Raw genomic sequence first — 111,807 nt, 5'->3', positions numbered from 1 at the left:
GCTACGATCCGCTGACGCCTGACATCAGGATTCCGCGCAAGGTCACCAAGGGCGGGTCCTTCCTCTGCGCGCCCAACTACTGCCGGCGTTATCGTCCCGCCGCGCGCATGGCGCAGGCGATAGACACCTCCACTTGCCACCTCGGCTTCCGCTGCATCGTGCGTCCGGTGTGAGGGAAGAGTCCGGAAGCTCGGCTGGCATAACCCGCAAGGGCAAAGAAGGGCAATGGCACAGTCTAAATGGGTGGGTAGGCAGTCCGTATGGGGTATATCAGCTCTGTTTCTCACGCTGACGGCGTGCGGAGCAGGACCAGAAGGCGTTCTGGCGCCAATCCCCGCGAATCTGGTATCGTCGGCGGCATCGGATGTAACGATGCTGGTCGCAACCAGCCGCAAGCCTTCCGGCGACCCAGCGACCCTGTTTACAGGCGAGCGCAGCCCGACGCTTTCCATGACCGATCTGACCATTTCAATTCCGCCGAAGCGGGCGCCCGGCACGGTCGAATGGCCAAAAACGCTGCCACCGAATCCCGAAAGGGACTTCGCTGTTGTTGCCGTGAAGAATCTGTCGATTCCCGAGGCTCACAAATGGCTATATTCTCACAATTCGAACGGCCATGTTCTCGTATTCGTACATGGCTTCAACAACCGCTACGAAGATTCGGTTTTTCGCTTCGCGCAGTTTGTGCATGACTCGCGAGCAAGGGTCGCGCCTATTCTTTTCACGTGGCCTTCGCGCGCCAGCGTGCTCGGCTACAACTACGACAAGGAAAGCACCAATTTCTCACGAACTGCGTTCGAGCGAACGTTGAAGGCCTTGGCGGACGACCGCAGCGTGACGGACATCACCCTCATGGCTCACTCGATGGGAACATGGCTTGCCATGGAATCGCTGAGGCAGATGGCATTGGAGGACGGGCAGGTTTCGCCCAAGATCAGGAACGTCATCCTTGCATCTCCCGACCTCGATGTGGATGTCTTTGGTCGCCAGTGGACCGAACTTGGACCGAAAAAACCGAAATTCACGATCACAGTTTCACGGGATGATCGGGCGCTTGCGGTCTCGCGTCTGATTGCAGGCAATGTCGATCGGGTTGGGCAGGCTGATCCGTCAAAGGAGCCGTACAAATCGAAGCTGGAGGCAGCCGGAATAACCGTCCTCGATTTGACCGACGTGAAGACCGACGATCGCTTGAACCACAGCAAGTTTGCCGAAAGCCCGGAAATCGTTCAGTTGTTGGGCGCACAATTGGGTTCCGGTCAAATCATGACCGACTCGCGAGTAGGCCTTGGTGACAAGCTGGGTCTGATGGTTGCCGGCACGGTCGACACTGTTGGCAACGCCGCGGCAGCGACGGTCAGTGGGACCGTTACGACGGTCGAGGGGAAAGCGGGCAAACCCCGGCCCGACGAACTGGAAACGATCCTGAAGGGCGATGCGACTACCGAATGATCCGTACTGGAGAACCGAAGCGCAGGACTTGTCGGTTACTACGGGCGAGGCGCTGAAGGGGGAGAACTCGTGGACACGATGGCGGAAACAGACGTTCCTTCGTTGATTTGGGGGGTCGAACAGCTCACCGAGCGTTTCGTTTCCGGACTGTTCGCGCGGCTTGCCGCTTTGGCCGACGTCCCCGTCGAACTTGAAAACCTGAAGGCTTCGCTCGCGGCCGGGGGGACGCCTTTGCTTGTGCTGTTGTTCGAGATTGTGTTGCTTGTTGCGCTCGTCGCGGGGGTGTTCATCCTGCTTGCCCGGCGGTTCAAGAAGACGAGCGCCACAAGGAGTGGATGGCGCAGATTCTTTGCGGGTGCGACGGCTACTGTGGTGGCTCTGGTGGTCGGTTTCATCGCGGCGCGGCTGCTGGGCGGTTCTGGCGTGCCTTTGCAAACCCTTCGCCTTTGGGCTGTGGCGACGGTGCTCGGCTTAATCATCCTCGCCGCCGTCAGATCACTCTTGATGGCATCGCGGCGAACCGAGTTCGCAGAGCGCTCCATCCATCTGGCGGCGCTCGTGCGCGACCTCTCGCTTGCCATTGGCCTGGCGATCATCGCCGTTACGCTGGTCGCGACGTTGCGGCTCTTGAGCGTCGGGCCGGCCTTGGGGGATCTGCTGCGAACAGGCGTGGCAATTCCGATCTACCTTCTGTTTGCATGGGCGGTATGGCGGCACAGACGCACAATGGCAGTCGCCGTCGCCGGTCCGCGGCCCAGAAGCCGCTGGCGCACCCGTCTCGCCAAAATGTGGCCGGCAATCGTGATCGCGTTCCTGATAATCACCTTTCTCAGCACTCAGGCCGCGGTGACCCTGGGAGCATCGCTTCGTGGGTCGGCCGTTCTGCTGACCGCGTTGATGTTTCTCGCCGCGCCGCATGTCGACGCAATGATCGGGAACTGGGCGCAGCGCGGTTTGGAGTCACCTGACATCTCGATCCTGGCAGCGGCAGGGCGCCAGACCGCCCGCTTCACCGTCGTGGCTATCATTGTTGCCATGCTGGGAACGCTATGGGCGACACCGCTTGCTGCCGGGTTCGGCATAGATCTCCGAGAGGTCGCCAAGGGCGCATCTGGGGTGGCGCTGATCATGTTGGGGGCGGCGTTTCTTTGGAACGTGGTCGGGGCAGGGACGGCTCGTGCCTTGCGCGCGGAGTTGCCCGCCGTAGGGGGTGACGAGGAGGTGCAGGGTGCGCCGCGTTCACGGCTGGGCACGCTGATGCCGCTGCTCAACGCGGTCGGCAAATCGAGCATTCTGGCCTTGGCGCTGCTCTCGATCCTGGTGACGATCGGGATCAATGTCTGGCCGCTGATCGCCGGCATGAGTGTGTTCGGGCTGGCCATCGGCTTCGGCTCGCAGACGCTGGTGAAGGACCTGGTCTCCGGGCTGTTCTTCCTGATCGACGATGCATTCCGCTTCGGCGAATATATCGAAACGTCAGGCGCGAAAGGAACCGTGGAAAAAATCTCGGTCAGGTCGGTTTCCCTGCGCCATCAGCGCGGCGCCTTGGCGACAATCCCCTATGGCTCGATTGGCAAGATTCAGAATTTCAGCCGCGACTGGATGATCGAGAAACTGACCTTTCGCGTTGCATTCAACACCGATGTCGACAAAGTTCGCAAGATTTTCAAGAAGATCGGCCAGGATATTTCGGCCAACCCGGAACTTGCTGCAGATCTGCTCGAGCCGTTCAAAAGCCAGGGAATTGCCGAGGTTGAGGACGGCACGCTGGTCATCCGGGCCAAATTCAAGGCGAAAGCGGGCAGAAACTTCATGATCCGCCGTGCCGTTTTGATCGCCGTGCAGCAGGCATTTCAGGAAAACGGCATTCAGGCCGTCCCAAAGCCACTAACATCTAATCCCCCAGGCTAGAGCCGCGGTTTGCGATGCGCATGGTAAGATCGGCGGGCTTGATTTGGGAAGTGCCGACACGCATCGGATCAGGATTGGCTTTCAATACGCGTCTTAGCCGCGCCAGGGCAGACGGCCGGGCTGTAGGGCTATGGCGCTTCCGGTTCGCCGCACCGCTTGATCAACATCGCACCATAGTCGATCTCGGCGCCGAAGGCCTGCTCGACCACGTTCAGATCGGCGCAGACCATGCCCTCATGCTTTCCGCATAGGCGGTTGCGCCGAGAGCTTCAATCGCAAGATTAAGGGAGCTCGCCGGGGTATCTCACCAGCCGCAGCCTGCCTCATGAACACGTTCGCGTTCGCCACGCCTTCGTGGCTCGCGATGCTGCGAGCTCGTCGAGCGGTATGATCTGTGCGGCTCGGACAAGTAGAAGCAAGCGGTATGATAGGCGGGCAATGCCTCCAGGCTGGCGATGAGTTCGGGCGGCAGGCTACCGGTCTGCACTTGGTCGCTAGCGAGAAAGCCGTAGTTTAGGGGCGAGGCATTGGCCGTTTTCATGCAGGCTCCCTGATGTGCGATGTAGCTCGGACTGCCTCCCAGCAAGCGACGCGCTTACACCACTGGCTTGTATTCTGCTTGCCTGCACGCGGATGATCTCATCCACGCGCTTGCACGTTTCTCCCAACCTTTGCTGCAAGTGCGCTGGTAAGCCCTGATTATTCCAGATCGACAGCAGATCGATGTCCCTGCCCATCTCTAGTCTAGGCTTGCCATGGCCATCGCGTATGTCGCGATCTGTGCCCAGTAGCCGCGGAATTCTGCCTCTCAGTTTCGCATCGGCAACGTTTTTCGCGCCGATTGATTTGGCGCAATTTAAGCATAAGCTATCCCTAATATAACTGCGTTGCTATCCGCTTTGAGCAAAGGATCAGGTTCTTGACCTCGTGGCCTTCATCGCCTTCGCACAGGGATGTGCAGCTTGGCCCGGACCAACTTGGAAGCGCAGCCTCGGGAATGCTGGTGAAAATTGACCAGCTTTCGGCCGGCGGGGCACCCTCACGCATCCGACAAATTCAATCTCATGGCAAGTGGGCGCTTGACCTGGCCAACTTCAATTGCACCGTACATGCCAATGGCGGACTGGATAGCGACTCAGTGGTCGTATTGGCCGTGGAGCGCGCCTGCGGATCGACAATCTGCCGCATTCCACTTGAGGACGGCATGGTCGTCACAATCCCCGCTGGCACGATGATAACCGCAACTATCCAGCCCGGTCTTAGTTATGCGGCCTCCGTGATTCCGACCGCCCTCTGGGCTGAAATTCAGGCGCTTGCCGTGGGAATGTTCGCGGCCCAGGTCGCCGATCATCCGAAGGCCGTCAGGCTCTCAATCAACCAAGCACGAATTCTCCGGAACCAGGTGGAGGCGACTGCGAACAATCTCGTGGCAGCCGCTGGCGATTCAATTCAACTGGAGCAGCCCCCCGATGCATTCCTGGAATATTTGGGAGCGCTGGGTGGGGCTCGGGCTATTGCAGATGGTCGTGCACTCGCGATCGATCATTCTCCACGTCGATATCTCCGCCAAGCCTGGACGGCTGAGGATTTCATCCGCGTCCACATTCGAGAAGACCTACCGATCGTTCGGTTGTGCAGGGAAGTCGGCGTGAGTCGTCGTCAACTGGAGTACGCATTTCGTGCGACATTCGCGGCAAGTCCATTGGAATTCATACGCACTCTCCGCCTAAACGAAGCCAGACGGCAACTGACGACTGCACGTGCCAATGGCCTGAATGTCACGAAGGTTGCGATGGATGTTGGGATTACCCACCTTGGACGTTTCGCGACGAGCTATCGGCAACTGTTTGGTGAATCCCCCAAGGAAACATTCCTTCGTGCGGGAATATCGTGGCCGCGCCTGAAGTCGGCCGATGCAACGGATTGCCAGCCTGCGCCGATCGAATAGTGCTGTGCCATCACGGGACCGATAATCAGTTTTATCGGAGTTGCGCAATTCGGATAGCGGCGGGTGCACTCGAAAGGTAGTTTCCCTCCCTCTTGGGAGGATCAACAATGAAAAAAATTGTCTTGAAGCTAACCAGCGCTGCCGGGGTTGCCGCAATAATGTTTGTCGGCCTGCTCGATCCGGTTGCGCCGTTCTCCCCCTTCGTCGGCTACGCTCAAGCAAGAGTGGGGCATCCGCTCACGCCTGGCAGCGCCGCCGGGGTCGCCAGACGTACCACACGCCGAGTGATCCGCCGTTCAACTGTCTACGTGACGAAGCTGCCTGCGGCCTGTGCGAAGACCTCGGTCAATGGCATCCTGCTATGGCACTGCGGCGCCGCCTATTATCAGCCCTCCGGCGGACGTTATGTCGTCGTCTCCGTACATTAGCTGAGATGCGACACTGAGTGCGAATGCCGGAGGCCCGGCTTGGGCGCGGCATATCGTTTCCACCTTTCTTCTCTGGCGACCGTGGTCGCGTCGTTGATGTGCCCAACTGGATTTTGACCGGCGAACTCGCCGATATCCGCGCAGCATGCGGCGAACTCTGGTTTTAACAAGCGCCATCTGCCAGGCCCGGCTGACGTACGCGGGACCCGGGGTGTCGGCCATTTCCATAGAAACTGGTTGTTGCGCCACCGGGGCTGCATCGGCCACCAGGGCATTTCGCATCAGCTCGCCTCACTCTCCCTCTCGTGGGGAGGGTCGGCGAGCGGTCGAAGCGAAGCGAAGATCGTTCGACCGGATGGGGTGGGGCCGGCCTCCCCCACCCCGATCCGCTATGCGGATCGACGTGCCGGGGCGAGTCACGAGTCTCGCCCGTCCTTCGGACCCCCACAAGGGGGAGGGTAAGCAGAGCTACTGCCGCTTGTATTCCCGCACCGGCGATTTCGTCCCGTCGGTGTAGGTGACCTGCACCGACATCGATTTCACGCTGTCGGCGACCTTGAAATAGCCCTTGGCGTCGTAGGGGATGGCGTAGGGGTCCTTCTTGTCGCAAGGCGGTATCTCGAGCGACTTGTCAAGCGCGGCACCGTTCAGGCTGTAATGCACCTCCTTGATGGCGCAGCGGTAGGACAGCATCTGGGTGAAATAGACCAGGCCATGATTGCCGCCGGAGTCGAAGGCGATCCACGACGTCCAGAACTGGTCGAGGATCTGCTTGTCGCCTTGCTGCAGGGCGGCATCCGGATCGAAGCGTATGTCGAACGGGCCGGTCTCGCGGCCCCTGGTGTCGAGATATTTTATGCCGATCGTGGTCGCCGCCGTGCTGTCGGGCAGTTCGAAGCTCGGATTGGCCATCGGCTTGCCGGTGCTCTGGTCCTTCATCGCCAGGAAGCCGGTGTCGGTGAACGGGCCGCTGTCGCCGAGACGCCAGGAAATCGCGGTCGCCGGCTCGGGCAGCGAAATGGTCATCGACCAGCCCTGGTTGGAGCGCATCGGCGTCAGCGAAGGCGCGAAGCGCGCGGGGTCGAGCACGTCGCCAAGTGCTGCCAGCCGGCTGCGGCTGCGCTCCAGCCAGTCGGCGAGCTGCGTCTGGTCGACGAAATATTTGAGCAGCCCGCCATCCTTCTCGTAGGACACGAACTTGGTCAGCGCCTGCGCCTCGCTGCGCTTGTCGGTCAGCGTCTGGCTGCCGAGGCGGTCTTCCGAAAACTCCTGCGCCTTGAGGAAATAGGCCGGCGCATAGTCGGGATTGGCCGTGACGAAGGCGTTGAGCTTATCCAGCCGCTGCGCGTCCTCGAACTGCAATATATGCACCAGCTTGATCGACAGCGCCTTGCCCTTGTCGGCCAGCTGCCCGAACACTTCGCGGGCGCCCGCCTTGCCGTCCTGCACCCGAAGCAGCGTCGCAAAGCGCGTATAGGGGTCGATGGCGTCGACATCGAAGCCGGCAAAGGCGAGGTAGGAGCGCCGGGCGTTGAGCATGTCGCCCGACAATTCATAGACGCGGGCATTGTGGTAGAACTCGTCCGGCCGCTTCGGCTCGGCGATCGCCCCGCCCTGCGCCGCCAACTGGGCAAACCCCTTGGCTATGGTGTCGATCGAGGCGGCGATCTGCTCGGTGGTCGCCTGCAGCTTTTCGGCCTGGACCTGCTGCTGTTGCTGGCCGGCGACGAGCGTGTCGGTGGTCTGCTTGACCGCCTCGACGGTCTTCTGCGTCTGCGCGCCCTGCTGCGTCTGCTGCTGCTGGGTGGACGCGATCTGGTCGGTCTTCCGGGCAACCGTGTCGGTCGATTTCTTGACCTCTTCGACGGTCTTTTGCGTCTGCGTCACCGTCTGCTCGATCCTGGCCACCTTTTCGGAGACGATGCCCATCGACTGCTGCAATTGCGCGATCGCCGGCACCAGGCCGGCGATGACCCCGTTCTGCGAATTGGTCTCCTGCTGCACCGCATAGACGCCGCCGGCAACCGCCGCCGCGCTGGTGGCGAATAACAGCGCCGGCAGCGCCTTGGCCGCCAGCACCAGCTTGAGCACGATGGCAATGGCGATGATGGCCGCCGCGATGGCCGCGACCAGCGCGATATAGGCGGCGAACGGCGCCAGCGGATTGAGCACGTCGCCAACGGCGCCGCTGATGAAAGCGACGCTGCCGGCCCATTTGCCGGTGCGGCTGAGCGATGCCTTGATAAGCGAGGGCGCTGCGCCCCCGGCCCCGATGTTCGTCATGCCACCCCCCAAGCCAGCCAATGCCACGCCCCTTCCCACAGGAAACGCGGCTCTGGCAAGGAAAGACACAGAAACAGGCGTTTTCGGGGCGGATAAAGGGCTCAAGTTCCTCGCCCCACGGGAGTGGGGAAGAGGTGGCTCGGCGAAACCGAGACGGAGAGGGGGCTGCGCCGACCTCGCCGGTTAGCGATCTGTTGCAAGGCCATGCCCTACGAATTCCCCCTCTCCGGCCGCTTCGCGGCCACCTCTCCCCCGCAAGAGGCGGGGGCGAGGAAGAGGGTCGGGCTCGACAATCCTGGGACTAACAGCCATTAACCAAATGGACGCATCCAGCGCGTTACGTTAGCTTCGCCTTATCTCAGCAACAGCATCGCCAGAACAGTCCCGCCCTTGTCCAACCCGCCCTTGTCCAAATTGCGTCCCTTCCCGCTTCTCCAGAGAGTTTTCATCGCCCTTGGCCTGTTGCTGATGGTCGCCGGCTGCTCGACCACGACCCCGCCGGACCAGGTGCTGGCCGTGCCTGCACCGCCGCAGAAATATGCCGCCATCGTCGTCGACGTCAGGACCGGCAAGCAGATGTTCGAGGTCAACTCGACGGCGCAGCGCTATCCGGCCTCGCTGACCAAGATGATGACACTCTACCTCCTGTTCGAGGCGATGGAGTCCGGCCGCGTGACCAAGCAAACGCAGATCCCCGTCTCCGACCACGCCGCCTCGCAGCCGCCGACCAAGATGCGCTTCCGGCGCGGCGAAACGATCGACGTCGATTCCGCCATCCGCGCCATCGTCGTCAAATCCGCCAATGACGTAGCGGTGGCGGTCGGCGAATATCTCGGCGGCACGGAGGACCAGTTCGCCGCCATGATGACATCAAAGGCGCGCGCGCTCGGCATGACCAGCACCACCTTCCGCAACGCGTCCGGCCTGCCCGACGACGGCCAGATGACGACAGCCCGCGACATGGCGGTGCTCGGCATGGCGCTGCGCCAGCGCTTCCCCCAGCATTTCCACTATTTCTCCGAAAGCGATTTCATGTTCCGCGGCAGGCTGGTGCGCGGCCACAACGACATGCTCGGCCGCGTGCGCGGCGTCGACGGCATCAAGACCGGTTACATCAGGGCCTCCGGCTTCAACATCGTCACCTCCTACAATGCCGATGGCCGCCAGCTGATCGTGGTGGTGATGGGCGCCGACTCAGCCCGCCAGCGCAACGACCATGTCGAGGCGCTGATCCAGCGCAGCCTGTCGCCGACCACGGCCGACAGCAAGACCAGGCTGATGTTCGCCGAACAGCAATAACAAGAGCGCAGCCTCCCCCTCACTTCGTCATCCTCGGGTCTTCGCGACGCCGCTGCCGCCCCTCGCTCCGCCCGTGGATGACGACGTTGGAGGACACCTCGCCCAACCCCCAACAGTCAAAAAACCCGCAGCCGGCTATTGTTATCCGATTGTCACGCAATCGTCTGGAAGCCATGGCATAGGCAGCGCAATCCGACAGTGGATATGCCCCGTCGCCTCGGCGTATCCTCAGATACAGCAGCGCCACAGCAGGAGCCCGCACCATGAGCACCGTTCCCAAGGCACCCGAGCAGCAGGCGGCGGACACCGAGAACGACAGCGGCGGCGAATATTTCGAGGCGCCGATCACGCCGGAAGACCTGCACGAGGGCTCGGAAGAGCATTTCGACACGCCCGAAGTGCCGGATTCCGAACCGACCGGCCTGGGTGCGTCGCGCATAAAGGCGAAAAAGAAGCCGTCGGCGATCTCGGGCCGCAAATTCCACAAGCGCGACCTGGTGCGCATCGACACGCTGCGCCCGAGCCTGGCCGACCGCATCCGCTCCGACCATCCGGACCTGCCCAGGGGCGCCCGCATCAGCCGCGAGGAGCTTGGCCGCTACCGCATGCGCTACATGGAGGAGCTGCTGCAGCAGGAGCACGGCGAATTTTCCGAACTCGACCGCCAGGTGGTGGAATCGATCGCCCGGCAGGACACGATTTCCGAAAACTCGGAAGAAGAGTTCGAGGAGCACCGCACCTTCCCCGACCGCGTTTCCGACAACATGGCGGCCTTCGGCGGCAGCTGGTGGTTCCTGATCTCGTTTGCCGCCGTGCTCTTGGTCTGGATCGGCGTCAATCTGTTCGAGGGTATCGGCGGCGCCTTCGACCCCTATCCCTTCATCCTGCTCAACCTCTTGCTCTCCTGCATCGCCGCCATCCAGGCGCCGGTCATCATGATGAGCCAGAAGCGCCAGGAGGTGAAAGACCGCCTGCGTTCCTTCAACGAATACCGCGTCAACCTCAAGGCCGAGCTCGAAGTGCGCCACCTGCACGAAAAGCTCGACTACCTCATCTCCCGCCAATGGACGCGCCTGGCCGAGATGCAGCAGATGCAGCTCGACGCGATGAACGAGCTTGCCGGTACGAAGAAGGTGAAGCGGGCGGTGCGCGGCAGGCGGGTGGTGAAGGCGGGGCAGTGAGGCGTGATCCGCGAAGCGGACGAAAAGCCAATTGCTTGGCTTTTCGAATGCCGAACGGTGAAGACCCGGTCCGCCCTTGGGCGGCTCAAAAGGTCCAGTGAACCTTTTGAAGGGGCTGAACGCCCCATAAGGGCAGGGAGCCTGCGCAGGGCCGGCCGCGTGCGCAATCGCCAATTGCCCGTTGAAGCCCGCGCCGGCTTCCGCTAAGAAGCCGTGACTTGCCGGTTCACCGGCTGGTTCGTTTTCAAGATCGCTGATCCTGAAAGCACCCGTAGCTCAGCTGGATAGAGCGCTGCCCTCCGAAGGCAGAGGTCACAGGTTCGAATCCTGTCGGGTGCGCCAAATTTAACATAAATATCAAATATTTATCCGATCACGATTTTCGCAAGTGTCCTCGTGTTTTTTGCGCGGAAGCACTACGGAAGCACAACAGACCGTACCAATTTCGACGTACCTTCCTGTGGAAAAATGCAATGGAGCTCTGCTCGACGATGACGCGGTAACCGAAGGCTGCCCATTTCGGGGGGATAGGATCTATCGGCTCATGAGATTGGCTTGCTTGATTATGGCAGCGCGAGAGTGCTGCCGCCTTTCCCCACATTCGGAGACCCCGCGATATTTTCCGTGACGAATCTGGGTCAGTGCTGCAAAGACCGGTGGGAACGGAAAGTCTGACCCGAAGCCGACGTACGTTTTCCAGACGCGAACGACGGCTTCGCGCCTCATCTCGGTCGCGAAGGCCGGCGTTGCGATTTCCCGAAAGCGGACATGGCGGCGATTGCGTTATAGGTCGCGATTGCGCCAAAAAGCGGTATTCAAGAGAGTTTGCTTTCTACAGGACGAATGCGAGTAAGAACTCGACCAAGAGCCCTTTGCAGCGCCACAGTTCCACCATAACCTGTCGCACGCGCCACGCCTGCCGTCGCGGCGTATAGATGGCGTTACGGGTTAGGTAACGCAGGTCTTGGCGCTGTAGATTGGTAGCAGGCCAAGACGGTCGATCGCCCTTCACAGCTGGCCTGCGCCGATGCGGTCTTGACGACGCAGGGCATTGAAGCCCTGCGCCGACAGCGCCCGCCCCCCGCTTCGGAAACGGAGATCTCCACCTTTAGGAGCGCGCTACCGACACCGTCGCGATAAAGGCGCGCAGGTCGGCCAGCATCAGTTCCGGCTCTTCCAGCGCGGCGAAATGCCCGCCCCGCGGCATGTCGGTCCAATGCACGATATTGTAGGTCTTCTCCGCGAACGAGCGCGGCGGCGGCAAGAACACCGGATCGGGAAAGGCCGCAACGCCGGTCGGCACCTGGATGCGGGTGCCGGCCGGAAGCATCCGCGACTCCTCAAGCCGGCTGCCGTAGTAGATCCAGGTTGCAGTCACGAACGATACGGGCGCGATGTAGAGCATGATGTTGGTGAGGAGTTCCTCCTCGGAAAACTTGCTCCAGATGTCGGGGGCGCCATCGGCGGTTGTCGGAAGATCGGCCCACTTGCCGAACTTTTCGAGTATCCAGCCCGCCGCTCCGACCGGGCTGTCGGCCATCGCGACGCCGAGCGTTTGCGGACGGGTTGCTTGCTCGTGAAAGTAGGCGCTCTCCCGATCGGCAATCGCGGCCCGCTTGGCGGCGAAGGACTTCTCCTCGTCGGTCGTCGGAGCGGCATCCTCCGCATGCACGGTCATCATGTTGATATGGATGCCGAGCAGAGCGTCCGGTCGATCATGCGCTGCCCAGACCGCGAGGGCGTGGCCCCAATCGCCCCCTTGAATGAAATACCGCGCGTCGCCGAACAGTTGGATCATCAGCCCATGCACGAGCGCAGCGGCCCGCCGCGGGCCGATCGGGCCCGTGATCGGGTTGGAGAACGCGAAGCCAGGAAGCGAGGGGACGACAACATCGTGCCCGTCCGCGGCGAGCGGCTCCAAGAGCCGCTCGAATTCGAGATGCGAGCCCGGCCAGCCGTGGAGAAGCAGGATGGGCGGCTTGGAGCCGTCGCCCTTCACATGAACGAAGTGGAGGTGCTCGCCTTCCACGTCGGCCGTGAAGTTGGGGAGTGCGTTGAGCCGCCGTTCGACCGCACGCCAGTCGTAGCTGTCCCGCCAATAAGCGGCGAGCCGCTTGAGGTCATCAACCCTGACCCCCGCCGACCAGCCTCCCGCATCCGGCAGCTGGCTCCAGTCATAAGCCTCGACCTTGGCTCTGATCGTGGCGAGCCGTTCGTCAGGGATGTTGATCGTGTAGGGTGAAATCATGATGTTCTCCGCTTAAGCTGGGATGCGGTTCGATGGAAAGGGCGTCCACCGATCTGCTTCGAGAATTGGTATCCAGGCATGGCAAACGACAATCACGAACCCAGCAACAATTCCGCAGCGGCCTGATTGCCACACAATTCCTCATGCTCTCCACTTCAGGGAGACAGACGGAGGAGACGGACGCACCTCCGCAGCTTCGCGATCACATGGTAATTTCAATCAGCCCATCGAACGTCGCTCGTCCGGTAGACAACGGCCATGGCGAGCCTCGTCGGCCCTTCACGAAAATTCCGGAACGAGCGCGGCTGCCGCTTTTTGCATCGCGCCCCAGACCGCCTCGGTATCGTGTGCATCCGTCGATATCGTGCCGACCGATACACGAACCATCCAATGCCCGGCCGCGATGGCGGGCGTGACATAGGCTTGGCCCGACGCATTCACCGCATTCGCCCATGCGCGCGTGAAATCATCGAGACGATGGGACGGCACAGACTTCGGACGATACACAAGACATACGGTTTGCAGAACGACGGGTGCGACGACCTCCCAATCCGGTGTTGCTTCGACTTTCGAGCGGAGATCTTGGGCCAGGCCGATGTCTCGCCGCAACCTGGCTTGTAGCCCGGAGACCCCCTGCTCCCGTATGGCGAACCACAGTTTCAACGCCCTGAATCTTCGCCCGAGGGGAATACCGGTGTTGCGCAGATTGCGCACCTTCTCGTCGGCCTGGGATTGGAGGAAGCTTGGATCAGCAGACATAACCCGAAGCAGGTGAGGCTCATCACGCACGAAATAGAGCGAGCAGTCAAAAGGCACGCCGAGCCATTTGTGCGCGTTGATGACTACGCTGTCTGCCTCTTCGATGCCTTCCCACATCCATCGCAGCTCCGGCAGGATCATCGCATTTCCGGCCATGGCAGCGTCGATGTGGAGCCACAGACCGTGTCTGCGCGCTATGTCGGCGATCTTGGATACCGGATCAATGGACACGGTAGCGGTCCCGCCCACGGCCGCGACGATCGCACAAGGGGTGAATCCGGAGCGGATATCCGCATCGATGGCATCCTGGAGCGCCGCTGGATGCATTGCAAAATTGACGTCGACATCGACCATGCGGACATTCTCACGACCGAAGCCTGCCAGCAGCGCCGCTTTTTCCACCGACGAGTGAGCGCTTGTCGATGTGTAGATCGTCAATGGCTTAAGTTCCGCTTGCAGGCCTTGGCGAGCAAGCGAAAACCCCGTTGTTTTCTCCCGGGCACACAGCAGGGCGACCAAGGTGCTTGTCGATGCCGTGTCGTTGATAACGCCGAACCAGGCGGAAGACAGGCCAACCATTTGCCGGAACCAGTCTAACGTGACCTCCTCAATCTCCGTTACAGCGGGCGATGACTGCCAGGACAGACCCAGCACCCCCAGTCCGCCGCTCACCAGGTCGCCCAGGATACCTGAGCCAAGCGAGTTTGAGGGAAAGTAGCCGAAAAAGCGCGGGTGCTGCCAATGCGAGATATTCGGAAGAACGACCGAATCGAGATCGGCGATGATCTGATCGAAACCCTCAGCTTCCACCGGCGGGACGGCCGGAAGCATCGCTTTCACGTCGCCCGGCCGTGTCGCAGGTTGGACCGGGTAGTCGGATATCTTCGCATGATAGTCCGCGAGCCAGTCGATGATTTCGTGACCTCGTTGTCGGAATTCCTCGGGCGTCATTTAGACCTCTATGGTTGTTTACTTCGGAGTTGGCTGGATGTTCCAAGCTATGGGAGAACGTGTCTCGGATGGCAATCAGTGAAACGAGGCCGCGCCGGATAGGGGGCAGAACACTGTGATGCCACCAATTCAAAGATCTGCCACCGCAGTAGTTTATGGCCGGCCAGAGCGCCAATTCCTGTAACAACGGATATGGCGATCGGATACCAGAGGAGGACGAAGAGCGGGCTGTCGTCGTTGCAATTTGCGGCATAGAACGTCGCCGCTATCCCGGCTGACGCTAGGCCCGCTGCGGCCCCCGCAATTCCCGGCCGAGCCGGCGCTCCATGCCGAAGGGCCACAAGAAACGCTTGCTGATGACGGCGTTCACAGTGGCTTCGACGAAGGCCGAAGGTATACGACTGCCCGAAGCCCGGTAGGTCCGGGCAGATTACGGTGAGCGACGGAGCCAGCCGATCTGCCACCTGCCCCCAGGGCGTGTGTGTCCGCGGATAACCGTGGAGGAGAAGGACGGGCGGCCCCTCCCTCCCCTCCCTTCCTCAGCCGGATCTGACAGCGTGATGTTTGGATGGTTGTGAGCTCGAAGCCTGTGAACATCGAGTACGTTTCTCGGGATTTTCAGATGGATCTGTGTTCGAAATCCCTCTTGCCGATAATGGTTCCGGCGCTCGACGTGCGAGTAAACGAGCGGCGAGCTACCGAGGTTCACTAGCTGAGACCGAACGCCCTTTTTTCGCCGTCCCAACCGGTCTTGATCAGGAACTGCTCCCAGGTGAGACTGGAGGGATTGATCCGCCTGCTCCACGAGAGATCCCGGTCTTTCCGGAAATATCCGTATTCGACCGCGTATTCCGCCATGCCGATGTTTTCTCGAACGAGCTCGGGATTTTCCCCGAACTCCGGAAAATGACGAACCAGCTCATCAGGGGTGTAGGCTGATGCATACACAGCCTTCCGGCCCGTGACGCGCTTGAAGGTCTCGATCATCTCGGCCGGTGATAGAACGTCCCCGATGATCGGTAGCGTTTGCCCGGCATAGATGTCGGGATGGTCGAAGATTTCCAGAACGGCTGGCCCTGTCGCCGTCAGCGGATCGACGAAGGGTGCTCGGAAATGCTCCGGCAGATAGATCGGAAAGACGAGCGTGTCGCCCTCCTTACGCGGCGTATAATATTCGAGAAGGTTCGTGTAGAAGAACGCGAGCTCGACGAATGAGCTGCGAACAGGAAGACCCTGGATATAAGTCCCGACGCGCGCCTTGTCCGTGAAATGCGGCGCGAACTTCGAACCTCCGGTGATCTCATCGACGTTTTCCAGGGTGCTGAAGACGATGTGCTCGACACCTGCCTCGACCGCGGCATCTGCGAGATCCCTACCGATATCGAACTCGTAGGTTTCCGGCGGGGCGACGACTGGAGTCATCAGGAAGGCGCCCTGCGCTCCCCGAAACGCTTTCACAAAATCGCTCCTGTGGTTGATCGCAAGCGGCACGGCGATGAGCTCAGCGCCCTGCTCGGCCAGCTTGAGGGCCGCAGGCGAGTCTGGACGACTTGTCAGCGCACGAACGTGATACCGTCCACTCCCCAACAACGACTCCGTCACGCTCCGGCCCTGCTTGCTCAGGCTGCCTGCGACGACAATGGTAGGCTTTTGATCGATCGACATGTGTATCTCCATCACTTTCCTGGAGCAGCGCAGCACGGCACTCCCTGGAGATTAAATCGCACCCTGTAGACCATATGTGAAATCGATTGATTTATGCGCTAGTATCCATGCCATGGATATGAAGCGTATCGACCTCAACCTACTCGTCAGTCTCGAAGCTCTGCTTGTCGAGCGCAACGTCACAAGGGCCGCAGCCCGGCTACATATGAGCCAGCCGGCGCTCAGCGCCCAACTGAACCGCCTTCGCGACCTGTTCAAGGATCCCCTGCTCGTGCCGGCGCATCGTGGCATGGTGCCGACCGCCAAGGCCCTGGAGCTGATCAGACCGCTCAGAGCTTCCCTGGATCAGCTCCGCGGAACCCTCCAGGGCCATGACAGCTTTTCCCCCGCGACAGCCGAGCTAACCATCTCGATCGCCTGCACCGACTACGTCGAGGCTGTGGTGATGGCGCCTCTGATCGTGGCGCTGCGCGACAAGGCGCCCAAAATACGGGTTGCGGTGCACCGCTTGGCCCCGGCAAAGTTAACGCAGCAACTGGCGGATGGCGATGTCGACCTGGCCATCGCCACGCCAGACACCGGGAAAGCTTACCTGAGGACCTGGCACCTGTTTGAGGAGAGCTATATCCTTATCGGCCGTCCCGGCCACCCACGTATCAATGAAGGGGCGACCGCAGCGGGGTTTGCCGCGCTTGAACAGGTGATAGTCTCGCCTTCTGGAGGCGGATTTACGACCCCCGTCGACGCCACCCTGGAGGCCCTCGGTCACTCCCGCGCCATTGTCGCGTCCGCTGCCTCATTCCTTGTTGTTCCGAGCATTGTCGCCAGCAGCGAGCTCATTGCTCTGGTGCCGCGCCGCCTGATGAGCGACCGTTTAGCTGAAGTCGCGTGGATAGACGTCCCTTGGCTTTCGGAGCGGTTTCAAGTGGAGCTCATTTGGCACGAGCGCACTCACGCGCATCAGGGACAGCAATGGATCCGCGAGCAGATCCATCTCGCCTCCCGCTGACCCACGCCATTTCGAGCGAAAGACAGATGTCTCGGGTATTCGTTCAACGGCACTCCCTGACTGGAAACATGTCTTCACCGTAGTGATGGAGCCGGGTGTGATGGCGGCGGCACAACCATCGGACCGTCAACGGCTCCTCGTATTGATCGTGATGGGCGTCGACGGCTTCGACACCGCAAACTTCACAAGTTTGCCTATCAATCTCGCCTGCCTTTAGGGCTCGCTGAACCGCGAGATGGGCTTCGTATTTGCCGGGATTGGCCCGTCGCCAGTTGGCCTGGCGGGTGTCCGTCTTCAGCATGTTTCGCTCCGCTTGATAGGCTGTGATCGTTAGATAGCACGCTTTCAGCACGTGCGGCCAAGAGCGGGTTTATTATTCGATCCTACGGCGCCGCGCATAGTCGGAGTGCGCCAGGTCCATTCGTGCCGAGTTCCTTACGAAGGGGTGCCGATGTCGTTTAGCGGTCGGGTTCCAGCAGACTGACGGCAATGCCAAACGGCGGAGCACCTCTAACGGGCACGCAGCGTTCTACAGGCAAGCCAAACGGCAGCTAATCGTCAAATCCGAACAGAAGCGGACGGTCTGGAAACGGCCCCAAACACGCTATTCGATCGTCGCCTCAGCGGGGGGGGGGCGCTCGATGACACGGGAGGTTTTTTGCAGCACCAGCGGTTTTGAGAAGCCGGTGCGAGTGGCGCTCGGTCGGTCGTGGAACACCGTCTAAACCGTGGACCGGGTAGCTCAGGCAGCGGATCAAACAGACCCGCGCCGCTCGGAAGGCCTTTGTTGCGGCTGCAAAGGAGGCGGATATTCTGGTTGAGCGAGACCCGTGGGGTTGATCACCCGCCGCTTTCCATGGCGCCTTCGCTTGCCCTAATATCAACAGAGGTCGCCCAAGTCTGGAGCCGTCCATGTGCAACGATTACGAGCAGCATATTATTTTATTTGGGCTGAGTATTGCCGGATGATGGCGTCGCTGGCGCTCAAAGTCCCCCACCCACCAAACCGAACTCGATTTGCCTCAGGTGGACGACGTCCGCATTAATGACCCGGCACCAATAATGCGCGCCGCTGATGACACGATCGAGCTTGCATCGATGACGTTCGGATTCGCGCCGGCCGGACCAAAAGGCGGGCCTGTGTTCAACTTCCGCTCCGAAGGGCGGCAATTCGGGAACAGCAAACGCTGCCTCGTTCCTGCGTCCGCGTTCTTCGAATTCACAGGGACGAAGTATCCGAAGGCGAAACATCGCTTCACGCTCAACGGCTGTCCATTCATGGCCGTCGCTGGGCTTTGGCGCGAAGCTGTCGGCAACAAGCCGGCCACCTTTACCATGCTGACGACCGATCCCGGGCCGGACGTCGCGCCGTACCACAATCGACAGGTCGTGGTGCTTCAGCCTGAGAATTGAGTATCTAAAACCGACCAGCTACCAGTTGGCTCCTGATGTTCTGTATATCGTCGCTTCATCGGTCCAATGGATGATACGTGTTCATCTTTCCTGCTTCACGGTTGAAACCCGCCGATTGATCGGTACCGGCCTTCCGACGCCGTCGAGGCAATCAATGTGTCCGGCCTGCCAGGCCGACAGGATGCGCCAGGCGCACGCCTCGGCCTCCGCCGCCACTGCGCTCATGATCGCCAATCAGCTCGATCCCTGCTGCTCTGAGGGCGATTACGACGTTCTTCTGCATGTCGAACGCGCCTGGTAGATCGCTCTCGCCGGCCTCCATTCGTTGGATGGCTGACAGCGAGATGCCGGCACGCTCAGCCAGGCTTTTCTGGTCAATTCCAAGCAATGCCCGGGCTGCGCGAATCTGCGAAGCGCTAATCACATTTTGGTCTCCAGACTACGGCTGCTTCGCATTGAAACAGTCATCGACCAACGCGACGGCGTATGGAAAAACGGCGTTTGTGATCAGTAGAGTGTTCATCCCGGCTCGTCGTTTTTAAGCCGCGAAAACCAGAACGCGCTGATCAAAGCGCCTTTTACGCGAGGTAACAAAAGCAGTATCAGCGCCACAATAATAAGAGAGATCAATACCATTGTGACGGCGAAGTATGACAGAAGAAGCCCTTGGAACAAGAAATACAGGGGGCTGCAAAGACGCCCGCAATGAGGATAGTGAACCAAGGCGCCGCGTCATCAGATTCTATGTCACCAAAGCGTTCTCCACAAACTGCGCAACGCTCCACCTGCTTCAGGTAGGTGCGATACAATTTCCCCTGACCACAATTAGGGCATCGGCCCACCAAGCCTCGTGAAAGGGCGGCTGGCAGGGTCGGTCGTGCAAATCTACCGCTTCCTTGGTCCATTAATGATAATGTATAATACATGACACTCAATGTTTCAACACCTATATATCCACTGTCTGACATGATGCTGCATGGGTCCAGCGTCAGCTTGCGGCTGCTGCGCCATCAGATGGACACGGTCTGACCATGCACGCCTGTTGCGGACTGTCATTTCAGATGATCGGCCAACTCATAAGGCCCACTTGGACGCCTGAGCGTTCGCTCTGAAGCCTGCCGCCGCTATCTCGTCGACGATTCACGGCGGAGGGCATGGGTTCCGCGAGGAACAGCGGAAGCTATCTGCCGGCGGGTGATGGTTCCTGGCCGCTTGGCTGACGCGGTCCAGCGCCCTCAACACTTCCGGATCTCGGCCTGCTCCCTTGCAATTTGCGGCAGCCCTTCGACCAAGTCGCCCTGCTTCTGCTTCACGCTACGATCGTTCAAGGCTCCGTTTTCACATCGAAATCTGGGCAGTCGGGATGCCATTTTAGGTCTGGAGGCTTTTGCTACCTAGTGGCGGAAAAGCCCTCCACATCGATAGTCAATTTCGGGCAACACCGGCCTTTGAATTCGCTCCCTCAAGCAAGGCGAGCAGGCCTTTCAGAATTTCGATGGGCGGTGGCGGGCAGCCTGGAATGTGCAGATCGACAGGCAACACCTCCGACACGCCGCGCACCACGGCGTAACTGCCGGCGAAACAGCCGCCATTCTGGGCGCAATCGCCGAGCGCGACCACCCATTTGGGGTTGGGAGTTGCGTCGTAGGTCCGCTTCAATGCCTCACGCATGTTTCTGGTCGCCGGCCCAGTGACAAGCAGGACATCGGCATGGCGCGGCGATGCGACGAACCGGATCCCAAAACGCTCGATATCGTAGAAAGCGTTGTTGAGCGCGTGCATCTCGAGTTCGCAACCGTTGCAGGAACCGGCATCGACTGCCCGGATCGACAGACTTCGCCCCAATCTTCTATGAGCAACCCCATTGAGGGCGCGTGCGAGCTCGTCAACCGCCGCGTCGCTCACTCGCGGCGGACGCTCGGTCAGCGGCGGGCGTATCAGGCTTTCGAAGAGGAGCTTGCGCATGATGGCTTGCCTTGGACCCTTAGAGGTCGTGTCCTGAATACGAGCAGTTGAACGATTTGTTGCATAGTGGGAAGTCGGCGACGATGTTGCCTTCAATGGCCGCTTCCAGCAGCGGCCATTGAAACCATGACGGATCACGCAGGTGACAGCGCTCGATCAGGCCGCTTTTACCAATGCGCAGCCAGGCAAGAATGTCGCCCCGGAAACCCTCGACGAGCGCCATGCCTTCATGCGGGCCGCCTGTCTGTGCCAAGTCGACGCGGATCGGTCCACCCGGCAGCTGTCGCAGGATTTGCTCGACCAGGGACAAGCTCTGCTCGACCTCGTGAATGCGAATCCAGACACGGGCGTTCACGTCGCCTTCCTGGAGGAGAGGCACATTGAAGTTGAGCGCGTCATAGGGAGGATAGGCCAGACTGCGTCGCGCATCAAAGTCCCGACCGGAGGCCCGGCCGACATACCCTCCGGCACGATATTGTCGAGCGAGTTCCACCTTCAGCCGCCCAGTTGCGACTGTCCGATCCTGTAGCGACGCGGTGTTGTCGTAGAGTTCTACAAGCGCCGGAAACCGCTGCCTGATCTCTGCGATCAGAGACCAGATCGCTGTCGTCCCCTCGTCGTTCAGGTAGGTCGCCACTCCTCCAGGCACGACGCGGTCGCGCATCAAACGATGGCCGAAGGCAGCATCGCTTGCCCGCAATACGCGCTCGCGCAGGACGCCGCAGTGGGCATGCATGAGTGCGAAGGCGGCGTCGTTGCAGATGGCGCCGATGTCGCCCAGATGGTTGGCCAGACGCTCCAACTCGGCCATGAGCGCTCGCAGCCAGACCGCGCGCGCAGGAACCTCGATACCAAGGGCCGCTTCGACCGCGCGGGAAAAAGCAAGGGAGTATGCCACGGTACTGTCGCCAGAGGTTCTGCCCGCCAGCTTGGCAGCATGGTCGATATCGGACCCCGCCATCAAGCCTTCTATGCCCTTGTGCGTATACCCTAGGCGTTCCTCCAGCCGGACGACCGTTTCGCCGCTGGCTGTAAATCGAAAATGCCCTGGCTCGATGATGCCGGCATGCACGGGCCCGACTGGGATCTGATGCAGGCTTTCCCCCTCGGCAGGCAGGAATTGGTAGGGGGGCGCCGTCGCAACGGAGGTCCGGACGTGGGCACTCAACGGAAAGCTGATGCCCCAGTAGCCATGATCAAGCCACCGTCGCGTATCGGGCGCGCCTTGTGGCAAGAGCCCGAACAGGTCCGCGGCCGCACGTTCAAGGCGCAATGCGGGCGGATGCAGCAGGCCGACCGATGGGTAGCGTCCATCCGGACATAGCAGGCTGACAACGCCGATGTTCCCGACAGCCTCGTCGAGTAGCGCCATGTGGACGGTGCCTGGTTCGCCCCAAAGACCGAGCAAGCTCAAGTGACCCTCAGCCAGTTGCTCGACGGCAAAGCTCCATCTTTTCGAAGTCACCACTGCGCGCGACCACGGGAAATGGTTGTCGACACCCTTGCCAGCAAGGATGAGGTCGGTCAGTGCGGGCATGTCATTTCTCCCATCCGCTTCATCCTAGAAGGTTGGCGACATGCTGGAACCATATGACCAGCGGTGGTGGCAGATAGATGCCGGCGGCAAACACAAGCGTCAGGTGGGAATACATCGGAACGTAGGACGCCTCGGCGGGCGCGGTGCTGCCTCGCGGTTCGCCGAAAGCGACGCCGGTCAACCGAAGCAGCAGGGCGCCGAAAGCGAGCAGAATCCCGAATACCAACGGCATCGCCAAAAGGGGGTGCCTTGCAAATGTCGAACTCACGACCAGGAACTCGCTCATGAAGATGCCGAGCGGAGGGAGGCCGGCAATGGCAACGACGCCGATGACGAGCGCCCAGCCAAGCCCCGGATGCGTTTCCGTAAGCCCCCGGATCTCGGCGATGTTCTGTGTCCCCTTGATCTGGGCGATGTGGCCGACCGTGAAAAAGATCGCCGACTTGGTCAGGCTGTGCATGACCATGTGCAGCAGTCCGGCAAAATTGGCGAGCGGGCCACCCATGCCGAAAGCGAACACGATGATGCCCATGTGCTCGATGGAGGAGTACGCGAACAGACGTTTGATGTCGCGGCGGCGGTAGAGCATGAAGGCCGCGAAGATGAGGGAGGTGAGCCCCATCGTGATCATCAGTGGTCCAGGCGCGATCGCGTCCGGGCTAGCCGCGAGCAGCAGCTTGAAGCGCAGTACCGCATAGAGCGCGACGTTGAGGAGCAGTCCTGACAACACCGCCGAAATCGGCGTCGGGCCTTCCGCGTGGGCGTCGGGCAGCCAGGCATGCAAAGGCGCAAGACCAACCTTCGTCCCATAGCCGAGCAGCAGGAAGACGAAGGCGACGTTCAGCAGCGCCGGGTCGAAGCGCGCTGCGTGCTCGATAAGCACTGTCCAGACCATGGCATTCGTGCCTTCGCCAACAATCGGCTGCGCGGCCATGTAGACGAGGATGGTGCCGAAGAGGGCAAGCGCAATGCCGACACTGCCGAGTATGAAATACTTCCAAGCCGCCTCCAGCGCCTCATGCGTGCGATAGATGCCGACCATCAGCACGGTAGTCAGCGTGGCAAGTTCCACCGCCACCCACATTAAGCCGATATTGTTCGACACGAACGCCAGATTCATGCCGAACATCATGATCTGGTACATTGCGTGATAAAATCGCAAATTCGTCGCCGTCAGCCGTCCGGTATCCAGTTCGTGCGCAATGTAGGAGGCGCTGAACACACTGGTCGTGAAGCCGACGAACGTGTTGAGCACGATGAAAACGATATTGAGATCGTCGACGAGCAAATACTGACCGGGCTGCGGCCGATCCGTGACGAGAAGCGACACCGCAGCGAGCAAGGTCAGCAAGCTCGCGGCGACATTGAGGCCAGCCGTTATCCGATAGTTCGGCAGGGTCGCCAGGAGTGCGGCCGCGCCGACCGGTATCAGCAAGATGGCGGCCACCGCATCGAGGGAAAACGCGGTCAACGATGTTCCCCCCTGTAGTCGTCGAGCGCGCCGACATCGACCGAGTCGAATCTCTCGCGTATGCGAAACAGGAAGACGCCGATGACAATGAAGGCGATCAGAATCGAGAAGGCGACACTGATCTCGACAACCAGCGGCATGCCCTTGGCGCCCGTGGCGGCCAGCACTAGGCCATTCTCGAGCGACATGAATCCGACAACCTGGCTGACGGCGTTCCGGCGGGTGACCATCACCAGGAGTCCAAGCAGTATGATGGACAGCGCAAAGGCAAGATCCTCGCGGGCGAGGGGATCGGCGTCGGGAGTGACCCGCAGCATCAGCACCATGGACAGGGTCACCAGACCTATTCCGGCAAGCATGGTTGGACCGATCCCGACGGCGGTCTCGATGTCGCGATGGATGCCGAGCCGCTGGATGATGCGGTGCAGGCCAACAGGAATGATGATCGCCTTGAAGATGAGGGCGATCGCCGCCGTGACATAGAGGTGATGGGCGTCCTGGATGTAGGCCTGCCAGGCCACGGACAGGGCGAGCACGATTGCATGAAGTGCAAAAACGTTGATCAGGGCGAAGAGGCGATCCTGGTACAGCATCATGAAGCTGACCAGCACCAGGCCGCCGGCGAGCAGATGAGCGATGTCGAAGGTGAGGCCGTTCATCAGAGGCTCCGTGAGACGAACAGCAAGAGCGTGCCGAGCAACGCCAGCATGAGTGCTGCGCCCAAAAAATCCGGGACGCGGAAAACGCGCATCTTGGCGATCGCAGTCTCAAACACGGCGAGGAGAATGCCGCACAAGGCAAGTTTGCCAAGATAGGCCACGGCACCCAGAGCAAATGATTTCGGCCCAGCCTCGACACCAGCCAGCCCCCAGGGGAGGAAGACACAGGAAATCAGCGACACATAAAGCAGGAGTTTGAGGAAGGCTGCGAACTCGATCATCGCCAGATGACGACCGGAATATTCCAAGATCATCGCCTCGTGGACCATGGTGAGCTCCAGATGGGTCGATGGATTGTCCACTGGTATGCGGGCGTTTTCGGCGACCGCCACCATCACGAGAGCGATGAGCGACATTCCGAGCGATACCCGCAGGCCGACCTGCGGCGAGCCCATGAAGGCGGCGACCGTGGACAACTGTGTCGCTCCGGCGACCAGCGCCAGGCTGAACACAATGAGCAGCATGGCGGGCTCGGCCAGCGAAGCGATCATCACCTCGCGGCTTGAGCCTATGCCGCCGAAGCTCGTGCCGACATCCATCCCTGCGAGCGCCAGGAAGAATCGGGCGCTTCCCAGCAGCGCGACAATAGCTATGAGATCCGCGGTCCAACTGAAAGTGAGCCCGGTTGCGAATGTTGGGATAAGCGCGGCCGCGACCCAGGTGGCGGCAAAGATCAGATAAGGTGTCACGCGAAACAGCCAGGATGCGTTGTCCGCCAGAACGACTTCCTTTCGCATTAGCCGCAGGAGATCGCGATAGGGTTGGATCAGGGATGGACCTTGGCGGCGCAAGAGTCGTGCCTTCACCTTGCGCACGAACCCGGTCAGGAGTGGCGCCAGCAAAAGCACCAGCATCATCTGTGCGCCCTGAACGGCCAACTCAAGGATCAGGGCCATAGTGCGAGTACCAAAAGCAGGACAATGAGAAAGAGAAATACAAGAGTCAGGTAGCGCCTGATCGTCAGGAACTGCAGATGGTTCAGGTGGTCGGTCGCAAAGTCGATAGCCCTGCCGATAGGCAGGTAAAACGTTTCCCAGATCACATCGTGGATTTCGACCGTCAAACGAGCCGGGCCAGTTTCGCCAGGCGCCGGCACTTCGACTTTTTCCCGCGCGCGGAATGCGAACGCGCCGAAGACGCGTCGAATGGGCTGTGCAAAGCTTATCGATGTATACTGCGCGGCGGGTGTTACGTCCGGGAAGCCGCAACCCCAGGCCGGGCCGCGGCGGAGCGCATGTGAGGCGAAGCGGTGAATGACGAATGCCGCGAACGATCCGGAGACAGCAATGAACAGGAACACCAGCAGGCCATTGTAAGAACTGCGGCTCGCTGCGATTGGCACGATCGACAGCCATGGCTCAGCCATCTGCACAGGCATCCGGCTGCCAAGCAGCGGAAGTGTCACCGCTGAGAGACCGTCGATGACGAGACCCGGCACAATGCCAGCCAGGAGACAAAGAGCCGCCAGGGTGAACATTGCCGCTAGCGAATAGCGGTCGACCTCGTGCGCCAGTTCCACCGCGGCCGAGCGTGGCCGGCCGAGGAATGTAATCCCGAACGCTTTCACGAAGCAGGCAGCCGCCAAGGCCGCCGAGAGCGCCAGTAAACCGCCAACGGCGGGCACCATGACCTTCAGGCCCCATTGCGGCAGATCTGGGCTCTGCAGGACGGCTTGGAAGGCCAGCCATTCGGAGACGAAGCCGTTGAAGGGCGGAAGCGCCGAGATCGCCACGCAGCCGACGAGAAAGGCAAAACTGGTCAACGGCATACGGTGGATGAGACCGCCCAGTTTCTCCATGTCCCGCTCTCCGGTTGCCGTCAGTACGGCGCCCGCGCCGAAAAACAGCAGGCTCTTGAAAAAGGAATGGTTGAGGACGTGAAACAGCGCGGCGGTGAGCGCCAGCGCCGCGGCCGATGGCATGGCGTTCGCCTTGAAGGCCAGAGCAAGGCCAAGGCTGACGAAAATGACGCCGACGTTTTCGATGGTGCTATAGGCAAGAAGCCGCTTCAGGTCCTTTTCCATCAAGGCGTAAAGAATGCCGAGAACCGCCGTCAGGCCGCCCAGGAAAAGCACCACAACGCCCGACCACCATGCCGGCTCACCGAGCAGGTCGAAAATGACGCGTATGAAGCCGTAGATGGCGACCTTGGTCATGACGCCGCTCATCAGAGCCGAGACGTGGCTTGGCGCGGCCGGGTGTGCGAGTGGCAGCCATATGTGCAGCGGTACCAGGCCAGCCTTGGAGCCGGCGCCCAGCAGCATCAGAGCCAGAACGAAAGCAGCGACGAGCGGGGCGGAAGCGGCGGCACGCATCGCTTCGAACGTGTAGTTTCCGCTCGGGCCGGCCAGCAGGCCGAACGCAAGCAGCAGCGCGAGCGTGCCGAAGCTCGCCATCACGAGATAGATGTAGCCCGCTCTCGCATTGTCCTGCTCGCGATGGTGCGCCATGACGAGCGCCCAGGAAGCGAGCGACATGAATTCCCAGGAAAGCAGGAAAGTGAAGGCGTCGTCCGCCAGGACGACCAGATTCATCCCGGCGAGGAAGGCAGGGAAGAACGGCAGCACCCGATGCGGCGCAGACTCATGCCTGCCGTAGCCGAGGCCGTAAAGACTGGCCATGCCGCCGCCAAAATTGACGACGACGAGGAAAAAGGTCGAGAGCGCATCCAGACGGAAATGGGCGCCAATCCATGGCAGCCCAAGCGGCAGCTCGGCAGTCGACGGGGTTACGGGATCATCGGCGACACGGCTCGCGAGAACCAGGAGCACGGCCGCCGATATGCCTAGCGTCAGGCTGTAGATCAGGCGTGTTCCCGAGCCCGATCCGTGGCTTGACGCAATCGCAAGCACCGCAGTTCCCAGGAGCGCGGCAACGCCCCACAGGAGGACTGCAGCCCCCGAAATCACGCCACACTCCTCACAGGGACTTTGGCGTCCGTATCAACCCCGCCCATAATTTTGGCGGGATCAAAATCTGCTTTCAGCCGCACGCCGCGCCCGCCGATTTGGCTGGAGGCGCCTTCAGAAATCAATTCGACGCCGGCGAGGTCAAGCGCCCCGATCAGCTTCATTAGGGAATCTACATTGCCCCGGATAATCGACTCACTGGCTTCCATACGTTGAATTGTCGGCACCGAAAGGCTGGACAATTCGGCAAGCCTGCGCTGGTCGATGCCAAGGAGCGCCCTCGCGGCACGCAACTGTGGAGCAGTTATCACGGTCGCATCCCCTTTTTGATCAGCTTTGACGTATTATCTCTAAGCGCTGCAGCATATATTAAAATGCGGCGCATTCAAATAATGATGCGTGACGCATCTGTCTCGAAGCTGTAGAAAACTGGGAGATACGAGTTGGGAGGCGCCGAGCCTCGCCGATTGGTGCCCTGCAATTGCGAAGAGCAGCCCGCTGCAAAATGACGGGCGAACCCCCCTCGGCTCCGCATGAAGGGGCCAACGAACGGAAACCCAGCCGAGCGGCGGATTAGGAATTGGCTGTGACGACAAGGTGATGATCCGGGTTGCGAAATATCATACCGATTTCGGCAACATCGAGGTTCTGCGGGCCAAGGACTCCGGTTCGCTCATTTATCGCCAAGGTGGCTGCTATCAAAGCGAGTGCGATCCGAATGGCGTCAGCGTCGTGCCCTATATACACGCCATCTTTGGTCTCCTCGCACAAGCGCGAGTGTCCGATGTCCTGATGATCGGTTGTGGCGGTGGCAGCCTGGGCACGATGCTGGATAGGGTTGGTGTGCGTGTTACGATCGTCGACATCAATCCAAAGGCTTTCCAGATCGCCCGAAAATACTTTGGGTTACCTCGTGGAGTTCACTCCTTCATCTCCGACGGGCGGGATTTTTTGCGCGCCGGCCGTCATCGCTACGACGCTATCGTTCTGGACGCATATTCCGGGCGGCGCATCCCAGATCATTTGTGCGCCGAGACATTCTTCGGCTTGGCGCAGACGCGTCTCAAGAATTCTTCCGGTATTCTGATCGGTAACGTTCATGCTCGTCACGACCTCGACATCATGCCGGATCGCGTTGCTGTAAAGCTCGCCAATATCTGGGCGGATGTGAGACTGCTCGATATCCGCGGCGCTCTGGATCGCAACGCACTCGTCATGGCAGGCAAGGTACGAGATCTCGTCCAGCCAGTGCTGCTGATGCCGCCGTCCGTCGGAGCTGAGGAGATCGAACAGGAGCTTGGCCTCCTGGCGTTCAGGCCTTGGCATGTACCACGACGAGCTGCCTAAGGTGCGGCGCCACTGACAAAGCATGAGCCGAACGCCAAGTCATACTGGGTTCTCGATTGCTTCTCTCGCCAGCCAGTTGCGAAGGTGGCACACTGCGGGCCGCTGCAACGCTTCGGAGGTGGCAACGGCATAACAGGCGAACCGTGTTGGCCACCAATCTTGTCGCCAGCCATCGCGAATGTGCCGCCAAATCCGGCATGTGGCAAAGCCCTGTCGCGCTACTGCCAGAGCCGCTTCATGCGGATGGACACATCCTCCAGGACTGGCATGGAGGCCAGCACAAGGAGAATGGCGGCAAGAAACAATGTCGCTGCAAAGCCGATGTGTTTGAAACCCACAGCGCCGATGACGCCGCCGATAAAGAACAATGCTACGAGCGACGCAAGCAGTCTCAGCTTTCTCCGATCTGCTTTCACGAACAGTCTGTCCGAGTCATTGCCTGAGATGTTCCAGTAAAGCAGCTTGCCGAGTTCGATGCCCATATCCGTCACCAGGCCCGTGACATGCGTCGTCCGGATTCTGGCTTCCGATAGCTTGGTGATGATAGCGTTCTGCAACCCCATGATGAAACAAAGCAGCATCACCGTCATTGGCACAAACAGCGCTTCATGACGCGCAAGATGGCCGCCGAGCAGACCGAAACAGATCAACAGGATCGCTTCCAGGACAAGCGGGAATGCGTACTCGCCCTGTAGGCCTTGCCGCCGTCCCCAGTTGACCAAGACTGCCGAACAGGCCGCGCCTGTGACAAACGACAACAACGCCCCCAACCCGGAAAGCGCCAGCCCGACATCGCCGAGTGCCAGATGGTCCGCCATCGACGAAACGATGCCGGACATGTGGGACGTGTACTGCTGAACCGCCAGGAAGCCGCCAGCGTTGGCGGCTCCTGCGATGAACGTCAGGAAACGGGCGAGGTGCCGATCGGTTCTTTCGCTTCGTTCCTTTCCGGTCAACCGACGCAGATACACGATCATGAGCGAACCGTGTCTTTCCATGCGGAAAAGCAGGACCGCAAGCTGATGTGCCGGGAAAGGCTCATTGAGTGTTTCTGGAGATGGGGGCGGTGAATGCGTGGCGTCGATGCTGTGCTTTGTAGGCCTAGTTTGGCTTGCCCGGCAGCGTGTCTGGATGGCGGAACCTGACACCACGGCCGCCATCGTCGCTACGCACATGTTCGCTGAGAAGCTCGACGCCGGCGCGGTTCAGGGCGTTGATCACTTTCATCAAGCTATCGACAACGCCTCGCACATTGCCCTGGCTGGCCTCCATTCGTTGGATCGTCGGCAGCGAGACGCTCGCCATTTCCGCCAGGGTTTTCTGGTCGATGTTGAGAAGGGCGCGGGCAGCACGAAGCTGGGAAGCAGTGATCATTGGGTATCAGCGTCTGAATATGAGAAATGATATTCACCATGGTATCATTGACGTATGAAACATCAATACAAAGCGAGAAAATATTGACCGGCCCTTGGCACGACGGGGCTCGGCAATTATCGTCTCCGCATGACTCAACGCTACGAACCTTTTCAGGAGCCGACCGGCACCTGGACCGTCAGTGAACCCAGGGCGCGCGGACATGCTGTTCACCCGCAGCTTCCCGGTCGAGCGCCTTGCGACGTCCGCGGTGGCTGAGCACGAAGAGGAAACCGAACGTCACCAAGGCGTCGACGGCGTAGATCGCCACGAGGATCGCGAGGACTTTTGCCGCCATGATCTCACCTGCCGGCGCGAACCCAGTTCCAAGTCTCCGAGAGCCGGCCGCCCCGCGCAACGGCATGGCTCGGCCGCCTTGCCTCAGCCTCCCGCCACCGCCCGCACGCTCTCCCGCTCCACCAGCGGGCACTCCAGCTTGGTGATGGGATAGCGCCCGTGTCCGGGCGCCGTTGGTGCCTCGAGCTGTTCGATCGCCCATTGGCCCATCGCCATATGCGGCAGGATCGAAGTGGTCAGCGGCGGGAACAGATGCCGGGCGATTTCCTCGTCGTCATAGCCGACGACGGAGATGTCCTGGGGAATGTGCAGGCCGGCTTCCTTCAGCGCCTCGTAGCAGCCGATCGCGGTGCGGTCGTTCTGGCAGAAGATGGCGGTCGGGCGGTCTTTGAGCGCCAGCAGCTTCACCGTCGCGGCATAGCCCGCACTTGCCGACCAGTCGCCCTCGACCACCAGCTCCGGGTCAAAAGGGATGTCGGCGGTGGCGAGCGCGCGCCGGTAGCCTTTGAGCCGATCCTGCGCGGCCTGCATCCACGGCTCGCCAGTGATGGTGGCGATGCGGCGGTGGCCGTGGCTGATCAAATGCCGGGTCGAGCTCTGGCCGCCGGCGATCTCGGAGGGCACCACGGCGGGAAAGGCGTAGTCGGCCGTGTAGCAATTGAGCAGGATCACCGGAATGTCGAGGCTGTAGAGGAAGTCGGGCGCGGTGATCTCGCGGGTGAAGATGGTCATGTAGATCAGCGCCGAAATACCCCGCCGGGTCAGTGCCTGGATGGCGCGCGGCTCCATCACGGCGTCGCCCATGGTCTGCGCCACCAGAAGCACGTTGCCGGCATTCCACGAGGCCTGGCGCGCGCCTTCGATCGCCACCACCGCCTCAGGGCTGGTCGCCAGCTGGTCGACGGCAAAGCCGATCACTCCGTCCAGCCCGTCGAAGGCGGCAACCGGCTTGCGCAGCGCCGAGAAGGCGGGCGCGCTGTAACCCAGCGCCCGCGCGGCTTCGATCACCCGCTCGCGGGTCTGCTGCGACAGCTTGATCCCTGGCGAATTGTTGAGCACGAAGGAAACCGTCGCCTGCGAGCAGCCGGCCGCTCGGGCGATGTCTGTCATGGTGACCCGCCCCTTGGGCTTGGCCGGCGCCTTGCGGCGCTTGATCGTCTCGATGGCCGGATCCGTCGTTTCGCTCATGGCAGTCCTGTCCCCAATCCCGGCCTGTCTAGCGGCAGCCTGCCGGCCCGACAAGATGGCGCGGCGGCGCCAGCTTATAGAAACCGCCGCTTCGTTTATATCTATTAGTGGCCATGCGGTCCATCGATCATCAGGCTCCTTATGTGGGAGGAAAGCAACGACTGCGCGGCTTTGTATGCCGAGCGGCCAAGGCATGGGCTCGCCAGCGCTTCGTTCACCGTGGTGCCACGATGTGCCCGGATATTGGCTGAAAACTAATAGTGTTTACTAATACAAAAATGCGCTGTAACGTCAATCCGTCGCGTCCGGCCTTGTAGGGTTCGGGGCGGCGGGAAAGCGAACGTCGATGACCCGATGGCGAGCGGATTGCCTCCGCAAGCTCTGTCTCGGATAAGTGATATGTCAGACAAATCGGACTATTTACGAACGCAGAATGAGTCTCTAAAGTCCGTGGCCGTGGCTGGAACGAGGCCATTCTTGTGAGTGCCGGGAAACCCTGAGGAGGAGGGGTATCCAAGCCGCAAACGGCAAATTCAGGTGAGCACGCAATTCTAGTGAGCAAGACGGTCCAGCCCGACGGCTGGACCCAAACGGGAGGTTGAACATGAAGTCCTTGATACGCAATGCATCCGTGGCCGCCGCGGCCCTGGTTGTCGGCCTGACGGCGACGGCCATCGCGCGCGCCGACGACAAGCCGACACTGGCTTTCGTCGTCAACGGCGCTTCCGATTTCTGGAAAGCGGCCGAAGCTGGCGTCAAGAAGGCGCAGGGCGAACTGCCCGACTACAATCTCGAACTCAAATATCCCGAGCAATCCTCGGTCGCCATCCAGCAGCGGCTGATGGACGATCTGGTGACGGCCGGCGTCAAGGGCATCATGGTCTCGGCCGTCGACCCGAAGACCTCGACCGATGGCCTGAACAAGATCGCGTCTGAAACCGCGCTGTTCACCACCGACAGCGACGCACCGCAGACCAAGCGCGTCGCCTATATCGGCTCATCCAATGTCGACGCCGGCAAGCAGGCGGCCGAAATCGCCAAGAAGGCGATGCCCAATGGCGGCAAGTGCCTCGGCTTCGTCGGCCTGCTCGGCGCCGACAACGCCAAGGAGCGCATCCAGGGCATGAAAGATGGCCTGGCCGGCACCAAGATCGAGCTCGTCGACGTGCGCGGCGACGATATCGACCAGGCGCGTGCCAAGAAGAATGTCGAGGACGCGCTGGTCGCCAGCCCCGACGTCACCTGCATGGTCGGCTTCTATTCCTACAACACGCCGCGCATCTATGAAGCGCTGCGCGATGCCGGCAAGCTCGGCTCCATCACGGTCGTCGGTTTCGATGACGATCCGATCACGCTGGGCGGCGTCAAGGAAGGCACCGTTGCCGCCACCGTCGTGCAGCAGCCCTTCGAATGGGCCTATCAGGGCATGAAGCTGATGGCTGCCTATCTCAAGGGCGACAAGTCGGGCATCCCGGCCGGCAACCTCATCATCATCCCGACCAAGATCATCGGTAAGGATGATGTCGACGCCTACGCCGCCAACCTGAAGGCGATGGCAGGAAACTAAGACCACAGGCAGTTCAGCCGGCTCAACTTGCTTGAGCCGGCTGTTCGCATTGACGAACACCGCGAGGAGCGTCAGTCTGCCTTAAAAGTCGGCCCGCCAATCCCTGTCAGGCATGATGAATTATTCCGATACATCCATCGCGGCAATCACCCCGTTTCTCAGCCTCGAGAACGTGCGCAAGACCTATCCGGGCGTCGTCGCGCTCGACGGGTTTTCGATGGAGGTCAGGCCGGGCGAGGTCATCGGCCTCGTCGGCGAGAACGGCGCCGGCAAGTCGACCCTGATGAAGATCCTCGGAGGCGTCACCACGCCGGACACCGGCACGATCACGGTCGACGGCACCGCTCACAACAGCTTGACCGTCGAAGGCAGCCTGGGCTCGGGCATCGCCTTCGTCCACCAGGAACTCAACCTGTTCGAAAATCTCGACGTCGCCGCCAACATCTTCTTCGGCCGCGAGCCGCTGCGCGCCGGGCCGCTGAAACTCGTCGACCGCTCGAAGCTGCGCGAGATGGTGGCGCCGCTCTTGAAGCGCGTCGGCGCCAATTTCTCCGCCGATGCGCAGGTCGCCGACCTGTCGCTGGCGCAGCAGCAGATGGTCGAGATCGCCAAGGCGCTGTCGATCAAGGCAAGGCTGGTCATCCTCGACGAGCCGACATCGAGCCTGCCGCTCGCCGAGACCGACAAACTGCTCGACGTCATCAAGGCGCTGAAGGCCGACGGTATCAGCGTCATCTTCATTTCGCACCGCCTGCACGAGGTCGAGCGCGTCGCAGATCGCGTCGTCGTGCTGCGCGATGGCATGCTGGCCGGCACGCTGGGCAAGCGCGACATCAATCACGACCAGATGGTCAAGCTGATGATCGGCCGCATGCTGAAGGAACGCGAAAAGGCCTCCGAGGCCGCGCGGGCGCCCGGCGCCACGGCACTTGCGGCCAAGGCCATCCGCACCCCCACCTATCCCAGCCGGCCGGTCGACCTCGATGTCCGGCGTGGCGAGATCCTCGGCCTTGCCGGCCTTGTCGGCTCCGGCCGCACCGAGTTGGCCCGCGTGTTCTTCGGCATCGACGGCAGCCTTGGCGGCACGCTCGAGCTCGACGGCAAGACGCTTGTGCTGGGGTCGGCGGCCGATGCCGTCGCGCACGGCATTTTCCTGGTGCCGGAAGACCGCAAGCTGACCGGCATCCTGCTCGACCTGTCGATCGCGCAGAATATTTCGCTGCCCAATCTGCCGGCGCATGCCAGGCGCTCACTGGTGTCGGCAAGCGCCGAGACGGCAACCGCCGAGAAACAGAAGAAAAATCTCGGTATCAAGGCGCCGTCGGTGCAGACGCGGACCGGCACGCTGTCGGGCGGCAACCAGCAGAAGGTCGTGCTCGGCAAATGGCTGGCCATGAACCCGAAGGTGATGATCCTCGATGAGCCGACGCGCGGCATCGACATCGGCGCCAAGGCGGAAATCTACGGGCTGATGCGCGCGCTGGCCGATGCCGGCGTCGCCGTGCTGATGATCTCCAGCGACATGGAGGAGGTGATCGGCGTGTCCGACCGCATCGCCGTCATGCATGAGGGCCAGATATCGGGCATTCTCGACAAGGACCAGTTCAGCCAGGAAAACGTGCTGCTGCTGGCGGTGGGCAAGCAGCCGAAATAGTTTTTGCGCCGGGGTCGCGAGACCGCGCAACCTGCTCAGGCAGGCATTGGGGAGAAGACGATGAGCAAGAAAGATCTCGGCCTGCTGATCCTGATCCTGGTGGTCGGCGCAATCGTGGCCATCATCAATCCGCGCTTCCTCTTGCCGATCAACCTTGCCAACACCTCGAACCTGATCGGCCTGTTCGGGATCCTGTCGATCGGCCAGGCCTTCGTCATTATCACCGGCGGCATCGAACTGTCGGTCGGCTCGGTGGTGGCGCTGCTGGGAACGCTGTTCATCGACTTCATCGCCGTGCGCGAACTGGACTGGCCTCTGGCCTTCGTGCTGATCATCGCGCTTGGCGCCATCATCGGCCTGGTGCATGGCTGGCTGATCACCAGGCTGAAGCTGCAGCCCTTCGTCGTCACCTTGTGCGGCCTCTTGATCTATCGCGGCGTCGCCCGTTTCTACACCGCCGACGGCACCGCCGGCTTCGCCTTCGGCCAGAATTTCCCCGAGCTCGAATTCCTCACCGCGGGCCGCTCCTGGGGCGTGCCGAACAGCTTCATCGCGCTGATCGTCATCGCCATCGTCATGTGGGTGGTGCTGCACCGTTCGGTGTTCGGCCGCTATCTCTACGCCATCGGCAAGAATGAGGAGGCGGCGAAATATTCCGGCATCCGTACCGGCCGCATCGTCATGGCCGCCTATGTCATCTGCGGCGTGCTGACGGCGCTGTCGGCGATCTATTTCGCCATGTACACACGCTCGATCTCGCCGGCCAGCCACGGCCAGTTCTATGAACTCTACGCCATTGCCGCCGCCGTGCTCGGCGGCTTCTCGCTGCGCGGCGGCGAAGGCTCCCTGATCGGCGTCATCCTCGGGACCGTGCTGCTGCAGGAACTGCAGAACCTCGTCAATCTGCTCGGCATCCCGTCCTCCCTCAACTTCGCGGTCATGGGCGGTGTCATTCTCATCGGCGTCCTCGTCGACCAGCAATGGGGCGTGTTCCGCGCACGGCGGCTGATGGTCGATGCCGCCCGCAAGAACGTTGCCGGCGCGCCGGCGGAATAATCGCGCCGGCAACGCCGCCGCTTGCCCGACTCCAGTAGATATTATAATAGCATAACCCGGTATTGCTCGGGGGGTGTGCGGGACATGCGCTGCGATTTGCGAGGCAAGGTGGCGCTGGTCACGGGAGCGGGGGGCGCCATAGGCAGTTCCATTGCCAGGCGCCTGTCCGACAATGGCGCCGCGGTCGTCGTCGCCGACATCGACGGCGAGGGCGCAAGACAGGTCGCGGCCGGCTTGACCGATGCCATGGCCTGCGTCACCGACATCCGTGATGGCGCATCGGTCGACAGCGCGATCGCCGCGATCATGCAGCGTTACGGCCGCCTCGACATCCTCATCAACAATGCCGGCGTCAACACGCTGGCGCATCGTGTCACAATCGACGAATTCCCGGCCGAGGAATGGGACCGCATCACCGGCATCGATCTCGACGGCCTCTACATTATGAGCCGCGCGGCACTCGGTCCCATGCTCGCCGCCGGCAGGGGCGGGCGCATCGTCAACATCGCCTCGGTCGTCGGCCTTGCCGCCATGCGCCTGCAGAGCCCGTTCGTCGCCGCCAAGGCCGGCATCATCCATCTGACGCGGTCGATGGCGATCGAACTCGGCGCCAAGGGCATCCTGACCAACGCGGTCGCTCCAGGTTCGGTGATGACGGCGCTGACCGCCAAGCTGTTTTACGGCGATGACGGCAAGTTCGCCGGCCGCACGCAGGAATTCCTGGCCCATGTGCCGCTCGGCCGTCCGGCCGAGCCGCGGGAGATCGCCGAGGCGGTGCTGTTCCTGGCCTCGCCGGCCGCCAGCTACGTCAACGGCCAGGTGCTGGCCGTCGATGGCGGCTGGACGGCGGGATACATGATGTGAGCGGCGCGATGGAAATCGATCTCAACGGCGCCGCGGTGGCCCTCGATGGCGAGACCAACCCGATCGTCGACGCCGTGCTTGCCGCGCTGCGTGCCAATGGCGGCACGGTCGTCGAAGCAGGGGATGCCGCCGACATCCTGCTGATGTCCAATCCGCTGCGCCCGGGAACGACGATGCAGGATCCACGCTGCCAGCATGCCGATGCGCGCAGGGCAGCCGTGGCCATGGCCGAGCGCGGCGGCGGGCGCATCGTCTTCCTGGTCTCGGCCACGGCCGGCATGCCGATGCGCCGCCATCCGCGCTTTTCCATGGAGAACGCGACGATTCTGGCCGGCATGCGTGCGTTGGCCATGGAGTTCGGGCCGAGGGTGTTGGTCAATGCCGTCGGCTTCGGCGCGGTCGAGGACGAAACCATGGTCTCGGGCGACAGGGCGATGCTCAGCCACACGCCGGTCGGCCGCGCCGGCTGCATCGAGGAAGCGGTCGCGGCCGTGTTGTTCTTCTGCGATCCGCTCAACACCTACACCACGGGCCAGATGCTGGGCGTCGACGGTGGATGGACGGCAGGCTATGGCCGCAATTTCTGAATTGCTGAGCATCGGATCGGGAGCGCTCGAGGTTGCCCTGGTGCCGCAAATCGGCGGCAGCGTGAGCGCGTTGCGCTGGCGCGGCATCGACCTCGTACGCCGGCTCTCGGATGATGATCGCAAATCCGGCAATGTACTTGGCGTCGCCATGTTTCCGATGACGCCCTATGCCAACCGCATCGCCGGCAACGCCTTCGACTTCGGGGCAAGACGCTGGCGGGTCCTGCCCAACAATCCGCCCGAAAAATTCAACGTCCATGGCAGCGGTTGGCAACACGCTTGGACGGTCACCGGGTCAGGTCCCGCCAACGCAACCCTGTCGCTGGTCATCGCCGCCGGAGCCGAGCCCTATTCCTACCGCGCGACACAGGCTTTCGCGGTTTCGGACGAGGGACTGAGCGTGACCATGACGCTGACCAATACCGGTCCGGTCGCCCTGCCGTTCGGTTTTGGTTTGCATCCCTGGTTCGATCGCGATCCGGACGTAACAGTGCAGTTCAAGGCCGAGCGCTTCTATCTCGAACAGCCCGATGGCATTTCGGGCGATCCCGTCACCTTGCCGCCCGAACTCGACTTTGCCGAAGGCAGACCCCTGCCGGGCGGCTGGCGCAACAACGACTATGGTGGCTGGGGCGGCGAAGCGACGCTGCGCTTCCCGGCACGGGGCGCGGGACTGCGCATGAGGGCCGACCCGATCTTCAAGCACCTGATGCTTTACGCCGATCCGACCAAGCCATATTTCTGCGTCGAGCCGCAGACCAACGCCTCCGGCGCTTTCAGCCGCGGCCGATGGGATGATCCGGATGAGGGCGTCATCGTCCTCGCCCAGGGTGAAAGTGCCGCCGGCACCGTCTGTTTCACGCCCTTTGCGCTTGAGCGCGGGGCCTGCCCCCCGCTAGCCATGGCTGCGGAATTCCGTGCCCGGTAGGGTAGCGCCTGTGCGCGGCAAACTGAAGAGGCAGTATAATCGGATCTTCAGTCAACCAGCCGATTGCGCCTGAGCCCTAGAGAAGCCGCGCCAGCAGGCCGCCATCCACTTGCATGGCGCTGCCGGTGACGAAGGATGCGGCGTCGGAAATCAGGAAGCCGACAGCGCTGGCGATCTCCGAAGGGTTGGCGATGCGGGCGATCCTGTTGGGCTCGAAGGACAGGCCCAGCGCGTCGGCGCCGCCGGCCGCTTCCAGCCCGTCCAGCGTCATGCGGGTGGCGACCGAGCCGACCAGCACGGCGTTGACGCGGATGCAGTCGACGGCATAGTCGAGCGCCATCTGCCGCGACAGGCCGACGACCGCCGCCTTCGTCGCGGCATAGGCGGGCACGCCGGGAACCGTGGCATCGGCGTGCACGGACGCGATGTTGACGATCGAGCCGCCGCCGGCCGCGCGCAGCAGCGGCAAGGTCGCGCGGCAGACGCGGAAAATGGCTGTGAGGTTGACGGCGATGGTTTTTTCCCATTCCGCGTCGGAAACGTCTTCAAGCCGCTTGCCGGTGGGGTAGATGCCGGCGCAGTTGACGACGGCGTCGAGCCCGCCAAGCCATTCGGTGGCTGCCGTCACCGCCGACTGCACCTCCGCTTCGCGGGTAAGATCGCTCTCGCGGAAGATCAACTGGCTTTCGTCATAGCGGCCGGCAAGGGCCTTGCCCTCTTCGCCGTCCAGTCCGGCGCCGAAAACCCCGGCGCCTTCGTCGGCGAGGTACTGCGCGGTCGCCCGGCCAATGCCGGTGGCAGCCCCCGTGACGAAAACGCGTTTGCCGGCGAACATCATGCTGAGGCCTGTGAAGCGATGGCGTGGCGTTCCGCTTGCGCCGCCGTCACCGAGCGCAGCACCCGATCCTCGCCGCCTTCGCCGCGGCCAAATTCGTCGACGATGCGCCCGTCGGCGACCACGACGCAGCGATCGCAAAGTCCGATCAGCTCTTCCAATTCGGAAGCGACGATCAGCAAGCCTACGCCTTTCTCGGCGAGTTCAACCACAAGCCGGTAGATTTCATGACGGGTCGCCGCGTCGACGCCCTTGGTCGGCTCGTCGAGCAGAAGCACTTTCGGTGCCCGCATCAGCACACGGGCGAACAGCAGCTTTTGCTGGTTGCCGCCCGACAGATGGGTGACCGAAGCCTGCGGCGAGGACGCCTTGACGTTAAGCGCGCGCATGGCGGTGAGGATGGAGCTTCGCTCCAGTCCGCCGCGCACCATGCCATGCCGCAACAGAGGCGCGAGATTGCCGATGGTGATGTTGGCGCCGACGGGCAGGTTGAACAGCAGGCCGTCGCGCTTGCGATCCTCGGTCAGCAGCGCAATGCCGGCTGCGCGGGCATCCCTGGGCGATTTGATCGACACGCTCTGGCCGGCGACGCGGATTTCGCCGTCGGCCGGAACGCGGCCATAGATGCCGTGCAGGACCTCGCTGCGGCCGGAGCCCAGCAGCCCGGCCAGCCCGACGATTTCGCCCGCCGCCACGCGGAGATTGATATCCCTGGCGCCATGGACCGCGCCGCTGTGGCCGGCGACCGTGAGATGGCGAACCTCCAGCGCCGTCGGCCGGCCGACGGGTGCCGCGTGTTCGGGAAACAGCCGCTGTAGCCTTTGACCCGACATCGAGAAGATGAAGGTCTCGGCATCGAAGTCCTCGCGCGCGATCCGTACCGCCACCTGCCCGTCGCGCAGCACCGTGGCGCGGTCGCAGATGGCCAGCACCTCGGGCAGGCGGTGGGTGATGTAGATCATCGCCACGCCTTGCGCCTTCAGGCGGCGTAGCACGGCGAACAGCGCATCCACCTCGGTGCCGGAGAGCGAGGCCGTCGGCTCGTCCAGCATCAGCACGCGTGGCTTCAGCACGATGGCACGCGCAATCATCACCAGATGACGCTGCGCCGAGGTCAGCGACGCGACATAGGCCCTGGGGTTGATGTCGATGCCGAGGTCGGCAAAGATTTCGCCGGCCCGCTGCTCGAGCTTGCGCTGGTGGACCAGCATGCCTGTGCCCAGCCCGGTGCGGCCGGCAAAGACATTCTCGGCGACCGACAGCTGTTCGAGCACCTCGATTTCCTGCGGCACGTAACCGACGCCGTTCGATCGTGCATCGGCCGGCGAAGCGAAGCTGACGGGCCGGCCGTCGAGCTGGATCGTGCCGGTGTAGGAACCGGCCGGATGCACGCCGTTGAGGATCTTGACCAGCGTCGACTTGCCGGCGCCGTTCTGGCCGAGCAAGGCGTGGATCTCGCCGGCCACGACATCGAAATCGACGCCGCGCAGCGCCTGCACGCCGCCGAAATTCTTGGCGATGGCGGTGGCCGAAAACAGCGGCGCTGGGGTGGTGATGGACAAGACGCATCCCTTCGGAAAGCGCCGGGCCTGCAAGGCGCGGGCCCGGCGGCAGGTGTTACTGGCCGGCGCTGTCCAGCATCTTGTAATAGGGATCGAGATCAGCTGCGGTGATCACCTTTGCCGGCAGCGGATTGCTGTAGGGCACGGTCTTGCCCTGGGCGAGATCACCGAGAAGTTCGGCGACCTTGGCGCTCTCTTCATAGAGCGGCTGCGCGACGATGCCGTAGGCGGCGCCGGATCTCACCAGATCGAGATTCTGCCTGATATAGTCCATGCCGACGATGACGACATCGCGTCCGGCCTTGCGGGCGGCGCCCGACCAGGTCTGGATGCTGTTGCCGGTGGTGCCGAAGGCGGCAGTCACATCGGGATTGCCCTGCAGGATCGCCACCGCTTTTGCCTCGGCCGCCGACGGTTCAAAGCCTTCCATCTGCGTGTCGAGCACCTTGATGCCGGGATATTTCGCCGCGATGGTCTTGCGGAAGGCATCCGACATGGCGTTTTCGGTGTCGTTGGAAGCGCCCTGCGTCAACGCCACGGTGCCCTTGCCGCCGAGCTTGTCGCCGATCGCGATCGCGGCATTGGTTCCCGCTTCGGCGATGTTCTCTCCCGTTGCCGCTTTCAGGCCGTTGACGGTCCCTTCGGGCGGCAGGACGTGCCAGGTGACGATCGGGAAGCCTTCCTTGGCCAGCTTGGAGATGTAGGAATAGATGGCCGGATCGGGACCGTATACCCCGATCGCGTCGTATTTGGTGCGGGCAAGGGCGGCCTCGGCAAGCGGCAAGGTCGCCGGAATATCCCAGTTGGTGGCGCTCGGGTCGCCGACCACCTCGCAGGTGTAGCCAAGTTCCTTGCATTTGTTGAGGAAGCCCGCCTGCATCAGCCGATGCACCGGGTGATCCTTCATCGCCTGCACCCAGAGCAGGTGAATGTCCGCCGCCCGGGCCAGGCTCGCCGAGCCGAGCGAGGTGGCGAGTGCCGCCGCCACCAATGCGGTTCGGATCAGCCGCTTTTTCAAATGGGTCTTCATGCCTTACCTCCCTTGGTTCGCCGGCATTTTTGCCGGCGCAATATAAGCGGCCTCTCAGGCGCCGGCGATGAAGTAGCGGCGGCGCACTATGTCGAGGCCGACAGCCATGACCATGATCACGCCGACCGCGATCTGCTGCCAGTTGGAGTTGACGCCAATGACGACGAGGCCGCTCTGCACCACCTTCAGCATCAGGATGCCGACGACGCCGCCGGCCACCGTGCCGGCGCCGCCGAACAGGCTGACGCCACCGACCACGACGCCGGCGATGACGGTCAGTTCCCAGCCGCTGCCGATCGAAGTGCCGCCGCTGCCGAGATCGGCCATTACGAACATGCCGGCGATCGCCGACAGCGCGCCGACGGTGATGAAGGCGCCGATCTTGTAGGCGCTGGTGTTAATACCGACGAGATGCGCCACTTCCTTGTTGCCGCCGGTGGCATACATGTTGCGCCCGAGCACGGTGCGCCGCAGCACGAAGTCGGCAAGGAGGGCGACGACGATGAAGAAGGCAAAGCTCCAGCCGAGGCCGAAGGCGAGATCGGTGCCGCCAATGGTGTTGATCGCCTCGGGCAGCGGATAGACCGGATAGCCGCCCGTCACCACCTGGATCAGGCCCTGGCCGATGAACAGCATGCCGAGCGTCTGGATGAAGGCAGGGATGCCCAGCCTGACGACGATCAGGCCGTTGAGGAGGCCGATCAGCGCGCCGACGCCTATGCCGCCGAGAATGCCGACGCTCACCGGCAGGGCGGCCGCGGTCATCAGCTTGGCGGCGACCACGGCGGAGAGACCAGCCACCGAGCCGACCGACAGGTCGAACTCGCCGGCGACCAGCAGAATGGTCTGGCCGATGGCGATGATGCCGACAAAGGAGACGACGTTGAGAATGGCGCGGATGTTGCGCTCCGACAGGAAGGCCGGCTCGAGCAGCCAGAAGAAGGCGATCAGCAAAGCCATGGCCGCCAGCACGCCGACCTCGCCGACGGCAATCAAGCCGATCAGTCGCCGCCGGAACGAACGCGCGTCCCTGGGCGACGCGCTCACCTCAGCCGCGCTGTTCATCCCGACCTCCCTGGCAGCGACCGTCGCCGGCTCTTGCGGCCGGCCCCATGCGCCCGCGCCGATCCTGGCGCGCTCCTCTCAACCATTAAGATTATAATATTATAACTTGTCAACGATGAAATTTTCTGGCGGTGCATAGCTGGGTCCATCGCTGGCAAGCACTCGCGGCAACCGCTATGAATGGACGTTTCGGCGTGATCCGCAGGACATTGCCTTGGCGGATAGCGCTTTCTTGGAGCATGGTGATGGTCGATAAGCCGCCGGCGGACGAGAAGAAGCCGCAACGCCTCGGCGTCCGCGAGATCGCCAAGCGGGTCGGCGTGGCGCCGATGACGGTGTCGCGCGCGCTGTCCAATCCCGACATGGTCTCGCCGGAGACGCGCGCCAAGGTGCTGGAGGCGATCGAACAGGCCGGCTTCGTACCCAACCGGCTTGCGTCCAGCATGCGCGGCAACGGCCGCATGATCGGCACGGTGGTGCCGCCGCTGATCAATTCGGGCATTGCCGAACAGGTGCAAGGCATGTCCGACGAATGCCATGAGAGCGGCTATTCGATGCTCCTGGTGCAGGGCGAGTTCACGCAGGAGGCCGAGGAGAAGTCGATCCGCAACCTGCTCGGCTGGCGCCCGGTCGGCATGATCCTGCAGAGCTTCGTGCAAAGCGAAGCGGCGCGTGCCTTGCTGAAGAGCAGCGGCGCCCCGGTGGTCGAAATTTCCGAAATCAAGGGCCGCAAGCCGATCGACATGGTGGTCGGCGTCTCCAACTTCGAGACCGCCTATGCCATGACCATGCATCTGGCGGCCAAGGGCTACAAGCGCATCGGCTTCGTCTCGACGCCGATCCACGGCAATGACCGCCTGCGGCAGCGCCGCACCGGTTACCATGCCGCCCTGACGGAGCTCGGCATCAAGAACCATGCCGATATGGAGGTCGAAGTGCCGATCACCGCGCAGGGCGGTGCCGAGGCGCTGGTGACGCTGACGACCCGCCACCGGGATATCGATGCCATCTTCTTTTCCAGCGACACGCTCGCGGTCGGCGCAGTGCAGGAATGCCACCGCCGGCGCTGGGCCGTGCCGGGCAGGATCGCCATCGCCGGCTATGGCGACATGGATCTCGCCGCGCAGCTCTATCCGCCGCTGACCACGGTGAAGGTCAACCGCTACGAAATGGGCCGCCGTGCGGTGCGGCAATTGCTGGCAAGGCTCGGCGGCGACACCAAGGTGCCGACCATCACCAGCCTCGGCTTCGAGATCGTCGATCGCGAAAGCGCGTGACGGACTAGAGGCCACGCCGCCCCGTCTCTTCCCGCCGCCCGAGGCGCTTTTCCCAGCCCCCCGCGTGGACGTTGAGATAGGCGTCGGGATCGTAAGGGTGGTTCTTGATCGCCTCGATGTTGAGATCGATGCCGAGCCCTGGCGCGTCGGGCAGCGACAGATGGCCATTGGCCGGATTGACGGTCGGGTGCCAGGTCACGAGGTCACGCGTCCACGGGTCGTTGAAAGCGTCGAAGTGCTCCTGGATGACGAAGTTCGGCACCGCGGCCGCCAGCTGCAGGCACACCGCCGTCGCCACCGGTCCGCCGCTCTGGTGCGGGGCGATGTGGCTGCCATGCGCAAGCGCGAGGTTGGCCACCTGCATGGACGGCGCAATGCCACCGAGCGACATCGGTTCGGGCTGGAAGATGTTGACGCCCCCACCTGCGGCCAGCGTGTAGAATTGCCCGACCGTGTCGTACATTTCGCCGGTCGCCACCGGGATCGGTGAGCGATGCGCCACTTCGTGCACCGTCTCTTGCCGGTCGCGCGAGGTCGGCTCCTCCCACCAGAAGATGTCGAGATCGGCGAATTTCTGCGCGGCCTGCAGGGCGGCGATCTCGGTGAAGCGCGCATGCACGTCGATCAGGATCAGCGTATCGCGAGGCAGTTCATCACGTAATTTTCGGCAGATCGCGTAGGAAAGCTCCAATTCCTCGCGCGAGATAAAACCTTGCGCGGTGCCGAACGGGTCGAGCTTGAACGCCTTGAAACCTTTCGCCAGCACCGCCTTGGCGGCTTCGAGGAAGGCCTCCGGCGTGCGCTCGATGCGGTACCAGCCATTGGCGTAGCCGAGCACGCTGTCGCGCACCTGGCCGCCGAGCAACTGGTGGATCGGCACGCCGAGGCTCTTGCCCAGAATGTCCCAGCAGGCAATCTCGACCGCCGCGATCACCGTGCGGTGGATGTGGCCGCCGTCGAGCGAGACGCTGTCCAGCATGCGCTTGGCCAGCGCATTGATGCGGCGCGGGTCTTGGCCGATGGCGAGATGCTTGAGCTCGTGCACGCCGGCTTCGGTGGTCTTGATGAAGCCGTTCAGCGTGCCTTCGCCAATCCCATGGATGCCGTTGTCGGTATGGACTTTGACGAACAGCCAGTTCTTCCAGCCGGCACCGACGGCGAAGGTCTCGATTTCGGTGATTTTCATGCGGTCGTCCTAAGCCAGGGCTATGATCGCGGCGATGACGGCTTCTGATGTCAGGCCGTATTTCGCTTGCAGGGTCGGCACCGCGCCGCATTCGATGTAGCGGTCGGGCAAGCCGATGCGGCTGACTTTCTTCGCAATGCCGGCGTCGAACAAGGTCTCGACAACGAGGCTGGCCAGGCCGCCGACGACAACATGGTTTTCCGTGGTGACGATGTGGCTGACGCCAGCCGCGAACGCGGCCACCGCCTCGGTGTCGAACGGTTTGATGGTCGGCACGTGCAGCACGCCGGCGGAGATGCCTTTTTTTCGCAACGCGTCCGCCGCATCCAGTGCCCGCTCGGTCATGAAGCCGGTCGAGATGATGCCGACATCGGAACCGCCACGAAGCTTGCGCGCCTTGCCGATTTCGAAACGATAGCCGGCTTCAAATACCACGGGCACTGAACCGCGCAGCAGCCGCATGTAGACCGGCCCGTGACGCTCTGCGATCGCCTTGGTCGCCGCTTCGATCTCGGTCGCGTCGCAGGGGTCGATGATGGTCAGCCCGGGGATCATGCGCATCAGCGCCAGATCCTCGATCGCCTGGTGCGTGCCGCCATAGCCGGTCGTCAATCCCGGCAGGCCGGCGACGATCTTGACGTTAAGGTTGGAGTGGGCGAGCGCGATGGCGACGAAATCATAGGCCCGCCTTGTCGCGAACACGCCATAGGTGGTGGCGAACGGCACCTTGCCGGTACGCGCCAGCCCAGCGGCGACAGCGACCAGGTTCTGCTCGGCCATGCCGACATTGAAGAAGCGGTCGGGGAAAGCGTCACGGAATGGCAGGATGTCGGTGTATTTGCCGAGGTCGGCGGTCAGCCCAACAATGTCGGGACGGCTGTGGCCGAGCCGCGTCAGCGCCTTGCCAAACGGCGCTTCCACGCTTTGCCGGCCGCCGCGGACCGCTTCGTCCTGACCCATGGCCAGCGTGCGGCCGGCCTCCGTCGCTGTGCCGCTCATTGGCTTGCTCCCACGGTCTTTTCGAACTCGGCGATGATGCCGTCCCATTGCGCCACGTCGATGCGGAAGAAATGCGATTTCTCGGCGGTTTCGATACGCGGCACGCCCTTGCCAGGCAGCGTGCGCAGCACGATCGCCTTCGGCTTGCCGTTGCGCTCGCGCGCATCGGCCAGCGCGCCGACCACCGCCTTCATGTCGTTGCCGTCGATCTCCGATGTCTGCCAGCCGAAGGCGCGCCATTTGTCGGCCACCGGCTCCATGTCGAGCACGACAGGCCCGTCGGCCTGGATGCCGTTGCAGTCGACCAGTGCCACAAGCCCATCGAGCTTGAAATGGCTGGCCGACATCGCCGCTTCCCAGGTCGAGCCTTCCTGCATTTCGCCATCGGACAGTTCGACGAAGACGCGCGCCTCGGATTTGTCGATGCGCAGGCCCATCGCCTGGCCGACGCCTTGCCCCAGGCCATGGCCGAGCGAGCCGCCGATGACTTCGACACCTGGCGTCGTGTCGAGCGTCGACATTTCCAGCCGGCTGTTGTCGGCGCCATAGGTGGCAAGTTCCTCGACCGGGATGATGCCGGCCTCGGCCAGCGCTGCCCACAGCGCGATCGAATAATGCCCGGTCGAGAGCAGGAAGCGGTCGCGGTCGGCCCACGCCAGATTGTGTGGATCGTAACGCAGTTCGTGGAAGTAGAGCGCGGCCAGCACATCGGCGATGCCGAGGCCCTGGCCGATATAACCCTGGCCCTGGCCGCGCGCCATGGTCAGCATGTGACGGCGCAATTGTATCGCCTTGCGTTCGAGCGCGCCGATATCGGCGCTGCCGGGTGGGGAGTTTCGCTGCATCTGATCAGTCCTTATCGAGCCCGCCCGACATGTTGAGCCGCTCGGCGGTCATGTATTTGGGCGCATCGAGACAGAGCCAGACGACGGCTTCCGCGACTTCCGCAATCTCGGCCCGGCGGCCGAGCGGGATGCGGCGGGTGCGCTCGTCGAGGAAGGCCTGCAGGTCGCTGCGGCCATTGGCGCGGGCCAGGTCGACCTCGGTCGAGCGTTGCATTTCGGTGTCCATCATGCCCGGTGCCAGGCTGTTGACCAGCACACCATAGGGCGCCAGCGCTACCGCTGCGGCGCGGGTAATGGAATCGACCCCGGCCTTGCTCGCCGTGTAGGCGGTGTAGTCGGGCAGCGCCATGCGCGAACCCGGCGAGGTGATGTTGATGATGCGCCCCGAACGCTGCTCGCGCATCACTCGGCCCGCCGCTTTGCAGGCCATGGCAAGGGCCGTGACATTGAGCGCCAGCGTGCGCGTCCAGGCCTTGAAGGTGGCGTCGAGGAAGGGCTCGATCACGCCATAGCCGGCATTGTTGACGAGGATGTCGATGCCGCCCCAGCGCGCCACCACTTTCTCCACCGCCGCCTCCGGCGCGCCTTCCCCGGTGAAGTCGCTGACGATGCTTTCGCTTTCCGCGCCGGTTTCGCCGACCAGCGTGGCGGTCTCGGCCAGTCCCTCGCCATTGATGTCGGTGACCGCGACGACACAGCCGCGCCGCGCCAGCTGGATCGCCACCTCGCGACCGAGGCCGCCGGCGGCACCGGTGACAAGTGCCCTTCGTGGCGGCGTGTTGTGATTCTCGGCTGGCAAGAAAACCCTCCCGGTGGCCATCTTGACGCGATTGATACCGGTACCATAAATGGCTGTCAACGGCGATGTGCTATTGTCCCGCCGACCGCATGGTTCGCTGCAATGGGGAGAAAACAATGAAAGTCGTCGCGCTCGAGACGCTGCAGCTGGCGGAATTCCCCTTCCTGTTCTGGCTGCGCGTCCACACCGATGCCGGCCTGATCGGCACCGGCGAGACGTTCTGGGCGCCGGGGCCGGTCGCCGCCTACATCCACGACAATGTCGCGTCCTATCTCCTCGGCAAGGATCCGCGCGACATCGAACTGCACGACCGCATGCTGGGCAGCGTCTATGTCGGCGCCCGCGATTCCGGCGCCGAGCTGCGCGGCAATTCCGCCGTCAACATCGCGCTATGGGATATCTATGGCCAGGCGCTCGGCGAGCCGATCTGGCGGCTGCTTGGCGGGCGCACCCACAAGAGCGTGCCGGTCTACAACACCTGCGCCGGCTACAAGCACGTCCGGGCCACCAAGAGGAACGCCCTGTTCGAGCGCGGCGAGGACTGGTCGCTCAAGCCTGGCGATTCCAACGAAGGCCCGTACGAGGACCTGCTCGCCTGGCGCTACAATGCCGGCGATCTCGCCAGGAGCCTGAAGTCGGAAGGCATCGGCGCGATGAAGATCTGGCCGTTCGACATCGCCGCCGAGGCATCGAATGGCACGCGCATTTCGCTGACCGATCTGGACAAGGCATTGGAGCCTTTCCAGAAAATCCGCGACGCTGTCGGCCGCGACATGGAAATCATGGTCGAACTGCACGGGCTGTGGACCTTGCCGCCGGTGCTGCGCATCGCCGAGGCGCTGAAAGCCCATGACGTCGCCTGGCTGGAGGAGCCGATCCGCTACAACGAGCTTGACGCCATGGCCGAGCTTGCCCGCCATACATCAATACCGATCGCCGCCAGCGAGCGGCTCGCCTCGCGGCAGATGTTCAAGCAACTGATCGACAAGCGCGCGGCCAGCGTGATCATGATTGATCTCGCCTGGTGCGGCGGCCTCTCCGAAGCGCGCAAGATCGCCAACATGGCCGAGGCCAGCGAACTGCCTGTCACCTTGCACGATTGCACCGGGCCGATCGTCTATGCCGCCAGTTGCGCGCTGTCGGCGACCTTGCCGAACGTCAACTACCAGGAGGCGGTGCGCGCGTATTTCACCGGCTGGTACACCGAGATCGTCGCCGACATTCCGCCGGTCAAGGACGGCCACGTTGCGCCGCTCGAAGGGCCGGGGCTGGGTCTCAGCCTGCGGCCGGAGCTGTTTCAGCGGCCCGACGCGACCGTTCGGATCACCAGACTCTAGCCATCGCACGGCTCGGTCCGAAGCCAGTAGACATTATGCTATTATAATCTATGATGCGCCAAAGCGAGCGGCCAACAAGCTCGCCGCCGGCGCTCTGCCGCCCGGCGTCGGACGCATTTCAGGGAGGCTCTGGTGGCAATGTCTGCGGCGCGCGCACGCGACGATTTCAAGGGCGCTCCAAACCTGCCCGATCCAAAAATCCTGCTCGATCTGTTCGAACGCATGGTACTTTTGCGCCGTTTCGAAAGCATCGCCCAGATCGCCTGCCGCAAGGGCGAAACACCCGGCTTCCTGCATCTCTATATCGGCGAGGAGGCGACGGGCGTCGGCGTCTGCGCGCATCTGCGGCCAACCGACTGGGTGACATCGACCCATCGCGGCCACGGCCACGCGCTGGCCAAGGGCGCCAATCCCGGCCGGGTGATGGCCGAGCTGTTCGGCAAGGTTGACGGCATTTGCGGCGGCCGCGGCGGCACCATGCATCTCTACGACCGCTCGGTCGGCCTGTTCGGCACCAACGGCATCGTCGCCGCCGGCATCGGCCATGCCGTCGGCATCGGCATGGGCGCTCGCCAGCAGGGCCGCGACGACATCGGCGTCGCTTTCTTCGGCGACGGCGCCGCCAACCATGGCGGCTTCCACGAGGCGCTCAACTTCGCCGCCGTGCAGCGGGCGCCGGCGGTCTTCATCTGCGAGAACAACCTCTACGCCACGGCGACGCCGCTGAAGTCGATCACGCTGAACCCAGAGATCGCCACCAAGGCCGCCTCCTACGGCATGCCTGGGGTTGCGGTCGACGGCAACGACGTCTTCGCCGTCTGGCTGGCGATGAAGGAGGCCGCCGAGCGCGCCCGTTCCGGCAAGGGCCCGACGCTGATCGAGGCCAAGACCTACCGCACCGTCGGTCACCATGAGGGCGATCCGGTCATCGGCACTTATCGCACGCAGGAGGAACTCGACGCCTGGATCAAGCGCGACCCCATCGACATGTTCCGCAAGCGGCTGATCGAGGACTATGGCATCGCCGATGCCGAGGCGCTCGCGGCAATAGAAGCGAGGATCGAGAAGGTGGTCGAGGAGGCTCTGACCTTTGCCCGCAACTCGCCCGAGCCCGATCCGGCGACGGTGCTTCTGCATGTCTTTGCCGATCCGATCAATCCGCCCGCCGCCTTGGCTTGGCGAGCCGTCGGCGAGACCCGCACGCAGGGATGGCTCGAGGCCGTACGTGACGGCATCGCCGAGGAAATGCGCGCCAATCCGGCGATCCTCTATTTCGGCGAGGGCACCGGCGAGCGCGGCGGCAGTTTCGCTCACACCAAAAACCTCTGGCAGGAATTCGGCGCCGAGCGCATGGTCGACACGCCGATCTCCGAGCAGGGCTTCACCGCCGCCGCCGTCGGCGCCTCGGCCACCGGAGCGCGCACCGTCTCGGACCTGATGTTCGCCGACTTTGCCTTCGAAACCGCCGGCCAGATCTTCCTGCAGGCGGCCAAGCTGCGCTACATGACCAGCGGCCTGATGAGCGCGCCAATGGTGGTGCGCGTCGGCGCCGGCGCGCTGCGCAGCTCCGGGCCGCATCACAGCGGCATCTATCATCCGGTCTTCGCCCATATGCCGGGCCTTATCGTCTGCGTGCCGTCGACCCCTGCCGATGCCAAGGGCCTGATGAAGACCGCGCTCAGGGCCGGCGATCCGGTCATCATGCTTGAGCCCAAGGCGCTGTTCGCCTCCAAGGGCGAGGTGCCGGTCGGCGAGCATTTTGTGCCTTTCGGCGTCGCGCGCATTGCGCGGGCAGGCACCGACATCACCATCGTTGCCGCCGGCCAGATGGTGCAGCGCACGCTGGAGGCAGCCGAGGCGCTCGCCGCCGAAGGAATCGAGGCGGAGGTGATCGATCCCCGCACCATCATGCCGCTCGACATTGACACCATCGTCGCCAGCGTCCGAAAGACCCATCGCCTGCTCATCGTCGACGAAGCCTGGGCGATGTGCGGCCTTGGCGGCGAGATCGCCCAGGCCATCAACGAGTTCGCCTTCGACGAACTCGACGCCCCACCGGGAAGGCTGCACACCGCGCCGACCTCGCATCCCTTCGCGCCAGTGCTGGAGCGCGCCATGCTGGTCGACACGGCGCGCATCGCCCAGGGCGTGCGCGACGTCATATCGGGCCAACCGCCGGTGCCGGACCATTGGTATACGGTCGGCCTGAAAAGTGCTGCGCCGGCTAACCCAGCGCCTGCTCCAGCCAGATCCTTGCCCGCCGCTTCAGCGGCTGCCGCTCCCAGCGACGACGAGCCGATCACAATGCCGTTCGGCGATCTCACCGTCAGCGAAGGCACCGTCGTCAAATGGCTGAAGACGGTCGGTGATCAGGTCAAGGAAGGCGAACTGATCGCCGAGATCGAGACCGACAAGGCCGTGGTCGAGATCGAGGCACCGGCCAGCGGGACACTCAACGCCATCGATCAGCCGGTCGGCGCCGTGGTGCCGATGGGCGGCCGCATCGGCGGCATCAAGAAATAACCCATCACCGAACTTGAAATCCGAAGGGGCTGGCATGAAGATCCTGTGCGCCAACTGGCAAGCCGCCGACGAGGCCGAACTCGAGCGGCAGCATTATCCCGATATGGAGTTCATCCTCGCCCGCTCGACCAACGACAAGGCAGCCGCGCTCGATCCTGCCGTCTGCGAGGTGGTCGACGCCGTCATCAACTATTCGCCCACCCACAATGTCGCCGCCGCGCCATCGGCCTTTCCCAAGGCGCGCATAGCGGTGCGTTCCGGCGTCGGCTTCGACAACATCGATACGGCGGGCTGGGGTGCGCGGAAGATTCCGGCTTGCAACGTGCCGGACTATGGCACCACCGAGGTCGCCGATCACGCCATCGGCCTCATGCTGGCGCTGACGCGCGGCACATCGGCCTATGGCGCCGAGCTTTCCAGCTATGGCGCCGAAGGCTGGCATTTCTCCAAGGCGCCGCTGGTCCGCCGGCACAAGGGCGCCACCTTCGGCATTGTCGGTCTCGGCCGCATCGGACTTGCGACCGCCCGTCGCGCCGCCGCCTTCGATATGAAGGTGGTGTTTTACGACCCGCACCTTCTGTCCGGTGTCGACCTGTCGACCGGCTACGAACGCGTCCATTCGCTCCGTGAATTGATGGAGCGGGCGGATGTGGTGAGCGTCCACACGCCGCTCAGCGAGGAGACCCGCAAGCTGCTTGGCGCGTCCGCCTTCGCCGCCGCCAGGCCAGGCCTTGTCCTCATCAACACCGCACGTGGTCCGATCGTCGATCTCGACGCGCTGGAAGCGGCGATTCGCGAGGGCATCGTCGCCGGCGCCGGCCTCGACGTCTTGCCGAGCGAGCCCGGCGATCTCGATCATCCGCTGCTCGCCGCCTGGCGCGCCCGCGAGCCTTGGATCGCCAATCGGCTGATCGTCACACCGCATGCCGCCTTCTACAGCCCGGCGTCGATGCGCGACCTCCGGCTGAAATCGATCGAGGTGGTCCACGCCTATCTCACCGAGGGACGGCTGACCAACTGCGTGAATTCGGAGTATCTGAAATGAACATCGCGACGGCGCAGGTCCGGGTGGCGGTTTCGCCCTATGCCCACCGCCTGGCGCGCGAGCGTTCCCTGCCGCTCGAAACACTTCGCGGCAGCGGTCCTGGCGGGCGCATCCTGGCCGCCGATGTGCAAGGCTTCGTTCCGGTTGCCGCACCGCTCGCCTCGCCCAATGCCGTCGCCCCGGCAGCGGCCCTATCCCCGACCGCGCACCGGATCGCCGCCTTTGCCACCGCCGTTGCCCTCGGGGCGCTGCAAGACCTGCTGGCGGCGCTTGAGAGCTCGGGCCATGTGTTCGCCATCGACGACGTGCTGCTGCGTGCCGCCGGTCGAGCATTTGTCGAGATGCCGCAGGCAGCCAGGTTCGGTGGCGCTTCCGTGGCGCTGGAACTGGCAGGCCGGCAAACCGTATTCGCCATGATCCCCGAAATGGCCCTGACATCGCTGCGCGCCTTGCGGCTTGCGGCATTGGCCGACAGCCGGGATGAGACGGAAACTCCAGCGACCCTATCCCTGCGGCTGCTGCCGGCCAGCGACATCAGGCCGATGATGACGCCGCTTCTGCCGGGCCGCACCATGCGCCTGACCGTTTCGTCCGACACGCCGGGCGATCATGCCGAATGCCTGCTGACGACAGACGCGGCGAGCGTTGACGAGGCTACCGCTGCCGCATGGCTCGCGACCCTGAAATCGGCGATCGAACAGCCGCTTCGGCTCTTTGTCTGAGACGGTTGATCGTCAACAGCCTTGCCTAGCCTCGGGCGTGGGAAGCTATTATAAAAGCTTCGACACAGGCGCGACGAGGCACATGGACCACCCGACCATAGACAGTCTTCCCAGGCGCACGCTCGGCCGCGCCAACGGGCCGCTTTACCGCCAGCTCGCCGACATTTTGCGCGAGCCGATCGGCAACGGCACCTTCCCCGTCGGCGGCGAACTGCCGAAGGAAGCGACCATCGCCGAGCATTTCGGCGTCAGCCTGATCACGGTTCGCCAGGCGCTGCGCGATCTCGAGGCCGACGGGCTGATCCGCAAGCGTTCGGCCAAGCCTGCCGTGGTCGCGGCGCGCAGCCCCTCGGTCAATCTGAGCTGGAAGTTCAAGAATTTCGCCGACATGGCGGCCTTCACCAAGGATGCCGAGCTGACGGTGAAATCCTACCGCAAGGAGGTTTCGCCCGTGCTCCAGCGCCATTTCGGCATGGGCAAGGACGAGGCCGGCTATTGCCTGCGCAGCGTGCTGTCGATCGGCGAACAGCGCAAGGCGCAGATCACCACCTATTTCCCGCCCGACATCGGCGCGCGCCTGAAGCGGGAGGATTTTTCCGACGTGCTGATCTTCCGTTCGGTGCAGAAACATCTCGGCCTGCGACTCGACGTGGCGCATGTCACGGTGCGCGCCGAGATCGCCGACGAGGCGGTTGCCGCCGACCTCGGCATAACGCTCGGCAGTCCGGTGCTGACGGTAGAGATGCTCTACCAGTCGGCGGACCAGCGCAGCATCGAATTCTCGGTCGCCCGCCACCCCGCCGATATCTTCAGCATCACTTACGACGCGCCGAACGACCTGTCCTGAAGCGCGCCGGAGGCGGGATTTTCTGCTGACATCGCATAGACAGGCTCATAAAATTATAATAGCATGATAGCTAGGCTGGAGGGTCGGCCACGGGAGACGTCGCAAGAGGGGAACTCCGGCGAATTCGGCTCGTGGACGCAGCCTTTGGCAAGTCTGGGCAAATTGACAAAGGTGATTGGTACCGGTATCAATTTAGCGTCTTCATCCGACTAAGATGGCGCAGTCCATCACCGGCTGGGCAGGAAATACAGGGAGGAAGACCATGAGACTAAGGAGCTTGAGCGCCTGCTTCGTGGCGCTTGCCGGGTTCGCGGCGTCGATGGCTGCGATGCCGGGCCATACATCGACCCCGAAACCGTACACCATCTATCTCTCGAACAATTTCGTCGGCAATGACTGGCGCCAGCAGATGGAACGCGTCGCCAATGTCGCCGTCAACAAGGGGCCGCTGAAGGGCCGCGTCGACCTCAAGATCGAAAATGCCGAGAACACCGTTCAGGCTCAGATCAATTCGCTGAACAACATCATCCGTCAGAAACCGGCTGCCATCCTCATCGATGCGTCGTCGGCCGAGGCGCTCAATCCCACCATCAAGAAGGCCTGCGACGCCGGCATCATCGTCGTCAGCTTCGACCAGACCGTGTCGGCCGAATGCGCCTACAAGCTGCATTCCGACTTCGACATCATGGCCAACAACCAGGCCGAATGGATGGCCTCCATCCTTGGCGGCAAGGGCAAGGTTTTCATGGATCGCGGCCTCGCCGGCGCGCCGATTTCGGAACAGTTCGAGAAGAACTTTGGTGCCGTGCTGAAGAAATATCCCGGCATCGAGATCGTCGGCTATTTCAACGGCAATTATGCCGCCGGACCCGAGCAGGAAGGCGTGGCCAGCCTGCTTGCCGCGCATCCGGAAGTCGACGGCATCTTCTCGCAGGGCTACGGCACCGGCGCCATCAAGGCGCTGCAGAATGCCGACCGGCCGATGGTGCCGATCGTCGCCGCCGCTTTCAACGGCACCGGTGTCACCTGCGCCGAGACCAAGGGCGCCAAATGCTGGCTCGGCGCCAATCCGCCGTCGCTGTCGGCCGAAGCCATCAAGCTCGCGGTCGACATACTGGACACTGGCAAGAAGCCCGCCGACACCACCGTGCTGTTCAATTCACCCGGCCTGACCACGGATATGGTCGACGCCAAATACACACCGAATTCCTCGGCGGTGAAGATCGAGCTCGGCAAGACCGTATTTCCGGATCTCGCGCCAGGGCTTTCCTTGCCGGTGTCGCCGAGCTGGGTGGAGATCACCCCCAAGGAGGCCTCGGGAACCTGATTTGGTGATTGCGATGCGCCACATCAGGCGCGAAACGAAAAACGGGAGGAGAAAATCATGAAATCATTGAGCCGTAACATCGGCCTAGCAGCTTTTGCCGCCACCATGATGGCTGCCGGCATGCAGACTGGCCACGCCGAGGACAAGAAGCCCTACACCATCTATCTCTCGAACAATTTCGTGGGCAATGACTGGCGCCAGCAGATGGAGCGCGTCGCCACCGTCTCGGTCAACAAGGGACCGCTGAAGGGCCGTGTCGACCTCAAGATCGAGAATGTCGAGAACACCGTCCAGGCGCAGATCAACTCGCTGAACAACATCATCCGCCAGAAGCCGGACGCCATCCTCGTCGATGCCGGTTCGGACTCGGCCTTGAACCCGACCATCAAGAAAGCCTGCGACGCTGGCATCGTCGTCATCTCCTTCGACCAGGTGGTGACCGAACCCTGCGCTTATGCCGTTGCTTCAGACTGGGACCGCATCCCCTCCGTCATGGCCGAGTGGATGGCCACGCAGCTCGGCGGCAAGGGCAACATCATCCTCGACCGCGGCCTCGCCGGCGCGCCGATCTCGGCGCAGCTGCAGGGGGGCTATGAGAAGGTGCTGGCCAAATATCCCGACATCAAGGTCGTCGGCTACTACAACGGCAACTATGCGCTCGGACCGGAACAGTCGGGTGTCGCGGCGCTGCTTGCCGCCAATCCGAAGATCGACGGCATCATGACGCAAGGCTATGGCTCTGGCGCCATCCAGGCGCTGAAGGATGCCGGCCGGCCGATCGTCCCGGTCGTCGGCTTCTCCTACAATGTCGCCGCCGTCACCTGCGCGCAGACGCAAGGCGCCAAGTGCATCCTGGGATCCAACCCGGCCTATCTCTCTTCGGAAGCGATCAAGCTGGCGGTCGACATTCTCGACACCGGCAAGAAGCCGGCCGAGCGTTCCGTCTCGGTCAAGGGCGATTTCGTCACTACCGATCCCTTCGAGTCCAAGCTCTATCCGGGCACCAAGATGATCAAGATCGCCATTGGCGAAAATGCCTTCCCGGACCAGGCGCCGGGCCTGACGCTGCCGATCACGCCCGACTGGGTCGAGATCACCGCTGCGGAAGCCGCCGGCAGCAAGTAACATCCGTGACCACGACCCTGTCTCCCGGCATCGCAAGATGTCGGGAGAGCTTTTCGAAGGCGCATGCATGGACCTTGTCACTGTCAACGGCCTGTCCAAACGCTATGGCGGCATTGTCGCGCTGAGCGAGGCGACGTTCAGCGCCCGCGCCGGCGAGGTGCATGCCCTGCTTGGCGAGAACGGTGCGGGCAAGAGCACCTTCATCCAGATCCTGTCGGGCGCCGTGCAGCATGATGGCGGCTCGATCGTGGTTGATGGCCAGGATTATCGCCCGGCAAATCCGGATGCGGCGCAGGCACGCGGCATCGCCGCCGTCTTCCAGGAATTGTCGCTGATCCCTGATCTCAGCGTCGAACAGAACATCTGGTTTCGCCATGAGCCGCGCACGTGGCTCGGCACCGTCAATCGCACGCAGATGCGCCTCAAGACGCTGGCGCTGCTGGAAAAATACAACTTTCCGGCGCTTCGCCCGGATCAGGAGTTGCGGCGGCTGACCCTGGCCGAGCGGCAGATCGTCGAGATCGCCAAGGGCCTGGCCAAGGACCCGCGTATCCTGATCCTCGACGAGGCGACCTCGGCGCTGCCGGCACGGGAAGCCGAATGGCTGCTCAACCTTACCCGGCAGCTCGCCGCCGAGGGCAGGTTGGTCATCTTCATCTCGCACCGCATGGCCGAAGTGCGCGCCATCGCCGACCGGCTGACCATCTTCCGCAATGGCAGCACCGTCGCCGCGCATGAGGCCGATGCCGTGTCCGACAATGAGATCGTCACCCAGATGATCGGCCGCCATCTCGACCGGCTCTATCCCGAGCGTGTGTCCACCGCGACCGATCGCATCGCTCTCGGGGTAAAGGGGTTTTCGAGCGGCAGCCGGCTTTCCGGCGTCGACTTCGCGCTGCGCGAGGGCGAGGTACTCGGCGTTGGCGGTTTGCAAGGCCATGGCCAGCGCGAACTGTTTCAGGCGCTGTTCGGCGCCACCAAGGCGAGCGGCTCGATCGAACTGTGGGGCAAGCCGGTCTCGATCGGCAATCCGCGCCAGGCGCTGACCGGCAAGGACGGCATCGCGCTGGTGCCGGAGGACCGGCGCGGCCAGGGCCTGCTTTTGACCAAGAGCGTGCGCGAGAATTTGACGCTGTCGGTCATCAAGCGCTTCACCGAAAACGGCTTGCTCAGCCGGCAAAAGGAAGCAGCGCTCGTCAAGGAAATGGTCGATTTCCTGCGTATCAAGGCCGGCACGCCGGAACAGCTTGCCGGCACCCTGTCTGGAGGCAACCAGCAGAAAGTCATCTTCGGCAAGATGCTTTTGACGCAGGCGCGCGTGCTGTTGCTCTACGATCCGACGCGCGGCGTCGATGTCGGCACCAAGGGCGAGATCTTCCAGCTGATGCGCGACCTCGCCGCCAAGGGCTATGCGATCCTGTTCCATTCCAGCGACATGCCGGAACTCGTCCATGTCGCCGACCGCGTGCTGGTGATGCGCAACGGCCGCATTGCCGCGACGCTGGAGGGGGTTCACATTTCGGAGGAGGAAATCCTGCGCGCCGCCATGCTTGAAACCAGGGCGGCCTGAATCATGGTGATGTCCGTGCAGCAGACCGTGCAGATGGCGCAGAGGCCGGCAAAGACGAAGCCCACCAAGCCGGCCATCGACTGGCGCGGCCGCTTGCTCGACCGCGCGCCGTTCCTGGTCGCCTGCCTGATGCTGGCCTTGATTGTCGGCATCTATGGCAGCCTGCAATCCGGCGTTTTCTCGCTGGACGAGCTCAACCTCGACACGGCGGCGGCGATGACGCTGATGCTGGCGGCGACCGGGCAGACCATCGTGCTGCTGCGCGGCGGCATCGACCTGTCGATCGGCGGCATGATCAGCCTCGGCACGGTGATCGCCGCGACGCGCTTTACCGACGATGCGTCGACCACAGCACTTTGGGCGCTGATCATCCTGGCGCTCGGTTTCCTGATCGGCGCGCTCAACGGCCTGCTGATCTCGCTGCTCAAGCTGCAGCCCTTCCTGGTCACGCTCGCCACATGGTCGATCCTCAACGGCATCGCCATGATCATCCTGCCGACCGATGGCGGCAGCATTCCCTCATGGTGGGTCGGCTTCGCTTCCGCACAGCTCCTCGGCCTGACCAGCCCGGTCTGGATGCTGCTGGCGCTGCTGTTGTTCTGGTGGTGGTTCCGGGCGACGCGGGTCGGCATCGCCATCCAGGCGACCGGCTCCAACGAGAAGTCGGCCTTCCTGTCCGGCGTCTCGATCGCAAGGGTCAATCTCGTCACCTACGGCCTGTCCGGCCTGTTCGCGGCCGGTGCGGCGCTGTTCCTGGTGACGCAGACCGGCGCCGGTTCGCCCACCATCGGCAAGGATTATATCCTGCCTTCGGTGGCGGCGGCGGTCATCGGCGGCGTCAGCCTGTTCGGCGGCCGCGGCCATCTCGCCGGCACGCTGATCGGCGCCTTCGTGCTCACCCTGATCGGCAATCTGGTCTTCGTCCTGCATGTGTCGAGCTATTGGCAGCCGGTCGCCTCCGGCGTCATCCTGCTGCTCTCGGTGCTGGCCAGTTCCGTCGCCGAGAAAGCTGCAAGGAACCGTGCCCAATGAGCGCTTTCCTCGCCCGCAACCGCCTCATCGTGCTCGCCTATGCCGGCATGCTGGCGCTGCTCCTGGTCACGGCGCTGTTCTCGCCGGGATTCCTGTCGGTCTCCAACATGCGCTCCACCGTCGTGCTGGCCGCCTTCGTCGGCATCGTCGCGCTCGGCCAGACCTTCGTCATCATCGGCGGCGGCATCGACCTGTCGGTGCCCTGGGTGCTGAATTCGGCCGCAATCATCATGGCGCTGCTGTGCGGCGGGCAGGATCTGCCGCTGGTCTGGGTCATGCCGCTGCTGCTTGCCGGCGGCGCCTTCATCGGCCTCATCAACGGCATCGGCGTTGCCCAGTTCGGCGTGCCGCCGATCATCATGACGCTGGCCACGAACGTGATCCTGCAAGGCCTGATCCTGGTGCTGACCGGCGGTTCGCCCACGCCATCGGCGCCGGCCCTGATCCAGTTCCTGTCGGTGGGGCGGCTCAGTGGTTTTCCGGTCATCGCGCTGATCTGGCTGGCGCTGACGCTGGTGGCGACGCTGCTGCTCTCCAAGGCGGCGTTCGGCCGCCATCTCTACGCGCTCGGCACCAGCGCCACGGTCGCCGAATTCTCCGGCGTGCCGACCGCGCGCACCACCATCCTCACCTATGTCATCTCGGGCCTCACAGCCGCTTTCGCCGGCATGCTCTTGACCGGCTATTCCGGCCAGGCCTATCTCGGCATGGGCGACGCCTATCTGTTCACCTCGATCGCGGCGGTGGCCATCGGCGGCGCCTCCATCCTCGGCGGCAGCGGCCATTATCTGGGCACCGTCGCCGGCGCCATGGTGCTCACCATCCTCACTGGTCTTTTGCCGGCGCTGAACCTGTCGAGCGGCGCGCTGCTCATCGTCTACGGCGCGGTGATCCTGCTCACGGTCTCGATCGGCAGCGAGACCTTCGCCGGCCTCGGCGGCAGGCTGCGGAGAAAAGAGGGCTGACCATGGTCGAAATCACTTGCGTCGTCGATGCCAGGGCCGAACTCGGCGAAGGCACGCTCTGGGATCCCAAGGCCGGCGTGCTGTGGTGGATCGACATCTGGAAGAAGCTGATCCATCGCTACGACCCAGCGACCGGTAAGGACGAGACCTTCGAGACACCGGAATATCTCGGCTGCCTCGGCCTGCGCGAGAAGGGCGGCCTTGTGCTGACCATGGCCAATGGCTTTCACTTCTTCGACCCGGCGACCGGCACGTTCGCGGCGATCGTTGACCCGGAATCGCATATGCCGAATACCCGTTTCAACGATGGCAAGCCGGATCGCCAGGGCCGCTTCTGGTCGGGTTCGATGTTCGAGGTGCCGGGTCAGCCGATCGAATTCATCGGCGCGCTCTACCGGCTCGATCCTGATCTGTCGGTGCACAAGATGATCGACGGCATCGGCTGCTCCAACGGGCTCGCCTGGAGCCCGGATTCCAAGACCATGTATTTCTCCGACAGCCATGCCGGCGCGGTGTGGGCCTATGATTTCGATGCCGCCACCGGCGATATCGAGAATCGCCGAACGTTCATCGACATGACGATGACCGGCGGCGTCGCCGACGGCGCCACCGTCGATGCCGAGGGCTGCTACTGGGTGACCATCCCGGTGACCAGCAAGGTCTGCCGATACGATCCTGATGGCGAATTGATGCAGACCGTGGTTCTGCCGACCGACCTGCCGACGTGCTGCGAATTCGGCGGCAAGGATCTCGACATCCTCTATGTCACCTCGGCCGTGCTCAGGCGCCCGGCAAGCCACTTCGTCCGCCAGAAGAATCCGGGCGGATTGTTCGCGCTCGATGTCGGCGTCAAGGGCCTGACCCTGCCGGCGTTCAAGGGATAGCCAGTGTACCTCGAACATCGTTTCGCTATCGAAACGATGTCTGAAGTAGTGGCCATGCGTGCCGTCTTTATCGTTTGACCGCACGTGCCGCGCGGCGAACGCTTTGCAGCAGGATGGCGAGGCAGCCGACCAGCAGCAGCGCGCCGCCGAGCAGCGGCGGCAGGGCCAGCAGCTTCACCGCCGCCGCGACGGCGGCCACCAGCATCAGTGCCAGCAGCGCCAGATTGCCGTCATCGACGAACATGCCGAGGAATTCCCTGGCAACAAGGCGGATGACGCTCATCGGGCGAACCCTCCGGCTGATACAGTATAGGTGCCGCGCAGCCAGCGCACCATGGCAAAGGACGCCAGCGCGACGATGGCGAAGATGGCGAGCAGAGCGAGATCGGCGCCCGGCCAGTCGGCGCCGATGCCTTCGCCGGTCCAGAAGATGCCGAAGCTGGTCAGCATCAGCCCGACCACGAATTTCAGCGCATTCTCCGGCACGCGCGCCAGCGGCCGGTGCACCGCCAGGCCGATAAGCATCACCAGGACGAAGGCTGCCAGCGCGCCCAGGCTGGCGTAGAGCGTCTGCCCATGGGCGGCGCCGACGGCAATGACGATGAACACCACCTCGACACCCTCGAGCAGCACCGCCTTGAACGAGGCCAGGCCGGCGAGGTGGTCGGCGCGGCGGTCATTGGCCTGCTGGGTGAGGGCGGCGGTCTCCTTGGAAAAGGCCGCGTCCTCGTCATGCAGCGCGATGACGCCGACGCTGCGCAGGATCGCCTTTCGCAGCCAACGCATGCCGAACAGGATCAGCAGCACCCCGACGACGAACTGCAGCGTGGTGATCGGCACCAGCGCCAGCAGCGGTCCGAATGCCAGCACCAGCGCCGCCAGCAACGCCAGCGCCAAGGCGGCGCCCGTCAGCGCCGGGCGCCAGCTGCGCGTCACGCCGACCGCAAGCACGATGGTGAAGGCTTCGACGACCTCGACGAAGGAGGCGAGAAATGCCGCCGTGACCGTCGGGAGGATGGGCGTCAGCGTCTGCATCAAAGCTTCCTGTCCTGTCTCGTTCGCCACGGGTTCTCTGAGCGGGTGTTCTAGGACGCGTGGCCCGGAATCACTTCTATGGTCAGCACCACATAGCGCTCCGGAAGCCGCGGGAAAGCAAGTGAACGCCCATGGGCGGCGCTTGGGGCCAATCGAGCCGCGCACGCTGCCGCTGCGGGATGCACGCCTAAAATCAGATCATGCCCGACATGTCGGAGAAGGCCATTGCCTTGCGCAGCAGCTCGGCGAAGCGCTCGCCGGCCACTTCGCGCGGGCCGCTATTGTCGATCGTGGTCACGCCGGGGCCGGTCAGGGTCACATTGGCGCTGCGCGCCAGGCGCGCCAGCACTTCGCCGCGCGACTCGCGGCCGCGCATCGCCAGCCGCGAGGCCAGCACGTCAGGCGAAGCAGTGATCTCGACAATGGCCAGATTGGCATAGCGCTCGCGCAAGGTGGGAATGATCGCACGCGACACGTTCGCCACCGCCACATGGCCATTGGCGACCGACCAGTCGACATCGGCAGGCAGGCCGTAGCGCAAGCCATGCGCTTCCCAGGAAATGGCGAAGGCGCCGTCGGCCTCGGCCTCGACGAAGGCGGCGTCGGCCAGCGTGTCGTGATCCTCGCTCGCCGCATCGCTCGGCCGGGTGATGACGCGGCGCACGAACTCCAGCCGGGTCTCGTCGGCGAAGAGGGCACGGGCGTAGCCGATCACCGTGTCCTTGCCGGCGCCGCTTGGCCCCACGACCGCGACAAACACGCCATGACGAACGGGGAACGTTTCAGCTGACAATTCACGCTCGATCAAGGCCGACACCATCATGCGACCCGGCGCCCTTGCCGCCAGACGGTGCGCACCACTGGAACATGGTCATCCACACGCACGCGCACCAGGTCGGCGCGGCGGCCTTGCTCGATGATGCCGCGGTCGGTCAGGCCAACGGCCTCGGCCGGGTTCTTCGACACCATGGCGACCGCCTGCGGCAGCGAAATGCCTTCGACCATGTCGCCGAGGAAGAAGGCCGACTGGATCAGGCTGAAGGGAATATAGTCTGATGACAAGATGTCGAGCAGCCCGTCGCCGGCCAGCGTGCGCGCCGAGACATTGCCCGAATGCGAGGCGCCGCGCATGACGTTCGGCGCACCCATCAGAACGCCCAGGCCCGCGGCCTTCGAAGCGCGCGCCGCTTCCTCGGTGGTCGGAAACTCGGCAACGCGCACGCCCTGCTCGATCGCCTCGTCGACATGGCCCGAAGTGGCGTCGTCATGGCTGGCGAGCACGATGCCGCGCTCATGGCAGGCAGCCGCGATCACCGCGCGGTTCGACGCCGAATAGCGCGCCGATTCCGCCATCCGCTTCTCGCAGAACAATTGGAAGTCGCGATCGGTCAGCTTCAGCTTGCGCTGGTAGTAGTAGGCATAGGTTTCGAGATTGACGAACTGACGCTGGCCGGGCGCATGATCCATCAGCGAAGCCAGCTTGACCCGGTCGTCCCGGTCGAAATTGGCAAAGGCCTGCAGGCAATCCGGCGCCGAAACCTCGCAGCGCAGATGCAGGAAGTGATCGGCCCGCAGACGATCCTGCGCGACGCTGTCCTCGATGGCATCGGCCAGCTTGCGGATATCGGCCAAGGTGAGGTCGGCGTCCTCGTCCATGCCGACGCGCAAGGCGTCGAGCACGGTGGTGATGCCGGCCGTCGCCACCTGCGCGTCATGGGCAAGCACCGCGGCGATCGGGTTCCAGCGCACCTTCGGCCGGGGTGCGTAATGGCCTTCCAGGTGGTCGGTGTGCAGCTCGACCAGCCCGGGAATGACATAGTCGCCGCCCATGTCCTCGCCGGCCATGTTCCCGCTGGTGTGGCTGCTGCCGGCATCGATGTCGGCGATAAAGCCGTCACGCAGCACCAGCGACCCCTCGACGATCTCGTCGGCAAGCACGATGCGGGCGTTGGAAAGAACGGTCTCGGCGGTCATTTCGGGCAGTCCTTTGGTTCTTCGAGCAGGGCTGTTCAGGCGGTTTTCCTTGCCGGGCGGCGTCCCAGCGCGTGCTGTGAAAGCACCATGAACGGCGCGCCCGGTTCGGGTTCGACAAACAGCGTCAGCGCGTCGACCAGCACCGGCTGCCGCAGCACATCCGCGAACAGGCTGTCGATTGCTGCGCGCAAACGAGGGCTTTCCTGTGGCCCGGCGCGGCCCGACAGCGTCATGTGGAAGCGGAAGGTCTCGAAGACATAGGGATAGCCCCATTGGCAGAGATTGCGGAACTCGGCCGGCTTCAGCGAATCCGGGCTGCGCCGCTCGATCTCGGCCTCGGTCAGCGGCGCGCGGAACCGGTCGAAATCGCGCACCACCTCGTCGGCGAAACGGTTGAGCGGCGGCAGCGGCCCCTCCGGCACCAGCGCGAAGAAGCTGTCGATCTGGCTGACGACGAGACGCGGGATCGTCACAACGGGCGTCGCTTCGGCAAATTGGTCGAGCCCCGCGCGCAGCGAAGCCTCGGTCTCGTTGGCGGCCAGGCGGAAGGGTGCCTTCAGCGTCGCGTGGAAGCCATAGCGGCGGGCCGAGGCGGTGTGGAAGGCAACTTCCGCCGCCGACAAATCGGCCACGGCCTCAACCGGCCTTGTCGCCGCGCCGAACGGGTCACAGCCCAGCCAGTTGGCGGCGATCCGCGCCAGCGGTTCGTCCTGCCGGGGGGTGAAATAGATGGCATAACGCATCAAAAATCCTCGTCAGACCGCTGCCATAAGTGATTTCCATGACGGATTGACGAAGCTTTGCAGGGTTTTCGAAGGCAAATCACCCCAATAGGTCCTTAGCCGACGATTTTTCCGAGCTGGATCAACAGGTTCAGGAGGAATCTCGGACCGGTCAGGCCTTCATCAACCATTCGTGCTCGGGCGCATTGTGGAATTTCCACGTCCGCCTCGGTCCGGCCATGACGTTGAGGTAATAGAGGTCGTAGCCATGGCAGGCGGCGCAGGGGTGATACCCCTTGGGCACCAGCACGACATCGCCATCCTCGATCGCCATGGCTTCGTCGAGCGCGCGATGGCCATCCTTGTCGGCATCGGTGTAGACGCGCTGGAAGGCAAAGCCCTGCGGCGGGTTGAGGCGGTGGTAGTAGGTCTCCTCGAGATAGGATTCGGCGGGCAGATTGTCCTGGTCATGCTTGTGCGGCGGATAGCTCGACGTGTGGCCGCCGGGCGTGATGACCTCGACCACCAGCAGCGAATCGGCCGGCTTGCCTTCCGGCAGGATGTTGGTGACGTAGCGCGTGTTGGTGCCCTTGCCGCGCACCTCCTGGCCGAGATCGTCCGGCCCGATCACCCGAACCGGCAGGCCGCCGCCGAGGCCGGGCGCCGAGCAGACGGCGAGTTCCAGATCCGTGTCAGCTGTCACCGACCAGTCCGATCCCTCCGGCACATAGACCGACCAAGGCTTGCCCTCGAAGGGCGACATGCGCTCGCCGAGCAGGCCGAGATCCTTGCCGTCGGCTTTCGCTGTGCCCTTGCCGGTGACGTAGACCAGGCAGACTTCGCGGTCTTCCGTCTTTCCCGAGGCGCTTTCGCCGGGTTGCAGCCGATGCAGGTCGAAACCGACATAAGTCCAGCCGGCGCTTTTCGGCGTCACATGGGCAACGCGGCCATGGCCCTTGTCGGCTTTGACGAGCAGCTTGGACATCGGGTTACTCCTTCGGTTCGGACTCGGCCGTCGCCTTGTTCTCGTCGGCCGGCTTGTACAGATAAAAAAACTGCCAGACGGCATAGCCGGCGAAGCCGAGCGCGATGGTGCCCCAGAATGGCGTGCCGGTGGCGAACTCGATGATCGACCAGATGACGCAGACCGCGACGACGGCGACACGCCGCCACAACGGGCGGAAGAAGGGGTGCTCGGAATCTTTCATCGGGCCAATCTACAGCAACCTGCCTCGCCGTGAACCCGTCGCGTCAGGCATTCGGAAAACCCTGGGTTTCGACCGTGTAGCCGGCCGCCGTCATCACCCGCATCAGTTCCTTGTGGCCGACCTGCGCCATCTTGAGCGGCGGGTTCTTCTTCGGGTCCTGCTCTGCCTCGACCACGAACCAGCCTTCATAGCCATGGTCGGCGAAGCGCTGCACGATGGCGCCGAAGTCGAGCGAGCCGTCGCCCGGCACGGTGAAGGCGCCGAGCGCCACGGCGTCGAGGAAGGACTGTTTCGTGCGGTCGAGCTTGTCGATCACGGCCATGCGCACATCCTTCACATGCACATGGCTGATGCGCTTGTGGTGGTTGTCGATGGCGCGCAGCACATCGCCGCCGGCGAAGGCCAGGTGGCCGGCATCGAGCAGCAGCGGAATGCCTTCGCCGGAATGGCGCATGAAGGCGTCGAGTTCCGGCTCGGTCTCGACCACAGCCGCCATGTGATGGTGGTAGGACAGCGGCATGCCTTGTTCGGCGCACCATTCGCCGAATTCGGTCAGGCGCCTTCCATAGGCCTTCATCTCGTCGCCTGAAAGTTTCGGCTTGGTGGCCAGCGGCTTCGAGCGGTCGCCCTGGATCGAGCGGCCGACCTCGCCATAGACGATGCAAGGCGCGTTGACCGCCTTGAACAGCTCGATCATCGGCTGGATGCGATCCTTGTTCTTGCTCATATCCTCATCGACCAGCGTGCCGGAAAACCAGCCGCCGCACAGCGTCACGTCGGCGGCTTTGAGGATCGGCAGCATGACGGCAGGGTCGTTGGGAAAACGCCGCCCCATCTCCATGCCGGTGAAACCGGCCGAGCGCGACTGCCGCAGGCACTCCTCCAGCGACACGTCATCGCTCAGTTCCGCAAGATCGTCGTTCCACCACGCGATGGGGGACATGCCCAGTTTGGCTTTCAAGTCGTCACTCCGGTTTAGAACAGTTCATTCGTGGGCCGCCGGTGCTGCCTCTCATCCGCCTGCCGGCACCTTCTCCCCGTATGGGGACGGGAAGAAGGGGGGTAGCTGCATCAATCGCCGACGCTCTGCATCTGGCGCTTTTCGTCATAGGCCTTGCGCGCCGCGTTGACCTGCGGCCGCGCGGAGACTTCCGGCACCGCCACATCCCACCAATGGCCTCCGGCGTCGGTGGAGACCAGCGGGTCGGTGTCGATGACCAGCACGGTGGTGCGGTCGTTCGTCTTCGCCTTCTGCAGGGCGTTTTCCAGGCCGGCGATCGACGGCACTTTCTCTGATATCGCGCCCATGCTCGCCGCATGCGCGGCGAAGTCGATGTCGGGCAGGATTTCGTGGCGCGAATCCTTCAGGAGATTGTTGAAGTTGGCGCCGCCGGTCGCCATCTGCAGCCGGTTGATGCAGCCATAGCCTCGGTTGTCGAGCAGCACGATAGTCAGCTTCAAACCCAGCATCACCGAAGTGGCGATCTCGGAATTCAGCATCAGATAGGAGCCGTCGCCGATCATGACGACGACTTCTTCGCCGGGCTTGGCCATCTTGGTGCCGAGCCCGCCGGCAATCTCGTAGCCCATCGTCGAGAAGCCGTATTCGGCATGGTAGGAACCCGGCGCGCCGGCCTGCCAAAGCTTGTGCAATTCGCCGGGCAGACCGCCGGCTGCATGCAACAAGGTCACGCCAGAGCCCATGGCCCGCTGCACGGCGCCGATCACTTGCGCGTCGGACGGGAAGGCGGCGTTGGTCGACGCCGTCACCTTGGCCGCGTCGGCCTGCCAGGCCTTCTTGCCCTTGGCCGCATTGTCGGTCCAGGCGGCAGGCGCCTTCCAGCCCTTCAGCGCGGCACCGAGTTCGGCCAGCCCCTCGGCCGCATCGGCGACCAGTGGCAGGGCGCGGTGCTTGCCGGCGTCGAAAGGTTGGACGTTGAGCCCGATGATGGTCTTGCCGGAATTCTTGAACAGCGCCCATGAGCCGGTGGTGAAGTCCTGCAGGCGCGTGCCGATGGCGAGCACGACATCGGCTTCTTCAGCCAGCCGGTTGGCCGCCGAGGTGCCGGTGACGCCAACCGCCGCCATGTTGAGCGGATGATCGTCCGGCAGCGAGGATTTGCCGCCTTGTGTCTCGCAGACCGGAATACCGGCGCCCTCGGCGAATTTGGCCAGCGCATCGGAGGCCTGCGAATAGAGAACGCCGCCGCCGGCGATCATCAGCGGCTTCTTGGCGCCCTTGAGTGCCGCCACAGCGGCGGCAAGCTCGTGGCGGTCCGGGCGTGGCCGGCGCTGGTGCCAGACCCGTTCGGCGAAGAAGCTCTCGGGATAGTCATAGGCTTCGGCCTGCACATCCTGGCAGAGCGACAGCGTCACCGGACCGCAATCGGCCGGATCGGTCAGCACCTGCATGGCGCGGTTCAGCGCCGGGATGATCTGCTCGGGCCGGGTGATGCGATCGAAATAGCGCGAGACCGGACGGAAGCAGTCATTGACCGTCGCCGTGCCGTCGGAAAAATCCTCGGCCTGCTGCAGAACCGGATCGGGAATGCGGTTGGCGAAGACGTCGCCGGGCAAAAACAGGACAGGCAACCTGTTTACATGCGCAAGTGCGGCAGCCGTCACCATGTTGAGCGCGCCGGGACCGATCGAAGAGGTCGCCGCCATGAAGCGGCTGCGGAAATTGGCCTTGGCATAGGCGATCGCCGCATGCGCCATCGCCTGTTCGTTGTGAGCGCGGAAGGTCGGCAATTCGTCGCGCACCTGGTAGAGCGCTTCGCCTATGCCAGCGACATTGCCGTGGCCGAAGATCGCCCAGACGCCACCGAAGATCGGCGTTTTCTTGCCGTCGATCTCGGTCATCTGGCGGGACAGGAAGCGGGTCAGCGCCTGCGCCATCGTCAGGCGGATTGTCTTGCTCATGGTGTTTTCCTCCGCAGTCCCAATGCCGCGCCTTCTTATGCCGCCTTGCGGCCGCGCGCGGCAAGCCACGCCTCGGTCAACTGTTCGAAGCGCGAGGCCATGTCGGCGACAGCCTCGTCATCCGACATCCTGCCGGCCAGCCACTCCTCAGCCGCATGGACGAAGATGGTGCGGCCGACGGCGAAACCCTTGACGATCGGCGCCTTGGCGGTGGCGGCGAAAGCTGCCTCCAACTCGTCCTGCGGCGCTTCCAGGCCAAGCAGCACGATGCCACGGCACCACGGATCATGCTTCAGGATCACCGCTTCGATCCTCGCCCAGGCGCCGCTCGACGCCTGCGGCTCGAGCTTCCACCAGTCCGGCTTGATGCCGAGCGCATAGAGCTCTTCCAGCGCGCGCGGAATGGTCGTGTCGTCGAGCTTGCCGTGCTTGCCCGCGATGATCTCGATGAGAAGTTCCCGGCCGACTTTCCGCGCCGCCTCGAACAGCGCGCGCAATTTCTGCTGCTGTTCTTCCTTCAAGGCCGCCGGATCGTCGGGATGGTAGAAGCACAGGCACTTGATGCAGTGATCGACCGGCCATTCCACCAACTGCGAGCCGATATCCTGCGAGAATTCGAAGCGCAGCGGCCGCGAGCCCGGCAATTCGACAGGACGGCCGAGCCAGGCGAAGGGATGCCCGGCGAATTCGAACATCGCCTCGCGGCCATGTTTCTCGTCGATCAGCATGCCGTAGCCGTCACGGCCGGCAGCGACCTTCGCCGCTGCCTTGACCGCCAGCACCTTGAAATCGCGGATGCGCGCCGGATCGGCACCGGCCTTCGCAGCCACGTCCTCGAGCTGCACGCGGTGGTCGCAGGCGAGCGCCATCAGCGACGGGATGTCGCGCCGCCGGGTGGTTGCCCAATGGATATGGTTGATCGCCTCGTCCTTGCGCAGCGCCCTGTATTTGCTGCCGTTCTTGAGGAAGAACTGCAGCTCCTCGAAGGTCGGATATTCCGGCGCGCACAGCAGCCGCGACACGGCGAATGCGCCGCAGGCATTGGCCCAGGTCGCTGCCGTCGCATGGTCTTCGCCACCCAGCCAGCCGCGCAGGAAGCCGGACATGAAGGCGTCGCCGGCGCCCAGCACATTGTAGATCTCGATCGGAAAACCCTTGCCGACGACACCGTCTTCCAGATCGTCGCTGATCGGTCCGTCATAGACGATGCAGCCCATGGCGCCGCGTTTCAGCACGATGGTGGCCGACGACAGCGCGCGGATCGTCTTCAGCGCGCTCAGGCAGTCGTCGGCGCCCGAGGCGATCATGATCTCTTCCTCGGTGCCGACGATGAGATCGCAATCGGGCAGAACCGTCTTCAGCTGGGCCGAGACCCGGTCCGATTTGACGTAGCGCTCGAAGCCTTCGGCATGGCCGGCGAGGCCCCACAGATTGGGCCGATAGTCGATGTCGAAGACAACCTTGCCGCCCTTGGCTTTCATGATGCGGATCGCCTTGCGCTGGGCGGCGTCGCTGTTGGGGCGCGAAAAATGCGTGCCGGTGACGACGATCGAACGCGCCGAAGCGATGAAGGCCTCGTCAATGTCTTCCGGCGCCAGCGCCATGTCGGCGCAGTCCGAACGGTAGAAGATCATCGGCGAAACGCCTTCGCTCTCGACCGAAAGCAGCACTAGGGCGGTCAGCCGCTCCTTGTCGGTCTTCAGCCCGTCGGTGTTGACGCCTTCACGCTTCAGCTGTTCGCGGATGAAGCGGCCCATCTGCTCGTCGCCGACACGCGTCAGCAGCGCCGAACGCAGGCCGAGCCGCGCCGTGCCGACCGAAATGTTGGCCGGGCAGCCACCGACCGACTTGGCGAAGGAGGTGATGTCCTCCAGCCGCGAGCCGATCTGCTGGCCATAGAGGTCGACGGAAGCGCGACCGATGGTGATGACGTCGAGCGGCACCTGTTTGGCGTCCACGGCTTCGCTCATTGGATCCTCCCGTCAGTCTTGTTGTCAGGAACAACATTGTTTGGGTAACACGCGCGAGCGGCAGCGTGGTGCCGGGAATATGAAATAATAATTCCAATCCATAGTCAATATGGAATGAGCATTCCTTCGTCTAAAATTGCCTGCCCGTGATCCCGAACCAAGGGACCGCGTAAGCGAAAAGTGGCTGCCGGTTTTCGGAAAAGATCATGGTCAAACAAGAAAGGGTGCCCGATCAGCCTTTGCGCTTGCGGCCCATATCGCGCCGCTTCTCGCCGACGCCGACGGTCAGCGCCATGGCCAGCGCCATCGTCGCCGACAGCGAACGGAAGCCGGCGAAATCCGCCTCGGCAACCTCGAACCAGACCCTGGCGAACTGGGCGAGTGGCGAAAACGAGCTGTCGGTGATGGCGACGATCGGCACGCCCTGTTCGGAAATGGTGCGTGCTTCCTCGATGGTGGCCGGCGCATAGGGCGAGAAGGAGATGGCGATGACGGCGTCCGCCGGCGTGGCGAAGGCGATCATCTCGGCGTTCAGGCCGGCGGCCGATTCGATCAACTGGTTGCGGATTTTCAGCTTGCCCAGCGCATAGGCGATATAGGTCGCCACCGGATAGGAGCGCCGCTTGGCCAAGACATAGATGGTCTGAGCCTTCGCCAGCAGCGAAATCGCGTCTTCCAGATGCGCGTCATCCAGCGTGCGCGAAATGTCGTCGAGCGAGGTGCTGGCGGCGGCGACGAATCCGTCGAAGATCGCCCGGTGGCCGGCGCCACCCTCGGCCTTGGCGCGCAGCGCCTGTAGCCGCTCGTCATAGGATGAGTTGCGCTCGCGCAGCCGCTCGCGGAACACTTGCTGCAGGCTGGTGAAGCCGTCGAAACCGAGCTGCTGGGCAAAGCGGATCAGGGTTGAGGGCTGCACGCCGGCCGAGGCGGCGATGCTGGCGGCGGTGCCAAAGGCGATGTCGTCGGGATTGTCGAGCGCGTAGGCGGCGATCTGGGCGATGCGCTTCGGCAGGCTTTCGCGCCGGTCGAGGATGGTGGCGCGCAGCGTCTCGAAGTCGCGAGGTATCCGTTCGTCCATCGTCGGCCCGTCCAAGCTCATCCGTGAAGCGTCCTCTCTGCCCCATCATAGCGAGCCTGCGCAAGAACGCCATAAAAAATGAGGCAGACATTCCATTTCCAGAGAAAATGGACTAATTCATCCACGCAGTGCTTCAGGCAGCGGAGGAAACGGAAAATGGTCGGCGTCGGTCTTATCGGCACGGGTTTCATGGGCAAATGCCACGCCATCGCGTGGAGTGCCGTCGGCGCGGTCTTTCCGGATGTCGCCAAGCCCCGGCTCGTCCATCTCGGTGAGGTCAATGAGGAGCTTGCCCGGCGCAAGGCCGGCGAGTTCGGCTTTGCCAGGGCCTCAGGCAACTGGCGCGCCGTCGTCAACGATCCCGAGGTCGACATCGTCTCCCTGACCACGCCCAACCAGTTCCATCCGGAAATGGCCATCGCCATTCTCCAGGCCGGCAAGCATCTGTGGTGCGAAAAGCCGATGGCACCGAGCTTTGCCGAAGCCGAGGCGATGGCGGCAGCGGCCAGGAAATCTGGCAAGGTCGCCGCACTGGGCTACAACTACATCCAGAGCCCGGCCATCCGTCACATCGGCGCGCTGCTCGACGAGAAGATCATCGGCGAGGTCAACCATCTGCGCATCGAGATGGATGAGGATTTCATGGCCGATCCCGAGGCGCTGTTCTTCTGGAAGCACGAGGCCGCGTCCGGCTATGGCGCGCTCGACGATTTCGCCGTGCATCCGCTGTCGCTGGTCTCGGTCCTGTTCGGCCGCGTCGCCAGCGTCATCTGCGACATGGCCAAGCCCTACGCCGACCGCAAGCTCGCCGGCGGCGGACGCCGCGCGGTCGAGACCTATGATATAGCGAGCGTCCTGATGCATCTGGAAAACGGCATTGCCGGCACGCTGCAGGTCAATCGCTCGGCCTGGGGCCGCAAGGGCCGCATCGCCATCCAGATCTTCGGCTCGAAGGGCTCGATCCTGTTCGACCAGGAGCGGATGAACGAATTGCAGCTCTATCTCACCGCGGACCGCCCGACCGAACAGGGCTACCGTACCATCCTGGTGGCACCGCACCACAAGCCCTACGACGCCTTCCTGCCGGCGCCCGGCCATGGCCTGGGCTTCAACGACCTCAAGATCATCGAGTGCCACGAATTGCTGACGCGGCTTGCCGGCAGGCCGGCGCGCCTCATCGAATTCGCCGAGGGACTGGAGATCGAGCGCACCGTGCATGCCATGGCACGCTCCTTCGAGGACAAGCGCTGGGTGGATGTGCGGTAGCTCCCTCTCGCCTTACCCGCCGACAGCCGGGGTCTCCCAGCCGTCCACCCAGATCTGTCGCAACCGATCGCCTTCGCCCTTGAACCGCAACCCGGTCGGCTGGCAATCCTCGATGCGGTCGCTGCGGAAATTGCGGATCGCCTGACGCAACTCGCACCAGGCGACGATGTTGGCGGTTTCGGCGTAGTAGATTAGCGCGATCGGGCGGATCAGGCGCTCGGAGGCGCGGCCAAGTTCGTCGCGGTAGGAGAGATCGAGCTTCTCCTCGTCGCGGATGGCGCGCCGCACCAGCGCCAGGTTGATCGTGCCAGCCGAGGGCGCGGAAAAACCCCAGGCATGCAGCGCATTGGCGTCGAATGTCTGGCGCAGCGGCGGCGGCACCGCGCCGGCGATCTTGCTGCTGACGCGCTTGGCCGCCTGCTTGAGCTCGTCGTCGCCCGTGCGCTCCAGCAGCGCCAGCGACAGCACGATCGCCTCCATCTCCTCGATCGAGAACATCAGCGGCGGCAGGTCGAAACCGGGGCGCAAGATATAGCCGATGCCGCGCCCGCCTTCGATCGGCACGCGCATCGCCTGAAGTGCGGCGATGTCGCGATAGATCGATCGGATCGTCACTTCCAAATGCTCGGCGATCATGGCGGCCGTCACCGGCTGCCGCGCCAGCCGCAGGATCTGGATGATCTCGAACAGGCGTGACGCCTTGCGCATTTTCCTCACCACGTTCCGGCCGCAACTGACACACCATTGTCAGTTGGGTCGACCTATAGGACTGCCTATCGAATTGAAAATCAACAGGTTCCGCTGCGGCTTGGTGGGACAAGGCGACAGGCAACTGACATGGGTTACGCGGAAAATCTCTGGCTTTTCTTTATCCTGCTGTTCGGCATCATCGCCGTTCCGGGCATGGACATGCTGTTCGTCTTGGCCAATGCACTGACCGGCGGCCGCGACAGGGGCCTGGCCGCGACCGGCGGCATCATGGTCGGCGGCATGGTGCACACGCTGAACGGGGCGATTGGCGTTGGCCTTCTCATGCATTTCGTGCCGATCCTGTTCAAGCCGCTGCTGATTGCCGGCGCCGCCTACATGGCCTTCATCGGCATCACGCTGATGCGCAGCTCCATAACCGTCGGTCATGACGGGCCTGTCGGCAGCCGCTCGGCGTGGAAGGCGTTTCGCCAGGGGCTGGTGACTTGCCTGATCAACCCGAAGGCCTATCTGTTCGTGCTTGCCGTCTATCCGCAGTTCCTCAAGCCGGACTACGGCCCGATCTGGGTGCAGGCGACCGTGATGGGGTTGATGACGGTGCTGACGCAGGCCGCGATCTATGGTGGGCTTGCCATCACCGCCGGGCGCAGCCGCAAGCTTTTGATCGCCAATCCGCGGGCGACCATTCTTGCCGGCCGGGCGGCCGGGCTGTTGCTCTTTGCGGTCTCGGTATTCACCGCCTGGGAAGGGCTGAGGGCGGCGTAATCTGCCCTTTGTTGGAGCATGATCTCTGGACAAACGGAAACCGTTTGTCCGAGAAAACCGGTTTCCACTTTTCGGGATCATGCTCCAGCGCCGCCCCTCCCACATCGTCATCGGATCAGGCGGCGCCCTGCCGGCTTTCCAGCATGGCGCGGCGTGCCGACCGGCGCCACTCGACGGCACCGGCAAGGCCGTGCAGCACGGTCTCGGTGGTCGCCCAGTCGATGCAGCCATCGGTGATGCTCTGGCCATAGACCAGCGGCTTGCCGGGCACCACGTCCTGCCGGCCGGCGACGAGATTGCTCTCGATCATCAGGCCGATAATGCGCTCGTCGCCCGCCGCCACCTGGCCGGCCACATCGGCCGCCACCTTCGGCTGGTTCTCCGGCTTCTTGGCCGAGTTGGCGTGGCTGACGTCGATCATCAGCCGCGGCGCGACACCGATGCGGGCGAGTTCGACCGAGGCCGCCTCGACGCTCGCCGCGTCATAGTTGGGCTGGACGCCGCCGCGCAGGATGACGTGGCAGTCCTCATTGCCTGTGGTCGTGGCTATGCCGCTGCGTCCGCCCTTGGTCACCGCCATGAAATGATGTGGCTGGGCGGCCGATTTCACCGCCTCCCCGGCGATCCTGAGATTGCCGTCGGTGCCGTTCTTGAAGCCGACCGGGCAGGACAGGCCCGAGGCCAGCTCGCGGTGGATCTGGCTCTCGGTCGTGCGCGCGCCGATGGCGCCCCAGGCGACGAGGTCGGCAATGTATTGCGGCGTGGTCATGTCGAGGAATTCGGTCGCCGCCGGCAGGCCGAGATTGTTGACGGCCGACAGCACATTGCGCGCCATCCGCAGCCCTTTGTCGATGTTGAAGCTGCCGTCGAGGTCGGGATCGTTGATCAGGCCCTTCCAGCCGACCGTTGTGCGCGGCTTCTCGAAATACACCCGCATGACGATCTCGAGCCGGTCGGACAGGGTCTCGCGCAGCGCCGCCAGACGGCTGGCATAGTCAACGGCCGCGACCGGATCGTGGATCGAACAAGGTCCGACGACGACAAGCAACCGGTCGTCGGTGCCGTTCAGAATAGCATGGATGGCGTTGCGTGAGGCGCTCACGGTGCGCGTCGCCGTCAGCGTGCGCGGGATCTCCCGCATCACCTGGTCCGGCGTGCTCAGTTCTCGGATTTCCTTGACCCGGAGGTCGTCTGTGGTGGTCAACACGGCTTTCTGCTCCTGTTAGGAGACCTGCCGGCTGAAACAAAAAAGCCGCCAGGTCTGGCGGCTGTTCGGATCTTGTTGCTGCAATCTTCAGATCGAGCGCAATCCTCCCGCCGCCAGCGAGCTGCTAAAGTACCAATAGGTGGCGGACAGGTGGATCATGCGGCTCATATAGTCGAAGCCGGGGCGTTTGTCACGTCCCCCTTGACGACTCCCGAAGGTCGAAGTCCCCGATTTCGTCATCCCTGGAGCAGCCGCGAAGCGGCGTCGCGAAGACCCTGGGATCCATTTCGTGACCTTGGCCGTGGAGCGCAACTGAGCAGAATTCTGCACCGCAGCGTTGCTCAAGAGTCCCGGCATGGGTCCCTTGGGCTGCGGAGCAGCCCAAGGGATCTGCGCCGCGTCGCTTCGCCCCTTGCTCCGCCCATGGATGACGAAGTGAGGACCGTTTGCTCAGCTCGCTGCTACTCCGGCGACGACCCCGCAACACTCTGGTCGTAGTCGACCAACGACCCGGTCATGACGCCCGATTGCGGGCTGACCATGTAGCTGATCAGCCGCGCAAGCTGGTCCGGCTTGACCAACTGGCCCATCGGCTGCGCGGCCTCGGCCTTCGCCAGCCAGTCGTCCGGGGCGTCGTGCCATTTCTTCTGCACGATGTCTTCGCCCTCGGTATCCATCCAGCCGGGCAGCACGGCGTTGCAGCGGATGCGGTTGAAGCGATAGGCATTGGCGACGTTCTTGGTCAGCGTCATCAGCGCGCCCTTGCTGGTCGAATAGGGCGTCAGGAAGGACTGGCCGGCATGCGCCGACATCGACAGCACGTTGACGATCGAGCCCGGGGCCTTGCGCTCCAAGAGATGCGCGACCAGCCCCTGCATCAGGAAGAAGGGTCCGCGCACATTGGTTTCGAAGATCTGGTCGAAAAGCTCTTCCGTGGTTTCGACCAGTGAGCCGCGCGCCGAGGTGGCGGCGGCGTTGACCAGCGCGTTCAGCGTGCCGAAATGCGCGAGCGCGGTCGCCACCGCGCGCTTGCAGTCCGCCACCTTCGAAACGTCGGCGCTGATGAAGATCGCGTCGACGCCGGCCTTTTTGAAGTGGGCGACGGCCTTGTCCCCCTTCTCCTGCGACCGGCCGATGAGCGCCAATGCCCGGCAGCCTTCGTCGGCCAGCGCTTCGGCGACGGCGAAGCCGATGCCTTGCGCCCCGCCGGTAACGATGGCGCGTGTCTGTGAATTGCGATCGGCGGATGCGCTCATCGCTTTGCTCCTTTGGCTTGGGTCCGATTTCCGGTTCTTACTTGTCGAGACGAACGGTCTTGCCTGTCGTTGCCGACTTCAGCGCCGCATCCGCTAGCTTCAGCGCCACCAGGCCGTCGGCGCCGCTCGGCGCCGCCTTCTTGCCGGACGTCGCGGCGGCGATGAACGAGGCAATCTCGATGGCATAGGCGTCGAGATAGCGGGTCATGAAGAAGTCGTGCAGCGGCGGGCGCATATAGCCCTTCTCATTGGCCAGTTCGATCGAAACCGGCCGCTGGTTTTCCGCCGCGATCATGCCTTTCGAACCATGCACCTCGATGCGCTGGTCGTAGCCATAGGTGGCGCGGCGCGAATTGGAGATCACGGCCTGCTTGCCGGAAGCCGTCTCCAGGATGACGCTGACGCTATCGAAATCCCCGGCCTCGCCAATCTTCTTGTCGACCAGCACCGAAGCGTGCGCGGAGACCGCCACCGGCTCCTCGCCGAGCAGGAAGCGCGCCATGTCGAAATCATGGATGGTCATGTCGCGGAAGATGCCGCCCGAGCGCTTGATGTAGTCGATCGGCGGCGCACCCGGATCGCGCGAGGTGATGGTGACCATCTCAACCGTGCCGATGGCGCCGTCGTCGATTGCCTTGCGCACGGCGGCGAAGTGGGGATCGAAGCGGCGGTTGAAGCCGACCATCAGCGTCGCCTTGGCCTTCTCGACCACGGCCAGGCATTTCTCGACGCGCTTGACGTTCAGGTCGATCGGCTTCTCGCAGAAGATCGCCTTGCCGGCCTTGGCGAAACGCTCGATCAGATCGGCATGGGTGTCGGTCGGCGTGCAGATGACGACGGCGTCGATATCCTTGGATTTCTCGATGGCGTCGATGGTGCGCACCTCGGCGCCATAGGCACTCGCCAGCTCTTTTGCCGCCTTCTCGAAGGCATCGGCCACCGCCACCAGTTTTGCATCGGGGTTGGAGCCGACAGCGCGGGCGTGGACCTTGCCGATGCGGCCGGCACCGAGGAGGGCGAAACGAACAGTCATGGATATTTCCTCTGAGGGATGGGTTCGAGAGAGTTGTGTCCGCACCTTCCCGTCAGGGAAAGGTGGCTGGGGTATTTTCCTGGCGCGGCAGATCGTCCCGGAAGCGGGTGACCCCTCCCGCCTAGGCCGCGAGTTCCGCCTCCCCGGTCTTGGCGCCGGTGATGTAGGACACGATGTCCTGGCCGTCCGTGTTTTCCTTGCGCAGATTGGCGACGATGCGGCCGCGCCGGAACACCACGATGCGGTCGCACAGGTCGAACACCTGGCGCATATTGTGGCTGATCAGGATCAGCGGCTCGCCATTGTCCTTCAGCGTGCGGATGATGTTTTCGACCTGCGCCGTCTCCTGCACGCCGAGTGCGGCGGTCGGCTCGTCCATGATGATCAGCTTAGAGGCGAAGGTCGCGGTCCGGGCGATCGCCACGCACTGGCGCTGGCCGCCGGACATGTGGCGGATGGTGTTGGAAAGGTTGGGGATCTTCACCGCGGTGCGCACCAGCGCCGCTTCGGTCGCCTTGCGCATGTATTTGCGGTCGAGGATCGAGAAAGGTCCGAGATTGAACAGCACCTTTTCGCGACCGAGGAAAAGGTTCGACGGCACGTCGAGATCGTCGGCCAGCGCCAGGTTCTGGAACACCGTCTCGATGCCGGCCTCGCGCGCCGCGATCGGGCCGGTGAAATTCACCTCCTTGCCGTCGAACCAGATCTGGCCGCTGGTACGTTGCTCGACAGCGGTGATCTGGCGCACGAAGGTCGATTTGCCTGCGCCATTGTCGCCCATGATGGCGACATGCTCGCCCTTGCGCAGCTCGAAGTTGGCGCCTTCCAGCGCATGCACGCCGCCATAGCGCTTGGTCAGGTTTTCGGTTTTCAACACGATGTCTGACATGGTCAAGCCCTCAATGCCCGCAGGCGTTGGCGCCACTGGTCGAGAACGACCGCACCGACGATGATCACGCCCTTGACCATCTCTTGGTAGTAGGCGTCGAGGCGCAGGAAGGTGAAGCCGGAGATGATGACGCCGAAGATCAGCGAGCCGATCACCGTACCGATGACCGAGCCGCGGCCGCCCGACAGCGAGACGCCGCCTATGACCGCCATGGCGATGGCGTCGAGTTCGTACATCACGCCCATGCCGGCCTGGGCGGTTAGGTTCTTGGAGCAGAGCACCACGGCGGCGAGCGAGGCGAGAATGCCGGCGATGACATAGACCAGGATCTTGTGGTTGGCGATCTTGATGCCGGACATGCGTGCGGCATCCTCATTGGAGCCAATTGCGTAACAATGCTTGCCGTAGCGCGTGTAGGTCATGATGAGCTGGAACAGCACGGCCAGCGACAGGAAGATGATGACGGGCATCAGGCCCTTGCCGATCGCCGCGAAACTGTCGGTGGGAAACGAGATCGGCTGGCCCTTCGACCACCATTTGGCGATGCCGCGCGCGGTCACCATCATGCCGAGCGTGGCGATGAACGGTGGGATGCGCGTGTAGGCGATCAAGGCACCGTTGACCAGACCTGCGAGCAGGCCGCAGCCGATCGCCACCAGCAGCGGCACGATGACGGGCAGGTCGGTCCAGCCTTGCGCCAGAAACATCGCCTTGGGGTTGGGATTGCCGTTGACCGTCGCCACCTGGGCGAAACTCATGGCGATCATCGCGGTCGCGCCGACGATCGAACCGGAAGACAGGTCGATGCCGCCGCAAATGATCACCTGCGTCACGCCGATGGCGATGATGCCGACGATCGACACCTGCAGGATTATGATCTGCAGGCGTGCCTCGTTGAAGATCCCCGAGACGTCGCTGCGGGTGTTGAACAGGAAACTGTCGCCGAGAAAGATGCGGCCGATCAGTTCGAAGATGACGACGAGAATGACGAGCGCCAGGAAGACATTGAATTCGGCCGGCCATGTGCGCTTCTTCGCATCGTAGGTGAGCCCTCCGACGCCATGAGATGTCTGTGCCAATCTTCTATCCTCCGTCAGCCACGGTCGCGCCTCGAGCGCCTTCAGGCGCCGAGGGAAGGGGGAGCGGCGCTGCCTGTGCAGCGCCGCTCTCGATATCCGCGGCTCAGTTCTTCTTCAGGAACTTGTCGATGTTCGCCGGGGTCACAAGCTGGAACGGCACATAGACCTTGTGCTCGACCTTCTCGCCCTTGGACAGTTTCAGCGCCGCATCCAGCGCGCCCGCGCCCTGGCCGGCCGCGTCCTGGAACACGGTTGCGTCGAGGTCGCCGGCCTGCATGGCGGCAAGGGCATCCTGCGTGGCGTCGACGCCGCCGACGACAACCGCCTTCATGTCGATGTTGGCGGCCTTCATCGCCTGGATGGCGCCGATGGCGCTTTCGTCATTGTTGGCGATGACGCCGTCGAACTTCTTGCCGGTCGACAGCCAGTTGGTCATCAGGTTCTGCGCTTGGTCGCGATCCCAGTTCGAGGTCTGCTTGTCGATGATCTTGATGAAGCTGCAGTCCGGCGTCGCGATCACCTCTTCAATGTCCTTGGTGCGCTGCACGGCAGCCTGGTTGGAAAGCTCGCCCATGATCACATAGACATTGGCTTCCTTCTTGCCGGCTTCCTTGAACAGACGGCAGACTTCCTTGGTCTCGAGCGTGCCGGAATCGGCTTCGTTCGAGGCGACGAAGGCCTGGTTGTCGGGCAGCGAGTTCACATTGACCGGCTCGCGGTTGACATAGACCAGCGGAATCTTGGCGGCGGCGGCAGCATCCGACATCGCCTGTGTGGCCGAGGTGTCGACCGGGTTGACGATGATCGCGTCGACGCCCGATGCGGCGAAGTTCTTGATCTGGTCGAGCTGCTTGGCAACGTCGTTCTGTGCGTCTTCGACCTGCAACTCGACGCCGCTCATGCCCTTGGCCTGGGCGATCATCCCGTTGCGCAGCACGGTGAGGAAGTTGTCGTCGAACTTGGCCATCGATACGCCGATCTTGGCGGCAAAAGCCGATGAACTCATCAGCGCCGCGAAAGCGACGCCCAAAAGCAGTTTCTTCATTGTATCTCTCCTCCACTTTTGGTGTCCGGTTGCACCGATTTATCCGGAATCCCCGATCTCCCCGGGGAATCTCTCCCTGATATCGCTTCGCTCCGTGGGCATTCCCTGCTTGGGCTGGAACCCAACCCTCTGTCTGAAACAGACGTTCCGGAACGAAAGAACCAAAATGTACAGTGGGTGAAATATTTATTCCATTCCAGCGGAACGTCAAGGGCGATTCCGCGGCCTGCCGCCGGATTTTCGGATCGCTCTGATGGATTCTATCATTCTGGCGGTTGCTCCCGCCCGGGAAAGCTCAGATATTTTCCGGCAGATAGATGTCGAAGGGCAGGAAGGTCTGGCCAGGCGCGTTGGCCGCGCCGGTTTCGATGGCATGCACCATCCGATCGACCAACTCGCGGCACAGAGCGGCCAGCGGCGTCGAGATCACCATGGTGAGGATGTTGTCGGCGAGTGCCGCGCGCGACTCGGCGTTGATCTCGTTGCAGACCACCACCGGCATATTTACGGGCCTTGCTGCCCGCAGCGCCGAGACCGCGCCTTCCATGCCGCCGCCCGCGACGTAGCAGCCGGCAAGATCCGGATAGCGCGCCAGAAGATCGATCATCGCATCATGGGTTACCTGGTTCGCTTCCAGGTTGACCAGCGTTTCCAGCACGCTGAAGTCGGGTGCATGCTCGCGAAAGAAAGAGCGGAAGCCGATCTCGCGCAATTCGTGGCCATGGAAGCGATGGCTGCCGACGAAGAGGGCGACTTTGCCGGGCTGCCGCGCTGCTTTGGCGATCATCCAGGCCGCGGTACGACCGACCTTGCGGTTGTCGAGGCCGACATAGCCCTCGCGGATACCGGCGGCAAAGTCGGACAGCAGCGAGAAGACCGGTTGTCCCCGCGCCTTCAACGCCTCGACGGCCGCCGTCAGGGTCGGGTGGTCCGGGCCGACAACGGCGATGGCCCTCGATTTCGCCGCCAGCTTGCGCATCTGGGCGGCGATCTCGTCGGGGACCAGGGAACTGGCGAAGTCGATGGTTGCGGCGCCGCGGAACCTCTGCGACTGCGACACCGCCAGTTCGAGCTCCGCTGCGAAATCGCCGTAGAAGACATCGTTGCCTCGCAAAAGCAGGAAGCCGAGCCGGTACTCCGGCAGTTCATGGCGCATCCGCTGTTTGATCAGGCCGGCCGCATGGTAGCCGATCTCGGTCGCGGTCTCATAGACGCGCCGCGCGGTCTCCTCGCGCACCGGCAGGCGATTGTTGAGTACGCGGTCCACCGTGGCGACGCTGACGCCGGAGATGCGCGCCAGATCCGATATAGTCGGCCGTTTCGCCATGATCGTCCTCGTTCGACTGCCGAGCATTGATACATCATTCTGATAGGAAATGATAGAAACTATCTTTGTGAGATTGAGTCTATCACGAGCAAACGGTATTTTCAGGCTGGAAGGCATATGGGCAACCGGCATTCGCTTGGACGAGTGCCTTGCCGAGGAGGCAATCATGACCACTGCGCCGTCCCGGCGGGACTACAGCCTGATCGGCCGCGACGCCAAACTCGCCGTGGAAAACGGCCTGTCGGCGGCCGAGTGGTATCACACCGACGTGCCCCGCAAGCAGATGAAGGAGCTGATGCAGCGCTCCGACGGGCCGGCGATCCGCGACACCGCGATCTGGCTCGCCGCGCTCATCGCCAGCGGCGCCGGCGGCGCCTGGTTCTGGGGCAGTTGGTGGTGCGTACCGTTCTTCTTCGTCTATGGCGTCCTCTACGGTTCATCGACGGATTCCCGCTGGCACGAATGCGGGCACGGCACGGCGTTCCGGACGCAGTGGATGAATGATGCGATCTATCAGATCGCCTGCTTCATGATCATGCGCAATCCGGTGACCTGGCGCTGGAGCCACACGCGCCACCACACCGACACCATCATCGTCGGCCGCGACCCCGAAATCTCGGTCATGCGGCCGCCGGACCTGGTGCGCGCGCTCCTCGGCTTTGTCGGTGTCCTCGACGCCTGGCATGCGATGTCGGACATGCTGCGCAACGCCGCCGGCAACATCAGCGCCGCCGAAAAGACCTTCATTCCCGAGCAGGAACAGGGCAAGGCGATCCGCATCGCCCGCATCTGGACGGCGATCTATGCCGCAACCATCGGCTTGGCGGTCTATTCCGGCTCGTTCCTGCCTTTGATGCTGGTCGGCCTGCCCAGGCTCTATGGCGCCTGGCATCACGTCATGGTCGGTCTGCTGCAGCATGGCGGCCTGGCCGACAATGTCATCGATCACCGGCTGAACAGCCGTACCGTCTACATGAACCCGATCAGCCGCTTCATCTACTGGAACATGAACTATCATGTCGAGCATCACATGTTCCCGATGGTGCCCTACCATGCGCTGCCGAAGCTGCACGAACTGATCAAGCACGATCTGCCGGCGCCGACACCGTCGATCCTGGCCGGCTACCGCGAGATGATCCCGGCCTTCCTGCGCCAGTTGCGCAACGAGGACTATTTCCTCAAGCGCGAACTGCCGCCGACCGCCCGGCCGTACCGCGAGGAATTCCACGGCGACGCCGTCGCCGCCGCTGCGGAATGATCGCGGCGAATCCATTTTTACGGGGAGGACCGAATGAGCGACTGGGTCGAGGCCTGTGCTGCCGACGACATCGATGAAGAGGATGTGATGCGCTTCGATCATGGCGGGCGCACCTTCGCCATCTATCGCAGCCCAGACGACGAATATTTCGCCACGGACGGGCTTTGCACGCATGAGAAGGTACACCTCGCCGACGGTCTGGTGATGGACGACATCATCGAATGCCCCAAGCACAATGGCCGCTTCAACTACAAGACCGGCGCGGCCAGGGGCGCCCCGGTCTGCGTCAACCTAAAAACCTATCCGGTCAAGGTCGACGCCGGCAAAGTCCTCGTTCAGGTCGGATGATGGGGATGGCGCGGGGAATGGTCATCATCGGCGCCGGCGAATGCGGCGGGCGGGCAGCGCTCACGCTGCGCGATCTCGGTTATGAGGGGCCGGTGACGCTGGTCGGCGACGAACCGCATCTGCCCTACGAGCGCCCGCCTCTGTCCAAGGAGGCGATGGCCAGCGATGCGCCCGAAATCAAGGCGATCGCCAGCGACGCGGTGCTGGCCGAGAAGTCGATCCGGCATACCCATTCCGTCCAGGCCGTGGCGATCGATCGTGCGGCGCATAGGGTGCGCCTGTCCAACGGTTCGGTACTGCCATACGACAAGCTCCTGCTGGCCACCGGCTCGGCCCCGCGCAAACTGCCGATGCCGGGCCTTGGCGCGCGCTGCGTGTATCTCAGAACCTTCGCCGATGCGCTGGCCATTCGCGCCCATCTCAGCGCCGGCAACCGTATCACCATTGTCGGCGGCGGCTTCATTGGCCTCGAACTCGCCGCGGCGGCCCGCAAGCTCGGCGCTGCGGTCACCATCATCGAGGCGCAGCCGCGCATCCTGATGCGCGGCGTGCCGGCCGAGATCGCCGAAATCATCCATCAGGCGCACATCGCCGAAGGCGTCGACATACTGTGCGGCGATGGCATCGCCTCCATCGCCGACGACGGCAAGGAGGTGCGCGTGACGCTCGCCGGCGGGCGCGAAATATCAGCCGACCTCGTCATTATCGGCATCGGCGCGGTGCCGGTGACCGGGCTCGCAGCCGAAGCCGGCCTGACCATCGACAACGGCATTGCGGTCGATGCCGAGCTGCGCAGCAGTGATCCCGACATCTTCGCTGCCGGCGACTGCTGTTCGTTCCCGCTTGCAGTCTACGGCGGCCGCCGTGTGCGGCTCGAAGCCTGGCGCAATGCGCAGGAGCAAGGTGCGCTGGCGGCAAGGAATATGCTCGGCGCCGGCGAGGCGCATGCGGCTGTGCCGTGGTTCTGGTCGGATCAGTATGGTCTCACCTTGCAGATCGCAGGGCTTTCGGACGAAGGCAGCGGCACAGTGCGACGCGATCTCGGTGAAGGCGCCTTCATCCTGTTCCATCTGGATGACGACGGCAGGCTCGTGGCGGCCAGCGGCATCGGCCCAGGCAATGCGGTCGCCCGCGACATCCGGCTGGCCGAAATGCTGATCGGCAAGCGCGCCAGCCCGGCACCGGAAGCACTGGGATCACAGGCCGTCAAGCTGAAGTCGCTGCTGGCGGCGTGAAACGATCTAGAACAGCGCCTTCAGTTCCGGCAGCTTGTCGTTGACCAGCCAGCCGTAATAATTCTCCTCAGGCAGTTTTTCCGGCTCGCCTGCGGCGCGACGCCTGCCGTTTTCCGCTTTCAGCGCTTCGGCGCGCTGCTCTGGATTGCCGACATTGTAGAGTGTCGCGGTCAGACCCGGATTGCCCGAAATGTCGAAGCCGGCAATGCTCTTATAGGCATCGATCGATTTCCTGATCGTCGCGGCGACATAAGGCAGCGTCAGGTCCGGATCCATGATGGTCTTGTAGACCGAATTGGGATCGCCGACATCGAGCTTCGGCAGGCCCGACACCTTGTGCACGAGATCGCTCATCTGCAGCGCGGTCAGCGGGTTGAGCTGGCCGAGCCCAAAAGTCTGGCCGGCATAATAGGGCTGGAAGAAGGTGGCGCCGAATCGGTCGTCGGGAAAGTCCTCGCCGCCGACGTTCTTGCCGCGAAACGCATGGTTCCACACCTGCTCGCGGCATTCCCAGAGGTCGTAGCTGTCCGACATCCCTGCGCATTTCTTGAATTCCGGCCGCTGCACGAAATCGGTGATGTCCTCGCCGTCATAGGCGAAGGACAGCTTGCTGGAGAGATAGGAGATCGCCTTGACGTAATAGGTCTGCAGCCGGTCGTAGGCGTCAACATTGTAGGTGTGTTCGCCGACGATGGCGCCGACGATATGCATCGGATCGATGCCATAAGCGGCGGCAGCCTTCTTGATCTTGCCGCGCAGATCGGGGTCGTTCTGCAGCAAGGCATAGACCTTGCGGTATTTCGCCTGGAAGGTGGTGTTGGTCGCCTGCGTGCGCCGGCTCGAGGCGCCGGGAATGTCGGGCTGCTCGGCATTGCGGTTTCCCGGCGGCACGAGTGTCGCTGCTTCAGCCGCCAACAGCGTCGCCGCCAGCATCAAGCCGAGAATGATTGGGATGAATTTTTTCATGCGCCGCCGCCTAGAGGTATTGCCGCGCAAACTAGGGTAGTGCTCTGGGTCGAGTCGAGAGCCCCTTCACCCGGCAAGTCGAAAGGTGGCCAGATGGTACCATCTGGCCACACATGATTGTTCTGCCGGCTGCCTGAACCGGCGCCGGATCAACCGGTGCCGTGCTTTAAAGGATGAATCGCGACAAATCTGTGTTTCGCGACAGGTCGCCGACATGCTTTTCCACATAGGCGGCGTCGATCGTGACCGACGTGCCGTTGCGGTCTGGCGCGTCATACGAAATTTCGTCCAGCACCCGCTCCATCACCGTCTGCAGCCGCCGGGCGCCGATGTTCTCGACGCTGTCATTGAGGTCGACGGCAATGCCGGCCAGCGAATCGATGGCGTCGTCGGTGAAGGTCAGGTCGACACCCTCGGTCTTCATCAGCGCGATATATTGCTTGATCAGGCTCGCTTCCGTCTCGGTCAGGATGCGGACGAAATCTTGCTTCTCCAAGGCCCGCAGTTCTACGCGAATCGGCAGGCGGCCCTGCAATTCCGGCAACAGGTCGGATGGCTTCGAGACGTGGAACGCGCCCGAGGCGATGAACAGGATGTGATCCGTCTTCAACGGCCCGTATTTGGTCGCCACCGTGGTGCCCTCGACCAGCGGCAGCAGGTCGCGCTGCACGCCTTCGCGCGAAGGGCCGCCGGAAATGTCGGACCTGGCGGCGATCTTGTCGATTTCGTCGAGGAAGACGATCCCGTCGTTTTCCGCGGCATCGAGCGCCCGGCGCACCACCTCGTCCTGGTCGAGCAGCTTGTCGGACTCGTCGCTGACCAGCAGATCGTAGGATTCCTTTACCGTCGTCTTGCGCAGCTTGGTCTTCTTGCCGCCCATCGCCTTCGACAGCATGTCGTTGATGTTCAGTACGCCGATATTGGCGCCCGGCATGCCGGGAATCTCGAAGCCGGGCATGCCGCCATTGCCGGTGTCGGCCACTTCGATCTCGATTTCCTTGTCGTCAAGCTCGCCGTCGCGCAGCTTCTTGCGGAAAGAGTCGCGCGTCGCCGGGCTGGCGGTCTTGCCGACCAGCGCTTCCAGAACGCGTTCCTCTGCATTGATGTGGGCGCGCGCCTTGACGTCCTCGCGCATCTTTTCGCGGACGAGCCCGATGGCGATCTCGACGAGGTCACGGATGATCTGCTCGACGTCACGGCCGACATAGCCGACCTCGGTGAACTTGGTCGCTTCGACCTTGACGAAGGGCGCGCCGGCAAGGCGCGCCAGGCGGCGCGAGATCTCGGTCTTGCCGACGCCGGTCGGGCCGATCATCAGGATGTTCTTCGGCATCACCTCTTCGCGCATCTGGCCTTCCAGCTGCTGGCGGCGCCAGCGGTTGCGCAAGGCGATGGCCACGGCGCGTTTGGCGTCCTTCTGGCCGATGATGAAGCGGTCGAGTTCCGAAACGATTTCGCGGGGGGAGAATGTGCTCATATCACTAAATTCCACTTTGCCACTGCTTGATGGCCTCGAACGGATGCAGCAGCATGATCACGTTGAGTGTCAGATTGTCCCGGATAAGATAGCCGGTACCCAGTTCGAAGAGGATGGCGAGGCTGACGATCACCCATATAGGTAGCCTTCGCGCCATCACAAATCCCAGCACCATGGCCAGTGTGTCGGACACCGAATTGATGATGCTGTCGCCATAATAGTGGAGCGAGATGGTGCCGGCGCGGTAGCGGTCGATGATGAACGGGCTGTTCTCCAGCAATTCCCAGCCGCCCTCGATGAGGACGGCGAAGGCCAGCCGCAAGCCGATCGGCGAACGCGGAAAGAGGAACCTCGCCAGGGCATAGAACAGGAAGCCGTGGATGATGTGCGAGAAAGTGTACCAGTCGGAAATGTGCTGGGAATTCTCGGAGCTGTTCACCACGCCGTGCCACAGTTTGACATAGCCGCAGGTGCAGATCGGCGGGTGGCCCATCAAATAGAGCGTCACGGCCTGGACGATGATCAGGCCGGCAACGATCAGCAACCCCATCCGCCAGCTGTTTTCGTAGGCCGAGAGCTCTTTGTCCCCGACGGATGCGATCATGCCCTATTGCCCCTCTTCCGCGTCGCCGTCTCGACCATCACAAAGCCCGTCACGCCTTCAGCGGCGGTAGCCGGCGGATCACGGCCGCCGGCAAAGTGGGTTTGACGACAATCCGCCGAATACGCTGCCAGCCAGCCCCGAAAAGAATAATCAGCGCGCCGACAACGACCAGGATCAAGGCAAAAGGCGGGATACCCGTCGAATCGGAGGCTGAATTCACCAGATAATAGATACCCAGCGAGCCGAAGTAAGCCAATGTAGGAACCAGAAGCGAACGGCGGTCTATGGCGAGCGCGAGATAGAGGAAGCCGAGGATCAGGACCGCCAGCATGATGGTTGCATTGGCGTCCGGCGCGATATGTCCGAATACGACGTTCTGCCCGGTTGCCATGATAAAGAGCGGATGCACCAGCATAGGCGCCGAGACGACATGCAGCCAGAAGGCGCAATCGGACCAGATCTTGCGTCGATCCCTGTCGTAAATGTCAAAAGCCACACCCGTCGCGAACACGATCAGGCCGCAGACCAGCGGCATGTAGAGGGCCGCGCGGAGCAGTTCGGGAACATCCTCAAGGCGTGGCGGCGCAATCGCGCCCGTTGTCACACTGTCATACAGGATTATCGCCGTTTGCAGGAAGGCAAGCAGTGTGAAGGCGATGGCGATAGCCCCGGCAATGATGGGGACGCGAAAGCGCCAGAAATAGATCGCCGCCGCAATTATTCCTCCGCCCAGGAACAGATATCCGGCCCGGGACGCCGTCTGGCGCAACGCCAATAGCTGCCAGATCGTCTCCGGCTTGCGTATGCCGAAGCTGGCCTCCACCCGTAGCGCCAGAGCGACCAGAATGGCGGCCATGAAAATCAGGGCAAGCACGGACGACGATAATTTCATCCGGTGCTGACGCGTGACAATTTCGGCGAGCCCCCAGGCGAAAACCGCGAGGATGCCAGCGATCCAGAATGTCTGGCCTGGAAGCAAGGTGGTGAGGACAAAGAAGAAGCCGGCGCTAAGCAGAACGGTTCCCACGGTGACGAACAGATCGTTGCCGCCGCCGACCAGCCGCAGGTTTTCCTCGTCACCCTCGTCATCGGCGCGCCCGGCCTCGGGGGCGAGAGCGCCCGCGCGTTCCATGGCCTCCAACTGATCGCGCAGGGTCTGCGAGATCAAACCTCTCGCGACTGCTTTGTCGAGTGTTTCGGCGCTGATCAATCGGGCTCCTGCGGCGCGTCGCGCGCCATCATCAACGCCGGGCCGAACTCCGATGTTCTGGTGTCAAAGGCAACAAAGCCAGCCTTTTCATAGGCCCGGATGGCCCGAGCATTGCCCGGGTCGGGGTCGATGATGACGCGCGGCACGCCTTCCTCGAACAGCTGCTCGACGAATTGCCGCACGATCGCCGAGCCGTGACCGAGGCCGACCAGTTCCGGCGGGCCGATCGACAGGTCGATGCCGAGCGTGCCGAACGGCTGGTCGGCATAGGGGTGGTCGTCTTCCAGATGCGGGTCGTAGCTCTGCAGATAGGCGATCGGTTTGCCGTCGAGTTCGACGATCAGCGGCTCGACCGAAATCGAGTCGATATGATCGCGAATCTCGGCGATTTCCGTCTCGGGGTCGTTCCACCATTCCGCGACATGCGGTTCGGCAAGCCAGCCGGCGATCATCGGCAGGTCTTTTTCCGTCACCGGCCGAAAATCGTAGAGCACGGCCTGCTCAAGCGGCATCGAGCGTTTCGACGACGAAGTTGTTGTTGGTGTAGACGCAGATGTCGGAGGCGATCTGCATCGCCTTGCGGGCGATCTCCTCGGCATCCTTGTCGGAGTCCATCAGCGCCCGCGCCGCGGCCAGCGCGTAATTGCCGCCCGAACCGATGGCCATGACGCCATGTTCGGGTTCGAGCACGTCGCCGGTGCCGGTCAGCGCCAGCGAGACCGACTTGTCGGCCACCAGCATCATCGCCTCCAGCCGGCGCAGATAGCGGTCGGTGCGCCAGTCCTTGGCGAGCTCGACGCAGGCGCGCGTCAGCTGGTCGGGATATTGTTCGAGCTTGGCTTCCAGCCGTTCCAGCAGCGTGAAGGCATCGGCGGTAGCGCCGGCGAAACCGGCGATCACATTGCCCCCCTTGCCGATGCGGCGGACCTTGCGGGCATTGCCCTTCATGATGGTCTGGCCAAGGCTGACCTGGCCGTCGCCGGCGATCACCACCTTGTTGCCCTTGCGCACCGTCACGATGGTCGTGGCGTGCATGGTCAGATTATCAGACATTTATTGGCTCCGATTCGCGCGATCCCAAAAGGCGATTGGCGCGGTACGAGTGATTTTATCGGCCATATGTATGCATGGGACCAATGATTGCAAATCGCCCCTCCGGCAAGGCCGATACCTCTGTCCGAGGCAACTGGCAATCGCCGGATCATGCTGATAGAAGGCTTTCGTTTTCAAGCCGGTGAATGTTCGAAGCTCGTCCGCGGAGCTTTGAAACCCTGAGACAAGGACAAGGTCATGGCGCCCCGTTTCGCCGAAGCCAGCCGCAAGACCAAGGAAACCGACATCTCGGTGTCGGTCCATGTCGACGGTTCGGGCAAATCCGATATCGCCACGGGCGTCGGCTTCTTCGACCATATGCTCGACCAGCTTTCGCGCCATTCGCTGATCGACATGACGGTGACGGCCAAGGGCGACCTGCACATAGACGACCACCACACGGTCGAGGACACCGGCATCGCGCTCGGCCAGGCCTTGACCAAGGCACTGGGCGAGCGGCGCGGCATCATGCGCTATGCCTCGATCGACCTTGCCATGGACGAGACGCTGACGCGCGCGGCGATCGACGTGTCCGGCCGGCCGTTCCTGGTCTGGAACGTGTCCTTCTCGTCCCCCAAGATCGGCACCTTCGACACCGAACTGGTGCGGGAATTCTTCCAGGCTCTGGCCCAGAATGCCGGCATCACGCTGCATGTCACCAACCATTACGGCGCCAACAACCACCACATCGCCGAGACCTGCTTCAAGGCGGTGGCGCGTGCGCTGCGTGCCGCACTCGAGCCCGACCCGCGCCAGCCGGACGCGGTTCCCTCCACCAAGGGATCGTTGAAGGGATAGGCCATGGCCACCTATGTTGTGATGCAACCGCCCGGCCGCAGCGAGAAGGTCGATGCAACGGCCTTGATCCGCGACGGCTTCACCTGGCTCGGCCTGCTGGTACCGCCGCTATGGCTCGCCTGGCACCGGCTGTGGATCGAGGCCGGACTTGCCTTCGTCGTCATGGGCCTGCTTTCGATGGCAGGGGAAAACCTTGGCCTTGGATTGGCAAGTTCGCTGCTGTCGCTCCTGGTTTCGTTCTATGTCGGCCTGGAAGGGCAGGGGTTGCGCATCGCGGCCCTTCGCCGGCGCGGCTGGCATGAATGGGGCGTGGTTCAGGCCGGCCGGCTCGACGATGCCGACATCCGCTATGCGCTGGAGGTCGAGGGGCACGCGGAGGAAATCACGCCGCCGCCGCGCATCGTCCCCGATGCCGCCCTGGCGCGCCCGGCGCAGCCGGGCATGGCGCTGGGCCTGACCCACATACCGGGACGGCACTGACATGCGGGTAGCAATCATCGACTACGGCTCGGGCAATCTGCGCTCGGCCACCAAGGCCTTCGAGCGAGCCGCGCGCGAAGCCGGCATATCGGCCGAGATCGACCTGACGGCCGATGCCGACCGGGTGCGCAGCGCCGACCGCATCGTCCTGCCCGGCGTCGGCGCCTATGCCGACTGCGCGGCCGGCCTGCGTGCCGTCGACGGCATGTGGGAGGCGGTCGAGGACGTCGCGATCGCCAAGGGCCGGCCCTTCCTCGGCATCTGCGTCGGCATGCAGCTGATGTCTGAGCGCGGCCTGGAAAAGACCGTCACCCATGGCTTCGGCTGGATATCAGGCGACGTCAAGGAGATCACACCCACTGATCCCGCGCTGAAGATCCCGCAGATCGGCTGGAACACGATCGAGCTCAGGCGCCAGCACCCGCTGTTTACCGGCATCCCGACCGGACCAGACGGGCTGCACGCCTATTTCGTCCATTCCTACCATCTCGACGCGAAAAAGCCGGACGAGGTTGTGGCCGTCGCCGACTATGGTGGTCCGGTGACGGCGGCCGTCGCCCGCGACAATCTCGTTGGCACGCAGTTCCATCCCGAAAAGAGCCAGGCGCTCGGCCTGGCGCTGATCACCAATTTCCTGCGCTGGAGGCCCTAGAGCATGAGCAAGAAGGCGCTTGAATCGTGATCCTGTTTCCTGCCATCGACCTCAAGGACGGCAAATGCGTGCGCCTGAAGCAGGGCGATATGGCGACCGCGACCATCTACAACGATGATCCCGCCGCGCAGGCAAAAGCCTTCGAGGACCAGGGTTTCCAATGGCTGCACGTCGTCGACCTCAACGGCGCCTTCCAGGGCCAGAGCGTCAACAGCGCGGCGGTCGGCGCCATCCTCAAGGCGACGAAGAACCCGGTGCAGCTCGGCGGCGGCATCCGCACGCTGGCCCAGATCGAGGACTGGCTCGACCGGGGGCTGGCCCGCGTCATCCTCGGCACGGTGGCGGTGCGCGATCCCGACCTGGTCAGGCAGGCCTGCAAGGCTTTCCCGGGCAAGGTCGCCGTCGGCATCGACGCCAAGGGCGGCAAGGTGGCCGTCGAGGGCTGGGCCGAGGCGTCGAGCCTCGGCGTCGTCGAACTGGCGAGGAAATTCGAGGGTGCCGGCGTGGCCGCCATCATCTACACCGACATCGATCGCGACGGCGTGCTGACTGGCATCAACTGGGACGCCACCATCGACCTCGCCGAGGCCGTGTCGATCCCGGTCATCGCTTCGGGCGGCCTCGCCTCGATCGCCGACATCGTGCGCATGACGATGCCCGATGCACGGAAGCTCGAAGGCGCAATTTCCGGCCGCGCGCTCTATGACGGCCGCATCGATCCGGCCGAGGCGCTGGCGATCCTGCAGGGCCGGCCCGCGGCGGAGGCGAAATCGTGAAAATCACCCTCATCCTGGCCTCCTATGACAGCGGCCACTATCACGGCGGCATGGGCCAGGGCCCGGACGCGCTGATCGCAGGCGGCCTGGTCGACGCCCTGACCATTGCCGGCCACGAGGTCGCGGTCGCGGATATCGGCAGGGTCGGTGACGACCAGGAACGCGAGATCGCCACCGGTTTCGCCGTCTGCAACGCCGTCTCTGGCGAGGTCCGCATTGCCATCGACAGGGGACGGTTCCCCATCGTGCTCGCTGGAAACTGCCTGACATCAGCCGGTGCGGTCGCCGGCGCGGGCGCCGATGCGATCATCTGGGCCGACCAGCATGGCGACCTCAACACGCCCGAGACCTCCGTCTACGGCTTTCTCGACGGCATGGCGCTGGCGACCGTGCTTGGCCTGTGCTGGCGCCCGATGGCAGCGGCCATTCCAGGCTTCAAGCCGATCGATCCCTCGCGCTGCGTGCTTCTCAACGCCCGCGATCTCGATCCGGCCGAGGAAGAGCTCCTCAAGACCTTGCCGGTGGTCCGCACCGAATGTCCCGGCGTGGGGCCGGCAACCGCGAAGCTGAAGGCCGCAGGCGCCAAAAGCGTGCACATGCATCTCGACCTCGACGTGCACGACCCCAAGGAGCTGCAGGCCAACCGCTACGCAATTTCAGGCGGGCCAAGCCCGGAACAATTGCGCGACGCGGCCTGCGCCATGGCCCTTGCCATTCCGGTCGTCGGCATCACTATTTCCGCCTACGATCCGGCCTTCGACGCGCAGGGCGACGTCCCGCCGCTGGTCGGCGAGCTGCTCAACGATCTCATCGCCACAATAGAGGGCCGCTGATGCTGAAAGCCCGTGTCATCCCATGCCTCGACGTCAAGGACGGCCGCGTCGTCAAGGGCGTCAACTTCGTCGACCTCATCGATGCCGGCGATCCGGTCGAGGCGGCCAAGGCCTATGACGCCGCCGGTGCCGACGAGCTCTGCTTTCTCGACATCACCGCCTCGTCCGACAACCGTGAAACCATCTTCGATGTCATCGCCCGCACCGCCGAGCAGTGCTTCATGCCGCTGACTGTCGGCGGCGGCGTGCGCCAGGTCGCCGACATCAGGAAGCTGCTTCTGGCCGGCGCCGACAAGGTGTCGATCAATACGGCGGCGGTGAAGAACCCGGATTTCGTCGCCGAAGCCGCCGACAAGTTCGGCAACCAGTGCATCGTTGTCGCCATCGACGCCAAGAAAGTGTCCGGTATCGGCGAGCCCGACCGCTGGGAGATCTTCACCCATGGCGGGCGCGAGAAGACCGGCATCGACGCGGTCGAATTCGCGCGTCAAATGGTCGATCGAGGCGCCGGCGAGATCCTGTTGACCTCGATGGACCGCGACGGCACCAAGGCCGGCTACGACATCGCGCTGACACGTGCGATCGCTGATGCGGTGCGCGCGCCGGTCATCGCTTCGGGCGGCGTTGGCACGCTGGATCACCTGGTCGAAGGCATTCGCGACGGCCATGCCGGCGCGGTGCTGGCGGCCTCGATCTTCCATTTCGGCACCTACACGATCGCCCAGGCCAAGGCGCATATGGCCGCCGCGGGGCTGCCGATGCGGCTGGACTCCTCGGGCGATCGGCCCTAGAGGCTGTTCCGGCTAAGAAAAGGGCCCCAGGCGCCATGGCTGAATTTTCGTTCTCCGACCTGGAGACAACCATCAGGGACCGCGCCCATTCCGGCGACCCGGATTCCTGGACAGCGAAACTGTTCGCGCGCGGTATCGACAAGGCCGCCCAGAAACTCGGCGAGGAGGCGGTCGAGACGGTGATTGCCGCCGTCAAGGGCGACAGACAGGGGCTCGTTTCCGAAAGTGCCGATCTTATATATCATTGGCTCGTCGTCCTCGGCCTCTCGGGTGTTCCGCTGAGCGACGTGCTCAAGGAGCTTGAAAGCCGCACCGGGCGTTCGGGCATCGCCGAGAAGGCGTCACGGCCCAAGGGCTGACCGCGAGGGAGGGCAGGAATCTCGATGGATCAGCTCGCGCCAACCGAGAAATATTCCCCCTTTCGCTTCTTCTCGGCCGAGCAATGGTCGCAATTCCGCGCCGACACGCCACTGACGCTGAGCGAGGACGAGTTCCGCCGCCTGCGTTCGCTCAACGATCCGGTCGACCTTGAGGAGGTCAAGCGCATCTATCTGTCGTTGTCGCGGCTTCTGTCCGCCCATGTCGAGGCGAGCCAGCTCTTGTTCCGGCAGCGCCAGGCCTTCTTCAACGCCGTCGACATCGTCAAGACGCCGTTCATCATCGGCATCGCGGGCTCCGTCGCCGTCGGCAAATCGACCACCGCACGCGTGCTGAAGGAGCTTCTGGCGCGCTGGCCGTCGAGCCCCAAGGTCGATCTCATCACCACCGACGGTTTCCTGCTGCCCAATGAGGTGCTGCGCCGCGAGAACCTGATGGAACGCAAGGGCTTTCCCGACAGTTACGACGTCGGCGCGCTGCTGCGTTTCCTCTCGGGCATCAAGTCGGCGCTGCCGGATGTCCGCGCGCCGGTCTATTCCCACCTCACCTATGACGTCATTCCCGGCGAGTTCGTCACCATCGACCGGCCCGACATTCTGATCTTCGAAGGCATCAATGTCCTGCAGCCGGGCAAGTTGCCGCAGGACGGCAAGATCGTGCCCTTCCTGTCCGACTTTTTCGACTTCGCCATCTATATCGATGCCGACGAGAAGCTGATCCACGAATGGTACATCTCGCGCTTCATGCGGCTGCGCGAGACCGCCTTCCGCAATCCGGACTCCTTCTTCCACCGCTACTCGCAGCTTTCGGAGGAAGCGGCGCGCGCCATCGCCGAAGGCCTGTGGTCCAACATCAATCTGAAGAATTTGCGCGAGAACATCCTGCCGACCCGCGCCCGCGCCGACCTCATCCTGCGCAAGGGCGCCGACCATCTGGTCGAGGAAGTGGCGCTGCGCAAACTTTAAAGCAGTTCCAGGAAATGTGGCGGGCCTGTCACCGACAACCCCGCCACACGGCATTCATTTCATCCGCATCGCGGCTCAGCCATTGGCGAACGGCACCGCGACATAGATCTGGCTGCCGTCGCGTTCGACCAAAAGCAGCACCGACTTGCGGCCCGATTTGCTCGCCTGCGCGATCGCCTGCGTGACCTGCCTGGCACTCTTCACCGGAGCCTGGTTGACGGCGACGATGATATCGCCGGGTTGGACGCCGGCGGCGGCCGCCGCCTTGTCGGGATTGACGCTGGCGACCACCGCGCCGCGCTCGTCGTCGGCGAGGTTCAGCTGCTGGCGAATGTCGGGCGTGATGTCCAGCAGGCCGAGGCCGATCGCGGGTGCGCGCGCGCCCTGCTCGGCGTTCGGCGCGCCGGAGTCACCGGCCGATGCCGTCTTCACATCGTCGCTGTTTTGCCCGACGTTGACGGAAATCTGCATGGCCTTGCCCTTGCGCCAGACATCAAGCGTTTCCTTGGCGCCCGGCGAGACGTCCGCGACGGCCCGCGACAGGTCCTTGGGGTCTTTCACGTCCTGGCCGGCGAAGCCGGTGATGACGTCGCCGGTTTCGATGCCGGCCTTGGCCGCCGGCGAGCCGTCATTGACCTGCGAGACCAGTGCGCCGCCTGCATGATCGAGCCCTACGGCGGCAGCCACGTCCGGGGTCACCGGCTGGATCTCGACGCCGAGATAGCCGTATTCGATGTTGCCGCCCTTCATCAGCTTGGCGACCACCTTCTGGGCCTGGTCGGACGGAATGGCGAAGCCGACGCCGACGCTGCCGCCATTGGGCGAATAGATCGCCGTGTTGATGCCGACGACGTTGCCGTTCACATCCACAAGCGGGCCACCGGAATTGCCATGGTTGATCGGCGCGTCGATCTGGATGAAATCGTCGAACGGCCCGCTGTGCAGGTCACGGCCGCGTGCCGAAACGATGCCGGCGGTCACCGTGGTGCCGATGCCGAACGGGTTGCCGATCGCCAGCACCTGGTCGCCGGTCATCAGCTTGTCGGAATCGCCCCATTTGACGGTCGGCAGCGGCTTGTCGGCCTTGATCTTGAGCACCGCAAGGTCGTTCTTGGCGTCGCGGCCGACAAGCTTGGCGGGAAGTTCGGTGCCGTCGTCGAGCGTCACCTTGATCGAAGAGGCGCCGTCGACGACGTGATTGTTGGTGACGATGGTGCCGTCTGTGCCGACGATGAAGCCGGAACCGAGGGCTTCCTGGCGCGGTGCCTGCTGCGGCGGCGTCTTGGGCATTGGGGCGCCCTGATTGCCGAAGAACTGGCGGAAATAGTCGTCGAAAGGCGAACCGCCGTCGAAAGGCGAGGTTTCGCCCATGGTTTCAGCCTGTGCCTTCATGACCGTTGTGACCGTCACTACGGCCGGCTTGGTGGTGGCCACGACCGGCGCGAACGAGCCGTTCGGCGCCTTGATCCCGACGATTGGGGTCTGAGTCGTCGCAACGGCGTTGCTCAGGCCGGCGTTGTCGCCGCTTTGGGCAAACGAGACGACGACAGGGGAGATAATCAGCGCAGCGCCCAGCAGGGCGGCGACGCGATGTCTGCGAAGAATACCAAGAGGTGACATGGTCGTTCTGTCCGGGCGAGGGTTGATCCGGCGCCGTGGGTGGCTCTTGGGAGAAGCGCCCGTCGGCGTGTCGACGGCCGGGCTTGCCTGTCTCGCCGTACATGGCGGTCGGCCGGATCGACACCGAGGTATCTAGGGTGCCGATCGGCCCGAATTAGGGTTTTTGGCCGACCTTACGAAGATTTAATTCGGGGAGCGCTTACGGATCGTCATGCCGGCGCAGATAGTCGGTCGCAATCTCGCGCATACGCTTGCCGTCGAAGCTCGGCCCGTGGCCGCCATGGCCGATGCGGATCGGCAGGTCGAGCAGGCGCTGCATGGTGCTGGCATAGGCGGCCCGATCGGAATCCGGCAGCGAGTCGATCAGCGTGTCGTCGTAGATGGCATCGCCGCTGAAGAACAGTCCGTCGGCCTCGTCGAAAAGGGCGATCGAATCCGGCGAATGCCCGGGCAGGTGCAGCACGCGGAATTGCCGGTCGCCGAGATCGACCACGTCGCCCTCGTCAAGCGTCCGCGTCAGCGGTGCCGAGGGGATCTTGTAGTCGGCGGCCTTCCAGCCTGGCGCCGGCAATTTCGACACGGCGCCTTCGAGATCATGGAACATGTAGGCATAGGTCGCCGCCTCATCCATGCTCTCGAACTGCGCGGCGCTCATCCTCGGCCCGGCCCGCCACGGAAATTCATGCAGCGAGCCGACATGGTCGAGATGGATGTGGGTGGCGACGACCAGCAGCGGCTTGCCCTGCGGCGTCTCGATCTGCGGCGCCAGCGGGCAGATACCCATGCCGGTGTCGACCAGGAGGTCGGCGTCGCGGCCTCGCAGATGCCAGATGTTGGCGCGCACATAGTCATGCACGAACGGCTCGGTCAGCATCGTCGTCCTGTCGTCGACAATGCTCTTGCTGAACCACTCCATTAAACGAAAGGCTTCCCGACCTTGTACTTTTCCGGCACCAGCCGCTTGAGATAGGCCATGCCGGCCTCGGACAACTGGTTGACGTCGGGCTTCATGAAATCGTCAGGCATGTGACGGGTCTTGCCGGCGACGTTCTTCAGCGGCACCTTCTTCAGAACGGTCTTTGCGCCGTCATATTGCAGCGCCACGGAGCCGCCGCCCTGTTCGGCGACGGACACGGCGAAGGCGCCGGCATCGAACGCCTCTTGTGCGTCGACGGCGCTGATGGCGCCGACATAGCCGCGCGGCATGTAGCCGAGCGCGTCGACGCGGGCCCGCTTGCCCGGCAGGCCTTCGGCCAATGCGCGCTCGAGGGCTGCCGGCAGGTCACTGCCCGACAATTTGACGTTCCCATGCGCGTCGCGCTCGAGCTTGTCCGGCGGTACCAGGCTTTCGACCAGCGCCTTGCCGTCGGCGGTGCTCACCCCTTCCGACACGGCGACGATGCAGCGCTTGTGGCGGTCGAGCGTGGCGCGCACATCATCGATGAAGCCCGCGGCCGAGAATGGCCGCTCCGGCACGTACACCAGATGCGGGCCGCTGTCGGGATCGAGCTGCCAGGCGGCCGCCGCTGCGGTGAGAAAACCGGCATGCCGGCCCATCACGATGCCGACATAGATGCCGGGCAACGCGCGGAAATCGAGATCGACGGAGAGGAAGGCGCCGGCAACGAACTCGGCCGCCGAGATGAATCCCGGCGTATGGTCGTTCTCCTCCAGATCATTGTCGATGGTCTTCGGCGCATGGACGAAAGCGATCGAGCCGCCGGCGGCGTCGGTCAGGATCTGCTGTGTGCCCGACGTATCGTTGCCGCCGATATAGATGAAGGCGTCGGCGCCGGCCTTCTTCAAGCCGTTGAGGATGACGTCGCAATAGGCCGCATCCGGTTTGTCGCGCGTCGAGCCGAGTGCCGCGCTTGGCGTTCCGGCGATCAGCCGCAGCCGATCCTCGGGGATGGCCGAAAGGTCGACATAATTGCCGTCGCGAATGCCGCGCACGCCATGGATGGAGCCCAGGACCTTGGCGCCCGGATGCCGCTTGCGGATCTCCAGCGTGGCGCCGACCACCGTCTGGTTGATGACGGCGGTCGGGCCGCCGCCTTGCGCGATGACAAAAGTTCCGGCCATTCCTGACGTCTCCCGAGCGATGGTTTTCAAGGCACCTTGGCCTGTCTTGCCGCATCACGCAACGGGAGAGTCGCGAGCATGATCCCGAAAAGTGGAAACGGGTTTTCGGCAAAAGTTCATGCTCGAACAGGAAGATGGAAGCGGCAGCGTAGGCCGCCCAAACAATCAGATGACGACGACCGGGTTTTTCTTCGAAACGCGGCTGTAGAGGTCGATGATGTCCTGGTTGATCAGGCGCACGCAGCCCGACGACATCGCCTGGCCGATGCTCCACCATTCGGGCGAGCCGTGGATGCGGTAGCCGGTGTCCCTGCCGTCCTGGTAGATGTAGAGCGCGCGCGCGCCGAGCGGGTTGGTGAGGCCGCCGGGCTGGCCGCCCTGCCACTTCACCAGTTCGGGCTTGCGCTGGATCATCTCCGGCGGCGGCGTCCAGGTCGGCCATTCCCGGCCATACTGGATGTTGGCGCGGCCGGACCAGCGGAAGCCGTCCTTGCCGATGCCGACGCCGTAGCGGATGGCGTCGCCGCCCGGCTGGACGAAATAGAGCATGCGCTCCTTGAGATGGACGACGATGGTTCCGGGCGCCTCGCCGGACGTGTCGACGACGATCTGGCGGCGGAATTCCGGCTTGACCTTGAGATAAGGCACTTCAGGCACGTTGAAACCATTGTCCGTCAAAGCGGCGTACATCAGGTCGGGGCTGGTGATGTTCCTGTCGACGCTGATCGCCGGCCGCATCGGCGGCACGGAACCGGTGACCGTATTGTCGAGTTCGAGCGCCGGCATGCCGCCGCCGGAAGTCGAGCAGCCGGCCGCACCGAGCAGCGCAAGGGCGCCTGCCCCGGAAAGGACGGCGCGGCGGGAAAGATGATGATTGGTTTCGATTGCGTCGCCGTTTCGTGGCGGCGTCAGACCTTGCGGCAACTCACGCATATACCCAAACCCTACGCTGTCGGCGGGAAGCACGGTCCGGCCGGATAGCGGGCATTTTCATCATTCATGGTTGATAAAGCGTGAATACCTTGCACTGCCTGCATTTGTGCCTGGCATGGCGGCACCGGGCCGTCCCGAATGAACTGGCAATCGGGCGTTCCGACCGAGGTCGGGTCATAATCCCGGCGCCAGCCTTTCCTACGCATCAGGCAGTCAGCGAGGGGCCTGCATGTGCAAGACGCTAAAAACCGACATCACGCTTGTTGCCGCTGCCATTGTCGCGGCCGCCTTGGTTCTCGGTGCCGATGTCAGCCTGGCCGATATCGTGAGCACGCTGGGCGGCGCGAACTGACGCCGACCTGCCTTTGGCGCAATTGATAGCACGGCAATTCCAGGGAAAGTGCGTGGCGGTCTTCCGCCCGAATGTTCGTAAAAACAAAAATCAGGCCTCTTTACATTGCCCCTAGGCTGAGGATTTATCCTTCTCCTTAACCCAAGGGAGACAGACATGTCCTTCGAGAACTGGGCCGCTTTCGCCGCCGCGTCGACCATCCTGCTCATCATTCCGGGTCCGACCATCCTGCTGGTCGTGTCCTATGCGCTGGGCCAGGGCTGGCGCACCGCTTTGCCGATGGCGGTTGGCGTGGCGCTCGGCGATTTCACCGCCATGACCTTGTCGATGCTCGGCATCGGCGCGCTGCTCGCCGCTTCGGCAACCGTCTTCACCATGCTGAAGCTGATCGGCGCCGGCTATCTGATCTATCTCGGCGTGAAACTGTTCCGCGCCGGCGGCGCGCTGAAAGCCGAGCCGCGCACCGACGCGGTGTCTTCGGCCAAGATGATGGCTCATGCCTGGCTGGTCACCGCGCTCAACCCGAAAAGCATCACTTTCTTCGTCGCCTTCCTGCCGCAGTTCCTCGACCGGCACGCCGATTTCTGGACGCAGATGCTGATCTTCGAGACGACTTTCCTGGCGCTCGCCTTCGCCAATGCCTTCGGCTATGCGCTGATTGCGGCCCGCGCCCGAAACGTCGTGCGCAATCCCAAGGCGATCCGCATCTTCAACCGCACCGGCGGCACGCTGCTGGTCGGCGCCGGCATCGCCACGGTGGCGATGCGTTCGGGTAATTGATGTCCCGACGGGGACGCAGGTGAGGCCCCGAGGGCCTCACCATTTGACGCTGATACCCACATTGCCCTCGAGGATGCGGCGCTTGTCGCCGCCCAGATTGGTCGTGTAGTCGCCGGTGGCAAAGAGGCTGACCTTGTCGGTCACCTCAGCGACCACGCCGCCGCCGAACTCGAAGGAGGTCGACCGGCCCTCGGTCGAGATGTCGGTGGTGTCGAAATTGACATGGCTGGTGCCGCCGAAATCGTGCCAGATGTTGGCTTTGAGGTAGGGCTGCAGCGCCACGCCGTTGATGGTGGTCTCGCCCTGCAGCCGCGCACCCAGCCGGCCGCTGACGCTGTCGTCGGTATCGAAGGAAACCGACGAGAAGCGGTCGTTGGTGTCGTCGAGCGACAGATGCTGCCAGACCAGTTGCGCCTGCGGCTCAAGCGTCCAGCCCTGTGCCAGCGCGATTGGGTAGCCGCCTTCCAGCGAAGCGGTGACGCCTGTTCCGCCGACATCGATGCCGATGTCGCGCGACGATGTCGCGTCGCCGCCGAAGAAGGTGGCCATGAGGACGCCGTCAAGGTACCAGCCGCTTTGGCCGATCCGGGTCCAGTAACCGCCGATGCTGGTGCCGGTGACGTCGAGGCTGCCGACGGACAGATCGTTCCATCCCAGCGCCTGGCCGCGCAAATCGCCCTTCATGCTGGCATAGGCGACGAACAGGCCGGCGCGATCGATTCCGCCCGAGGCGGTGTCGCGGCCGAACACGTCGAAGCCCGCCTGGAGGCCGTACAGCGTGCCGTCGAAGGAGGGCGACACCGTTCCCGACCAGCCCATCTTGGCGTCCTGGCCATAGATGCGGCCCCAGACCGGCGATAGCTCGGGGTTCGACAGCAGGCTTTGCTCACCCCGCCGTTCGTGGAAGGTGCCGAGCGTCGTCATCGCCAGGTGTTCGGTCACCGGCGGCAAGGCCGAATAGACCGGCACCTCGATGCGGTAGAGCGGGATCACGGCTGCCTGCACCGCCGTCGCTCCGGGTGTCGGCGGCGCCGGCTGGACAGGCGGCGGGCCAGGCAGTGTCGGCACTGGAAGCGCCGGCGCTTCGGTCGGCACCACCGGCGGTGGTGGTGGCGGATCCGCCGGAGGCGCCGGTGGTGGTGGCGGCGGTGGTTCGGGTTGCGGGTCGCTGGCCTGCACGGGCGGTGTCGGGTCGACCGGCGGATTGTTGATGTCGCCCTCGCTCGGCGGCGGGGTCGGCGGCAGTTCGGAGGGCGGCGGCGGTGGCGGCTCGGCCGCCGGCGGCACCGGTTCCACCGGCGGAGGGGGCTCGACCGTCGGTGGCGCCGCGGCCGGCGTCGTCGGTGTTATCAGCGTCGAGCGCAGATACCAGTTCTCCTCGCTGCCGGCGCTGACGCCGCCCTTGAAAAGATAGTATTCGAAGGCGCCGGCGGCGACCGGCCCGTCAAGCGCGAAGGTCGAGGCGCCCGAAGTGGCGCCGTTGACCGCCTGGACGAGCATGATGCCGTCCTGTGTGGTCGCGGCACCCGCACCGCCGGCGTTGACCACGGAAATGCCGGTCGAGCCGGAAGCCGTGCCGCCCGAAAGCACCAGCCTGTCGGACGCGGAAGAATCGTCGCCGAGTTCGGTCTGGACAAGCAGCACGCCGCCGGCGCCGACATAATTGCCCGAAATCGTCAGCCGGTCGGTTGCGCCCGTGGCGCCGTTGGTCAGGTCGATGCGCCCGGCATTGGTCACTTCCGCCAACTGGCCTGCCGTGAAGGCCTGGATCGTCGAGTTGAAGCCGCCGCCATAGAGCGTGCTCGAAGCATCGACGCTGAGCGAGCCCGTGCCGGTGCCACTGTCGCCGAGCTTGAGATTGCCGTCGAGCATCAGCTGTGTGTCGTTGGTGGCGCTGATGCTTTCCCAGTTCTGGACCCGGCTGATCCCCTCCAACTTGACGTTGTCGAAGGTCAGCGCATCGGTACCGAGGCCGCCATTCAAGGCATCCGTGCCGCCGAGATTGGCGTTGGTGAGGTTGCTGAGCTTGGCGGTATCGTTGTCGGCGCCGAGATCGACGGCGCCATAGATGATGCCGCCGCCATTCCAGACGAAACTGTCGGAGCCAAAGCTCATCAGTACATCGCCGCCGACCGTACCGCCTGATATCGTCACGCTGTCATTGCCGCCGCTGACGCTGATGTTGCCGCCGATCGTGCCGCCCGACAGGATGACGGTGTCCTGGTCAAAGCCGGTGACGAGGTTGCGGTCGATGGTGCCGCCGGACATGTTGAAATAGTTCTTGTCGAGCTTCATGTTGACCCGGCCGATGCGGCCGCCGGTCATCACGGCGTTGTCGCCATCGTCGAAGAAATCGACGATGCGCCCGCCTGTCATGGTGAATGTGTCCAGCCCGTCGCCCTGGTTGAGCGATCCGATCTGGCCGCCGCTCATGTTGAAATCGTCGATGCCGGCGCCCTGCTGGACATTGCCGGCGACGGTGCCGCCGCCGATGGTGAAGAAATCGGTGCCGTCGCCCTGGTCGACCGTGCCGGTGATGGTGCCGGACTGCATGTCGATGCGATCCATACCGGCGCCGAAGATGACGTTGCCGCTCACCTGCCCGGTGCCGCCTGCGGGAAAGGTCAGCGTGTTGTTGCCGCTGGTATCGGTAAGGCTGCCGCCGGAATCGCCGCTGTCGCAGGTGAAGGTGGTGTTTCCGGCCGACGGAACCAGAATGCAGGCCGCCAGGGCCGCGGAATTCGGCAGCAACACAAGTGCTGTAGTTGCAAATAAGCTAATAAACCATGGATGGATTTGCTGCGGCTTTCGCCACGACAAAGAATTCGACTGATCGACGTTTTCCGAACGGCCGTTCGGACGCTGTATTTCAAAATGCTGCATCGCGTCCCCCTCTCAGATCGCGATTACAAGCCCTTCGCCGCGCCGCAATGAAGCCACAATTCGTTCGCTTTTACAAAGCCTAATCTGCATTCGATGGTTGATGAACTGCAAAGGCAGCTGGCATGAACCTTGTGCAGTGCATGGATTGGCACGTCCGTGGCCCATGATTTAAGATCGCCTTGGCCTGAAGGGTCTGGGGCTTGTCCCAGGTCGATCAGAGGATGTTGCATGGCAATCAGGGACGCATTCGGCCTGACATTTTCGGGCGCCACCGAAGCGGGATTCACGCCCTACGGCCAGGCCGTGCGTGAATTGCTGTGCTTCATCGGCGATCCCGTCGCCTCCGTCGACCGTGCCATATCGGAGGATCCCGGTTTCGTCATGGCGCATGTTTTCAAGGGCTATCTCTTCGGCCTCGCCACCGAGCGCGACGCGACGGCGGTGGCCAGGGCTTGCCACGAGGCGGCGCTGCCGCTTGCCGCGACGACGCGCGAAGAGGCGCATGTCTTGGCCCTTGGCCACCTCGCCAACGGGCGCTGGCATGACGCCGCCAGGATCCTCGAGGATATCGCCATCGAGACCCCCCTCGACGCGCTGGCGCTGCAGGTCGGGCACCAGATCGACTTCTTCACCGGCAATGCCCGCATGCTGCGTGACCGCATCGCCCGTGCCTTGCCGTCATGGCAGGGCGGCATGCCGGGCTACCACGCTATTCTCGGAATGCAGGCCTTCGGGCTGGAGGAAATGGGCGACTATGCCAGGGCCGAACAGCTCGGTCGCGCGGCGGTCGAGATCGAGCCGCGCGACGGCTGGGCGCAGCATGCGGTCGCGCATGTCATGGAAATGCAAAGCCGGCAAAGGGACGGGATCGCCTGGATGCGCGCCAATCCCGAAGCCTGGACAAAGGAGAGCTTCCTGCAGGTGCACAATTGGTGGCACCTAGCGCTGTTCCATTACGATCTCGGCGAGATCGACCAGGTGCTGGCGCTCTATGACGGACCGATCTATGGCACGCCATCGGCGATGGCGCTGAATATGGTCGATGCGTCGGCAATCCTGTGGCGGCTGCATCTCGGCGGCATCGATGTCGGTGACCGCTGGACGGCGCTCGCCGCCAATTGGCCCAAGGCCGGCGCCGGCGATTATGCCTTCAACGATGCGCATGCGATGATGGCCTTCGTAGGCGCCGGGCTCGACACCCCGGCGCGGACCTTGCTCGATGCCCAGCGCGAGGCCATGCGCGGCAATGGCGACAACGCCGCTTTCACGCGCGATGTCGGTCATCCGCTGACGCTGGCAATCAAGGCGTTCGGCGAGGGCAACTACACAGAGGCCGTGCACCTGATCCGGCCGATCCGGGCGATCGCCAACCGCTTCGGTGGCAGCCACGCACAGCGCGACGTCATCGACCTGACGCTGATCGAAGCGGCCTTGCGGGCCGGTGACCGCGCGCTCGCCGGGGCGCTCACGGCCGAGCGTTCGATGGCGCGGCCGGATAGCCCACTCTCCGTGCTGCTTGCGCGACGCGCGGCCGATTTGTCAGAGAATTGACCGCAAGCCGATCTTGCCTTAAAAACTGGCTCAGCCAGATTTTTTCGAGATCCGAAAAAAATAATTGGCATGGGAGGATGACATGTATCTCGGCCTCGACCTGGGCACGTCGGGCGTCAAGGCGCTGCTGATCGATGCCGGACAGACCGTCGTCGGTTCCGGCCATGGCTCGCTTGACGTCTCGCGGCCGCGTCCCGGCTGGTCCGAACAGGATCCGTCCCACTGGATACGCGCCTGCGAAGATGCGATCGCCGAACTCAAGGCTTCCCATCCCAGGCAATTCGCGGCGGTGAAAGGCATCGGCCTGTCCGGCCAGATGCACGGCGCGACCTTGCTCGATTCAGCTGACAAAGTGTTGCGCCCCTGCATCCTGTGGAACGACACGCGCAGCCATGTCGAGGCGGCGGCGCTCGACGCCGATCCGCGCTTCCGCAAGCTCACAGGCAACATCGTTTTCCCCGGCTTCACCGCGCCCAAGCTCGCCTGGGTGAAGAACAACGAACCCGCCGTCTTCGCCAAAGTGGCGAAGGTGCTGCTGCCGAAGGATTTCCTGCGGCTTTGGCTGACCGGCGAGCACATTTCCGAAATGTCCGACTCCGCCGGCACGTCCTGGCTTGATGTCGGCAAGCGCCGCTGGTCGCCCGAATTGCTGGCGGCAACGTCGCTCGACGACAAGCAGATGCCGTCGCTGGTCGAGGGCACCGAGAAGGCCGGTGGTTTGCGCGCTGAATTGGCATCGAAATGGGGCGTCGTGGCCGGCATCCCGATTGCCGGCGGCGCCGGCGACAATGCAGCCTCGGCCTGCGGCATGGGCACGGTCGGCGCTGGCCATGCCTTTGTCTCTCTCGGTACGTCGGGCGTGCTGTTTGCCGCCAACGCGTCCTATCTGCCCAACCCGGCAAGTGCCGTCCACACCTTCTGCCATGCGCTGCCCGACACCTGGCACCAGATGGGCGTGATCCTGTCGGCGACCGATTCGCTCAACTGGCTGTCGGAGATCACTGGAAAGAGCGCGGGTGAACTGACCGCCGAACTCGGCGACGCGCTGAAGGCACCGACCGGTGTATCCTTCCTGCCCTACCTCTCTGGCGAGCGCACGCCGCATAATGATTCCGCCATCCGCGGTTCCTTCACCGGGCTGGCGCATGAATCGAGCCGCGCGGTGCTGACGCAGGCAGTGCTCGAGGGCGTCGCCTTCGCCTTCCGTGACAGTCTCGAAGCCCTGAAGACAGCCGGCACCACATTGACGCGGGTGACGGCGATCGGCGGCGGCTCACGCTCGCGCTACTGGCTGAAATCGATCGCCACCGCGCTGCAGGTGCCGGTGGACATTCCCGCCGACGGCGATTTCGGCGCCGCCTTCGGTGCCGCCAGGCTCGGTCTGATCGCGGCGACGGGTGCCGCTCCGCTGGCCGTCTGCTCCGCCCCAAGGACGGATGCCACGATCGAACCGGATGCCAAGCTCGGCGGCGCCTATGCGGACGCCTATCATCGCTACCGGGCGCTCTATCCGGCAATCAGGAGTGCCACGGCGTGAACGATTTCTCGCCCACGCCGCGACTTCCGGCCTCACTGCGCCGGCACTTTGTCCAGAAAACCGGTGATGCTCTTCAGGCGGCCGTTTTCGATGATTCCGATGTCGGTGCCTTCGATCACCGAAGGAACGCCTTCAGGCCCGAGGTTCCAGGAGAAGCGGATCTTGTCGGCGAAGCCGTCCGGCGTGCCCTTCAGCGAGAAGCGGAAGCCGGCAAAGCGTTGCTGCACGCCGTCGATGAGCGCCGCGACACCGTCATGGCCGTCGCCCTGCATGACCGGATCGCGATAGCTGACGTCTTCGGTGAAGGTGGCGTTCAGCAATTCGGCGCGGCGGCCGGCATCGCTTTCGTTCCAGGCGGTGATGTAGCCCTCGGCGATCTTGTTGAGGTCGGTCATGGTCTGTCTCCTTTGTTTGATGGCTTTGACATCAGCCTTTTCGACCAGCCTGGGACCGAAACCAATTACGCCTGAGGTAATCAGGGCGAACTATTCGAGAGAGGACGGAAATCATGAGCAGCGGATTTTTCGGCGACATCCAGAAGATCAAATATGAGGGGCCGGATTCGACCAATCCGCTGGCCTACCGCTTCTACAATCCTGACGAGGTGGTGGCCGGCAAGCGGCTGGAAGACCATCTGCGCTTCGCCGTCGCCTACTGGCACTCCTTTGCCTGGCCGGGTGGCGACCCGTTCGGCGGCCAGACCTTCGACCGCCCCTGGTTCCCCAAGGCGGGCGGCATCGACACGATGGAACTGGCGAAGCTCAAGGCCGATGTCGCCTTCGAGATGTTCTCGCTGCTCGGCGCGCCCTATTTCTGCTTCCACGACGCCGATGTCCGGCCCGAGGGCAAGGACTTTTCAGAAAGTGCCGCCCGCCTCGACGAGATCGCTGACTATTTCGCCGGCAAGATGAAGCAGACCGGGGTCAAGCTGCTCTGGGGCACGGCGAACCTTTTTTCGCATCGCCGCTTCATGTCGGGCGCCGCCACCAATCCTGATCCGGATGTCTTTGCCTATGCGGCGGCGACGGTGAAAAGCTGCATCGACGTCACCAAGCGGCTGAAGGGTGAGAACTATGTGCTGTGGGGCGGGCGCGAGGGCTATGAGACGCTGCTCAACACCGACCTTGCCCGCGAGCAGGAACAGGCCGGACGCTTCCTCAGCCTCGTCGTCGACTACAAGCACAAGATCGGCTTCAAGGGCACCATCCTGATCGAGCCGAAGCCGCAGGAGCCGACAAAGCATCAGTACGACTATGACGTCGCAACCGTTTACGGCTTCCTCAAGCGCTTCGGCCTGGAGAAGGAGGTCAAGCTCAACATCGAACAGGGCCACGCCATCCTCGCCGGCCACTCCTTCGAGCACGAACTGGCGCTCGCCAATGCCCTCGGCGTCTTCGGTTCGATCGACATGAACCGCAACGACTACCAGTCGGGCTGGGACACCGACCAGTTCCCCAACAACGTGCCGGAAATGGCGCTGGCCTACTACCAGGTCCTGCAGGCTGGTGGCTTCAAGACCGGCGGCACCAATTTCGACGCCAAGCTGCGCCGTCAGTCGCTCGACCCGCAGGACCTGCTGATCGGCCATATCGGCGGCATGGATTCTTGTGCGCGCGGCCTCAAGGCCGCGGCCCGCATGGTCGAGGACAAGGCGCTGTCGGCGCCGCTGGCCGAGCGCTATGCCGGCTGGAACACGGCAGAGGGCAAGGCAATGCTGTCGGGCAAGCGCACGCTGGAGGACATCGCCGAGCGCGTGGTCAAGAAGAAGATCGAACCGCAGCCGCGCTCCGGCCGTCAGGAATTGCTGGAAAACATCGTCAACCGCTACGTGTGAGGTGTCTTGCGGTGCCCGATTCGGGCGCCGCAGAGCTGAAAATTGCATTCCGCGCGGGGTGGAGCCACACGAGCATGATAGAGCTCGGCGAGGCGTTGACCACCTCGCCGGCGATCGGCGCCGGGCGTGGACGCGTGGGGACGAGCCTGTCGCCGGAACACGGCGCTGAGGGTTGCGCCGGCCTTGTAGCACTGCGCCGCGTCGGGGAATTCCGCCAGTGCCGGAATGCGTGTCATCGCGTCTTCTCGAGGCATTGTCCGCCCGCGGGCCTGCGCCGGAATGTCCGAAGTCAATGTAGCGCAATACCAAAAGGTTTGCCCGCGCCGCCCCTCAATGACCTCGCTCTTGCCTTCAAACTGCCGTCACGTATCTCGTATAAAAGGGACCTGTGGCGGGTGAAAAGGAAGGAGGCGAACCGATATGCAGCACGAACGCGAAATCGACGCCCTGCTCTCATCCGGTGAGACCGGATCGATCATCGACGGGCTGATGGCGCTGCCGCGGCCGACCGACGACGTGAAAAACCAATGGGATCGCGCCGTCAGCAACCGCTTTGAAATCCGGCTGGTGCGACAGATGCGCTCGCAGATCGACGCCGGCAGCGATCGCCAGAACGCCGCCTGATTCCCCTGAACTGACTTAGCCCCGGCGCAACCTCACCGGGGCTTCGCCAAACGCTCTTGAAAACGCTCTGGAAAATGCCGCGGCGGACGAGAATCCGGTCCGCCCGGCAATATCCGCCATGGCCACGCGCGTGTCGACCACCAGCCGGCGCGCGGCCCCCAGCCGCAGCCTCAGATAATAGGCGCCCGGCGTCTCGCCGATCGACTTGCGAAAGATGCTTTCCAGGGTCCGTGCCGTCACGCCGGCGCGCTTGGCGATGGCTTCTATGGTCAGCGGCTGGTCGACATGCGCTTCCATCAGCCGGATGGCCTGCGCCAGGCGCGGATCGTAGCCATCGAGCCGGCCGAGCGAGACCAGCGGCTGCGCATCGGTCGCCACGCGCGCCTGGTCGTAGATGAACGCGCTTGCCACATCGAGCGCCACGGCCATGCCGAGCCGGGTGCGAATCAGGTGCAGCATCAGGTCTAGGGTCGGCGACGCGCCGCCCGTGGTGAACACCGGCCCATCGATGATGTATCGGTCGGGGCGCACGTCGACGCCCGGAAATGCGGACGAAAAATCCTCCATGTCCTCCCAATGGGTGGTGGCGCTACGCCCTTCCAGCAGGCCGGCGCGCGCCACCAGCCATGTGCCCGCCTCGACGCCGCCGCAGGCGCGGGCCGACCGCGCCGCGCGGCGCAACCCGGCGAGCAAGGCCGACGTCGCATAGTTCTGCGTACCGAAGCCCGCGACCACGACCAGGACATCGGTCGGTTCCGTTGCATCGAATTGGCCGCTGACCGCCACGGGCAGGCCGCATGTCGTGACCGGCGCCTCCCCGGTTACCGAAACCAGCTTGAAGTCGAACAGGGTTTCGCCGGCGATGCGGTTGGCGGCCCGCAGCGGATCGACGGCGCACGCCACGCACATGATGGATGCCCCGGAAAACACCAGCAACGTCACCTTGAGCGGCGACTGCTCGGCGCGAAAGATTGTCGCCTTTTCGTTTTTTGTCATGCAGCCTTCGTAAAGCGCAAAGCAGCCGCCTGCAAGTCGCGCAATGTTATGCGTGTCCCTGTGCATGTCGTTGTCCCAAAACCGGTTCCCACTCTTGGGCGACATGCATGGCTGTTCGAATTGGGAGGAGAATTCCATGCCGCTTGCGATGAACCGTGAGGTCTTCATTACCTGTGCCGTGACCGGATCCGGCGGCTCGCAGGATCGCTCTGCGCATGTGCCGCGTTCGCCCAAGCAGATCGCCG

General features: G+C 63.4%; 104 protein-coding genes, 1 tRNA gene and 3 pseudogenes (1 of these 108 cut by a window edge). 49 read left to right on the top strand and 59 right to left on the bottom strand.

The window, feature by feature from the left end; translation table 11 throughout:
• From CK226_RS14035 to CK226_RS14015, 5 genes are all read left to right on the top strand, one after another.
• Positions 1–173: SUMF1/EgtB/PvdO family nonheme iron enzyme (locus CK226_RS14035; RefSeq protein WP_143750384.1), on the top strand; the 173-nt coding region annotated here is incomplete at its 5' end.
• A 52-nt stretch (positions 174–225) separates the two neighbouring features.
• Complete coding sequence (locus tag CK226_RS14030) at positions 226–1,452, top strand: alpha/beta hydrolase (protein ID WP_095792144.1); 1,227 nt, start codon at positions 226–228, stop codon at positions 1,450–1,452.
• 78 nt (positions 1,453–1,530) lie between these two features.
• Positions 1,531–3,363 (top strand): mechanosensitive ion channel domain-containing protein, encoded by a 1,833-nt coding sequence (locus tag CK226_RS14025; protein ID WP_095792143.1) that lies wholly within the window; start codon positions 1,531–1,533, stop codon positions 3,361–3,363.
• A 997-nt stretch (positions 3,364–4,360) separates the two neighbouring features.
• On the top strand, positions 4,361–5,311 hold the full coding sequence (locus tag CK226_RS14020; protein WP_095773183.1) for an AraC family transcriptional regulator: 951 nt from the start codon (positions 4,361–4,363) through the stop codon (positions 5,309–5,311).
• A 107-nt stretch (positions 5,312–5,418) separates the two neighbouring features.
• Entirely contained in the window at positions 5,419–5,739 is a 321-nt protein-coding gene (locus CK226_RS14015) for a hypothetical protein (RefSeq protein WP_095773182.1), read from the top strand.
• Positions 5,740–6,207: 468 nt separating this feature from the next.
• On the opposite strand, the gene CK226_RS14010 is transcribed toward CK226_RS14015, so the two are convergent.
• Positions 6,208–8,022 (bottom strand): chemotaxis protein, encoded by a 1,815-nt coding sequence (locus tag CK226_RS14010; RefSeq protein WP_095792142.1) that lies wholly within the window; start codon positions 8,020–8,022, stop codon positions 6,208–6,210.
• A gap of 405 nt (positions 8,023–8,427) precedes the next feature.
• Between CK226_RS14010 and CK226_RS14005 the strand changes: the two genes are divergently transcribed.
• The 3 genes from CK226_RS14005 (at position 8,428) to CK226_RS13995 (ending at position 10,844) form a co-directional block, all read left to right on the top strand.
• The gene (locus CK226_RS14005) at positions 8,428–9,321 is read left to right on the top strand and encodes a D-alanyl-D-alanine carboxypeptidase family protein (RefSeq protein WP_095773180.1); all 894 of its coding nucleotides are present in this window, start codon (positions 8,428–8,430) and stop codon (positions 9,319–9,321) included.
• 263 nt (positions 9,322–9,584) lie between these two features.
• Complete coding sequence (locus tag CK226_RS14000; protein WP_095773179.1) at positions 9,585–10,502, top strand: DUF1003 domain-containing protein; 918 nt, start codon at positions 9,585–9,587, stop codon at positions 10,500–10,502.
• Positions 10,503–10,767: 265 nt separating this feature from the next.
• A tRNA-Arg gene (locus CK226_RS13995) sits at positions 10,768–10,844 on the top strand.
• A 766-nt stretch (positions 10,845–11,610) separates the two neighbouring features.
• Here CK226_RS13995 and CK226_RS13990 read toward each other — a convergent pair.
• The 4 genes and pseudogenes from CK226_RS13990 to CK226_RS13975 all read right to left on the bottom strand — a co-directional run bounded on the left by CK226_RS13990 (position 11,611) and on the right by CK226_RS13975 (position 16,125).
• Positions 11,611–12,750 carry an epoxide hydrolase family protein gene (locus CK226_RS13990; protein WP_095792141.1) on the bottom strand — a complete coding sequence of 380 codons (1,140 nt, stop codon included), beginning with the start codon at positions 12,748–12,750 and terminating at the stop codon, positions 11,611–11,613.
• A 279-nt stretch (positions 12,751–13,029) separates the two neighbouring features.
• Positions 13,030–14,460 (bottom strand): pyridoxal-dependent decarboxylase, encoded by a 1,431-nt coding sequence (locus CK226_RS13985; protein WP_095773173.1) that lies wholly within the window; start codon positions 14,458–14,460, stop codon positions 13,030–13,032.
• Positions 14,461–14,600: 140 nt separating this feature from the next.
• Positions 14,601–14,912: pseudogene (locus CK226_RS13980) on the bottom strand (NrsF family protein); the annotation flags it as partial.
• Positions 14,913–15,168: 256 nt separating this feature from the next.
• A complete protein-coding gene (locus tag CK226_RS13975) occupies positions 15,169–16,125 on the bottom strand; it encodes an NmrA/HSCARG family protein (protein ID WP_095790249.1) in 957 nt (318 codons plus the stop codon).
• Positions 16,126–16,237: 112 nt separating this feature from the next.
• On the opposite strand from CK226_RS13975, the gene CK226_RS13970 reads away from it, so the two are divergent.
• The gene (locus CK226_RS13970; RefSeq protein ID WP_245437746.1) at positions 16,238–17,134 is read left to right on the top strand and encodes a LysR family transcriptional regulator; all 897 of its coding nucleotides are present in this window, start codon (positions 16,238–16,240) and stop codon (positions 17,132–17,134) included.
• A 43-nt stretch (positions 17,135–17,177) separates the two neighbouring features.
• Here CK226_RS13970 and CK226_RS13965 read toward each other — a convergent pair whose 3' ends face one another.
• Entirely contained in the window at positions 17,178–17,435 is a 258-nt protein-coding gene (locus tag CK226_RS13965; protein ID WP_095773424.1) for a hypothetical protein, read from the bottom strand.
• A gap of 611 nt (positions 17,436–18,046) precedes the next feature.
• Here CK226_RS13965 and CK226_RS13955 point away from each other — a divergent pair.
• Positions 18,047–18,544, top strand: a pseudogene (locus CK226_RS13955) (SOS response-associated peptidase family protein); the annotation flags it as partial.
• A gap of 154 nt (positions 18,545–18,698) precedes the next feature.
• On the opposite strand, the gene CK226_RS13950 reads toward CK226_RS13955, so the two are convergent.
• From CK226_RS13950 to CK226_RS13910, 9 genes are all read right to left on the bottom strand, one after another.
• The gene (locus CK226_RS13950; protein WP_095773171.1) at positions 18,699–18,971 is read right to left on the bottom strand and encodes a helix-turn-helix transcriptional regulator; all 273 of its coding nucleotides are present in this window, start codon (positions 18,969–18,971) and stop codon (positions 18,699–18,701) included.
• A 202-nt stretch (positions 18,972–19,173) separates the two neighbouring features.
• Complete coding sequence (locus CK226_RS36020; RefSeq protein ID WP_280951477.1) at positions 19,174–19,452, bottom strand: DUF983 domain-containing protein; 279 nt, start codon at positions 19,450–19,452, stop codon at positions 19,174–19,176.
• Between the two features lie 520 nt (positions 19,453–19,972).
• Positions 19,973–20,512, bottom strand: coding sequence for an NADH-quinone oxidoreductase subunit B family protein (locus CK226_RS13940; RefSeq protein WP_095792139.1), 540 nt, complete (start codon positions 20,510–20,512; stop codon positions 19,973–19,975).
• Positions 20,513–20,531: 19 nt separating this feature from the next.
• Positions 20,532–22,049 carry a nickel-dependent hydrogenase large subunit gene (locus CK226_RS13935; RefSeq protein ID WP_095792138.1) on the bottom strand — a complete coding sequence of 506 codons (1,518 nt, stop codon included), beginning with the start codon at positions 22,047–22,049 and terminating at the stop codon, positions 20,532–20,534.
• 19 nt (positions 22,050–22,068) lie between these two features.
• Positions 22,069–23,520 carry a hydrogenase 4 subunit F gene (locus CK226_RS13930; RefSeq protein ID WP_095773167.1) on the bottom strand — a complete coding sequence of 484 codons (1,452 nt, stop codon included), beginning with the start codon at positions 23,518–23,520 and terminating at the stop codon, positions 22,069–22,071.
• The gene (locus tag CK226_RS13925) at positions 23,517–24,179 is read right to left on the bottom strand and encodes a hydrogenase-4 component E (RefSeq protein WP_095773166.1); all 663 of its coding nucleotides are present in this window, start codon (positions 24,177–24,179) and stop codon (positions 23,517–23,519) included. Before CK226_RS13925 ends, CK226_RS13930 begins: the two co-directional genes overlap by 4 nt.
• Positions 24,179–25,135, bottom strand: a complete 957-nt coding sequence (locus tag CK226_RS13920) for an NADH-quinone oxidoreductase subunit H (RefSeq protein WP_095790218.1) — start codon at positions 25,133–25,135, stop codon at positions 24,179–24,181. The genes CK226_RS13925 and CK226_RS13920 overlap by 1 nt, the downstream gene beginning before the upstream one ends.
• On the bottom strand, positions 25,126–27,144 hold the full coding sequence (gene hyfB, locus CK226_RS13915) for a hydrogenase 4 subunit B (RefSeq protein ID WP_095792191.1): 2,019 nt from the start codon (positions 27,142–27,144) through the stop codon (positions 25,126–25,128). The genes CK226_RS13920 and hyfB overlap by 10 nt, the downstream gene beginning before the upstream one ends.
• Entirely contained in the window at positions 27,144–27,458 is a 315-nt protein-coding gene (locus tag CK226_RS13910; RefSeq protein ID WP_095773164.1) for a helix-turn-helix transcriptional regulator, read from the bottom strand. The genes hyfB and CK226_RS13910 overlap by 1 nt, the downstream gene beginning before the upstream one ends.
• Before the next feature lie 289 nt (positions 27,459–27,747).
• Between CK226_RS13910 and CK226_RS13905 the strand changes: the two genes are divergently transcribed.
• The gene (locus CK226_RS13905) at positions 27,748–28,494 is read left to right on the top strand and encodes a fused MFS/spermidine synthase (RefSeq protein ID WP_095773163.1); all 747 of its coding nucleotides are present in this window, start codon (positions 27,748–27,750) and stop codon (positions 28,492–28,494) included.
• A gap of 236 nt (positions 28,495–28,730) precedes the next feature.
• Here CK226_RS13905 and CK226_RS13900 read toward each other — a convergent pair.
• The 4 genes and pseudogenes from CK226_RS13900 to CK226_RS13890 form a co-directional block, all read right to left on the bottom strand.
• Positions 28,731–29,492, bottom strand: a pseudogene (locus CK226_RS13900) (YoaK family protein); the annotation flags it as partial.
• Positions 29,493–29,595: 103 nt separating this feature from the next.
• A complete protein-coding gene (locus CK226_RS13895) occupies positions 29,596–29,868 on the bottom strand; it encodes a helix-turn-helix transcriptional regulator (RefSeq protein WP_095773162.1) in 273 nt (90 codons plus the stop codon).
• Between the two features lie 178 nt (positions 29,869–30,046).
• Entirely contained in the window at positions 30,047–30,205 is a 159-nt protein-coding gene (locus CK226_RS34900) for a hypothetical protein (RefSeq protein ID WP_179301046.1), read from the bottom strand.
• Positions 30,206–30,288: 83 nt separating this feature from the next.
• Complete coding sequence (locus tag CK226_RS13890; protein WP_179301045.1) at positions 30,289–31,392, bottom strand: LacI family DNA-binding transcriptional regulator; 1,104 nt, start codon at positions 31,390–31,392, stop codon at positions 30,289–30,291.
• Between the two features lie 604 nt (positions 31,393–31,996).
• Here CK226_RS13890 and CK226_RS13885 point away from each other — a divergent pair.
• The 6 genes from CK226_RS13885 to CK226_RS13860 all read left to right on the top strand — a co-directional run bounded on the left by CK226_RS13885 (position 31,997) and on the right by CK226_RS13860 (position 38,048).
• Positions 31,997–32,959: a sugar-binding protein gene (locus CK226_RS13885; RefSeq protein WP_095773159.1), complete on the top strand. Its 963-nt coding sequence runs from the start codon at positions 31,997–31,999 to the stop codon at positions 32,957–32,959.
• 115 nt (positions 32,960–33,074) lie between these two features.
• Positions 33,075–34,613, top strand: coding sequence for a sugar ABC transporter ATP-binding protein (locus tag CK226_RS13880; protein ID WP_095792189.1), 1,539 nt, complete (start codon positions 33,075–33,077; stop codon positions 34,611–34,613).
• 60 nt (positions 34,614–34,673) lie between these two features.
• On the top strand, positions 34,674–35,669 hold the full coding sequence (locus CK226_RS13875; protein ID WP_095773158.1) for an ABC transporter permease: 996 nt from the start codon (positions 34,674–34,676) through the stop codon (positions 35,667–35,669).
• 84 nt (positions 35,670–35,753) lie between these two features.
• Complete coding sequence (locus tag CK226_RS13870; RefSeq protein WP_095792137.1) at positions 35,754–36,533, top strand: SDR family NAD(P)-dependent oxidoreductase; 780 nt, start codon at positions 35,754–35,756, stop codon at positions 36,531–36,533.
• On the top strand, positions 36,530–37,120 hold the full coding sequence (locus CK226_RS13865) for an SDR family oxidoreductase (protein ID WP_245437745.1): 591 nt from the start codon (positions 36,530–36,532) through the stop codon (positions 37,118–37,120). The genes CK226_RS13870 and CK226_RS13865 overlap by 4 nt, the downstream gene beginning before the upstream one ends.
• Entirely contained in the window at positions 37,104–38,048 is a 945-nt protein-coding gene (locus CK226_RS13860; RefSeq protein WP_095792135.1) for an aldose 1-epimerase, read from the top strand. Before CK226_RS13865 ends, CK226_RS13860 begins: the two co-directional genes overlap by 17 nt.
• Before the next feature lie 76 nt (positions 38,049–38,124).
• Here CK226_RS13860 and CK226_RS13855 read toward each other — a convergent pair whose 3' ends face one another.
• From CK226_RS13855 to CK226_RS13840, 4 genes are read right to left on the bottom strand one after another with little or no spacing between them, the layout of a single operon-like run.
• A complete protein-coding gene (locus CK226_RS13855) occupies positions 38,125–38,886 on the bottom strand; it encodes an SDR family NAD(P)-dependent oxidoreductase (RefSeq protein ID WP_095792134.1) in 762 nt (253 codons plus the stop codon).
• A complete protein-coding gene (locus CK226_RS13850) occupies positions 38,883–40,445 on the bottom strand; it encodes a sugar ABC transporter ATP-binding protein (RefSeq protein ID WP_095792133.1) in 1,563 nt (520 codons plus the stop codon). Before CK226_RS13850 ends, CK226_RS13855 begins: the two co-directional genes overlap by 4 nt.
• A 55-nt stretch (positions 40,446–40,500) precedes the next feature.
• Complete coding sequence (locus CK226_RS13845) at positions 40,501–41,475, bottom strand: substrate-binding domain-containing protein (RefSeq protein ID WP_095792132.1); 975 nt, start codon at positions 41,473–41,475, stop codon at positions 40,501–40,503.
• 54 nt (positions 41,476–41,529) lie between these two features.
• Positions 41,530–42,540: an ABC transporter permease gene (locus tag CK226_RS13840; RefSeq protein ID WP_095773150.1), complete on the bottom strand. Its 1,011-nt coding sequence runs from the start codon at positions 42,538–42,540 to the stop codon at positions 41,530–41,532.
• Positions 42,541–42,785: 245 nt separating this feature from the next.
• Here CK226_RS13840 and CK226_RS13835 point away from each other — a divergent pair, with 245 nt between their 5' ends.
• Positions 42,786–43,817, top strand: a complete 1,032-nt coding sequence (locus CK226_RS13835) for a LacI family DNA-binding transcriptional regulator (RefSeq protein WP_179296094.1) — start codon at positions 42,786–42,788, stop codon at positions 43,815–43,817.
• Positions 43,818–43,821: 4 nt separating this feature from the next.
• Here CK226_RS13835 and CK226_RS13830 read toward each other — a convergent pair whose 3' ends face one another.
• From CK226_RS13830 to CK226_RS13815, 4 genes are read right to left on the bottom strand one after another with little or no spacing between them, the layout of a single operon-like run.
• A complete protein-coding gene (locus CK226_RS13830) occupies positions 43,822–45,003 on the bottom strand; it encodes a mandelate racemase/muconate lactonizing enzyme family protein (protein ID WP_095792131.1) in 1,182 nt (393 codons plus the stop codon).
• A 9-nt stretch (positions 45,004–45,012) separates the two neighbouring features.
• Entirely contained in the window at positions 45,013–46,002 is a 990-nt protein-coding gene (locus tag CK226_RS13825) for a transketolase C-terminal domain-containing protein (RefSeq protein WP_095773147.1), read from the bottom strand.
• The gene (locus CK226_RS13820) at positions 45,999–46,847 is read right to left on the bottom strand and encodes a transketolase (protein ID WP_095792130.1); all 849 of its coding nucleotides are present in this window, start codon (positions 46,845–46,847) and stop codon (positions 45,999–46,001) included. The genes CK226_RS13825 and CK226_RS13820 overlap by 4 nt, the downstream gene beginning before the upstream one ends.
• A 4-nt stretch (positions 46,848–46,851) precedes the next feature.
• Positions 46,852–47,646 carry an SDR family oxidoreductase gene (locus tag CK226_RS13815; protein ID WP_095773145.1) on the bottom strand — a complete coding sequence of 265 codons (795 nt, stop codon included), beginning with the start codon at positions 47,644–47,646 and terminating at the stop codon, positions 46,852–46,854.
• 116 nt (positions 47,647–47,762) lie between these two features.
• On the opposite strand from CK226_RS13815, the gene CK226_RS13810 reads away from it, so the two are divergent.
• The 11 genes from CK226_RS13810 (at position 47,763) to CK226_RS13760 (ending at position 61,023) form a co-directional block, all read left to right on the top strand.
• Positions 47,763–48,983 (top strand): mandelate racemase/muconate lactonizing enzyme family protein, encoded by a 1,221-nt coding sequence (locus CK226_RS13810; protein WP_179296095.1) that lies wholly within the window; start codon positions 47,763–47,765, stop codon positions 48,981–48,983.
• A gap of 138 nt (positions 48,984–49,121) precedes the next feature.
• Positions 49,122–51,506, top strand: a complete 2,385-nt coding sequence (locus tag CK226_RS13805; protein ID WP_245437751.1) for a thiamine pyrophosphate-dependent enzyme — start codon at positions 49,122–49,124, stop codon at positions 51,504–51,506.
• Positions 51,507–51,540: 34 nt separating this feature from the next.
• A complete protein-coding gene (locus CK226_RS13800; protein ID WP_095773143.1) occupies positions 51,541–52,551 on the top strand; it encodes a C-terminal binding protein in 1,011 nt (336 codons plus the stop codon).
• Positions 52,548–53,273, top strand: coding sequence for an E3 binding domain-containing protein (locus tag CK226_RS13795; RefSeq protein ID WP_095792128.1), 726 nt, complete (start codon positions 52,548–52,550; stop codon positions 53,271–53,273). Before CK226_RS13800 ends, CK226_RS13795 begins: the two co-directional genes overlap by 4 nt.
• Before the next feature lie 82 nt (positions 53,274–53,355).
• Positions 53,356–54,120: a GntR family transcriptional regulator gene (locus CK226_RS13790; RefSeq protein WP_095773141.1), complete on the top strand. Its 765-nt coding sequence runs from the start codon at positions 53,356–53,358 to the stop codon at positions 54,118–54,120.
• A gap of 262 nt (positions 54,121–54,382) precedes the next feature.
• The gene (locus CK226_RS13785) at positions 54,383–55,447 is read left to right on the top strand and encodes a substrate-binding domain-containing protein (RefSeq protein ID WP_245437744.1); all 1,065 of its coding nucleotides are present in this window, start codon (positions 54,383–54,385) and stop codon (positions 55,445–55,447) included.
• 57 nt (positions 55,448–55,504) lie between these two features.
• Complete coding sequence (locus tag CK226_RS13780; RefSeq protein WP_095792127.1) at positions 55,505–56,572, top strand: sugar ABC transporter substrate-binding protein; 1,068 nt, start codon at positions 55,505–55,507, stop codon at positions 56,570–56,572.
• Between the two features lie 67 nt (positions 56,573–56,639).
• Positions 56,640–58,142 carry a sugar ABC transporter ATP-binding protein gene (locus tag CK226_RS13775; RefSeq protein ID WP_245437743.1) on the top strand — a complete coding sequence of 501 codons (1,503 nt, stop codon included), beginning with the start codon at positions 56,640–56,642 and terminating at the stop codon, positions 58,140–58,142.
• Between the two features lie 3 nt (positions 58,143–58,145).
• Positions 58,146–59,174 carry an ABC transporter permease gene (locus tag CK226_RS13770; RefSeq protein ID WP_095792125.1) on the top strand — a complete coding sequence of 343 codons (1,029 nt, stop codon included), beginning with the start codon at positions 58,146–58,148 and terminating at the stop codon, positions 59,172–59,174.
• Positions 59,171–60,139, top strand: a complete 969-nt coding sequence (locus CK226_RS13765) for an ABC transporter permease (protein WP_095773137.1) — start codon at positions 59,171–59,173, stop codon at positions 60,137–60,139. Before CK226_RS13770 ends, CK226_RS13765 begins: the two co-directional genes overlap by 4 nt.
• Positions 60,140–60,141: 2 nt before the next feature.
• On the top strand, positions 60,142–61,023 hold the full coding sequence (locus CK226_RS13760) for an SMP-30/gluconolactonase/LRE family protein (RefSeq protein WP_095773136.1): 882 nt from the start codon (positions 60,142–60,144) through the stop codon (positions 61,021–61,023).
• A gap of 67 nt (positions 61,024–61,090) precedes the next feature.
• Here CK226_RS13760 and CK226_RS13755 read toward each other — a convergent pair whose 3' ends face one another.
• The 11 genes from CK226_RS13755 to CK226_RS13705 all read right to left on the bottom strand — a co-directional run bounded on the left by CK226_RS13755 (position 61,091) and on the right by CK226_RS13705 (position 71,932).
• A complete protein-coding gene (locus CK226_RS13755; RefSeq protein WP_095773135.1) occupies positions 61,091–61,306 on the bottom strand; it encodes a hypothetical protein in 216 nt (71 codons plus the stop codon).
• The gene (locus tag CK226_RS13750) at positions 61,303–62,058 is read right to left on the bottom strand and encodes a COG4280 domain-containing protein (protein ID WP_095773134.1); all 756 of its coding nucleotides are present in this window, start codon (positions 62,056–62,058) and stop codon (positions 61,303–61,305) included. Before CK226_RS13750 ends, CK226_RS13755 begins: the two co-directional genes overlap by 4 nt.
• 193 nt (positions 62,059–62,251) lie before the next feature.
• Positions 62,252–62,881 (bottom strand): phosphonate metabolism protein/1,5-bisphosphokinase (PRPP-forming) PhnN, encoded by a 630-nt coding sequence (phnN, locus tag CK226_RS13745; RefSeq protein WP_179301044.1) that lies wholly within the window; start codon positions 62,879–62,881, stop codon positions 62,252–62,254.
• The gene (locus CK226_RS13740; RefSeq protein ID WP_095792124.1) at positions 62,878–64,032 is read right to left on the bottom strand and encodes an alpha-D-ribose 1-methylphosphonate 5-triphosphate diphosphatase; all 1,155 of its coding nucleotides are present in this window, start codon (positions 64,030–64,032) and stop codon (positions 62,878–62,880) included. The genes phnN and CK226_RS13740 overlap by 4 nt, the downstream gene beginning before the upstream one ends.
• A gap of 35 nt (positions 64,033–64,067) precedes the next feature.
• Complete coding sequence (locus CK226_RS13735) at positions 64,068–64,775, bottom strand: DUF1045 domain-containing protein (protein ID WP_095773132.1); 708 nt, start codon at positions 64,773–64,775, stop codon at positions 64,068–64,070.
• Positions 64,776–64,926: 151 nt separating this feature from the next.
• A complete protein-coding gene (gene iolB, locus CK226_RS13730) occupies positions 64,927–65,739 on the bottom strand; it encodes a 5-deoxy-glucuronate isomerase (RefSeq protein ID WP_095773131.1) in 813 nt (270 codons plus the stop codon).
• Positions 65,740–65,743: 4 nt separating this feature from the next.
• A complete protein-coding gene (locus CK226_RS13725) occupies positions 65,744–65,962 on the bottom strand; it encodes a hypothetical protein (protein ID WP_010912852.1) in 219 nt (72 codons plus the stop codon).
• 43 nt (positions 65,963–66,005) lie between these two features.
• Positions 66,006–66,923 (bottom strand): myo-inosose-2 dehydratase, encoded by a 918-nt coding sequence (gene iolE / locus CK226_RS13720; protein ID WP_095790243.1) that lies wholly within the window; start codon positions 66,921–66,923, stop codon positions 66,006–66,008.
• Between the two features lie 110 nt (positions 66,924–67,033).
• Positions 67,034–68,884, bottom strand: coding sequence for a 3D-(3,5/4)-trihydroxycyclohexane-1,2-dione acylhydrolase (decyclizing) (gene iolD / locus CK226_RS13715; protein ID WP_095792123.1), 1,851 nt, complete (start codon positions 68,882–68,884; stop codon positions 67,034–67,036).
• Between the two features lie 35 nt (positions 68,885–68,919).
• Positions 68,920–70,854, bottom strand: a complete 1,935-nt coding sequence (iolC, locus tag CK226_RS13710; protein WP_095792122.1) for a 5-dehydro-2-deoxygluconokinase — start codon at positions 70,852–70,854, stop codon at positions 68,920–68,922.
• Between the two features lie 232 nt (positions 70,855–71,086).
• The gene (locus CK226_RS13705) at positions 71,087–71,932 is read right to left on the bottom strand and encodes a MurR/RpiR family transcriptional regulator (protein WP_179296099.1); all 846 of its coding nucleotides are present in this window, start codon (positions 71,930–71,932) and stop codon (positions 71,087–71,089) included.
• Positions 71,933–72,088: 156 nt separating this feature from the next.
• Here CK226_RS13705 and CK226_RS13700 point away from each other — a divergent pair, with 156 nt between their 5' ends.
• Positions 72,089–73,198 carry a Gfo/Idh/MocA family oxidoreductase gene (locus tag CK226_RS13700; protein ID WP_095792121.1) on the top strand — a complete coding sequence of 370 codons (1,110 nt, stop codon included), beginning with the start codon at positions 72,089–72,091 and terminating at the stop codon, positions 73,196–73,198.
• A 12-nt stretch (positions 73,199–73,210) separates the two neighbouring features.
• Here the strand turns inward: CK226_RS13700 and CK226_RS13695 are convergent, their stop codons facing one another.
• Positions 73,211–73,906, bottom strand: a complete 696-nt coding sequence (locus CK226_RS13695) for a YafY family protein (protein ID WP_095790247.1) — start codon at positions 73,904–73,906, stop codon at positions 73,211–73,213.
• A 129-nt stretch (positions 73,907–74,035) separates the two neighbouring features.
• Between CK226_RS13695 and CK226_RS13690 the strand changes: the two genes are divergently transcribed.
• Positions 74,036–74,671, top strand: coding sequence for a LysE family translocator (locus CK226_RS13690; RefSeq protein WP_095773124.1), 636 nt, complete (start codon positions 74,036–74,038; stop codon positions 74,669–74,671).
• Between the two features lie 115 nt (positions 74,672–74,786).
• On the opposite strand, the gene CK226_RS13685 is transcribed toward CK226_RS13690, so the two are convergent.
• The 7 genes from CK226_RS13685 to CK226_RS13655 form a co-directional block, all read right to left on the bottom strand.
• Positions 74,787–75,878: a 3-deoxy-7-phosphoheptulonate synthase gene (locus CK226_RS13685; RefSeq protein ID WP_010912860.1), complete on the bottom strand. Its 1,092-nt coding sequence runs from the start codon at positions 75,876–75,878 to the stop codon at positions 74,787–74,789.
• 461 nt (positions 75,879–76,339) lie between these two features.
• Positions 76,340–77,134: an SDR family oxidoreductase gene (locus tag CK226_RS13680; protein WP_095792120.1), complete on the bottom strand. Its 795-nt coding sequence runs from the start codon at positions 77,132–77,134 to the stop codon at positions 76,340–76,342.
• 37 nt (positions 77,135–77,171) lie between these two features.
• On the bottom strand, positions 77,172–78,167 hold the full coding sequence (iolG, locus tag CK226_RS13675; protein ID WP_095792119.1) for an inositol 2-dehydrogenase: 996 nt from the start codon (positions 78,165–78,167) through the stop codon (positions 77,172–77,174).
• A 121-nt stretch (positions 78,168–78,288) separates the two neighbouring features.
• Entirely contained in the window at positions 78,289–79,056 is a 768-nt protein-coding gene (locus CK226_RS13670; RefSeq protein ID WP_095771480.1) for an ATP-binding cassette domain-containing protein, read from the bottom strand.
• 2 nt (positions 79,057–79,058) lie between these two features.
• Positions 79,059–80,135 (bottom strand): ABC transporter permease, encoded by a 1,077-nt coding sequence (locus CK226_RS13665; RefSeq protein WP_095792118.1) that lies wholly within the window; start codon positions 80,133–80,135, stop codon positions 79,059–79,061.
• A 103-nt stretch (positions 80,136–80,238) separates the two neighbouring features.
• Positions 80,239–81,180 (bottom strand): sugar ABC transporter substrate-binding protein, encoded by a 942-nt coding sequence (locus CK226_RS13660; RefSeq protein WP_095771482.1) that lies wholly within the window; start codon positions 81,178–81,180, stop codon positions 80,239–80,241.
• Between the two features lie 295 nt (positions 81,181–81,475).
• Positions 81,476–82,507, bottom strand: a complete 1,032-nt coding sequence (locus CK226_RS13655; RefSeq protein ID WP_095771914.1) for a LacI family DNA-binding transcriptional regulator — start codon at positions 82,505–82,507, stop codon at positions 81,476–81,478.
• A 166-nt stretch (positions 82,508–82,673) separates the two neighbouring features.
• Here CK226_RS13655 and CK226_RS13650 point away from each other — a divergent pair, with 166 nt between their 5' ends.
• Genes CK226_RS13650 through CK226_RS13640 form a run of 3 tightly spaced genes read left to right on the top strand, consistent with a single transcriptional unit; the run spans position 82,674 to position 85,348 of the window.
• The gene (locus CK226_RS13650; protein ID WP_095792186.1) at positions 82,674–83,765 is read left to right on the top strand and encodes a fatty acid desaturase family protein; all 1,092 of its coding nucleotides are present in this window, start codon (positions 82,674–82,676) and stop codon (positions 83,763–83,765) included.
• A gap of 33 nt (positions 83,766–83,798) precedes the next feature.
• Complete coding sequence (locus CK226_RS13645; protein WP_095771483.1) at positions 83,799–84,113, top strand: MocE family 2Fe-2S type ferredoxin; 315 nt, start codon at positions 83,799–83,801, stop codon at positions 84,111–84,113.
• Positions 84,110–85,348 (top strand): FAD-dependent oxidoreductase, encoded by a 1,239-nt coding sequence (locus tag CK226_RS13640; protein WP_179301043.1) that lies wholly within the window; start codon positions 84,110–84,112, stop codon positions 85,346–85,348. The genes CK226_RS13645 and CK226_RS13640 overlap by 4 nt, the downstream gene beginning before the upstream one ends.
• 6 nt (positions 85,349–85,354) lie before the next feature.
• On the opposite strand, the gene CK226_RS13635 is transcribed toward CK226_RS13640, so the two are convergent.
• From CK226_RS13635 to hslV, 6 genes are all read right to left on the bottom strand, one after another.
• Positions 85,355–86,314 (bottom strand): DUF1402 family protein, encoded by a 960-nt coding sequence (locus tag CK226_RS13635; RefSeq protein WP_095771484.1) that lies wholly within the window; start codon positions 86,312–86,314, stop codon positions 85,355–85,357.
• A gap of 166 nt (positions 86,315–86,480) precedes the next feature.
• On the bottom strand, positions 86,481–87,791 hold the full coding sequence (gene hslU, locus CK226_RS13630) for an ATP-dependent protease ATPase subunit HslU (protein ID WP_095771485.1): 1,311 nt from the start codon (positions 87,789–87,791) through the stop codon (positions 86,481–86,483).
• 4 nt (positions 87,792–87,795) lie between these two features.
• Positions 87,796–88,395, bottom strand: a complete 600-nt coding sequence (locus CK226_RS13625) for a DUF2585 domain-containing protein (RefSeq protein WP_095792116.1) — start codon at positions 88,393–88,395, stop codon at positions 87,796–87,798.
• Positions 88,396–88,444: 49 nt separating this feature from the next.
• Positions 88,445–89,605: a hypothetical protein gene (locus CK226_RS13620; RefSeq protein ID WP_179301042.1), complete on the bottom strand. Its 1,161-nt coding sequence runs from the start codon at positions 89,603–89,605 to the stop codon at positions 88,445–88,447.
• A complete protein-coding gene (locus tag CK226_RS13615) occupies positions 89,602–90,117 on the bottom strand; it encodes a GNAT family N-acetyltransferase (RefSeq protein ID WP_095771487.1) in 516 nt (171 codons plus the stop codon). The genes CK226_RS13620 and CK226_RS13615 overlap by 4 nt, the downstream gene beginning before the upstream one ends.
• The gene (gene hslV / locus CK226_RS13610) at positions 90,107–90,658 is read right to left on the bottom strand and encodes an ATP-dependent protease subunit HslV (protein WP_095771488.1); all 552 of its coding nucleotides are present in this window, start codon (positions 90,656–90,658) and stop codon (positions 90,107–90,109) included. The genes CK226_RS13615 and hslV overlap by 11 nt, the downstream gene beginning before the upstream one ends.
• A 237-nt stretch (positions 90,659–90,895) precedes the next feature.
• Between hslV and hisB the strand changes: the two genes are divergently transcribed.
• The 8 genes from hisB to coaA are packed head-to-tail and all read left to right on the top strand — an operon-like array spanning position 90,896 to position 96,370.
• Positions 90,896–91,495, top strand: a complete 600-nt coding sequence (hisB, locus tag CK226_RS13605; protein ID WP_095792115.1) for an imidazoleglycerol-phosphate dehydratase HisB — start codon at positions 90,896–90,898, stop codon at positions 91,493–91,495.
• Between the two features lie 3 nt (positions 91,496–91,498).
• Entirely contained in the window at positions 91,499–91,975 is a 477-nt protein-coding gene (locus CK226_RS13600; RefSeq protein ID WP_095771490.1) for a DUF2628 domain-containing protein, read from the top strand.
• Between the two features lies 1 nt (position 91,976).
• Complete coding sequence (gene hisH / locus CK226_RS13595) at positions 91,977–92,627, top strand: imidazole glycerol phosphate synthase subunit HisH (RefSeq protein ID WP_095792114.1); 651 nt, start codon at positions 91,977–91,979, stop codon at positions 92,625–92,627.
• 26 nt (positions 92,628–92,653) lie between these two features.
• A complete protein-coding gene (gene hisA / locus CK226_RS13590; protein ID WP_095792113.1) occupies positions 92,654–93,403 on the top strand; it encodes a 1-(5-phosphoribosyl)-5-[(5-phosphoribosylamino)methylideneamino]imidazole-4-carboxamide isomerase in 750 nt (249 codons plus the stop codon).
• On the top strand, positions 93,400–94,236 hold the full coding sequence (locus CK226_RS13585; protein ID WP_095792112.1) for an arginase family protein: 837 nt from the start codon (positions 93,400–93,402) through the stop codon (positions 94,234–94,236). Before hisA ends, CK226_RS13585 begins: the two co-directional genes overlap by 4 nt.
• Entirely contained in the window at positions 94,233–95,027 is a 795-nt protein-coding gene (hisF, locus tag CK226_RS13580) for an imidazole glycerol phosphate synthase subunit HisF (RefSeq protein ID WP_179301049.1), read from the top strand. Before CK226_RS13585 ends, hisF begins: the two co-directional genes overlap by 4 nt.
• A gap of 35 nt (positions 95,028–95,062) precedes the next feature.
• A complete protein-coding gene (locus CK226_RS13575; protein WP_095771495.1) occupies positions 95,063–95,386 on the top strand; it encodes a phosphoribosyl-ATP diphosphatase in 324 nt (107 codons plus the stop codon).
• Between the two features lie 24 nt (positions 95,387–95,410).
• Positions 95,411–96,370 (top strand): type I pantothenate kinase, encoded by a 960-nt coding sequence (gene coaA, locus CK226_RS13570; RefSeq protein WP_095771496.1) that lies wholly within the window; start codon positions 95,411–95,413, stop codon positions 96,368–96,370.
• Between the two features lie 75 nt (positions 96,371–96,445).
• Here the strand turns inward: coaA and CK226_RS13565 are convergent, their stop codons facing one another.
• The 4 genes from CK226_RS13565 to CK226_RS13550 form a co-directional block, all read right to left on the bottom strand.
• Positions 96,446–97,990, bottom strand: a complete 1,545-nt coding sequence (locus CK226_RS13565; RefSeq protein ID WP_095792110.1) for a DegQ family serine endoprotease — start codon at positions 97,988–97,990, stop codon at positions 96,446–96,448.
• A 199-nt stretch (positions 97,991–98,189) separates the two neighbouring features.
• Complete coding sequence (locus CK226_RS13560; RefSeq protein WP_095792109.1) at positions 98,190–98,906, bottom strand: MBL fold metallo-hydrolase; 717 nt, start codon at positions 98,904–98,906, stop codon at positions 98,190–98,192.
• Positions 98,906–100,072, bottom strand: a complete 1,167-nt coding sequence (locus CK226_RS13555; RefSeq protein ID WP_095789389.1) for a diphosphate--fructose-6-phosphate 1-phosphotransferase — start codon at positions 100,070–100,072, stop codon at positions 98,906–98,908. Before CK226_RS13555 ends, CK226_RS13560 begins: the two co-directional genes overlap by 1 nt.
• 165 nt (positions 100,073–100,237) lie before the next feature.
• Entirely contained in the window at positions 100,238–101,005 is a 768-nt protein-coding gene (locus CK226_RS13550; protein ID WP_095792108.1) for a L,D-transpeptidase, read from the bottom strand.
• 229 nt (positions 101,006–101,234) lie between these two features.
• Here CK226_RS13550 and CK226_RS36015 point away from each other — a divergent pair, with 229 nt between their 5' ends.
• Positions 101,235–101,357: a hypothetical protein gene (locus tag CK226_RS36015; RefSeq protein WP_095771501.1), complete on the top strand. Its 123-nt coding sequence runs from the start codon at positions 101,235–101,237 to the stop codon at positions 101,355–101,357.
• A gap of 156 nt (positions 101,358–101,513) precedes the next feature.
• Complete coding sequence (locus CK226_RS13540; protein ID WP_095771502.1) at positions 101,514–102,137, top strand: LysE family translocator; 624 nt, start codon at positions 101,514–101,516, stop codon at positions 102,135–102,137.
• 36 nt (positions 102,138–102,173) lie between these two features.
• Here CK226_RS13540 and CK226_RS13535 read toward each other — a convergent pair whose 3' ends face one another.
• The gene (locus CK226_RS13535) at positions 102,174–105,020 is read right to left on the bottom strand and encodes an autotransporter outer membrane beta-barrel domain-containing protein (RefSeq protein WP_095792107.1); all 2,847 of its coding nucleotides are present in this window, start codon (positions 105,018–105,020) and stop codon (positions 102,174–102,176) included.
• 228 nt (positions 105,021–105,248) lie between these two features.
• Here CK226_RS13535 and CK226_RS13530 point away from each other — a divergent pair, with 228 nt between their 5' ends.
• Positions 105,249–106,571: a tetratricopeptide repeat protein gene (locus CK226_RS13530; protein ID WP_095792106.1), complete on the top strand. Its 1,323-nt coding sequence runs from the start codon at positions 105,249–105,251 to the stop codon at positions 106,569–106,571.
• Between the two features lie 82 nt (positions 106,572–106,653).
• Positions 106,654–108,108 carry a xylulokinase gene (xylB, locus tag CK226_RS13525; protein WP_095792105.1) on the top strand — a complete coding sequence of 485 codons (1,455 nt, stop codon included), beginning with the start codon at positions 106,654–106,656 and terminating at the stop codon, positions 108,106–108,108.
• A gap of 32 nt (positions 108,109–108,140) precedes the next feature.
• On the opposite strand, the gene CK226_RS13520 is transcribed toward xylB, so the two are convergent.
• The gene (locus CK226_RS13520) at positions 108,141–108,503 is read right to left on the bottom strand and encodes a nuclear transport factor 2 family protein (RefSeq protein WP_095792104.1); all 363 of its coding nucleotides are present in this window, start codon (positions 108,501–108,503) and stop codon (positions 108,141–108,143) included.
• 113 nt (positions 108,504–108,616) lie between these two features.
• Between CK226_RS13520 and xylA the strand changes: the two genes are divergently transcribed.
• Positions 108,617–109,942 carry a xylose isomerase gene (xylA, locus tag CK226_RS13515; RefSeq protein WP_038651459.1) on the top strand — a complete coding sequence of 442 codons (1,326 nt, stop codon included), beginning with the start codon at positions 108,617–108,619 and terminating at the stop codon, positions 109,940–109,942.
• 420 nt (positions 109,943–110,362) lie between these two features.
• The gene (locus CK226_RS13510; protein WP_095771507.1) at positions 110,363–110,566 is read left to right on the top strand and encodes a hypothetical protein; all 204 of its coding nucleotides are present in this window, start codon (positions 110,363–110,365) and stop codon (positions 110,564–110,566) included.
• 15 nt (positions 110,567–110,581) lie between these two features.
• Here CK226_RS13510 and CK226_RS13505 read toward each other — a convergent pair whose 3' ends face one another.
• On the bottom strand, positions 110,582–111,562 hold the full coding sequence (locus tag CK226_RS13505; RefSeq protein WP_095792185.1) for a GlxA family transcriptional regulator: 981 nt from the start codon (positions 111,560–111,562) through the stop codon (positions 110,582–110,584).
• 136 nt (positions 111,563–111,698) lie between these two features.
• Here CK226_RS13505 and CK226_RS13500 point away from each other — a divergent pair, with 136 nt between their 5' ends.
• A protein-coding gene (locus CK226_RS13500; protein WP_095792103.1) for a 3-keto-5-aminohexanoate cleavage protein crosses the window boundary here: on the top strand, positions 111,699–111,807 show its start. 815 nt of this gene lie beyond the right edge of the window; the window shows 109 of its 924 coding nt (coding positions 1–109); it begins with the start codon at positions 111,699–111,701; its stop codon lies off the right edge, out of view.

This window comes from Mesorhizobium sp. WSM4311, from assembly GCF_002295115.1.
In the GTDB taxonomy this organism is placed as follows: domain Bacteria; phylum Pseudomonadota; class Alphaproteobacteria; order Rhizobiales; family Rhizobiaceae; genus Mesorhizobium.
Note: the sequence above shows the minus strand (reverse complement) of the source record. Positions and strands in the feature narration are given on the sequence as shown.

Coding starts and splice junctions, on each gene's coding strand:
- CK226_RS13985 (WP_095773173.1), bottom strand. CDS start 14,460: ATGACGCCCGAGGAATTCCGACAACGAGGTCACGAAATCATCGACTGG.
- CK226_RS13805 (WP_245437751.1), top strand. CDS start 49,122: ATGTCTGCGGCGCGCGCACGCGACGATTTCAAGGGCGCTCCAAACCTG.
- CK226_RS13795 (WP_095792128.1), top strand. CDS start 52,548: ATGAACATCGCGACGGCGCAGGTCCGGGTGGCGGTTTCGCCCTATGCC.
- CK226_RS13975 (WP_095790249.1), bottom strand. CDS start 16,125: ATGTCGATCGATCAAAAGCCTACCATTGTCGTCGCAGGCAGCCTGAGC.
- CK226_RS13830 (WP_095792131.1), bottom strand. CDS start 45,003: ATGAAAATCACCGAAATCGAGACCTTCGCCGTCGGTGCCGGCTGGAAG.
- CK226_RS13785 (WP_245437744.1), top strand. CDS start 54,383: ATGAGACTAAGGAGCTTGAGCGCCTGCTTCGTGGCGCTTGCCGGGTTC.
- CK226_RS13825 (WP_095773147.1), bottom strand. CDS start 46,002: ATGAGCGGCACAGCGACGGAGGCCGGCCGCACGCTGGCCATGGGTCAG.
- CK226_RS13640 (WP_179301043.1), top strand. CDS start 84,110: ATGATGGGGATGGCGCGGGGAATGGTCATCATCGGCGCCGGCGAATGC.
- CK226_RS13680 (WP_095792120.1), bottom strand. CDS start 77,134: ATGAGCGCATCCGCCGATCGCAATTCACAGACACGCGCCATCGTTACC.
- CK226_RS13875 (WP_095773158.1), top strand. CDS start 34,674: ATGAGCAAGAAAGATCTCGGCCTGCTGATCCTGATCCTGGTGGTCGGC.
- CK226_RS13510 (WP_095771507.1), top strand. CDS start 110,363: ATGCAGCACGAACGCGAAATCGACGCCCTGCTCTCATCCGGTGAGACC.
- CK226_RS36020 (WP_280951477.1), bottom strand. CDS start 19,452: ATGGACCAAGGAAGCGGTAGATTTGCACGACCGACCCTGCCAGCCGCC.
- CK226_RS13505 (WP_095792185.1), bottom strand. CDS start 111,562: ATGACAAAAAACGAAAAGGCGACAATCTTTCGCGCCGAGCAGTCGCCG.
- CK226_RS13820 (WP_095792130.1), bottom strand. CDS start 46,847: ATGCAGCGAAACTCCCCACCCGGCAGCGCCGATATCGGCGCGCTCGAA.
- CK226_RS13810 (WP_179296095.1), top strand. CDS start 47,763: ATGAAAGTCGTCGCGCTCGAGACGCTGCAGCTGGCGGAATTCCCCTTC.
- CK226_RS13690 (WP_095773124.1), top strand. CDS start 74,036: ATGGGTTACGCGGAAAATCTCTGGCTTTTCTTTATCCTGCTGTTCGGC.
- coaA (WP_095771496.1), top strand. CDS start 95,411: ATGGATCAGCTCGCGCCAACCGAGAAATATTCCCCCTTTCGCTTCTTC.
- CK226_RS13565 (WP_095792110.1), bottom strand. CDS start 97,990: ATGTCACCTCTTGGTATTCTTCGCAGACATCGCGTCGCCGCCCTGCTG.
- hisH (WP_095792114.1), top strand. CDS start 91,977: ATGCGGGTAGCAATCATCGACTACGGCTCGGGCAATCTGCGCTCGGCC.
- CK226_RS13935 (WP_095792138.1), bottom strand. CDS start 22,049: ATGCCCGCACTGACCGACCTCATCCTTGCTGGCAAGGGTGTCGACAAC.
- hslV (WP_095771488.1), bottom strand. CDS start 90,658: ATGTCTGATAATCTGACCATGCACGCCACGACCATCGTGACGGTGCGC.
- CK226_RS13655 (WP_095771914.1), bottom strand. CDS start 82,507: ATGGCGAAACGGCCGACTATATCGGATCTGGCGCGCATCTCCGGCGTC.
- CK226_RS13990 (WP_095792141.1), bottom strand. CDS start 12,750: ATGATTTCACCCTACACGATCAACATCCCTGACGAACGGCTCGCCACG.
- CK226_RS13670 (WP_095771480.1), bottom strand. CDS start 79,056: ATGTCAGACATCGTGTTGAAAACCGAAAACCTGACCAAGCGCTATGGC.
- CK226_RS13940 (WP_095792139.1), bottom strand. CDS start 20,512: ATGCGCAAGCTCCTCTTCGAAAGCCTGATACGCCCGCCGCTGACCGAG.
- CK226_RS13885 (WP_095773159.1), top strand. CDS start 31,997: ATGAAGTCCTTGATACGCAATGCATCCGTGGCCGCCGCGGCCCTGGTT.
- CK226_RS13760 (WP_095773136.1), top strand. CDS start 60,142: ATGGTCGAAATCACTTGCGTCGTCGATGCCAGGGCCGAACTCGGCGAA.
- CK226_RS13550 (WP_095792108.1), bottom strand. CDS start 101,005: ATGCGTGAGTTGCCGCAAGGTCTGACGCCGCCACGAAACGGCGACGCA.
- CK226_RS13520 (WP_095792104.1), bottom strand. CDS start 108,503: ATGACCGACCTCAACAAGATCGCCGAGGGCTACATCACCGCCTGGAAC.
- xylB (WP_095792105.1), top strand. CDS start 106,654: ATGTATCTCGGCCTCGACCTGGGCACGTCGGGCGTCAAGGCGCTGCTG.
- CK226_RS13895 (WP_095773162.1), bottom strand. CDS start 29,868: ATGATCACTGCTTCCCAGCTTCGTGCTGCCCGCGCCCTTCTCAACATC.
- CK226_RS13600 (WP_095771490.1), top strand. CDS start 91,499: ATGGCCACCTATGTTGTGATGCAACCGCCCGGCCGCAGCGAGAAGGTC.
- CK226_RS13835 (WP_179296094.1), top strand. CDS start 42,786: ATGGTCGATAAGCCGCCGGCGGACGAGAAGAAGCCGCAACGCCTCGGC.
- CK226_RS13575 (WP_095771495.1), top strand. CDS start 95,063: ATGGCTGAATTTTCGTTCTCCGACCTGGAGACAACCATCAGGGACCGC.
- CK226_RS13555 (WP_095789389.1), bottom strand. CDS start 100,072: ATGGCCGGAACTTTTGTCATCGCGCAAGGCGGCGGCCCGACCGCCGTC.
- CK226_RS13775 (WP_245437743.1), top strand. CDS start 56,640: ATGGACCTTGTCACTGTCAACGGCCTGTCCAAACGCTATGGCGGCATT.
- CK226_RS14025 (WP_095792143.1), top strand. CDS start 1,531: ATGGCGGAAACAGACGTTCCTTCGTTGATTTGGGGGGTCGAACAGCTC.
- CK226_RS13635 (WP_095771484.1), bottom strand. CDS start 86,314: ATGAAAAAATTCATCCCAATCATTCTCGGCTTGATGCTGGCGGCGACG.
- CK226_RS14010 (WP_095792142.1), bottom strand. CDS start 8,022: ATGACGAACATCGGGGCCGGGGGCGCAGCGCCCTCGCTTATCAAGGCA.
- CK226_RS14030 (WP_095792144.1), top strand. CDS start 226: ATGGCACAGTCTAAATGGGTGGGTAGGCAGTCCGTATGGGGTATATCA.
- CK226_RS34900 (WP_179301046.1), bottom strand. CDS start 30,205: ATGGCGGCAAAAGTCCTCGCGATCCTCGTGGCGATCTACGCCGTCGAC.
- CK226_RS13540 (WP_095771502.1), top strand. CDS start 101,514: ATGTCCTTCGAGAACTGGGCCGCTTTCGCCGCCGCGTCGACCATCCTG.
- CK226_RS13735 (WP_095773132.1), bottom strand. CDS start 64,775: ATGCGTTATGCCATCTATTTCACCCCCCGGCAGGACGAACCGCTGGCG.
- CK226_RS13920 (WP_095790218.1), bottom strand. CDS start 25,135: ATGGCCCTGATCCTTGAGTTGGCCGTTCAGGGCGCACAGATGATGCTG.
- CK226_RS13705 (WP_179296099.1), bottom strand. CDS start 71,932: ATGGACGAACGGATACCTCGCGACTTCGAGACGCTGCGCGCCACCATC.
- CK226_RS13925 (WP_095773166.1), bottom strand. CDS start 24,179: ATGAACGGCCTCACCTTCGACATCGCTCATCTGCTCGCCGGCGGCCTG.
- phnN (WP_179301044.1), bottom strand. CDS start 62,881: ATGATGGTGTCGGCCTTGATCGAGCGTGAATTGTCAGCTGAAACGTTC.
- CK226_RS13695 (WP_095790247.1), bottom strand. CDS start 73,906: ATGCGCAAGGCGTCACGCCTGTTCGAGATCATCCAGATCCTGCGGCTG.
- CK226_RS13740 (WP_095792124.1), bottom strand. CDS start 64,032: ATGACCGCCGAGACCGTTCTTTCCAACGCCCGCATCGTGCTTGCCGAC.
- CK226_RS13560 (WP_095792109.1), bottom strand. CDS start 98,906: ATGGAGTGGTTCAGCAAGAGCATTGTCGACGACAGGACGACGATGCTG.
- hslU (WP_095771485.1), bottom strand. CDS start 87,791: ATGAGCACATTCTCCCCCCGCGAAATCGTTTCGGAACTCGACCGCTTC.
- CK226_RS13530 (WP_095792106.1), top strand. CDS start 105,249: ATGGCAATCAGGGACGCATTCGGCCTGACATTTTCGGGCGCCACCGAA.
- CK226_RS13890 (WP_179301045.1), bottom strand. CDS start 31,392: ATGAGCGAAACGACGGATCCGGCCATCGAGACGATCAAGCGCCGCAAG.
- CK226_RS13790 (WP_095773141.1), top strand. CDS start 53,356: ATGGACCACCCGACCATAGACAGTCTTCCCAGGCGCACGCTCGGCCGC.
- CK226_RS13905 (WP_095773163.1), top strand. CDS start 27,748: ATGATCCGGGTTGCGAAATATCATACCGATTTCGGCAACATCGAGGTT.
- CK226_RS14015 (WP_095773182.1), top strand. CDS start 5,419: ATGAAAAAAATTGTCTTGAAGCTAACCAGCGCTGCCGGGGTTGCCGCA.
- CK226_RS13855 (WP_095792134.1), bottom strand. CDS start 38,886: ATGATGTTCGCCGGCAAACGCGTTTTCGTCACGGGGGCTGCCACCGGC.
- CK226_RS13700 (WP_095792121.1), top strand. CDS start 72,089: ATGGTCGGCGTCGGTCTTATCGGCACGGGTTTCATGGGCAAATGCCAC.
- hisB (WP_095792115.1), top strand. CDS start 90,896: ATGGCGCCCCGTTTCGCCGAAGCCAGCCGCAAGACCAAGGAAACCGAC.
- CK226_RS13535 (WP_095792107.1), bottom strand. CDS start 105,020: ATGCAGCATTTTGAAATACAGCGTCCGAACGGCCGTTCGGAAAACGTC.
- CK226_RS13880 (WP_095792189.1), top strand. CDS start 33,075: ATGAATTATTCCGATACATCCATCGCGGCAATCACCCCGTTTCTCAGC.
- iolG (WP_095792119.1), bottom strand. CDS start 78,167: ATGACTGTTCGTTTCGCCCTCCTCGGTGCCGGCCGCATCGGCAAGGTC.
- CK226_RS36015 (WP_095771501.1), top strand. CDS start 101,235: ATGTGCAAGACGCTAAAAACCGACATCACGCTTGTTGCCGCTGCCATT.
- CK226_RS13755 (WP_095773135.1), bottom strand. CDS start 61,306: ATGAGCGTCATCCGCCTTGTTGCCAGGGAATTCCTCGGCATGTTCGTC.
- CK226_RS13650 (WP_095792186.1), top strand. CDS start 82,674: ATGACCACTGCGCCGTCCCGGCGGGACTACAGCCTGATCGGCCGCGAC.
- CK226_RS13750 (WP_095773134.1), bottom strand. CDS start 62,058: ATGCAGACGCTGACGCCCATCCTCCCGACGGTCACGGCGGCATTTCTC.
- CK226_RS13660 (WP_095771482.1), bottom strand. CDS start 81,180: ATGAAGAAACTGCTTTTGGGCGTCGCTTTCGCGGCGCTGATGAGTTCA.
- CK226_RS13845 (WP_095792132.1), bottom strand. CDS start 41,475: ATGAAGACCCATTTGAAAAAGCGGCTGATCCGAACCGCATTGGTGGCG.
- CK226_RS13645 (WP_095771483.1), top strand. CDS start 83,799: ATGAGCGACTGGGTCGAGGCCTGTGCTGCCGACGACATCGATGAAGAG.
- CK226_RS14000 (WP_095773179.1), top strand. CDS start 9,585: ATGAGCACCGTTCCCAAGGCACCCGAGCAGCAGGCGGCGGACACCGAG.
- CK226_RS13770 (WP_095792125.1), top strand. CDS start 58,146: ATGGTGATGTCCGTGCAGCAGACCGTGCAGATGGCGCAGAGGCCGGCA.
- CK226_RS13615 (WP_095771487.1), bottom strand. CDS start 90,117: ATGCCGCTTGAGCAGGCCGTGCTCTACGATTTTCGGCCGGTGACGGAA.
- iolC (WP_095792122.1), bottom strand. CDS start 70,854: ATGAGCGAAGCCGTGGACGCCAAACAGGTGCCGCTCGACGTCATCACC.
- CK226_RS13965 (WP_095773424.1), bottom strand. CDS start 17,435: ATGCTGAAGACGGACACCCGCCAGGCCAACTGGCGACGGGCCAATCCC.
- CK226_RS13725 (WP_010912852.1), bottom strand. CDS start 65,962: ATGAAAGATTCCGAGCACCCCTTCTTCCGCCCGTTGTGGCGGCGTGTC.
- xylA (WP_038651459.1), top strand. CDS start 108,617: ATGAGCAGCGGATTTTTCGGCGACATCCAGAAGATCAAATATGAGGGG.
- iolB (WP_095773131.1), bottom strand. CDS start 65,739: ATGTCCAAGCTGCTCGTCAAAGCCGACAAGGGCCATGGCCGCGTTGCC.
- CK226_RS13970 (WP_245437746.1), top strand. CDS start 16,238: ATGGATATGAAGCGTATCGACCTCAACCTACTCGTCAGTCTCGAAGCT.
- CK226_RS13860 (WP_095792135.1), top strand. CDS start 37,104: ATGGCCGCAATTTCTGAATTGCTGAGCATCGGATCGGGAGCGCTCGAG.
- CK226_RS13780 (WP_095792127.1), top strand. CDS start 55,505: ATGAAATCATTGAGCCGTAACATCGGCCTAGCAGCTTTTGCCGCCACC.
- CK226_RS13625 (WP_095792116.1), bottom strand. CDS start 88,395: ATGATCGCATCCGTCGGGGACAAAGAGCTCTCGGCCTACGAAAACAGC.
- CK226_RS13840 (WP_095773150.1), bottom strand. CDS start 42,540: ATGAACAGCGCGGCTGAGGTGAGCGCGTCGCCCAGGGACGCGCGTTCG.
- CK226_RS13765 (WP_095773137.1), top strand. CDS start 59,171: ATGAGCGCTTTCCTCGCCCGCAACCGCCTCATCGTGCTCGCCTATGCC.
- CK226_RS13870 (WP_095792137.1), top strand. CDS start 35,754: ATGCGCTGCGATTTGCGAGGCAAGGTGGCGCTGGTCACGGGAGCGGGG.
- CK226_RS14020 (WP_095773183.1), top strand. CDS start 4,361: ATGCTGGTGAAAATTGACCAGCTTTCGGCCGGCGGGGCACCCTCACGC.
- iolD (WP_095792123.1), bottom strand. CDS start 68,884: ATGAGCAAGACAATCCGCCTGACGATGGCGCAGGCGCTGACCCGCTTC.
- CK226_RS13800 (WP_095773143.1), top strand. CDS start 51,541: ATGAAGATCCTGTGCGCCAACTGGCAAGCCGCCGACGAGGCCGAACTC.